Source organism: Mycolicibacterium novocastrense (assembly GCF_001499835.1).
Classification (GTDB): domain Bacteria; phylum Actinomycetota; class Actinomycetes; order Mycobacteriales; family Mycobacteriaceae; genus Mycobacterium; species Mycobacterium novocastrense.
The window spans coordinates 1-115343 of sequence record NZ_LQIH01000008.1; the positions used below are offsets into that span (position 1 = coordinate 1).

At 67.3% G+C, this 115343-nt stretch carries 112 protein-coding genes, 2 pseudogenes and 1 riboswitch (1 of these 115 running past the window's edge); of the genes and pseudogenes, 78 read left to right on the top strand and 36 right to left on the bottom strand.

Annotation, left to right across the window (positions count from 1 at the left end; genetic code table 11):
* From AU072_RS07875 to AU072_RS07905, 7 genes and pseudogenes are all read left to right on the top strand, one after another.
* Window positions 1-163: pseudogene (locus AU072_RS07875) on the top strand (ABC transporter permease); the annotation flags it as partial.
* Between the two features lie 4 nt (window positions 164-167).
* Window positions 168-1544 (top strand): MCE family protein, encoded by a 1377-nt coding sequence (locus AU072_RS07880; protein ID WP_064413271.1) that lies wholly within the window; start codon window positions 168-170, stop codon window positions 1542-1544.
* Between the two features lie 51 nt (window positions 1545-1595).
* On the top strand, window positions 1596-2621 hold the full coding sequence (locus tag AU072_RS07885) for a virulence factor Mce family protein (protein WP_201028987.1): 1026 nt from the start codon (window positions 1596-1598) through the stop codon (window positions 2619-2621).
* Window positions 2606-3970 (top strand): virulence factor Mce family protein, encoded by a 1365-nt coding sequence (locus AU072_RS07890; RefSeq protein WP_174523735.1) that lies wholly within the window; start codon window positions 2606-2608, stop codon window positions 3968-3970. Before AU072_RS07885 ends, AU072_RS07890 begins: the two co-directional genes overlap by 16 nt.
* The gene (locus AU072_RS07895) at window positions 3970-5286 is read left to right on the top strand and encodes an MCE family protein (protein ID WP_064413385.1); all 1317 of its coding nucleotides are present in this window, start codon (window positions 3970-3972) and stop codon (window positions 5284-5286) included. The genes AU072_RS07890 and AU072_RS07895 overlap by 1 nt, the downstream gene beginning before the upstream one ends.
* A complete protein-coding gene (locus tag AU072_RS07900) occupies window positions 5283-6440 on the top strand; it encodes a virulence factor Mce family protein (RefSeq protein ID WP_064413272.1) in 1158 nt (385 codons plus the stop codon). The genes AU072_RS07895 and AU072_RS07900 overlap by 4 nt, the downstream gene beginning before the upstream one ends.
* A gap of 1 nt (window position 6441) precedes the next feature.
* The gene (locus tag AU072_RS07905; RefSeq protein ID WP_064413273.1) at window positions 6442-7803 is read left to right on the top strand and encodes an MCE family protein; all 1362 of its coding nucleotides are present in this window, start codon (window positions 6442-6444) and stop codon (window positions 7801-7803) included.
* Window positions 7804-7815: 12 nt separating this feature from the next.
* Here AU072_RS07905 and AU072_RS07910 read toward each other — a convergent pair whose 3' ends face one another.
* From AU072_RS07910 to AU072_RS07930, 5 genes are read right to left on the bottom strand one after another with little or no spacing between them, the layout of a single operon-like run.
* A complete protein-coding gene (locus tag AU072_RS07910; protein WP_064413274.1) occupies window positions 7816-8658 on the bottom strand; it encodes an LLM class F420-dependent oxidoreductase in 843 nt (280 codons plus the stop codon).
* 22 nt (window positions 8659-8680) lie between these two features.
* The gene (locus AU072_RS07915) at window positions 8681-9526 is read right to left on the bottom strand and encodes an LLM class F420-dependent oxidoreductase (protein ID WP_064413275.1); all 846 of its coding nucleotides are present in this window, start codon (window positions 9524-9526) and stop codon (window positions 8681-8683) included.
* 39 nt (window positions 9527-9565) lie between these two features.
* On the bottom strand, window positions 9566-11059 hold the full coding sequence (locus tag AU072_RS07920; protein WP_064413276.1) for an ATP-binding protein: 1494 nt from the start codon (window positions 11057-11059) through the stop codon (window positions 9566-9568).
* Window positions 11059-12726 carry an NAD(P)/FAD-dependent oxidoreductase gene (locus AU072_RS07925; RefSeq protein ID WP_064413277.1) on the bottom strand — a complete coding sequence of 556 codons (1668 nt, stop codon included), beginning with the start codon at window positions 12724-12726 and terminating at the stop codon, window positions 11059-11061. Before AU072_RS07925 ends, AU072_RS07920 begins: the two co-directional genes overlap by 1 nt.
* Entirely contained in the window at window positions 12698-13414 is a 717-nt protein-coding gene (locus AU072_RS07930) for a hypothetical protein (RefSeq protein WP_234787816.1), read from the bottom strand. Before AU072_RS07930 ends, AU072_RS07925 begins: the two co-directional genes overlap by 29 nt.
* Before the next feature lie 320 nt (window positions 13415-13734).
* On the opposite strand from AU072_RS07930, the gene AU072_RS07935 reads away from it, so the two are divergent.
* From AU072_RS07935 to truA, 9 genes are all read left to right on the top strand, one after another.
* Entirely contained in the window at window positions 13735-14964 is a 1230-nt protein-coding gene (locus AU072_RS07935; RefSeq protein ID WP_407937592.1) for an alpha/beta hydrolase family protein, read from the top strand.
* 247 nt (window positions 14965-15211) lie between these two features.
* Window positions 15212-15433: a translation initiation factor IF-1 gene (gene infA, locus AU072_RS07940; RefSeq protein WP_003418601.1), complete on the top strand. Its 222-nt coding sequence runs from the start codon at window positions 15212-15214 to the stop codon at window positions 15431-15433.
* Window positions 15434-15471: 38 nt separating this feature from the next.
* The gene (rpmJ, locus tag AU072_RS27530; protein ID WP_003879483.1) at window positions 15472-15585 is read left to right on the top strand and encodes a 50S ribosomal protein L36; all 114 of its coding nucleotides are present in this window, start codon (window positions 15472-15474) and stop codon (window positions 15583-15585) included.
* Window positions 15586-15730: 145 nt separating this feature from the next.
* Window positions 15731-16105 (top strand): 30S ribosomal protein S13, encoded by a 375-nt coding sequence (gene rpsM, locus AU072_RS07945; RefSeq protein WP_064345640.1) that lies wholly within the window; start codon window positions 15731-15733, stop codon window positions 16103-16105.
* Between the two features lie 6 nt (window positions 16106-16111).
* On the top strand, window positions 16112-16528 hold the full coding sequence (gene rpsK, locus AU072_RS07950) for a 30S ribosomal protein S11 (protein ID WP_064345641.1): 417 nt from the start codon (window positions 16112-16114) through the stop codon (window positions 16526-16528).
* Window positions 16529-16549: 21 nt separating this feature from the next.
* On the top strand, window positions 16550-17155 hold the full coding sequence (gene rpsD, locus AU072_RS07955) for a 30S ribosomal protein S4 (protein WP_064413278.1): 606 nt from the start codon (window positions 16550-16552) through the stop codon (window positions 17153-17155).
* A gap of 75 nt (window positions 17156-17230) precedes the next feature.
* A complete protein-coding gene (locus tag AU072_RS07960) occupies window positions 17231-18283 on the top strand; it encodes a DNA-directed RNA polymerase subunit alpha (protein WP_064399044.1) in 1053 nt (350 codons plus the stop codon).
* Window positions 18284-18346: 63 nt separating this feature from the next.
* A complete protein-coding gene (rplQ, locus tag AU072_RS07965) occupies window positions 18347-18943 on the top strand; it encodes a 50S ribosomal protein L17 (RefSeq protein ID WP_064413279.1) in 597 nt (198 codons plus the stop codon).
* A 7-nt stretch (window positions 18944-18950) separates the two neighbouring features.
* On the top strand, window positions 18951-19820 hold the full coding sequence (gene truA / locus AU072_RS07970) for a tRNA pseudouridine(38-40) synthase TruA (RefSeq protein WP_064413280.1): 870 nt from the start codon (window positions 18951-18953) through the stop codon (window positions 19818-19820).
* Here truA and AU072_RS07975 read toward each other — a convergent pair.
* The 4 genes from AU072_RS07975 to AU072_RS07990 all read right to left on the bottom strand — a co-directional run bounded on the left by AU072_RS07975 (window position 19817) and on the right by AU072_RS07990 (window position 23070).
* Window positions 19817-20512: a cutinase family protein gene (locus AU072_RS07975; protein WP_064413281.1), complete on the bottom strand. Its 696-nt coding sequence runs from the start codon at window positions 20510-20512 to the stop codon at window positions 19817-19819. The two genes, truA and AU072_RS07975, sit on opposite strands and share 4 nt — an antisense overlap.
* A gap of 63 nt (window positions 20513-20575) precedes the next feature.
* Window positions 20576-21235: a cutinase family protein gene (locus tag AU072_RS07980; protein WP_064413282.1), complete on the bottom strand. Its 660-nt coding sequence runs from the start codon at window positions 21233-21235 to the stop codon at window positions 20576-20578.
* 26 nt (window positions 21236-21261) lie between these two features.
* Window positions 21262-22014: a cutinase family protein gene (locus AU072_RS07985; protein ID WP_067396353.1), complete on the bottom strand. Its 753-nt coding sequence runs from the start codon at window positions 22012-22014 to the stop codon at window positions 21262-21264.
* Window positions 22015-22053: 39 nt separating this feature from the next.
* On the bottom strand, window positions 22054-23070 hold the full coding sequence (locus AU072_RS07990; RefSeq protein ID WP_064413283.1) for an EamA family transporter: 1017 nt from the start codon (window positions 23068-23070) through the stop codon (window positions 22054-22056).
* 77 nt (window positions 23071-23147) lie between these two features.
* Between AU072_RS07990 and AU072_RS07995 the strand changes: the two genes are divergently transcribed.
* A complete protein-coding gene (locus AU072_RS07995; RefSeq protein WP_064413284.1) occupies window positions 23148-23705 on the top strand; it encodes a CGNR zinc finger domain-containing protein in 558 nt (185 codons plus the stop codon).
* 44 nt (window positions 23706-23749) lie between these two features.
* Window positions 23750-25141 (top strand): type VII secretion protein EccB, encoded by a 1392-nt coding sequence (gene eccB, locus AU072_RS08000; protein WP_064413285.1) that lies wholly within the window; start codon window positions 23750-23752, stop codon window positions 25139-25141.
* Here the strand turns inward: eccB and mycP are convergent.
* Together mycP and eccD are read right to left on the bottom strand one after the other, a co-directional pair.
* A complete protein-coding gene (mycP, locus tag AU072_RS08005; RefSeq protein WP_082680778.1) occupies window positions 25109-26461 on the bottom strand; it encodes a type VII secretion-associated serine protease mycosin in 1353 nt (450 codons plus the stop codon). The genes eccB and mycP overlap by 33 nt on opposite strands.
* Window positions 26458-27801 carry a type VII secretion integral membrane protein EccD gene (gene eccD / locus AU072_RS08010; protein WP_082680779.1) on the bottom strand — a complete coding sequence of 448 codons (1344 nt, stop codon included), beginning with the start codon at window positions 27799-27801 and terminating at the stop codon, window positions 26458-26460. Before eccD ends, mycP begins: the two co-directional genes overlap by 4 nt.
* Before the next feature lie 116 nt (window positions 27802-27917).
* On the opposite strand from eccD, the gene eccCa reads away from it, so the two are divergent.
* The 4 genes from eccCa to AU072_RS08030 all read left to right on the top strand — a co-directional run bounded on the left by eccCa (window position 27918) and on the right by AU072_RS08030 (window position 33450).
* Window positions 27918-31625, top strand: coding sequence for a type VII secretion protein EccCa (gene eccCa / locus AU072_RS08015; protein ID WP_064413389.1), 3708 nt, complete (start codon window positions 27918-27920; stop codon window positions 31623-31625).
* Entirely contained in the window at window positions 31622-32752 is a 1131-nt protein-coding gene (locus AU072_RS08020) for a type VII secretion-associated protein (RefSeq protein ID WP_064413287.1), read from the top strand. The genes eccCa and AU072_RS08020 overlap by 4 nt, the downstream gene beginning before the upstream one ends.
* Before the next feature lie 67 nt (window positions 32753-32819).
* Window positions 32820-33143 (top strand): WXG100 family type VII secretion target, encoded by a 324-nt coding sequence (locus AU072_RS08025; protein WP_064345654.1) that lies wholly within the window; start codon window positions 32820-32822, stop codon window positions 33141-33143.
* Window positions 33144-33153: 10 nt separating this feature from the next.
* Window positions 33154-33450, top strand: a complete 297-nt coding sequence (locus tag AU072_RS08030; protein WP_064413288.1) for a WXG100 family type VII secretion target — start codon at window positions 33154-33156, stop codon at window positions 33448-33450.
* 104 nt (window positions 33451-33554) lie between these two features.
* On the opposite strand, the gene AU072_RS08035 is transcribed toward AU072_RS08030, so the two are convergent.
* Complete coding sequence (locus tag AU072_RS08035; protein ID WP_064413289.1) at window positions 33555-33746, bottom strand: excalibur calcium-binding domain-containing protein; 192 nt, start codon at window positions 33744-33746, stop codon at window positions 33555-33557.
* Between the two features lie 308 nt (window positions 33747-34054).
* Between AU072_RS08035 and rplM the strand changes: the two genes are divergently transcribed.
* The 6 genes from rplM (at window position 34055) to AU072_RS08065 (ending at window position 38848) form a co-directional block, all read left to right on the top strand.
* Entirely contained in the window at window positions 34055-34498 is a 444-nt protein-coding gene (gene rplM, locus AU072_RS08040) for a 50S ribosomal protein L13 (RefSeq protein WP_064400572.1), read from the top strand.
* Complete coding sequence (gene rpsI, locus AU072_RS08045) at window positions 34495-34974, top strand: 30S ribosomal protein S9 (protein ID WP_082680780.1); 480 nt, start codon at window positions 34495-34497, stop codon at window positions 34972-34974. The genes rplM and rpsI overlap by 4 nt, the downstream gene beginning before the upstream one ends.
* 236 nt (window positions 34975-35210) lie before the next feature.
* Window positions 35211-35627 (top strand): hypothetical protein, encoded by a 417-nt coding sequence (locus tag AU072_RS08050; RefSeq protein WP_064413290.1) that lies wholly within the window; start codon window positions 35211-35213, stop codon window positions 35625-35627.
* A 132-nt stretch (window positions 35628-35759) separates the two neighbouring features.
* Window positions 35760-37097 (top strand): phosphoglucosamine mutase, encoded by a 1338-nt coding sequence (gene glmM, locus AU072_RS08055; protein WP_064413291.1) that lies wholly within the window; start codon window positions 35760-35762, stop codon window positions 37095-37097.
* Between the two features lie 40 nt (window positions 37098-37137).
* A complete protein-coding gene (locus AU072_RS08060) occupies window positions 37138-37434 on the top strand; it encodes a DUF7162 family protein (protein ID WP_064413292.1) in 297 nt (98 codons plus the stop codon).
* Window position 37435: 1 nt separating this feature from the next.
* Window positions 37436-38848, top strand: a complete 1413-nt coding sequence (locus tag AU072_RS08065) for a hypothetical protein (protein WP_064413293.1) — start codon at window positions 37436-37438, stop codon at window positions 38846-38848.
* 7 nt (window positions 38849-38855) lie between these two features.
* On the opposite strand, the gene AU072_RS08070 is transcribed toward AU072_RS08065, so the two are convergent.
* From AU072_RS08070 to AU072_RS08085, 4 genes are all read right to left on the bottom strand, one after another.
* The gene (locus tag AU072_RS08070; protein WP_064413294.1) at window positions 38856-39065 is read right to left on the bottom strand and encodes a hypothetical protein; all 210 of its coding nucleotides are present in this window, start codon (window positions 39063-39065) and stop codon (window positions 38856-38858) included.
* 175 nt (window positions 39066-39240) lie between these two features.
* Entirely contained in the window at window positions 39241-40527 is a 1287-nt protein-coding gene (locus AU072_RS08075) for a DEAD/DEAH box helicase (protein ID WP_064413295.1), read from the bottom strand.
* A gap of 200 nt (window positions 40528-40727) precedes the next feature.
* Window positions 40728-41780: an LLM class F420-dependent oxidoreductase gene (locus AU072_RS08080; protein WP_064413296.1), complete on the bottom strand. Its 1053-nt coding sequence runs from the start codon at window positions 41778-41780 to the stop codon at window positions 40728-40730.
* Window positions 41781-41817: 37 nt separating this feature from the next.
* Entirely contained in the window at window positions 41818-42663 is an 846-nt protein-coding gene (locus tag AU072_RS08085) for a dienelactone hydrolase family protein (RefSeq protein WP_064413297.1), read from the bottom strand.
* A 55-nt stretch (window positions 42664-42718) separates the two neighbouring features.
* Here AU072_RS08085 and glmS point away from each other — a divergent pair, with 55 nt between their 5' ends.
* From glmS to nagA, 15 genes and pseudogenes are all read left to right on the top strand, one after another.
* Window positions 42719-44587 carry a glutamine--fructose-6-phosphate transaminase (isomerizing) gene (gene glmS, locus AU072_RS08090; protein WP_064413298.1) on the top strand — a complete coding sequence of 623 codons (1869 nt, stop codon included), beginning with the start codon at window positions 42719-42721 and terminating at the stop codon, window positions 44585-44587.
* A complete protein-coding gene (locus AU072_RS08095; protein WP_064413299.1) occupies window positions 44587-45480 on the top strand; it encodes an alpha/beta fold hydrolase in 894 nt (297 codons plus the stop codon). Before glmS ends, AU072_RS08095 begins: the two co-directional genes overlap by 1 nt.
* Window positions 45481-45516: 36 nt before the next feature.
* Complete coding sequence (locus AU072_RS08100; protein WP_064413300.1) at window positions 45517-46938, top strand: NAD(P)H-hydrate dehydratase; 1422 nt, start codon at window positions 45517-45519, stop codon at window positions 46936-46938.
* Between the two features lie 27 nt (window positions 46939-46965).
* The gene (locus tag AU072_RS08105) at window positions 46966-48348 is read left to right on the top strand and encodes a glutamate decarboxylase (protein ID WP_064413301.1); all 1383 of its coding nucleotides are present in this window, start codon (window positions 46966-46968) and stop codon (window positions 48346-48348) included.
* A gap of 30 nt (window positions 48349-48378) precedes the next feature.
* Window positions 48379-49566, top strand: coding sequence for an alanine racemase (gene alr, locus AU072_RS08110; RefSeq protein WP_407937593.1), 1188 nt, complete (start codon window positions 48379-48381; stop codon window positions 49564-49566).
* Window positions 49566-50687: an alpha/beta fold hydrolase gene (locus AU072_RS08115; RefSeq protein WP_110765956.1), complete on the top strand. Its 1122-nt coding sequence runs from the start codon at window positions 49566-49568 to the stop codon at window positions 50685-50687. The genes alr and AU072_RS08115 overlap by 1 nt, the downstream gene beginning before the upstream one ends.
* Window positions 50680-51147 carry a tRNA (adenosine(37)-N6)-threonylcarbamoyltransferase complex ATPase subunit type 1 TsaE gene (tsaE, locus tag AU072_RS08120; protein WP_064413304.1) on the top strand — a complete coding sequence of 156 codons (468 nt, stop codon included), beginning with the start codon at window positions 50680-50682 and terminating at the stop codon, window positions 51145-51147. The genes AU072_RS08115 and tsaE overlap by 8 nt, the downstream gene beginning before the upstream one ends.
* The gene (gene tsaB / locus AU072_RS08125; RefSeq protein WP_064413305.1) at window positions 51144-51761 is read left to right on the top strand and encodes a tRNA (adenosine(37)-N6)-threonylcarbamoyltransferase complex dimerization subunit type 1 TsaB; all 618 of its coding nucleotides are present in this window, start codon (window positions 51144-51146) and stop codon (window positions 51759-51761) included. The genes tsaE and tsaB overlap by 4 nt, the downstream gene beginning before the upstream one ends.
* Window positions 51758-52210 carry a ribosomal protein S18-alanine N-acetyltransferase gene (gene rimI / locus AU072_RS08130; RefSeq protein ID WP_064413306.1) on the top strand — a complete coding sequence of 151 codons (453 nt, stop codon included), beginning with the start codon at window positions 51758-51760 and terminating at the stop codon, window positions 52208-52210. Before tsaB ends, rimI begins: the two co-directional genes overlap by 4 nt.
* A complete protein-coding gene (tsaD, locus tag AU072_RS08135) occupies window positions 52207-53232 on the top strand; it encodes a tRNA (adenosine(37)-N6)-threonylcarbamoyltransferase complex transferase subunit TsaD (RefSeq protein ID WP_064413307.1) in 1026 nt (341 codons plus the stop codon). The genes rimI and tsaD overlap by 4 nt, the downstream gene beginning before the upstream one ends.
* 181 nt (window positions 53233-53413) lie before the next feature.
* Window positions 53414-53716 carry a co-chaperone GroES gene (groES, locus tag AU072_RS08140; protein WP_041310041.1) on the top strand — a complete coding sequence of 101 codons (303 nt, stop codon included), beginning with the start codon at window positions 53414-53416 and terminating at the stop codon, window positions 53714-53716.
* 93 nt (window positions 53717-53809) lie between these two features.
* Window positions 53810-55438, top strand: coding sequence for a chaperonin GroEL (gene groL / locus AU072_RS08145; protein WP_064413308.1), 1629 nt, complete (start codon window positions 53810-53812; stop codon window positions 55436-55438).
* Window positions 55439-55491: 53 nt separating this feature from the next.
* Window positions 55492-57005 (top strand): annotated as a pseudogene (locus tag AU072_RS08150) (adenylate/guanylate cyclase domain-containing protein).
* Between the two features lie 100 nt (window positions 57006-57105).
* Window positions 57106-58506, top strand: coding sequence for a sugar porter family MFS transporter (locus AU072_RS08155; protein WP_064413392.1), 1401 nt, complete (start codon window positions 57106-57108; stop codon window positions 58504-58506).
* A gap of 43 nt (window positions 58507-58549) precedes the next feature.
* Window positions 58550-59692 carry an N-acetylglucosamine-6-phosphate deacetylase gene (nagA, locus tag AU072_RS08160; RefSeq protein ID WP_064413309.1) on the top strand — a complete coding sequence of 381 codons (1143 nt, stop codon included), beginning with the start codon at window positions 58550-58552 and terminating at the stop codon, window positions 59690-59692.
* Window positions 59693-59696: 4 nt separating this feature from the next.
* Here the strand turns inward: nagA and AU072_RS28920 are convergent, their stop codons facing one another.
* Entirely contained in the window at window positions 59697-59900 is a 204-nt protein-coding gene (locus AU072_RS28920; protein ID WP_064413310.1) for a hypothetical protein, read from the bottom strand.
* Between the two features lie 231 nt (window positions 59901-60131).
* On the opposite strand from AU072_RS28920, the gene AU072_RS08170 reads away from it, so the two are divergent.
* Both AU072_RS08170 and AU072_RS08175 read left to right on the top strand, forming a co-directional pair.
* The gene (locus AU072_RS08170) at window positions 60132-60455 is read left to right on the top strand and encodes an Rv1352/Rv1906c domain-containing protein (RefSeq protein ID WP_064413311.1); all 324 of its coding nucleotides are present in this window, start codon (window positions 60132-60134) and stop codon (window positions 60453-60455) included.
* Window positions 60456-60686: 231 nt separating this feature from the next.
* Window positions 60687-61742, top strand: a complete 1056-nt coding sequence (locus AU072_RS08175) for a 3-deoxy-7-phosphoheptulonate synthase (RefSeq protein WP_064413312.1) — start codon at window positions 60687-60689, stop codon at window positions 61740-61742.
* 13 nt (window positions 61743-61755) lie between these two features.
* On the opposite strand, the gene AU072_RS08180 is transcribed toward AU072_RS08175, so the two are convergent.
* Window positions 61756-62046: a WhiB family transcriptional regulator gene (locus tag AU072_RS08180; protein WP_064400598.1), complete on the bottom strand. Its 291-nt coding sequence runs from the start codon at window positions 62044-62046 to the stop codon at window positions 61756-61758.
* Between the two features lie 369 nt (window positions 62047-62415).
* On the opposite strand from AU072_RS08180, the gene AU072_RS08185 reads away from it, so the two are divergent.
* The 3 genes from AU072_RS08185 (at window position 62416) to AU072_RS08195 (ending at window position 64991) form a co-directional block, all read left to right on the top strand.
* A complete protein-coding gene (locus AU072_RS08185) occupies window positions 62416-63198 on the top strand; it encodes a hypothetical protein (RefSeq protein WP_064413313.1) in 783 nt (260 codons plus the stop codon).
* A gap of 88 nt (window positions 63199-63286) precedes the next feature.
* Window positions 63287-63865: a sigma-70 family RNA polymerase sigma factor gene (locus AU072_RS08190; protein ID WP_064413314.1), complete on the top strand. Its 579-nt coding sequence runs from the start codon at window positions 63287-63289 to the stop codon at window positions 63863-63865.
* Window positions 63858-64991 carry an anti-sigma-D factor RsdA gene (locus tag AU072_RS08195; protein ID WP_064413315.1) on the top strand — a complete coding sequence of 378 codons (1134 nt, stop codon included), beginning with the start codon at window positions 63858-63860 and terminating at the stop codon, window positions 64989-64991. The genes AU072_RS08190 and AU072_RS08195 overlap by 8 nt, the downstream gene beginning before the upstream one ends.
* On the opposite strand, the gene AU072_RS08200 is transcribed toward AU072_RS08195, so the two are convergent.
* Window positions 64992-65396 carry a DUF5319 domain-containing protein gene (locus AU072_RS08200; protein WP_064345682.1) on the bottom strand — a complete coding sequence of 135 codons (405 nt, stop codon included), beginning with the start codon at window positions 65394-65396 and terminating at the stop codon, window positions 64992-64994.
* Window positions 65397-65573: 177 nt separating this feature from the next.
* Here AU072_RS08200 and guaB point away from each other — a divergent pair, with 177 nt between their 5' ends.
* From guaB to phoU, 5 genes are read left to right on the top strand one after another with little or no spacing between them, the layout of a single operon-like run.
* Window positions 65574-67127, top strand: a complete 1554-nt coding sequence (gene guaB / locus AU072_RS08205) for an IMP dehydrogenase (protein WP_064346000.1) — start codon at window positions 65574-65576, stop codon at window positions 67125-67127.
* 56 nt (window positions 67128-67183) lie between these two features.
* A complete protein-coding gene (locus AU072_RS08210) occupies window positions 67184-68311 on the top strand; it encodes a GuaB3 family IMP dehydrogenase-related protein (protein ID WP_174523740.1) in 1128 nt (375 codons plus the stop codon).
* Window positions 68312-68335: 24 nt separating this feature from the next.
* Window positions 68336-68542 (top strand): zinc-ribbon domain-containing protein, encoded by a 207-nt coding sequence (locus AU072_RS08215; protein WP_064413317.1) that lies wholly within the window; start codon window positions 68336-68338, stop codon window positions 68540-68542.
* 41 nt (window positions 68543-68583) lie between these two features.
* Complete coding sequence (locus AU072_RS08220; protein ID WP_064413318.1) at window positions 68584-70320, top strand: GMC oxidoreductase; 1737 nt, start codon at window positions 68584-68586, stop codon at window positions 70318-70320.
* Window positions 70321-70349: 29 nt separating this feature from the next.
* Entirely contained in the window at window positions 70350-71009 is a 660-nt protein-coding gene (gene phoU / locus AU072_RS08225) for a phosphate signaling complex protein PhoU (protein ID WP_064413319.1), read from the top strand.
* 10 nt (window positions 71010-71019) lie between these two features.
* Here phoU and AU072_RS08230 read toward each other — a convergent pair whose 3' ends face one another.
* Both AU072_RS08230 and AU072_RS08235 read right to left on the bottom strand, forming a co-directional pair.
* The gene (locus tag AU072_RS08230) at window positions 71020-73377 is read right to left on the bottom strand and encodes a glycoside hydrolase family 65 protein (RefSeq protein ID WP_064413320.1); all 2358 of its coding nucleotides are present in this window, start codon (window positions 73375-73377) and stop codon (window positions 71020-71022) included.
* Complete coding sequence (locus AU072_RS08235) at window positions 73374-74141, bottom strand: beta-phosphoglucomutase family hydrolase (protein WP_064413321.1); 768 nt, start codon at window positions 74139-74141, stop codon at window positions 73374-73376. Before AU072_RS08235 ends, AU072_RS08230 begins: the two co-directional genes overlap by 4 nt.
* Before the next feature lie 149 nt (window positions 74142-74290).
* Between AU072_RS08235 and AU072_RS08240 the strand changes: the two genes are divergently transcribed.
* From AU072_RS08240 to AU072_RS08265, 6 genes are all read left to right on the top strand, one after another.
* Window positions 74291-74611: a CD225/dispanin family protein gene (locus tag AU072_RS08240; protein WP_064413322.1), complete on the top strand. Its 321-nt coding sequence runs from the start codon at window positions 74291-74293 to the stop codon at window positions 74609-74611.
* On the top strand, window positions 74611-75018 hold the full coding sequence (locus AU072_RS08245) for a DUF2752 domain-containing protein (protein WP_064413323.1): 408 nt from the start codon (window positions 74611-74613) through the stop codon (window positions 75016-75018). The genes AU072_RS08240 and AU072_RS08245 overlap by 1 nt, the downstream gene beginning before the upstream one ends.
* Window positions 75019-75046: 28 nt before the next feature.
* Window positions 75047-76606, top strand: coding sequence for a glutamine-hydrolyzing GMP synthase (guaA, locus tag AU072_RS08250; RefSeq protein WP_064413324.1), 1560 nt, complete (start codon window positions 75047-75049; stop codon window positions 76604-76606).
* Window positions 76607-76736: 130 nt separating this feature from the next.
* A complete protein-coding gene (locus tag AU072_RS08255) occupies window positions 76737-77420 on the top strand; it encodes a DnaE2-dependent mutagenesis accessory factor ImuA' (protein ID WP_064413325.1) in 684 nt (227 codons plus the stop codon).
* Between the two features lie 27 nt (window positions 77421-77447).
* Entirely contained in the window at window positions 77448-79013 is a 1566-nt protein-coding gene (locus tag AU072_RS08260; protein WP_064413393.1) for a DNA polymerase Y family protein, read from the top strand.
* Between the two features lie 29 nt (window positions 79014-79042).
* Entirely contained in the window at window positions 79043-79273 is a 231-nt protein-coding gene (locus AU072_RS08265) for a DUF6480 family protein (protein ID WP_064413326.1), read from the top strand.
* Here AU072_RS08265 and AU072_RS08270 read toward each other — a convergent pair.
* Window positions 79266-80303, bottom strand: a complete 1038-nt coding sequence (locus tag AU072_RS08270; RefSeq protein ID WP_064413327.1) for a nucleoside hydrolase — start codon at window positions 80301-80303, stop codon at window positions 79266-79268. The two genes, AU072_RS08265 and AU072_RS08270, sit on opposite strands and share 8 nt — an antisense overlap.
* A 38-nt stretch (window positions 80304-80341) precedes the next feature.
* Between AU072_RS08270 and AU072_RS08275 the strand changes: the two genes are divergently transcribed.
* From AU072_RS08275 to AU072_RS08285, 3 genes are read left to right on the top strand one after another with little or no spacing between them, the layout of a single operon-like run.
* Complete coding sequence (locus AU072_RS08275) at window positions 80342-81211, top strand: MaoC family dehydratase (protein WP_064413328.1); 870 nt, start codon at window positions 80342-80344, stop codon at window positions 81209-81211.
* A gap of 57 nt (window positions 81212-81268) precedes the next feature.
* Window positions 81269-82153: a universal stress protein gene (locus tag AU072_RS08280; RefSeq protein WP_064413329.1), complete on the top strand. Its 885-nt coding sequence runs from the start codon at window positions 81269-81271 to the stop codon at window positions 82151-82153.
* 11 nt (window positions 82154-82164) lie between these two features.
* Complete coding sequence (locus tag AU072_RS08285; protein ID WP_064413330.1) at window positions 82165-83481, top strand: adenylate/guanylate cyclase domain-containing protein; 1317 nt, start codon at window positions 82165-82167, stop codon at window positions 83479-83481.
* Here the strand turns inward: AU072_RS08285 and AU072_RS08290 are convergent.
* The 3 genes from AU072_RS08290 to AU072_RS08300 form a co-directional block, all read right to left on the bottom strand.
* Window positions 83478-83747, bottom strand: coding sequence for a hypothetical protein (locus AU072_RS08290; protein ID WP_174523736.1), 270 nt, complete (start codon window positions 83745-83747; stop codon window positions 83478-83480). The two genes, AU072_RS08285 and AU072_RS08290, sit on opposite strands and share 4 nt — an antisense overlap.
* Window positions 83748-83877: 130 nt before the next feature.
* Window positions 83878-84432 carry a hypothetical protein gene (locus AU072_RS08295; protein ID WP_133147265.1) on the bottom strand — a complete coding sequence of 185 codons (555 nt, stop codon included), beginning with the start codon at window positions 84430-84432 and terminating at the stop codon, window positions 83878-83880.
* The gene (locus tag AU072_RS08300; protein ID WP_064413333.1) at window positions 84425-84937 is read right to left on the bottom strand and encodes a DUF4747 family protein; all 513 of its coding nucleotides are present in this window, start codon (window positions 84935-84937) and stop codon (window positions 84425-84427) included. Before AU072_RS08300 ends, AU072_RS08295 begins: the two co-directional genes overlap by 8 nt.
* Window positions 84938-85630: 693 nt before the next feature.
* Here AU072_RS08300 and AU072_RS08305 point away from each other — a divergent pair.
* On the top strand, window positions 85631-86869 hold the full coding sequence (locus AU072_RS08305) for a HEPN-associated N-terminal domain-containing protein (protein WP_133147266.1): 1239 nt from the start codon (window positions 85631-85633) through the stop codon (window positions 86867-86869).
* A 66-nt stretch (window positions 86870-86935) separates the two neighbouring features.
* Here the strand turns inward: AU072_RS08305 and AU072_RS28980 are convergent, their stop codons facing one another.
* The 3 genes from AU072_RS28980 to AU072_RS08320 form a co-directional block, all read right to left on the bottom strand.
* Window positions 86936-87379, bottom strand: a complete 444-nt coding sequence (locus AU072_RS28980) for a phage terminase small subunit (protein ID WP_456237906.1) — start codon at window positions 87377-87379, stop codon at window positions 86936-86938.
* 190 nt (window positions 87380-87569) lie between these two features.
* Window positions 87570-88184 (bottom strand): hypothetical protein, encoded by a 615-nt coding sequence (locus AU072_RS08315; RefSeq protein WP_064413336.1) that lies wholly within the window; start codon window positions 88182-88184, stop codon window positions 87570-87572.
* Between the two features lie 856 nt (window positions 88185-89040).
* Complete coding sequence (locus tag AU072_RS08320) at window positions 89041-89946, bottom strand: DUF222 domain-containing protein (protein ID WP_064413337.1); 906 nt, start codon at window positions 89944-89946, stop codon at window positions 89041-89043.
* Between the two features lie 160 nt (window positions 89947-90106).
* Here AU072_RS08320 and AU072_RS08325 point away from each other — a divergent pair, with 160 nt between their 5' ends.
* Entirely contained in the window at window positions 90107-93403 is a 3297-nt protein-coding gene (locus AU072_RS08325) for an error-prone DNA polymerase (RefSeq protein WP_064413338.1), read from the top strand.
* Window positions 93404-93420: 17 nt separating this feature from the next.
* A complete protein-coding gene (locus AU072_RS08330) occupies window positions 93421-94569 on the top strand; it encodes a YbfB/YjiJ family MFS transporter (RefSeq protein ID WP_064413339.1) in 1149 nt (382 codons plus the stop codon).
* Here AU072_RS08330 and AU072_RS08335 read toward each other — a convergent pair.
* Window positions 94566-94982: a TIGR03667 family PPOX class F420-dependent oxidoreductase gene (locus tag AU072_RS08335; RefSeq protein WP_064413340.1), complete on the bottom strand. Its 417-nt coding sequence runs from the start codon at window positions 94980-94982 to the stop codon at window positions 94566-94568. The two genes, AU072_RS08330 and AU072_RS08335, sit on opposite strands and share 4 nt — an antisense overlap.
* 22 nt (window positions 94983-95004) lie before the next feature.
* On the opposite strand from AU072_RS08335, the gene AU072_RS08340 reads away from it, so the two are divergent.
* Entirely contained in the window at window positions 95005-95652 is a 648-nt protein-coding gene (locus AU072_RS08340; protein ID WP_064413341.1) for a nitroreductase family protein, read from the top strand.
* On the opposite strand, the gene AU072_RS08345 is transcribed toward AU072_RS08340, so the two are convergent.
* A complete protein-coding gene (locus AU072_RS08345; RefSeq protein WP_064413342.1) occupies window positions 95653-96117 on the bottom strand; it encodes a tRNA (cytidine(34)-2'-O)-methyltransferase in 465 nt (154 codons plus the stop codon). It lies immediately after the preceding gene.
* A gap of 51 nt (window positions 96118-96168) precedes the next feature.
* Here AU072_RS08345 and AU072_RS08350 point away from each other — a divergent pair, with 51 nt between their 5' ends.
* The 8 genes from AU072_RS08350 to AU072_RS08385 all read left to right on the top strand — a co-directional run bounded on the left by AU072_RS08350 (window position 96169) and on the right by AU072_RS08385 (window position 103252).
* On the top strand, window positions 96169-96774 hold the full coding sequence (locus tag AU072_RS08350; protein ID WP_064413343.1) for a class I SAM-dependent methyltransferase: 606 nt from the start codon (window positions 96169-96171) through the stop codon (window positions 96772-96774).
* 224 nt (window positions 96775-96998) lie between these two features.
* On the top strand, window positions 96999-99536 hold the full coding sequence (locus AU072_RS08355) for a HAMP domain-containing sensor histidine kinase (RefSeq protein WP_064413394.1): 2538 nt from the start codon (window positions 96999-97001) through the stop codon (window positions 99534-99536).
* Window positions 99533-99952: a roadblock/LC7 domain-containing protein gene (locus tag AU072_RS08360; protein ID WP_064345702.1), complete on the top strand. Its 420-nt coding sequence runs from the start codon at window positions 99533-99535 to the stop codon at window positions 99950-99952. The genes AU072_RS08355 and AU072_RS08360 overlap by 4 nt, the downstream gene beginning before the upstream one ends.
* A 7-nt stretch (window positions 99953-99959) precedes the next feature.
* Window positions 99960-100331 (top strand): DUF742 domain-containing protein, encoded by a 372-nt coding sequence (locus AU072_RS08365; RefSeq protein WP_064413344.1) that lies wholly within the window; start codon window positions 99960-99962, stop codon window positions 100329-100331.
* Window positions 100312-100878: a GTP-binding protein gene (locus AU072_RS08370; protein ID WP_064413345.1), complete on the top strand. Its 567-nt coding sequence runs from the start codon at window positions 100312-100314 to the stop codon at window positions 100876-100878. The genes AU072_RS08365 and AU072_RS08370 overlap by 20 nt, the downstream gene beginning before the upstream one ends.
* Window positions 100879-100882: 4 nt before the next feature.
* On the top strand, window positions 100883-101446 hold the full coding sequence (locus AU072_RS08375; RefSeq protein ID WP_064413346.1) for a pentapeptide repeat-containing protein: 564 nt from the start codon (window positions 100883-100885) through the stop codon (window positions 101444-101446).
* A 100-nt stretch (window positions 101447-101546) separates the two neighbouring features.
* Window positions 101547-102032: an RrF2 family transcriptional regulator gene (locus tag AU072_RS08380; protein WP_064413347.1), complete on the top strand. Its 486-nt coding sequence runs from the start codon at window positions 101547-101549 to the stop codon at window positions 102030-102032.
* The gene (locus tag AU072_RS08385) at window positions 102029-103252 is read left to right on the top strand and encodes a globin domain-containing protein (RefSeq protein WP_064413348.1); all 1224 of its coding nucleotides are present in this window, start codon (window positions 102029-102031) and stop codon (window positions 103250-103252) included. Before AU072_RS08380 ends, AU072_RS08385 begins: the two co-directional genes overlap by 4 nt.
* A 10-nt stretch (window positions 103253-103262) precedes the next feature.
* Here the strand turns inward: AU072_RS08385 and AU072_RS08390 are convergent, their stop codons facing one another.
* On the bottom strand, window positions 103263-105872 hold the full coding sequence (locus tag AU072_RS08390; protein WP_064413349.1) for an FHA domain-containing protein: 2610 nt from the start codon (window positions 105870-105872) through the stop codon (window positions 103263-103265).
* A gap of 115 nt (window positions 105873-105987) precedes the next feature.
* Between AU072_RS08390 and AU072_RS08395 the strand changes: the two genes are divergently transcribed.
* The gene (locus AU072_RS08395) at window positions 105988-106404 is read left to right on the top strand and encodes a hypothetical protein (protein WP_133147267.1); all 417 of its coding nucleotides are present in this window, start codon (window positions 105988-105990) and stop codon (window positions 106402-106404) included.
* On the opposite strand, the gene AU072_RS08400 is transcribed toward AU072_RS08395, so the two are convergent.
* Window positions 106371-107594, bottom strand: coding sequence for an NADH:flavin oxidoreductase (locus AU072_RS08400; protein WP_064413351.1), 1224 nt, complete (start codon window positions 107592-107594; stop codon window positions 106371-106373). The genes AU072_RS08395 and AU072_RS08400 overlap by 34 nt on opposite strands.
* Window positions 107595-107622: 28 nt before the next feature.
* Between AU072_RS08400 and AU072_RS08405 the strand changes: the two genes are divergently transcribed.
* Both AU072_RS08405 and AU072_RS08410 read left to right on the top strand, forming a co-directional pair.
* Window positions 107623-108507 (top strand): bifunctional methylenetetrahydrofolate dehydrogenase/methenyltetrahydrofolate cyclohydrolase, encoded by an 885-nt coding sequence (locus AU072_RS08405; protein ID WP_064345712.1) that lies wholly within the window; start codon window positions 107623-107625, stop codon window positions 108505-108507.
* On the top strand, window positions 108504-108797 hold the full coding sequence (locus tag AU072_RS08410; protein WP_064345713.1) for a DUF3017 domain-containing protein: 294 nt from the start codon (window positions 108504-108506) through the stop codon (window positions 108795-108797). Before AU072_RS08405 ends, AU072_RS08410 begins: the two co-directional genes overlap by 4 nt.
* Window positions 108798-108881: 84 nt before the next feature.
* On the opposite strand, the gene AU072_RS08415 is transcribed toward AU072_RS08410, so the two are convergent.
* From AU072_RS08415 to AU072_RS08425, 3 genes are read right to left on the bottom strand one after another with little or no spacing between them, the layout of a single operon-like run.
* Window positions 108882-109613 carry a class I SAM-dependent methyltransferase gene (locus AU072_RS08415; protein ID WP_064413352.1) on the bottom strand — a complete coding sequence of 244 codons (732 nt, stop codon included), beginning with the start codon at window positions 109611-109613 and terminating at the stop codon, window positions 108882-108884.
* A complete protein-coding gene (metX, locus tag AU072_RS08420) occupies window positions 109610-110743 on the bottom strand; it encodes a homoserine O-acetyltransferase MetX (RefSeq protein ID WP_064413353.1) in 1134 nt (377 codons plus the stop codon). Before metX ends, AU072_RS08415 begins: the two co-directional genes overlap by 4 nt.
* The gene (locus AU072_RS08425; protein ID WP_064413354.1) at window positions 110743-112092 is read right to left on the bottom strand and encodes a bifunctional o-acetylhomoserine/o-acetylserine sulfhydrylase; all 1350 of its coding nucleotides are present in this window, start codon (window positions 112090-112092) and stop codon (window positions 110743-110745) included. The genes metX and AU072_RS08425 overlap by 1 nt, the downstream gene beginning before the upstream one ends.
* A 102-nt stretch (window positions 112093-112194) precedes the next feature.
* A riboswitch (SAM riboswitch) is annotated at window positions 112195-112317 on the bottom strand.
* A 187-nt stretch (window positions 112318-112504) separates the two neighbouring features.
* Between AU072_RS08425 and AU072_RS08430 the strand changes: the two genes are divergently transcribed.
* A complete protein-coding gene (locus AU072_RS08430; RefSeq protein WP_064413355.1) occupies window positions 112505-114760 on the top strand; it encodes an NADP-dependent isocitrate dehydrogenase in 2256 nt (751 codons plus the stop codon).
* Here the strand turns inward: AU072_RS08430 and AU072_RS08435 are convergent.
* Window positions 114757-115343 carry the 3' portion of an epoxide hydrolase EphH gene (locus AU072_RS08435; RefSeq protein ID WP_064413356.1) on the bottom strand. 256 nt of this gene lie beyond the right edge of the window, so the window shows 587 of its 843 coding nt (coding positions 257-843); its start codon lies beyond the right edge, outside the window; the stop codon is at window positions 114757-114759. The two genes, AU072_RS08430 and AU072_RS08435, sit on opposite strands and share 4 nt — an antisense overlap.

Below are 115343 nucleotides of genomic sequence, written 5' to 3' on the forward strand. Positions count from 1 at the left end.
TAGCGGCATGAACCGCAGGGCAGGGACACACCGCATCTCCACCGGGTGGTGGACGGCGGTGGGCCGGGCCGTGCGGGCGTCAATGGTCGTGGCGTCGTTAGCGATCCTGGTCATGACGCTGGCGATCTACGGCCAGTCCGGCGACTTCCACCTGGCGGCTTAGCGGCATGAACCGCAGGGCAGGGACACACCGCATCTCCACCGGGTGGTGGACGCTGATCTTGCTGTCGGCGATCGCGTTGTTCTTGTTCGGGTCCGCGGCGGCGTTCTGGGGCACGTTCCGGTCGTACGTGCCCGTGACGTTGGCCTCGGAGCGGGCGGGGCTGGTGATGGAGACCGGCGCGGATGTGATGTTGCGTGGGGTGCGGGTGGGCCGGGTCGGCCAACTCGGCGGCGACGCGGACGCGACCAGGCTGCGGCTGGAGATTGATCCCGACCAGATCCGCTACATCCCCGCCAACGTGGAGGCGCAGATCAGTGCGACCACCGCGTTCGGCACGAAGTTCGTTGAGCTGACGATGCCGTCGGATCCGAGCCCAAAACGGCTCGCTGCCGGGGCGGTGTTGCATGCGGAGCGGGTCAGCACCGAGGTCAACACCGTGTTCGAGAACGTCGTCGAGCTGCTCAAGATGGTCGATCCGCTGAAGCTGAACGCGGTGCTGACCGCGGTTGCCGAGGGCGTACGCGGACAGGGCGAGCGGATGGGTCAAGGGATCACCGGTCTGAACCAGGTGTTGCTGGCACTCAACGCGCGCAGTAACACCATCGGGCAGAACTGGGTTTCGTTGAAGGACTTAACCGACACCTATGGTGCTGCCGCCGAGGACATCGTGGCGGTGCTGGACGCGGTCAGTACCACCAGCACCACGATCACCGAGCACGCCGGCGCATTGGATGCGTTGTTGTTGAACGTGATCGGCTTGTCGGACGCGGGTACCACCCTGCTCGGCTCGAGCAAGGATGATCTCGTCGAGGCCGTCGAGGTGCTGGAGCCGACGACCGGTCTGCTGCTGCACCACAACCCGGTGTACACATGCTTTCTGAAAGGCACCACGTGGTATCTGGAAAACGGCGGCTATGCCGCGTGGGGTGGTGACGGGCGCACGCTGCAACTCGACGTCGCACTGTTATTGGGTAATGACCCCTACGCGTACCCGCAGCACCTGCCCGTCGTCGCGGCCAAGGGCGGACCCGGTGGCAAGCCGAGTTGCGGGTCGCTTCCGGATGTCACCAAGAACTTCCCGGTGCGCCACCTTGTCACCAACACCGGGTGGGGCACCGGTGTGGACATTCGCCCCAATCCCGGTATCGGGCATCCGTGCTGGGCGAATTACTTGCCGGTGACCCGCGCGATGCCCGAGGCGCCGAGCATCCGCCAATGCATTCCGGGCCCGGCGATCGGGCCGGTGCCCTACCCGGGAGCCCCGCCCTACGGCGCGCCGCTGTATGGGCCGGGGGGAACGCCGTTGTGGCCGGGCCTGGCCCCGGCCGGGCCCGCGCCGGGCCCGGCACAGCCGCATGGGAATGGACAGGGTCCACCGTGATCACCACCGCGACCGTGACCGTTGATACCCGACAAGAACAGGACGAAAGTCGTGGCTGACCTCAAGGGCGTCATCTGGCGGCTGGCCATCTTTTTGACCGCGTGTGCATTCGTCGCATTCCTGCTCGTGGTGACATTCGGGCAGTTCCGCTTTGATGCGGGCAACACCTATTACGCCGAGTTCACCAATGTCTCCAACATGCGGGAAGGCACGATCGTGCGGATCGCCGGGGTGGAGGTCGGCAAGGTCGGCGACATCTCCATCAACCCGGATGCGACGGTGCGGGTGGCGTTTTCGGCGGACAAGTCGGTGGTGCTGACCGAGGGTTCTCGGGCCGTGATCCGCTATGACAATCTGGTCGGCGACCGCTACCTGGCACTGGAGGAAGGCACCGGCGGGGTCAAGACGCTGCATCCCGGACAGACGATCCCGCCGACCCGCACCGAACCCGCGCTGGATCTTGATGCGGTGATCGGCGGTTTCAAGCCGCTGTTTCGGGCGCTCGACGCTGACCAGGTCAACACACTCAGTGCGCAGTTGATCGAGGCGTTCCAGGGGCAGGGACCCGCCCTCGGCTCGTTTCTGACTCAGGCCGCGGTGGTGACCAACACGTTGGCCGACCGGGATGTGTTGATCGGGCAGGTCATCGACAACCTCAATGTCGTGCTGGGCTCGCTGGGCGGACAAAGCGAGCGGCTCGACACCGCGGTGTCATCGCTGTCGGAGCTGATCGACGGGCTGGCCCAACGCCGTACCGACGTTTCCAACGCGGTGGCCTACACCAACGCCGCGACCGGGTCACTGGCCGAGCTGTTGGCCCAGTCGCGGGCCCCGTTCCGCAAGGTGGTTCATGAGACCGACCGGGTGGCCGAGATCGCCGTGGCGGACCGCGACTATCTGGACAACTTGCTCAACACGCTGCCCGACAAGTACCAGGCACTGGTGCGCCAAGGGATGTATGGCGACTACTTCAGCTTCTATTTCTGTGATGTGGTGCTCAAGCTCAACGGCAAAGGCGGACAGCCGGTGTATGTCAAGGTGGCCGGTCAGAGCACCGGGCGGTGCGCGCCCAAGTGAAGTCCTTTGCAGAACGCAGCCCGATCCTGATCGGGACCATCGGCATGGTGACCGTCGGCGCGATGGTGCTGGCGGCGCTGCAGTACCAGAAGTTGCCCTTCCTCAATCCGGGCACTGATTACTCGGCGTATTTCGCCGACGCTGGGGGGTTGAACACCGGTGCCGCCGTTGAGGTCTCGGGCTATCCGGTGGGCAGCGTCACCGGAATCGAACTGGAGGAGGCCGGCGTGCTGGTCACCTTCAAGATCGGTGAGGATGTTCGCCTCGGCGACCGCACCGAGGCCGCGATCAAGACCAAGAGCCTGCTGGGCGCCAAGATCGTCGACGTGACTCCCCGCGGGGACGACCGGCTCCGCGGCACCATTCCGTTGACGCGTACGGTCTCGCCGTATCAATTGCCCGATGCACTGGGGGATTTGGCCACCACCATCAGCGGGCTGAACACCAACCAGCTGTCGGCCTCGCTGGCCACGTTGGCCCATACCTTCTCCGACACGCCCGCAGACCTCAAGGATGCGGTGGCGGGGGTGGCGCGGCTCGCCGAAACGCTCAACACCCGCGATGACCAACTGCGCGGTCTGCTCGACAACGCGGCCCAAGCGACCGGGGTACTGGCCAACCGCACCGACCAAATCGTTAGCTTGGTGGGTGACACCAATGCGCTGCTGGCACAACTGCGGACACAGAGCGCGGCGTTGGATCAACTCTGGGCCAACATCTCGGCGGTCTCCCAGCAGCTGGGTGGGTTCATCGCCGAGAACCGCGCACAGCTGCGGCCGGCGCTCGACAAGCTCAACGGGGTGCTGGCGATCGTCGACGACCGCAAAGAGCGGGTGGCCCAAGCCATAAAGCTGGTCAACACCTACGCGATGTCGCTGGGTGAGTCGATTTCGTCCGGCCCGTTCTTCAAGGCCTATGTCGCCAACCTGTTTCCCGGCCAGTTTGTGCAACCGTTCGTCGATGCCGCGTTCTCCGACCTCGGGCTGGACCCGGCGACCTTGCTGCCCTCGCAGCGCACCGATCCGCAAACCGGCCAGCCCGGCACCCCGGCGTTGCGGATGCCCTACCCGCGCACCGGCCAGGGCGGCGAACCGAGGTTGCAGCTGCCCGACGCGATCACCGGCAATCCCGGCGATCAAGCGTGCGGGCCGGCGGGCATCGCGTTGCCCGGCCCGGGCTGCTACCCGCACCGCCCACCGCCGCCGGCACCTGCCCCCGGTGGCCCGCCGCCGGGCCCGCCCGCGCTTGCCCCGCCCGAGTTGGCCGCCGCGCCCGAGCCGACCCCCGCGCCGGTCTACCTGCCGGCACCGGGTGAGGCACCGTCATCCCAGCAGCCCGGAGGCCAATGATGATCCGGCGACTGTCGAACACGCGCGTGGTGGTGGCCGGCGTGCTGGTCGTGCTGTTGGGTGCGGGCCTGTTCGTCGCGGTTCGCCAGCCCATCCAGACCGACCGCATGACCGTGGTGGCCTACTTCGAGAACAGCACCGGGGTGTTCGCCGGTGATCATGTGCGTATCCGGGGGGTGTCGGTGGGCAAGGTCGAAAAGATCGAACCTGAGCCGCAGCGGGCCAAGGTCACGATGTGGGTCAACGCCAAGTACCGGGTGCCCGCCGACGCCAAGGCAGTGATCCTGTCGCCGCAGCTGGTCACGGCCCGTGCCATTCAGCTGACACCGCCCTACAGCGGCGGGCCGACAATGGCCGACGGTGCGGTCATCGGTCTGGATCGCACAGCGGTCCCGGTGGAATGGGATGACCTGCGGGTCCAACTCGAGCGGGTGACCGAACTGCTCAAACCCGATCAGCCCGGCGGCGTGAGCACGCTGGGTGCGTTGATCAACACCGCCGCGGACAATGTGCGTGGGCAGGGACCGTCCATTCGTGACGCGATACTCAAACTGTCCCAGACGGTGTCGGTGCTGGCCGATCACAGCACCGACGTGTTCGCCACCGTCAAGAACCTCTCGACGCTGGTGTCGGCGCTGCGAGACAGCGCCGATCTGCTCGAAGCGCTCAACCACAACCTGGCCGCGGTCACCGCGCTGCTGGCCGACGACCCCGACAAGGTGGGCCAGGCCGCCGAGGATCTCAACGCGGTGGTCGCCGATGTCGGAGCGTTCGCCGCCGAGCACACCGAGGCGATCGGCACCGCCTCAGACCAGATGGCGTCGATCACCGGCACGCTGGTCGACAGCATCTATGACATCAAGCAGACGCTGCACATCGCCCCGACGGTGTTGCAGAACTTCGCGAACCTCTACGAGCCCGCCAACGGTTCACTCACCGGTGCGCTTGCCGTCAACAACTTCGCCGACCCGATTTCGTTTCTGTGCGGCGCGATCCAATCGGCCTCCCGGCTGGGCGGCGAGCAGTCGGCCAAACTGTGCGTGCAATATATGGCGCCCATCATCAAGAACCGCCAGTACAACTTCCCGCCGATCGGCGAGAACCTTTTCGTCGGCACCCAGGCACGGCCCAACGAGATCACCTACAGCGAGGACTGGATGCGGCCCGACTTCGTTCCGCCCGCCGCCGAGATGCCGCCTGCGGCTCCGTCGTCAGACCCGGCCCTGCCCGCCGAGATGGGGCCCGTGGCGGCGATTGCCACCGATCCGACCGACGGCCTGCCCGGCATGATGACCCCGCCCGGGGGCGGCTCATGACATCGCGGTGGCGGGGTCGCGGGCCGGCCGGCCTGCTGCTGGTGGCGATCGTGTCGATGTCGGCAAGTTGTGGTTGGCAGGGGCCCAATTCGTTGCCGCTGCCTGGTGTGCAGGGCAAGGGGCCGGACTCGTTCGTGGTCCAGGCGCAGCTGCCCGATGTCAACAACATTCAGCCGAACTCGCGGGTGCGTGTCTCCGACGTGACGGTCGGGCATGTCACCAAGATCGAACGCCAGGGCTGGCATGCGTTGCTGACCATGCGACTCAATGCCGACGTCGACCTGCCGGCCAACTCGACGGCCAAGATCGGTACCACCAGCCTGCTGGGTTCCTTGCACATCGAGCTTGCGCCTCCCGCAACCGAACCCCCCGAGGGCAAACTGCACGAGGGTTCGCTGATTCCGCTGACCCAAGCCGGCGCCTATCCGAGCACCGAGCAGACGCTGGCCGCGTTGGCGATGGTGCTCAACGGTGGCGGGGTGGGCCAGGTTCAGGACATCACCGAGGCGTTCACCACCGCGATGCGGGGTCGCGAGCACGACGTGCGCAGCTTGATCGGCCAACTCGACGAATTCAGCGCCCACCTCAACGAGCAGACCGGCGACATCGTCGCGGCCACCGACAGCCTCAACCGGCTGGTCGGCACCTTCGCTGACCAGCAGCCCGTGCTGGACCGTGCGCTGGCCACCATTCCCGACGCCCTCGAGGTGCTCAACGCCGAGCGCGACAACCTGGTGGAAGCCGCTGATCGCCTCGGCGAGTTCAGCGCCCTGACCGTGGACACCGTCAATCAGACCAGAGACAACCTGGTCAAGGAGTTGCGCGAGGTCGGACCGGTATTCGAGTCGCTGGCCAACGCCGGTACCAGCATGACGCGAGCCCTCAGCCTGCTTCTGACGTTTCCGTTTCCCAACGAAACCTTCCAGAACTTCCAACGCGGCGACTACGCGAATCTGACGGCCATCATCGATCTCACGCTCAGTCGCATCGACCAAAGCTTGTTCACCGGCACCAGGTGGGAGTGTGATCTGACCGAACTCGAGCTGCAGTGGGGGCGAACCATCGGCCAGTTCCCCAGCCCCTGCACGGCGGGCGGACCCAACAGTCTCGGGAATCCGCTGACCGTCGCGTACCGGTGGGACCAGGGGCCTTAGCATGCACCTGAACCGAAAGATCTGGATCCAGCTGACCATCTTCGCCGTGGTCGCGGTTGGCGCGGTCGCATTGCTGATGCTGCAATTCGTCAGCCTGCCCGCAACGCTGTTCGGTGTCGGGCGCTACACGGTGACGGTCGAGCTGCCCAAATCCGGCGGGCTCTACGAATCCGGCAACGTCACCTATCGCGGCACCAAGGTCGGCCGGGTGGAATCGGTGCAGCTGACCGACACCGGCGTCGAGGCGGTGCTATCGCTGAAATCGGGTATCGACATTCCCTCAGACCTGCAGGCGGAAGTGCACAGCCAGTCGGCGATCGGCGAATCCTACGTGCTGCTGCTGCCGCGTAACGCCACGTCGCGGCCGCTGCGCAACGGCGACGTGATCAAACTGGCCGACACCTGGGTTCCACCCGACATCAACGCCCTGCTGGCCACCGCCAACTCTGGTCTGGCGGCCATCCCGCGCGACAATCTCAAGACGGTGATCGACGAGTCCTACACCGCCGTGGGCGGACTGGGCCCGGAACTGTCGCGGCTGGTCAAGGGCACCTCCACGCTGGCCATCGACGCCCGCACCAACCTCGACGCGCTGACCACGCTGATCGATGATGCCCAACCTGTGCTGGATTCTCAGACCGCCACTTCCGAGGCGATCGAGGCGTGGGCAACACAGCTGGCCACGGTGACCGAAGAAGTGCGCGATCACGACCAGGCCGTCGCCGGTGTCATCGACGCCGGCGGCCCGGCGGCCGCCCAAACACGTCACCTCGTCGAGCGGCTACAACCCGCCCTGCCGATCCTGATGGCCAACCTGGTCTCCGTCGGCCAGGTCGCGCTGACCTATCAGAACGACATCGAACAACTGCTGGTCGTCTTCCCGCGGGTCATCGAGAACAACCAAGCCGGCATCCTGGCCAACCTGAACACGAAACAGGACTACAAAGGCCAATACCTGAGCTTCAACCTCAACCTCAATCTCCCACCCCCCTGCACCACCGGCTTCCTGCCTGCCCAACAACAGCGCGTCGCCACCTTCGAAGATTCTCCACCGCGACCCCCCGGTGACCTGTACTGCCGAGTGCCCCAGGACTCCCAGTTCAATGTGCGTGGGGCACGTAACATTCCGTGCGAGACCGTGCCCGGCAAGCGTGCGCCCACGGTGGCGTTGTGCGAGAGCGACGAGCAGTATGTGCCCCTCAACGACGGTTTCAACTGGAAGGGCGACCCGAATGCCACCTTGTCGGGCCAGGCGGTCCCCCACCTTCCGCCCGGATCTGCGAACCCCGCCACCGCTCGACCGGAACCCGGTGCGCCGCAGAACAAGACCTGGCAGACGATGCTGCTGCCGCCGACCGGTTGACGGTCGGCCCCGTCAGCCCTTCAACCCGAGCGGCCCAGCCAATTCGGTCAGCGTGGGGATCAAGACGTCCCATCCGCCGAGCACCTGGATCGCGACGTGATCGGCACCCGCATCCAGGTGCTCGTTGAGCCGCGCGGCGATCGCATCGGGCGTGCCGTGGGCGACGAGTGCGTCGATCAGCCGGTCGCTGCCGGGCTTGGCGACGTCGTCCTCGGTGAAGCCCAGGCGCTTCCAGTTGTTCAGGTAGTTCGACAGGTTGAGGTAGAAATCGACTGTCTGCCTGCCGATCTCGCGTGACGCCTCGGCGTCCCTGGCCAATACGACCTTGTGTTCGGGCGCGATGAACACCGTGGGCCCCAGCAGGTTTCGCGCTTCACCGGTGTGCTGCGGGGTGGTCAGGTAGGGATGGGCCCCGGCGCTGCGCTGCGCCGACAGCTTGAGCACTTTGGGCCCGAGCGCCGCGATCACCCGCCGGCTCGTCGGCACCTTCTTGGCATCCAGCGCGTCGAGGTACTCGACGAGCACGTCGTACGGTTTGCGGTACTCCTCGGTGTGTTCGGGATGACCGATACCGATGCCCAGCAGGAAGCGGCCCGGATAGGCGTCCTCCACGCGGTGATACGCGTCGGCGACCTCGTCGGCGGGCGCCGTCCACACGTTGATGATGCCGGTGGCGACCACAAGGTTCTCCGTGCGCTCGAGGATGGGCTCGACGTACTCGAGGTTGCCGGCCGGCGATCCGCCGATCCACACCGCGCCGTAGCCGAGCTTTTCGATCTCCACGGCCTGTTCGGGCTTCGGAACGCCGAACGTCCATACGCCGTAGCGGCCGAGGTCGGGCTTGAGCTCAGTCATGCGGATCCCTTCGGTGGTGACGTCACTTCAGGCCGAGCGGACCCGCCAGTTGAGCCAACGCGTCCACCAGCTTGTCCGGTTTGGTGAGCACCTGTACGGGCACGTGGTCGGCGCCCGCAGCGTGATGCTCTTCGAGGCGTGCTGCTATGGCGTCGACGGTGCCATACGCCACCACGGCATCGACAAGCCGGTCGCTGCCCGGCTTCGCGACCTCGTCGTCGGTGAAGCCGAGTCGCTTCCAGCTGTTCAGATAGTTCGTGAGGTTGAGGTAGATGTCGAGCGCCTGGCGGCCGACCGCGCGGGCCTTGTCGGCATCCGTGGTCGGCACCACCTTGTGCTCGGGAGCGAGGAACGCATCCGGCCCGATGAGCTTGCGCGCCTCGGCGGTGTGTTCGGGCGTCGTCAGGTAGGGATGCGCGCCGGCGGAGCGTTCGGCGGACAGCTTGAGCACGCGCGGACCCAGCGCGGCGACCACCCGTCGATCCTTCGGCACCCCGTACTCATCGAGCTTGTCGAGGTAGGCGACGAGCGCGTCATACGGCTTCTGGTATTCGGTGTGGGCTTCGGGGTGGCCGACGCCGATACCCAGCACAAAGCGTCCCGGATGGGCCTTTTCGATGCGGTGAAAGGACTCGCTGACCGGCTCGGCGTCCGCGGTCCAGATGTTGACGATGCCGGTCGCCAGCTTCAGTGTGTTCGTCGCCTCGAGAATCGGTTCCACCCAGTCCAATTCGGCCGCGGGAGAACCCCCCGCCCAGATCGCGCCGTAGCCGAGGTCTTCGATGGCCCGCAACTGCTCCGAACTCAGCCGCTGCCACATGGAGTAGTGGCCGAATGCGCCGTACCTACCGAGATCGGGTTTCGTCATATTCGCTCCAACTTCTCGGTGTCGACGGGATATTCCTGCTTATCCGGCCGTGACCGGAAGCTCCGTCGGCGTCGGTGCCTCGGGGGCGGGAGCGACCAGCGGCAGGTCGATGGCGAACCGGGTGTCGCCCGGTGCGGACCTGACCCGGATGTCGCCGTGGTGCTTCTCGACGATGATGCGCCGGGCGAGGTCGAGGCCCAGGCCGGTGCCCTGGCCGAACGGTTTGGTGGTGAAGAACGGGGTGAAGATGCGGTCGATGTTGTCTTCGGCGATGCCCTGGCCGTCGTCGCAGATCTCGACGCGGATCATCTCGTCGTTCACGCGCGAGGTGCGGATCGTCAGCGTGCCCTCGTAGTTCATCGCCTGGATCGCGTTGTCGATGATGTTCGTCCAGACCTCGTTGAGTTCGCCTGGGTAGCACAACAATTGAGGCAGCGTGGTGTCCTTTTCCCACACCAGTGCAACCGGCCTGTCCTTGCCCACCTTGTCGCCGAAGATGGTCTTGATCGTGCTGTGGATCAGCTCGTGGACGTTGGCGGCCTGATACTCGCTGCGGTCCATCTGGGAGTACTGCTTGGCGCCGGCCAGCAGCGCCGAGATCCGCTTGCTGGCGTCGGCGATCTCGTTCATCCGCAACTCGGCGTCGATCGTGTACTTCAACCAGCCCAGCGCGCTCTGCAGCGTGGCGGAGCAGTCGACGTCGTCGATCGAGGCCTGCACGCGTTCGAGCCAGTCCAGGTCGAGGCCCGCCTCCACGAACGTCGGTGCGTAATCCCACGCGCTGGCGATGCCGCGGCTCTCGAGCCAGTCGCCGATCTGCTCTTCGGAGTCGGACAGCTCCAGCGCAGTGAGCTCCTGCGCCTTCGACTTGGCGACCTGCTCGGCGACCTCTTCCTGGATCCGCACCAACACCCGCAGCGCTTCGGGGGTGAACTGGCCGTCGGCCAACATCGCGAGCTTGTGCCGCATCTTGCCGACGCCCTCGCGCAGGTCGGCGACAGCACGGGCCGCGGCAGCCGCGGGATTGTTGAGCTGATGGGTCAGGCCCGCGGTGATGGTGCCCAGAGCCAGCAGCTTCTCGCGCTGACCGAGGATCTGGCTCTGGCGACGGCCGCCGACGCGGTGGCCCTCGAGCAGGTGCACGGCCATCGGGAACTCCGACTGCATGAACTTCGCGAACGCGTCGGCGTCGAGCACGAAGAACCGGGACGGCCTCGTCACGCGGACCGACGCCTCGTAGAGGTGCTCCTCGCCGGGCACGTAGGCCGACCAGGCGCCGCAGTACACCCCGCGCTGCGAGGTGCGGCCCGTCTCGATGTCCACCCCGCCCGAGCGTTTGGACATCACCAGTTCACCGTCGAGCAGGACGTAGAAGCAGGTCGCCGGGTCGCCTTCGGTGCACACCGGACCGGGTTCGAACGTGGCAATATGCCCGTTGTCGCACAGAACCTGCAATTGGCGGTCAGAGAGCGCCTCGAACAGGAACAGCGTCCGCAGCTCGTCCGGTAGGCACCGGGGTTCGTTGTCGCCCATCACGCCTCCGCCAGATATCGGTGCACCAACATCACCGCCATCGACCCTTCGCCGACGGCGGCCGCCACCCTCTTGGCGGATTCGGAACGCACATCTCCTGCAACAAACACACCGGGCACGCTTGTTTCCAGGTGGTGCGGCGGACGGTCCAACGTCCAACCGGCGACGTCGCGCAGATCGGGCCCGGCCAGGATGAAACCGTGGTCATCGCGGGCGATGCCGGCCTGTTCCACCCAGTCCGTGCGTGGTTGGGCCCCGATGAAGATGAACATGCGCCCACAGGTGTGGTCCTCGCGCACCCCGGTCTGCAGATTCTCCAGGCAGATGCGTTCCAGGTGGCCGTTGCCTTCGACCTTGTGCACGGCGGTGTGCGGCAGTTCGCGGATGTTGTCGGTCGCCCTGATCTGCTGGATCAGGTAGTAGGACATCGAGTCCTCGAGCGTGCGGCGGCAGACGATGCTCACCTTCTTCGCGGTTCGCGACAGGAACATCGCGGCCTGTCCCGCGGAGTTGGCGCCGCCGATGACGAAGACCTCCTCGTCCTCGCATTCGGCGGCGACCGACGAGGTGGCTCCGTAGTAGACGCCCGCGCCGGTGAGATCCGCGCAGCCCTCGGCAGGCAACTGGCGGTACTCCACACCCATCGCCAGGATCAGGGCCCGCGTCCCGATCGATCGGCCGTCGGGCAGATGGACGGTGCGGGCGTTGCCGTCGATCTCGAGCGCGGTGACCTCGGCCGCCGTGATGAGCTCGGCCTCGAACTTCTCGGCTTGTCTGCGGGCCCGCTCGGCGAGTTGAGAGCCCGAGACGCCGTCGGGAAAGCCGAGGTAGTTCTCGATCCGCGAGCTCTGCCCGGCCTGCCCACCCGTGGCCGTGCGCTCGATGAGCACCGTCTTGAGGCCCTCGGAGGCGCCGTAGACCGCCGCGGCCAGACCCGCCGGGCCGCCGCCGATGACGACCAGATCGTAGAAGTCCTCCGAGGGTGTGATCGACAGACCGAGCGTCGCGCCGAGTTCGGCGTCGTCCGGCGCGACCAGCGTCTCGCCCTGTTCGGTGACCACCACCGGAAGCGTCAGCCCGTCGAGACCCGCGGCGTCCAGCAGCTGCCTGCCCTTGGGTTCGTCGGCGCGGAACCACGTGTAGTAGAGCCGGTTGCGCGCGAGGAACTCGCGAACCTCCGAGGATCGCGCGTTCCACGGGTGCCCGATGATCTTGGTGTGTGGGATCGCACGGTCGCCGGTCTCGCGCCAGGCCTCGATCAGCGCGTCGATCACCGGATAGAGCTTCTCCTGCGGCGGGTCCCACGGTTTGAGCAGGTAATGATCGAGGTCGACGACGTTGATCGCGTCGATCGCGGCGTGCGTGTCGGCATACGCGGTCAGCAGCACGCGGCGGGCCATCGGGAAGATGTCCATCGCCTCTTCGAGGAACTCGATCCCGCTCATCTGCGGCATCCGGTAGTCGGCGACGAACACCGCGACGGTCTCACCGCGCAGTTTCAGTTCGTTGAGCGTCTCGAGCGCATCGGGGCCGTTCTCGGCGCGCACGATGCGAAATCCTTCGCCGTAGTGGCGCCGCAGATCGCGGGCGACCGCGCGCGACACCGCCGGATCGTCATCGACGCTCAAAATGACGGGTTTACGGGGCTGGGGCGAGGGGCCGGTCATCGCGTACAAGTATGCGCCCATCGTCCCACCGATACCCGGGTGACGGCCGCGACAGCCGACGGGTCCGCTGGGTCCGCTGCGCTATGCCCCGCATCATCTTCTGCTCCATCACGAAATGCGGTATGTCGAACCAGGAATGGCCCACCGCGCCCCCGCTGCCGCGCACAATCAGGCGGGTCCGTCCCACTTCCGGGCGGAGCACGAAAGACCAGCAGCCCGAGGCTTTTTCGCCCCGCTGCAGGCGCTCGAAGTCGGCTGGCGACACCAGCACGAGATGTGATCGGGGTTTCACGTCCGCCACGATCTGCCGGGCCCCGGGACCGTACCGGCGGGCCAGCCAGATCGTGTCGCCGACCTGCAGCTCCTGCCACTCGGGATGGATGACCGCGGCGTTGTGTACATCCGCCCCGACGGCACGCTCCAGCACCGAATAGCTGTAGAAGCCTCCGCGGTCCTCGCCGATCTGAGCCAGCCAGGGCCACACGTCGTCGCGTGTGGCGGCGATGGACACCGCCCGGGTGGTCCGTGGCGTGTCGGGATCGACCAAATCGTCACCCGGCAGTGTTGCGGTGATCTCGTCTTCACGGGCGCCCCAGGTGTATATCCACGGCTGTACGTGGGCTTTGTAGAGGGCGGCGATACCGACCGCGGCCATCACATCTGCCAGGATTGGTCTTTGCTTACCCATCGTTTGCTCCTAGCGGGTGGTGTGCGCGGCGGGATTGCCACTTCTCATCGGACCACCGGCCGCCGGCGGTGACTAGGGACCGAAGTCACCTCGCAGCAGCAAAACGACGTAGGCCATGTTATCGGGGCCGCCACATTGGCCGTGCAGAGTGGTGGGCGCCACTTTGCGCCAAACAGTCGGTGCCGAAACCGGCTGAGCACCAGCACGATTACCCGCCTCAGGGGCCCTGTGTCGGCCGGATCCGTGCACGGACAGGTGACCAATGGCTCTAAAGGGACGACGGCTGCGTGGCTACTGTCGGAGGTGTGGGAACAGACGACATCGGTATCGGCGCCGACGACGGCGCACGGACTCCGCACCGCTCCACCGTGCCGCGGATACAGGCGCCGCTGCGCAACGTGGTGCAACCGCTGACGAGAACCGGCGGCTACTACGCGCGATCATGGCGTGATTACCTCCACGACGGCCGTGACCAGACGCCGACCGTGCGACCGACGGTCGCGTTGGCCGCCGAGGCGTTCCGCGACGAGGTGGTGCTGCTCGGGCTGCGAGCCCGGCGTCCGCTCAGCGATCCGCGGGCCTTCGACCGAATCCATGGGGAAGTGGTGGCGGCGCTGGACTTCTACGGACAACGTGGCAGCCTCGACGATCCGGCGGCGTTCTTCGCTGCGCCGGGGCCGCCGAGCGACCTGGACATCTCGCCGGTGCGTCGCCGCAACCGCTCCTATCACCGGTTGCGCTGGACCAGCGGGTACCGGCCGGACCCCGATGAACCCGGTGCCGACCGCTGGCTGGGCTACGACGCCGTTTCCCGCGGCTACGGTTTGCTGCTGCGCCACCCCGAGCCGCGGCCGTGGCTGGTGTGCGTCCACGGCACCGAGATGGGCCGCGCGGCAATCGACCTGGCGATCTTCCGGGCGTGGTACCTGCACGACGAGTTGGGTCTCAACGTCGTGATGCCGGTGCTGCCGATGCACGGTCCGCGGGCCAAGGGGCTGCCCAAGGGTGCGGTGTTCCCCGGTGAGGACGTCCTCGACGACATCCACGCCACCGCGCAGGCGGTGTGGGACGTTCGCAGCCTGCTGTCGTGGATCCGCCGCCAGCAGCCGGGAGCGCCGATCGGCGTGTACGGCCTGTCGCTGGGCGGCTTCATCGCGGCGTTGGTGGCCAGCCTCGACGACGCCCTGGAATGCGCGGTGCTGGGCGTGCCGGTCGCCGACCTGGTCGGCCTTTTGGCGCGCCACTCCGGCATGGGCAGCGACGATCCGCGGATGGAGACGATCAGGCTGGCCGCCCCGCTCGGCCGGATGATCTCGCCGCTCTCCTTACCGCCGCAGGTCCCGATGGCCGGCCGCTTCATCTACGCGGGCATCGCCGACCAGGTGGTCCACCCTCGCGAGCAGATTGACCGGCTGTGGGATCACTGGGGACAACCCGACATCCAGTGGTACCGCGGCGGGCACACCGGCTTCTTCCGGTCCCGGCCGGTGCACCGGTTCCTCACGGCCGCGTTGGTGCAATCAGGTCTCGTCCGCGGGATCGACGCATAAGGCGACCGGCCCGCGACGGCAACGGGGTGACGGCGGCCGTTCCGTCGCGATTTTGGGCCCGGCCCGTGGGCGAGTACCATGGATCAACGGTGCGACGATCGCGCCGACTCTTTGCGTGCCCTGTTCAGGAATTTCTGGCTACTGGCTCACGTTCTGTGGTCGGAAGCGTTTGCTGCGCCGCAGCAGTATCCGCCGCCCGCGGCGGGAAGGCGCCAACGATCAGGACACGGAGGATCTCCGAAAGACAATGGCCAAGAAAGACGGTGCCATAGAGGTCGAGGGTCGCGTGGTCGAACCCCTGCCCAATGCGATGTTCCGCATTGAGCTGGAGAACGGACACAAGGTCCTTGCCCACATCAGCGGCAAGATGCGGCAGCACTACATCCGCATCCTGCCCGAGGACCGCGTCGTGGTGGAGCTGTCTCCCTATGACTTGTCCCGGGGCCGCATCGTTTACCGGTACAAGTAAAAAAACAGACACTTCAGAAGAACAGGATCGAACGAGCCGTGAAGGTGAACCCGAGCGTCAAGCCCATTTGCGATAAGTGCAGGGTGATCCGCCGGCATGGGCGGGTCATGGTGATCTGCTCTGATCCGCGCCACAAGCAGCGCCAGGGTTAGAACCCCCGCGCAACACAACTGAATGACGAACTCCCAGTACCACTGAGCGGATGCGCCGCTCACCAACGTCCGGCACGGAGGCCGGACCCCATTTGAGGGAACGGACTGGGACAAGACCTCCGCATAGAAGAAGGAACACCGCCTGATGGCACGTCTCGTGGGCGTCGACCTCCCGCGCGATAAGCGCATGGAGATCGCCCTGACCTATATCTACGGCGTCGGCCGTACCCGCTCCCAGGAGATCCTGGACGCCACCGGCATCAGCCGGGATCTGCGCACGAAGGACCTGACCGATGATCAGGTCACCCAGCTGCGCGACTACATCGAAGCCAACCTCAAGGTGGAGGGCGATCTGCGCCGCGAGGTGCAGGCCGACATCCGCCGCAAGATCGAGATCGGCTGCTACCAGGGTCTGCGGCACCGCCGTGGGCTTCCGGTGCGCGGCCAGCGGACCAAGACCAACGCGCGCACCCGCAAGGGCCCCAAGCGCACCATCGCCGGCAAGAAGAAGGCCAGGTAATCGACGATGCCACCCGCCAAAAAGACCGCGGCCGGCCCCAAGAAGGGGCAGAAGACCCGTCGCCGGGAAAAGAAGAACGTCCCGCACGGTGCCGCGCACATCAAGAGCACGTTCAACAACACGATCGTGACGATCACCGACCCGCAGGGCAACGTCATCGCCTGGGCGTCGTCGGGGCACGTGGGCTTCAAGGGCTCGCGTAAGTCCACGCCGTTCGCCGCGCAGCTGGCCGCCGAGAACGCCGCCCGCAAGGCGCAGGAACACGGCGTGAAGAAGGTCGACGTGTTCGTCAAGGGCCCGGGCTCGGGCCGCGAGACCGCGATCCGGTCGCTGCAGGCCGCCGGCCTCGAGGTCGGCGCGATCGCCGATGTCACGCCGCAGCCGCACAACGGCTGCCGTCCGCCGAAGCGGCGCCGGGTCTAGTAGGACGAGGAGAAACAGACTATGGCTCGTTACACCGGACCCGCGACCCGCAAGTCACGCCGCCTCGGCGTGGACCTGGTCGGCGGCGATCAGTCGTTCGAGAAGCGCCCCTACCCGCCCGGCCAGCACGGTCGCGCGCGGATCAAGGAGAGCGAATACCGCCTGCAGCTGCAGGAGAAGCAGAAGGCCCGCTTCTCCTACGGCGTGATGGAAAAGCAGTTCCGTCGCTACTACGAGGAGGCCAACCGGCTGCCCGGCAAGACCGGTGACAACCTGCTGCGCATCCTGGAGAGCCGGCTGGACAACGTCATCTACCGCGCAGGCCTGGCCCGCACCCGCCGGATGGCGCGGCAGCTGGTCAGCCACGGCCACTTCCTGGTCAACGGCGTCAAGGTCGACATTCCGAGCTACCGGGTGTCGCAGTACGACATCATCGACGTGAAGGAAAAGTCGCTGAACACCGATCCGTTCGTGATCGCCCGGGAGACCGCGGGTGAGCGGCCGATCCCGTCGTGGCTTCAGGTCGTCGGTGAGCGCCAACGCATCCTGGTGCATCAGCTTCCGGAGCGTGCGCAGATCGACGTACCGCTGTCCGAGCAGCTGATCGTCGAGCTGTACTCGAAGTAAGGCTTCCCGCCGCCCGGATGGCGGCTGGAGTACGCGGCATCAAATAGCGGGTGCCGTGAAGGAGGAAAGAAACACATGCTGATTTCTCAGCGCCCTACACTGTCCGAAGACGTCAAGGCCGAGAACCGCTCCCAGTTCGTCATCGAGCCGCTGGAGCCCGGTTTCGGTTATACCCTTGGCAATTCGCTTCGGCGCACACTGCTGTCGTCCATCCCGGGCGCGGCGGTCACCAGCATCCGCATCGACGGCGTGCTGCACGAGTTCACCACGGTGCCTGGAGTCAAGGAAGACGTCACCGACATCATCCTGAACCTCAAGGGCCTGGTCGTCTCGTCGGAAGAGGACGAGCCGGTCACCATGTACCTGCGCAAGCAGGGTCCGGGTGAGGTCACCGCGGGGGACATCGTTCCGCCCGCCGGTGTGACGGTGCACAACCCCGAGATGCACATCGCCACCCTCAACGACAAGGGCAAGCTCGAGGTCGAGCTCGTCGTCGAGCGCGGCCGCGGTTACGTCCCCGCCGTTCAGAACAAGGCCTCGGGCGCCGAAATCGGCCGCATCCCGGTCGATTCGATCTACTCGCCGGTGCTCAAGGTCACCTACAAGGTGGAGGCCACCCGTGTCGAGCAGCGCACCGACTTCGACAAGCTGATTCTCGACGTGGAGACCAAGAACTCGATCACGCCGCGTGACGCGCTCGCTTCGGCGGGCAAGACGCTGGTCGAGTTGTTCGGTCTGGCACGTGAACTCAACGTCGAGGCCGAGGGCATCGAAATCGGTCCGTCGCCGGCCGAGGCCGATCACATCGCCAGCTTCGCGCTGCCGATCGACGATCTGGACCTGACGGTGCGGTCGTACAACTGCCTCAAGCGCGAGGGTGTGCACACGGTGGGCGAATTGGTCGCCCGCACGGAGTCCGACCTGCTGGACATCCGCAACTTCGGTCAGAAGTCCATCGACGAGGTGAAGATCAAGCTGCATCAGCTGGGTCTGTCGCTCAAGGACAGCCCGGCCAGCTTCGATCCGTCCGAGGTCGCCGGCTACGACGTCGCCACCGGCACCTGGAACAGCGATGCGGGCTACGACCTGGACGACAACCAGGACTACGCCGAAACCGAACAGCTCTAAAGAAGCCAGTCCGTCCCGGCCCTACCTGATACGGGGGTCGGCCCCACATAGGAGATAGTCGCAATGCCCAAGCCCACCAAGGGACCTCGTCTCGGCGGCGGGTCCGCCCACCAGAAGGCGCTGCTGGCCAACCTGGCCACGTCGCTCTTCGAGCACGGCCGGATCAAGACGACCGAGCCGAAGGCGCGGGCGTTGCGGCCCTATGCGGAAAAGCTCATCACGCACGCCAAGAAGGGCACGCTGCACAACCGGCGTGAGGTGATGAAGAAGATCCGCGACAAGGACATCGTGCACACGCTGTTCGCCGAGATCGGCCCGTTCTACGCCGACCGCGAGGGCGGCTACACCCGCATCATCAAGGTCGAGAACCGCAAGGGCGACAACGCCCCGATGGCGGTCATCGAGCTGGTGCGGGAGAAGACGGTGACCTCGGAGGCCAACCGTGCTCGCAGGGCCGCGGGCTCCAAGACCGAGCAGCCCGTCGCCGCCGCGTCCGCTCCGCAGGCCGCGGTCGAGCCGGAAGCGGCCGAAGGTCCCACCGAGGAGGAATCGGTCGAAGAGGCCAAGGCCGAGTCGAGCGAGGTCGAGGCTCCGGCTGACGAGGCCCCGGCTGACGAGGCCCCGGCTGACGAGGCCGACAAGGATGACGACAAGTCCTGAGGACGTCATGAGCGAGCCCGCCATCGAATCCGGTGGCGGGCTCGTTCGTCTCCGGCTCGACATCGCTTACGACGGAACCGAGTTCGCGGGCTGGGCGGTCCAGGCAGGACAGCGCACCGTGGCCGGTGTCCTCGAAGAGGCGCTGTCGACGGTGTTCCGCACCGCGGTGGTGGCGCGGGCGGCGGGTCGCACCGACGCCGGTGTGCACGCCACCGGTCAGGTCGCTCATGTCGACGTGCCCGAAGAGGCTCTGGCGCACGCCTATCCGCGTACGACGCGCCCCGGCGACAGCGAGTTCCTGCCGCTGGTGCGACGGCTCGGCCGGTTCCTGCCCCGAGACGTCCGCGTGCTCGACGTCGAGCGTGCCGCCCCGGGCTTCGACGCCCGATTCTCTGCGCTGCGCCGCCACTATGTCTATCGACTGTCGACGGCGCCATACGGTGTCGAACCGCACGAGGCGCGCTATGTGACCGCCTGGCCCCGCCCGCTCGACGTGGACGCGATGGCCGAGGCGTCACGAAAGCTGCTCGGACTGCACGACTTCGCGGCCTTCTGCCGGCACCGTGAGGGTGCGACCACCATCCGTGACCTTCAGCGCCTGGACTGGTCGCGTGAGGGGACGCGGGTCACCGCCCATGTCAGCGCCGACGCCTTCTGCTGGTCGATGGTCCGCTCGCTGGTCGGCGCGCTGCTGGCCGTCGGTGAACACCGTCGCGAACCCGATTGGTGCGCAAGCTTGTTGGCGGCCGATCGAAGGTCCAGCGAGTTCGCGGCCGCACCGCCGCAGGGGTTGACACTCGTGGGCGTCGACTATCCGCCCGACGATCAGCTCGAAGCACGGACCAAGGTCACCCGCGACCTGCGCGTGGTCGACTAGATCCGTGCGGCGATGAAGTCGGCCGCCTGGTTGACCATCCCCGCATTGACATACGCGCGCGCCGCATGGTCGGGCCAGTTGCCCTCCCAGGTCTTCGGCTCGGCGGGGTTGCAGATCGGGTCGGCGCCGTGGCACAGCTCGATGGTGCGCTCGCCGTACAGCGGGCTGAAGTTGGTGATCGGACCGGCCCATGCGATGCCGTTGCCGAACAGCGCGACGGCGGCGATGTGGCGATCCATCCCGGGAGGCAGCGGCTTGTCGAACCCGAATGCGGCGATGGGTGCGGCCAGCACGACGTCGGTCACCGCGGCGCCCAACGAGTATCCGCCCAGCACCAGTCGGGTGTCGGGGCACCGTGCCGCCATGTCCTGGATCCGTGAGCTCATGTCGTTGGCGCCGATGTCGATCTCGTAATCGGCCGGATAGCTCACGGAGTAGAGGTTGATGTTCTTTCCGCTCTTGCTGCGCAGCGCACTGATGAGCGCGTTGCCGATCACGCCGGCACCTGGCGACTCGGTGCGACCGCGCGCGAAGATGAGCTCCGCCTGTGGGCATGACTGCGCGGCGGCGACGGACAGAAGGCCCGGGGTGGCCTGGGTGACGGGCGCGATCAGCCCTGCTACCGCGAGTACGACCGCCCCGATGAGCAGCGTCCCCCGGCGCCCCAAGCAGCGAACAAGATCGTTTTGCACTCCGCCGATCCTATAGGAACTAATCAACGCCGACGAAGGTAATCGACAGCGGTCGCCGCGACCTCAGACCAGCCGCGCCACGAAATTCGCAGCCTGATTCGCCATTCCGCGTCCGACGTAATCGCTGTGGGCGAACGGATTGCGGCCGCGGGAACAGATCGGGTCCCCGTCGGTGCAGAGGTCGATCGCCCGCCCACCGAAGATCGGCGCCGTGGTGATCGGGTTTCCGAACTTGGTCGCCGGGTTGCCGAAGACGGCCACGGCGGCGACGTTGGGTGCGACGTTCGGAGGCAGGACCGGGCCCAGCGCGCCGATCCGGTTGCCCAGCGGCGGGATGCCGGCGAGCATGTCGACGACGGCCGCGCCCTGAGAGAACCCACCCAGCACGATGCGCGAGTTCGGACACGACTGTGCGGTGTTGGTGACGAAGGCCGCCGCGTCGGCGGCGCCGTCGGCCGCCATCATGAAGTCGTAGGTGGCCGGGTAGGCCACCCCGTAAGCCGACAGGGTGCGGTCCCCGAGTTGCGGGCGCAGGGCCTCGACGAACGCCTGGCCGACGCGGCCGATGCCCGGGGGTTCACCGGTGCCGCGGGCGAACACCACTGTCACATCCGAGCAGCCTTGTGCCGAGGCAACCGTTGGCGCCAGGAGCGAGAAGGTCAGTCCGATGGCCGCGATGACGGCGGTGCCGGCGACCCGACGACGAAGGCGAGCGAAATCCACGGGACGAGATGATATCCCGCGTGGCGTCAGACCAGGCCAGCGACGAAGTTCGCCGCCTCCTGGACCAGTCCGGCGCTCACGTAGTCGTTGTGCGCGAACGGGTTACGGCCCTTCGAGCAGATCGGGTCGCCGTCCTTGCACAGGTCGATCGCGCGGCCGGCGAACACCGATTTGGTGATCGGGTTGCTGAATTTGGTGGCCGGGTTGCCGAACACCGCCACGGCGGCGACGTTGGGTACCAGGCTGCCCGGCAGCGGGGGAGCCGAGCCGATCGATCCGATCTTGTTGCCGAGTGGCGGCACACCAGCCAGCATGTCGACGACCGCGGCTCCCTGCGAGTACCCGCCGAGCACGATGCGGGTGTTCGGGCATTGCTGCGCCAGCATCGCGATGCGGTTGGTGGCGTCGGTCGCGCCGTCGGCGGCGGCCAGGAAGTCGTACGAGGCGGGATAGTCGACGGCGTACGTGCTGATGGTGCGCCCTCCGGTGAGGCCGCGCAGCGCGTTGACGAACGCGGTGCCCGGCGTACCGAGGCCCGGGGTGTCGTCGGTGCCGCGAGCGAAGATCACCTCGATATCGCTGCACGCGGATGTCGAGGACCCGTATCCGGGGTATCCGGGGGAGGTCGCCGCCGGTCCGGGCGCGGTGCCCGAACCATATCCGGGACTGACGGGTCCGGGGGGTGGGCCGGGCTGGGCCACCGCCAGCGGGGCCACGCCGCCGACGAGTGCGGCGACTGCGGCCGTCGCGGCCGCCAGTCGGGCCGTCTCGCGCAGCAAAGTCACGCGGACATATTCACACACCGAGGGGTCTGGGGGCTAACGCTTCGCTCGCACGGACGACTCCTCGAGCGGGCCGTCCGGCCACGTCGCCTCGGCAACCGCTTCAGAACGGTCGCCTGCGCGGGCCAGCGCGAGACCGGCCAAGACGATGGCGCCGCCGACAGCCTGCGTGGGCGTGATCGCTTCACCCAGCAGAATCCAGGCCGCTAGCACCGCGAACATCACCTCGGACAGGCCGACCAGCGACGCGAAGCGTGGCCGCAGCCGGGCGATGCCCATGATGCCCAGCGTGTAGGCCACCGCGGTGGCGATGACGCCCAGAGCGATGACCGGCACGATCCACGAGGCGGTGTGACCGGCGATGACGGTGTCGGCGGTGGTGAAGGTCAGCGGCATGATTCCGGTCAGGCCCAGGAGCGTGACCGCACCCGAGCCGACGATCAGCCCCGCTGCGGCCAGCGTGACGGGACTGATCCCGTCCCCTTCGGCCGTATAGCCTGCGTGGGCCGACATCAGGAAGTACCCGGCGGCGCAGAGGGCGGCCGCCAGCCCCCAGCCCACGCCGACCAGGTTGATGTGCGCGCCCGAGAACACGTCGAGCACCAGCATGATCCCGGCGATCGCCAGCCCGACACCGGCCAGGGTCAAGGTGGTCGGGCGTCGCCGTGTGGTGGCCCAGACCCAGGCGACGACGATGATCGGTGCGGTGTACTCCAGCAGCAGCGCGACGCCGATCGACAGGTGCGCGACGGCGTTGTAGTAGAACAGCTGCGCGCCCGCGATCGGGACCACCCCGTAGGCAAGCACGGTCGTGGGGTGGCGCAGGGCCTCGCGAATCCACCCGCGCCTGACGATGGTGGCGAAGATCGCCATCACCAGCGCGCCGCCCGCCAGCCGGGCGACGACCGCGGCGGTCGGGCTCCAGCCCGCTGTCATCAGTGCCTTCGCGAACGGGCCCGAGGAGCCGAACGCGACCGCCGAACCGACCGCCAGCATCAGCCCGAGCCGGAAGTGGTCGGCGGCGGGCCGCGTGCCGGATGCCGTCACGACCATGGTCGACCTCCGAGAAAGTGTAATGAGTAAAATGAACTACGCTCCTGACAGTAGCGACGAGAGGCGTCATGGGTCAAATGCTTTTCAGTCATGACACCGAACTCACCTTGCGGGCCGCGTGTGAACTCATCAACAGCGACCGCGTCGACGGAGAGCGGCTGGGCGACATGGCGGCGTTGAACACCTACCTCGACAGCTTCGGCTGGACGGGGCGCCGTGACCGCGACGCCGAGGAACTCGCATCGGTGCACCGGCTCCGCGACCGGCTGGGCCGGATCTGGGCCGTCGCTGACGATGAGCAACGCACGGTGGATCGGGTCAACGCCTTGCTTCGCGATACCAACGCCTCGCCGTGGCTGACCCGGCATCCGGAGATGCCCGAGTGGCATCTGCACCTGGCGTCGGTGGACGACCCGCTGTGGCAGCGGATGGGCGCGGAGATGGCGATGGCGCTGGCCGACTTGATCCGCATCGGCGAGCTGCGCCGCCTCAAGACGTGCGCGGCATCGGACTGCGAGGCGGTGCTGGTCGACTTGTCGCGAAACCGGTCGGGAAAGTTCTGCGACACCGGCAACTGCGGCAACCGCCAGCACGTGGCGGCCTACCGGGAACGTCGGGCCAGGGGAAAGCGGTGACACTCGGGACTGTCCGCAGGCCTTAGGCTTTCGGCGGGGGAGTGATGACGGGGCGATCGACCACCAAACTGCAGATCAGCGGACACCGCTTCGGGTTACGGCGCATGCGGCACGCCCTCGTGCGCGGCGACGCGCAGATGCTCGACGATCCGATGCGCGCGCAGGCACTTGCGTTGTCGGTCGGCTCGGTTCTGGCGGTCATCGGACTCGGAGTGGCCGCGGTCCTGGCGTTTCTGCAGCCCCGAGGTGCGCTCGGCGACGCCCCGATCGTGATGGTGCGCGACACCGGCGCCCTCTATGTGCGGATCGACCAGAATCTGCACCCGGTGGCGAACCTCGCATCGGCCCGGCTGATCACCGCTTCGGCGGCCAAACCTCGGCTCGTCAGCTCCTCGGCCGTCGACCGGGCGCCAAGGGGCGCGATGCTCGGCATCCCCGGCGCCCCTGACATGATCGGCGCGCCGCTGACGCAAGATGAGTCGGAATGGCATGTGTGCGAAGATGATTCGTCTGTATCGACCGTCCTGGCGGGACCTGTCGGCCGGACGCACGCCGCAGCAGCCGGCATCCTGGTGAGTGCGGCGGGCGAAGGTGCGGCGACAACGTATCTGCTCTTTGACGGGCGGCGCGCGAAGGTGGATCTGCGCAATCCGGCCGTGGTGCGTGCGCTCGCGCTCGACGGCGTTGCGCCACGGCCCGTTACGCGTGCATTGCTGGACACCGTGCCCGAGGTGCCCGAGCTCGCGGCGCCCGCCATCCGCGACGCCGGGGCGCCCGCACCAGCGCCGCTGCACGGGTTGCGGGTTGGCGCCGTGATCCGCGTGCCGCAAACCGAGTCGTCGCAGCACTACGCGGTGCTGAGGACGGGAGTGCAGCGAATCGGCGTGGTGGCGGCCGATCTCATCCGGTTCACCCAGCCGCAGGACGCGCACGACATCGTCACCGTCGAGCCCGGTGCGATCGGCGCGGTCCCGGTGGTTGACGAACTCCCGGTCGGGGAGTTCCCCGAACGTGCCGGTACCGCAGTCGATCCGGTCGTCTGCGCACGGTGGCAGTGGGCGCCTGACTCGAAGTCCGTCAGCACGGGGACCGTCACCGGCGACGCCATACCCGGCAACGCCGAGTTGCGACCGGTGGGGCTGGCGCACGCCGACGCCGCAGGCGCCCGAATCGATGCCTTCGCGATGAGCGGGGGTCGCAGCGCCTACGTGCGAGCGGCGGGGGCCAGTGGTGACGGTGCACGAACCGGAACGCTGTTCCTGGTGAACGATGTCGGGGTGGCCTTCGGCATCCGGGATCGGGAAACGGCCGAGCGGCTCGGGCTGACCGGTGATCCGCTGCCCGCACCGTGGCCCCTGTTGGCGCGGCTGCCACACGGGCCGGAGCTGAGTGTCGAGGCCGCGTCAGTCGCGCACGACGGGACGGGAACGCCGTAACCGGCTGAGCGATACCGTCATTGCGACGACAACCCCGGCCACGGCCAAGCAGATAGCGGCTCCGCGGGTGGCGATACGCGCTGCGTGGCCGTCGGGTGGTTGCTGCCGCGACGGTGACACCACCGTCGGGTGGCCCGGATCCGCGGGAGCTGTCGCGCCACCGGTGACCGCGGCCAGGACGTCGACAACGCCATGACCGACACGCGGATTCCAGCCGCCCCCCGGGTGCCGCGCGGTGTCTTCGATTCGGCGCATGACCTGGCGGGCGGTCAACTGCGGCGAGCGTGACCGCAACAACGCGACGATGCCGGTGACCACGGGCGCGGCGTAACTGGTTCCCGCGAGCGGCTTCTCGCCGGTAGGGGTGGGCAGCGCGGCGACGAACCCGTCGCCGTCGCGGTCCAACGACACCACCTGCTCGCCGGGAGCGGCGACGTCGACCCAGGGCCCCGCCAACGTGAACTCCGAGGGGCCACCATCCGGGCCGATCGATCCGACCGTCAAGACATAGTCGTCGTACCAGGCCGGGCTCACCACCGCTTTGACGCCGTCCCAGTCCGGTCGCCCAGAACTTGCGGGGTTCTGATGCTCGCACTGGCCCGGTGCACCGGCATTGCCCGCGGCGGCGACCACGACGACGTTCTTCGCGTCGACCGCATACGCCAAGGCGGCGCCCAAAGGTCCGTCGTCCATCTCCGTGCCGGCGGCGACGCAGGCGACAGTGGAGATGTTGATCACGGTTGCGCCCATGTCGGCCGCGGTGCGCACCGCGCGGGCGAGAGTGTCGACATCTCCGAAACCGGATCCGCCGCGGCCATCTTCGGCGCTGAACTTCGTGCTCGACTGCCGGATGCCGATGATCGTGGCCTCGGGTGCGATACCGCTGAACGCATCGGGGGCGTCGGAATCCGCTGTGGCGGCGACGATGCCGGCGACGATCGTGCCGTGGCCGTCGCAGTCGTCGGTGCCGTCCCCGCCGGACACGTAATCGCCGCCGGGAACCAGGCGAGGCAGCAGGCGATGGCGTGACACACCGGTGTCGATCACCGCGACGGTCTGACCACCTCCGCGGGTGAGCGGCCAGACCGACCGCAGGTCCAGGTCGCGCAGTTGGCCGCCGACGTCCCCGCCCAGGGTGACCTTCTGAGCGGTCGTGCACTGCCCTGTCTGCTTTGTGGGCTGTGGCGGCGCCGGCGAGTGCGGGTGGGGGAGCAGCGAATCGTCGACACCCGGCGGCACCACCGCGGCTGCCGTAGGGATACCGGTCACCGGAGCCGATGCGAACGCGACGGCCAGTACGACGCGAAGCAGGCGCGTCACGTCAGCGCCAAGTTGCGGACGAGACCGAACAGCCCGGCGATCCAGCAGCCCAGCGGTATGACCGCGGCCAAGGCCGCGTACTCGGCCAGTTCGGCTGCGCGGCGCGCGGCCAGGCCGGGCGTGAAGCGCAGGAGCGGTATCAGGAATCCGGTCCCGGCGACAGCGGCCAGAGCTCCGAACCAGTGGGCGTGCTGACGTAATGCTGCGGCGAGGATCACGAATGCTGCTGTGAGCGCGACGAAGCCGCTCACCGCCAACGTGGTGCGACGAACAGTCCCGATATGAGTACGGATGCGCAGTAACAGCGCGGCTCCGACGGCGCCGTCGAACACCGCTGCGAGGATGGAGAACTCGCGCGCGATGGAACCATAACCGGCGGACACGGCCGCGATGGCCGCGGCGATCGACGCGCCGGCGATCATCGCTGTCAGCAGCTCGTGGGCGCGCGCCGCCTCGCTGTCCTCGATGGAGTCGGGAGGACGGTGCATGTCGTCGTCCAGCGGCCTGGGGCCGATGCGGGTGAGCGCAATGGCCAGCCGTGGAGCCGAACTCAACGTCGCCAGTGCCATCGCCGCGAGCAGTGAGCCGGCCGCCGGCCCACCGAGGTGCCATGCGACCGATGCCGCGCAGGAAGCGGTGCACAGCACCGATGTCGTGGCGATGGCGACCAGCGGCACAAGACCGCGGCCGGTGAGGCGCAGGGACACCACCGCGGTGGCCAGCCCCGCCGATGAGGCAAGCAGCAGATGCGCGGCGAGGGGACCGCCGGGTACCGCTGCGGCAGCCGTCACCGCCGCCATCATCACCGACATCACGCTGAAGGTGGTGCACAGCAACGGTTCTGAGTGCGTACGCCCGCTGACGACGGCGGCGGCCAAAGCGGCGCAGGTCAGCGCACCGCCGATGAGAACCGTGCGACCAGTCGAGCCTGTGGACCACAGCAGCGTGATACCGCCGATGGCCGCGCAGACCACGCTGGCGGCGACGCACAGCATGCGCGGAATCCCGCCGGGCGCAGGTTGCCACCTGACCACCGTGCGGGTGGCATCCCAGTCGGCGAAGACGGGTTCGCAGACGTCATCGGTGCTGAGCCACAGGACGTCGCCGTCGCGAACCTGGTTGTCCGGCAATGTGAGTGACTCGTCCAGCGACGAACCGTCGATTCGGTGAAGCCGCCACCGCGCACCGGTTACCACCTCGCGGTGGTCGGGATGAACCAGCTCGAGGATCGACGGGAGCATGTCGCCCAGGCATGCCCGGCGTGGCAACGCCAGATCCACACTCTGGGTCGCGTTCGCCCCGTCGACGTGAATGCTGACTCGGCAGCCTGAACCAGCCATCGCCTCCCCCTATGACGCCGTGGGATCACCGTAACGCCGCCGACGACGGGGAGAAGACACTTCTTTCGTCGGCTGTGGATGGAACCGAATCGGTCCCCGCCGCGTCTCATCTCTCGATGGAGTCCTCCCGGCCAGCATGCGGCGTCGTGGTGAAATCACCACCGGCGCTGCCCAAAGCGGCTTCCACCAATCCTGTCGCGCGCCTACTACCGCTGGCGGTGCTCGTCGCAGCGGTCGGCATGATGGCCGTGTACTTCACCTCCGGCGCCGGCACCAACCGCACACCGATGTTCGCATTCTTCCCGGTGATGATGGCCGTGTCGGTGCTCGGCACGATGCTGTACGGAGCGCGCGGCGGGGCGGACCGATTTGCCGAGATCGATCGCGACCGGCGCAGCTATCTGCGCTATCTCGATGAACTCGACGACGAGACCGTGGCGACGGCCGCTGAACAACGCCGCCAACAGTATTCGCGCCACCCGGCACCCGAGTCATTGTGGGCGCTCGTGGGCACCCGGCGAATCGTGCGACTCGGTCCCGACCACGACGACTTCTGCTGCGTGCGGGTGGGTGTGGGCGATCAGACGCCGTGCACACCGTTGGCGGCACCCGACCTCGGGGTTCCCGAGGACCGCGATCCGGTGACGGTGTCCGCGATGCACGCTCTGATTCGGCAGCGGTCGGTGGTGCCGCGATCACCGGTCGCGGTCTCGCTCCGGCAACCCGGCGTCATCGCGGTGTGTGGCGATGACGAGCCCGCGCGCGGATTGGTGCGTGCGATGGTGTGCCAACTGGCGGCGCATCACGAACCCCACCAGGTGGCGATCGCGGTGGTCGCCAGCCGTGAGACGTCTCACGAGTGGGAGTGGCTCAAATGGCTACCCCACTACGAACATTCAGCTCATACCCTGAGCGGCAGGCTCGGCCGGCACCTCGTGGTCGTCGCGGATGAGAGCCCGGTAGCCGGTGAGATGCTGACGGAGGCGAACGGTGCCTCGATCGTCACGATCGGAGCCGACCCGGTCGAACCGGTGTCGTGTCTGCGTGTTGACGGCGAGCGCCTGACCGTGCGCATCGGTGAGCGCCCCGAGGCGGATTGCGAGCGCGACTCGCTGACCCTGACGCAGGCCACGATGTGTGCGCGGCAGCTGGCGGGTCACAGGTTCGACGCCGCGACCGCCGGTGGCATTTCGACGGTGCGCGGCTGGCTCGACCTGATGGGCATCGACCGACCGGGTCGGCTGACGCCCGAAAAGCTGTGGACGCAAAGCAAACAGATGCGACCGGTACCCGTCGGCGTAGCGGACGACGGAACGCCGGTCTGGATCGACATCAACGAGGCTGCCCGCAACGGCATCGGCCCGCACGGGCTGTGTGTCGGCGCCACGGGATCCGGCAAGTCCGAGCTGCTGCGCACACTGGTGCTGGGCATGATCACGACCCATCCACCGGACGTCCTCAACCTCGTCCTCGTCGACTTCAAAGGCGGAGCGACATTTCACGGCTTGGAGCGGTCGCGGCACGTGGCGGCCGTGATCACCAACCTGGCGGGCGAAGCCCACCTCGTGGCCAGGATGAGCGACGCGCTGGCCGGAGAGGTCCACCGCAGGCAGGAGTTGCTGCGGGCGGCAGGCAATTTCGTCAACGCCGCGGACTACTCCAGGGCTCGGTCAGCCGGCGCTCTGCTGCCGCCGCTGCCCGCGTTGTTCATCGTCGTCGACGAGTTCTCCGAGCTGCTCGCCCAGCACCCCGACTTCGCCGAGCTGTTCGTCGCGATCGGCAGGCTGGGCCGGTCGCTGGGAATCCACCTGTTGTTGGCCAGTCAACGACTCGACGAGGGCAGGCTCCGCGGATTGGACACCCACCTGTCGTATCGGATCTGCCTCAAGACGTTCTCCGCCGGTGAATCCCGGGCCGTCCTGGGTGTGCCCGACGCGTACGCTCTGCCCGGCACCCCAGGCGCGGCCCTGCTGAAGACGGCCACCGGGGACCTGATCCGATTCCAGACCGCGTTCGTCTCCGGCCCCTGTCCTCGACCGGACCCCGAAGACAGCAGCGAAGTTCGGGCGCCGATGATCTTCACCGCCACGTCCGCGTCGGTCCAACCCGATGAGCACGAGGAAGCTGGACCGGCCGTTCTCGACGCGGTGCTGGACCGCGTCGGGGGACGAGGGACGGCCGCGCACCCCGTGTGGCTGCCGCCGCTCGGCGCACCACCGACGCTCGACTCGATCACGTCCACAGGTACCCGAGACCCGTTCAGTGCCCCGATCGGTCTGGTGGACAGTCCGTTCGAGCAACGCCGCGACCTACTCGTCGCGCAGATGGCCGCGGGGAACGCCGCCATCGTCGGCGCCCCTCAGTCGGGGAAGTCGACGGCCGTGCAAACACTGATGCTGGCCCTCGCAGAAGCGCACGGCCCCGACGAGATCTCCCTGTACGTCCTGGATTTCGGCGGTGGTGCGCTCACGCGCCTCGCGCAACTACCGCACATCGGCGCAGTATCGGGTCGAGCCGATACGGACCTGTGCCGTCGCACGGTCGCTGTCATCGAATCACTGATCCGGTCGCGGGAAAAGCTGTTCCGGACAATGGGAATCGGTTCGATGGCCGAGTATCGTGCGCGCCGCGCCGCGCAGGATCCCGCCGCGGCCGGCGACCCGCACGGCGACGTGTTCCTCGTCGTCGACGGGTGGGCTCACCTGCGTCGCGAACTCGAGCAGTTGGAAGCGCCGATCAGCGCCATCGCTGCGCAGGGTCTCGCGTTCGGCGTGCACGTGGTGATCACCGCCTCGCGGTGGCCCGAACTGCGGCCAGCGTTGAAGGACCAGATCGCGACCCGGATAGAACTGCGCCTCGGCGACCCGGCCGAGTCGGAGATGGACCGTCGCCGCGCACGCTCGCTGACCAACTGCCCACCGGGCCGGGGTATCACCGCCGAGGGGCGCGAGATGGTGATCGCGCTGCCGCGCTTTGACGGCGTGCCCAGCACCGAGGGACTCGGCGAGGCGTTGGCCGCAACCGTCGAGCGGCATCGACAGCGCTGGCGCGGGTGCTGCGCCCCGCGCATCGAACTGCTTCCGGCGCTCGTGCGGTATCCCGAGTTGGTCGGGTGCAGCCTGGGATCGGCCGGGGCGATGGTGCTCGGCCTCGAAGAGCGCGAGTTGGCGCCTGTGACCGTCGATTTCACCGAGCAGATGCACATGCTGGCCCTCGGGGAGGGCGGTTGCGGCAAGACCTCATTGCTGCGCGTGATGTGTCACGAGATCGTCCGGACTCATCGCGTCGAGCAGGCGCGTCTGGAGATCGTGGATTTCCGGCGCTCCCTGCTGGGCGTCGTGGAATCCGAACACCTCGCCGGATACGCGGCGTCACCGGTGGCCTTGGCAGCGAGACTTCCCAAACTTCTCGCGATGCTCGAGGCCCGCATGCCCGGCGAGGACGTGACACAACAGCAGTTGCGCGAGCGATCGTGGTGGTCCGGCCCCGAGATCTTCCTCGTGGTTGACGATTACGACCTGGTGACCGGATCGACGGGCAACCCGTTGGCCCCGCTTGCCGACTTCCTGCCCCACGCCGCCGACCTCGGTCTGCACGTAATCGTCGCCCGCCGATCGGGAGGCGCCGCGCGGGCGATGTTCGACCCACTTCTCGCCGGAATGCGGGAGATCGGTTGCCTCGGCGCGATGATGAGCGCAAGCGCCGACGACGGTGTCCTGATGGGCTCGGTGCGGCCTTCGTCGATGCCGCCGGGGCGCGCCACGCTGATCACCCGCGGCGAGGGCGAGCGCCTCGTCCAGGTCGGCTGGGTGGAGCCGCCGTGAGACACGCCGTCGTCGAGGTCGGGCCGGTTACGGTGCGCGGAGCCAATCCGCCTGACCCCGAACTGGTCTCGTTGGCACTGGATGCCATCGACGAGGACCTCGTACTGGTCGGCGAGGACCCCGCGCCGGTGTCCGAACTGTGGTCCCGGCTGATGGAAGTCGCGGTGGGCGGCGCCGAGGACGTCCTCCTCGTCTGCCCGACGTGGTGGCCGGGCGCACGGATCGACCGCGTCCGCGAAGCGACGACGGCGACGACCGTCGAGGTGATCGAGCGTACCGCGCTGCTCCAGCGGCAGGCGCGCGCAACCGTCGTCGAGATCGCCACGGAGCTGGTCCTTGTCACTCGTCTCGGAGCCCGCCCCGTCGTCATCGCCAACGTCGACGACGAAGTGGCGAAGAGGGTGGCCGCAGCGGTCGGGTTGGCGGGGCCGGTGTTGATCGATGCGCCAGGTGTCCTCGGGTCGCTGGGCGAGGCGATCGCTGACGGGTTGCGCGAGAGGGGCATAGGGGTGCGCTTCGCCGACGAGGGCGCCGTCCGTCGCCCAGAAGCCGAACCTCCCGTGCCCGATGGCGGTACCGCCGTGTGTGTTTCGAACCAGCCGCGACGGGCGGCGGTGCTGACGGCCGTTCTCGCGACGATGGTGGCGGTGTGCGGTGGGTTCGTCCTGCGCGGTGGTGACCGTCAACCGAAGATCGCGTCAAATCTGTTGGCGGAGGGGCGAGTTCAGGTGATGGTTCCTGCGTCGTGGCGGGTCGAGCACATCACGTCAGGGCCGGGCTCGGCCCGCGCGCAGATCACCTCGCCGTCCGACACCGACGTAGCGCTGCACCTGACCCAGTCGGTGGGCGCGCCGCGGGCGGACCTTGCCGAGACTGCGGCCGCGTTGCGAAGCGCCCTGGCCGGTGAGCCCGGTGATGTCTTTGTCGACTTCAACGCCGCCGACACCCCGGCGGGCAGGACCGGTGTCACCTACCGGGAATTGCGCCCGCACCATCACGTCGCATGGACCGTTCTCGTCGATCACGGTGTGCGCATCGCCATCGGCTGCCAGAGCGCACCGGGTCGCGAATCCACCGTCCGCGAGGTCTGCGATCAGGCGATCAGGTCCGCGCACGCGATTTCTTAGAAATCGGGTGGAACCGGACCGGCGTGTGCTGCGTCGTACCAGTCAAGACCTAGAGGAGAGGATCCCCATGACGACACCGCAAGGCGGTTCGCTCAACACCGATTTCGACCTGATGACCGCGGTCGCCGGTCAGACCGACGCGCGCAACGAGGAGATTCGCGCGATGCTGCAGTCGTTCATCGGGCGCATGACCGCCGTGCCACCGTCGGTCTGGGGCGGCGTCGCGGCGACCCGCTTCCGCGACGTCGTCGACCGATGGAACGCGGAGTCGCTGAAACTGCATGCCTCACTGCAGCGGATCGCCGAGACCATCCGGCTCAACCAGCAGACGCTTCGGGAAGCCAACGAGAGCCATTCGCACCGCATCGGTGCGGTGGCCAACAACCTGTAGAGGAGTCGTGATGGACCACGTGTTGTCGTACAACTTCGACGAGATCGAATACACCGTCAGGCAGGAGATCCACGCCACCTCGGCCCGGCTGAACGGCGCCCTCGAAGAGTTGCGTGTACAGATCGCGCCGCTCCAACAGGTGTGGACCCGCCAGGCGGCCGAGGCGTACCGGCTCGAGCAGGCGCGGTGGGAACAGGCGGCCGGCGCCCTCAACGAGATCCTGTTCAGCCTGGGCAACGCGGTTCGCGCCGGCGCCGACGACGTGGCCGCGACCGACCGCAGCGCCGCAGGCGCATGGGGTGCCTGACCGGGAAGAGGCTTGTGCGGTCCAACTGGAGGGGAGCCAAAGGGGCCGCACGGTAAGCGCCACCGTGGTCGAGGAGAGCGGCCACGGTGGCGCATCACCGTCGACTACTCGCAGGCGATGCCGTCACCGTCGCGGTCCAGGTGCGGTGCGTACCCGTCCTCGCCCTGCATGATCGGCGCCACGCCGGCCTCGCGGGCAGCGGAGCAGTTCTTGTAGTACGTGTCCGCGGACGCGGTGGCGGCCCCGGCGGCGGTTGCCGCGACGACGAATGCGGCAACGATCAAGCCACGAATCATTTTCACTCCATTGGGATCTTGAACTTTCGGATGCGAGACGGCCGGTTTGCTGCCACCCCCGCGACGACGCTAAGCGGACGGAATCGAAAATGAATCAGGGATTTCCCTATGCTTTGGTCTCACCCCTCGGGCTTCGGGCCGATGCACCGTTTTGACCTGCGGCGACGCGCCCAGGTAAGCTGCCTCGTTGGCGTGCGGTAAGCACGGGTCCTCGGGTCAACGTCGGTCGCCGAGATCACCCCACCGGATGCGCCTGACCGGCACCCGGACCACCGGGACAGGAAACCCGATAGAGGAGAGGTAGCGCTGTGCCTACGTACACGCCGAAGGCGGGTGACACCACACGTTCGTGGTACGTCATCGACGCCACCGACGTGGTGCTCGGCCGGCTCGCCGTGGCAGCAGCCAATCTGCTGCGCGGCAAGCACAAGCCGACATACACGCCGAACGTCGACGGTGGCGATTTCGTCATCATCGTCAACGCCGAGAAGATCGCGATCGCCGGTAACAAGGCGGACCGCACGTTTTTCTACCGCCACTCGGGTTACCCCGGTGGTCTGCGCAAGCGCTCCCTCGGCGAGGAGATGGAGAAGCACGCCGACCGGGTCGTCGAGAGGGCGATCCTCGGCATGATTCCCCACACCAAACTGGGCCGTCAGGTGAAGAAGAAGCTGCGCGTCTATGTCGGGCCGGATCATCCGCACACCGCCCAGCAGCCGATTCCGTACGAGATCAAGCAGGTGGCGCAATGACAGAGGCGACTGGCACCGAGACCGTTGACAACACTGATGCCGTGACCGAGGCCGCCGTCGAGGCGACGCCCCGTGAGCCGGTCTTCATCGACCGCCCCATCCAGACCGTCGGCCGGCGCAAAGAGGCCGTCGTGCGGGTTCGCCTGGTTCCTGGAACGGGCCAGTTCAACCTCGACGGCCGTAGCCTCGAGGACTACTTCCCGAACAAGGTCCACCAGCAGCTCATCAAGGCTCCGCTGGTCACCGTCGATCGGGTGGAGAGCTTCGACATCTACGCGCACCTCGACGGTGGCGGCCCGTCCGGCCAGGCGGGTGCGCTGCGTCTGGCCATCGCCAGGGCCCTGATCCTGGTGGAGCCCGAAGACCGGCCCGCACTGAAGAAGGCCGGCTTCCTGACCCGCGACCCGCGGGCCATCGAGCGCAAGAAGTACGGGCTGAAGAAGGCCCGCAAGGCGCCTCAGTACAGCAAGCGCTGATCGATCCGCGAAAACCGCCGATGTGCACCGCACACCGGCGGTTTTTGCATTCAACGTGGCGCTGCGGTCTTTCTCACAATCGCGCGTTCCCGGTTTCGTCGAGTGGCCCGCCGTGAATGCACCGGGGTTGGAGGCGGCGGCGCTGCACGCGCGGCAGACCGCAACTGCCACCGGTACGAGCCAGTCACCTCGTTGGGGGATCGGATCGTCGTCTCCTGACTGAGAAGGAGCAATTGATGAAGAACGCGAAGACACTGACCGCGGGCGCCGTGCTGGGCGGCTCGCTGCTCTTCACCGCCGGTCTGGGCATGGCCATGGCACAGCCGGACACGGCTGCGGACAACCGCGTCAACGTCTCGATCGGTAACGCCGGTGTCCTACAGGACGTCGACGTGACCGCCTCGGCGCAGATCGCCGCCGACGTGTGCCACACCGACGTGAGCTCGGTGACCGCGTTGGCGCAGGCCGCCGACACCGAGGGCACCGAGAAGACGGTCTGCACCAACAACCTCGGCACCGTCGCGATCCAGCAGAACGGCCCCGGCCACTCGGAGAACGCACCGGGCCAGGCCGAGCAGCGTGAGGCGACGCCGACGTCCGAGGCACCCACGACCTCGCCGACGGCCCCGACCGCCGAGAACGGCGCCAGCTAACAGAACAACCTCACCGCCCGCATCCGTCCGGATGCGGGCGGTGAGTCGCGTCCGGGTACCGATTCGGCGACGGCACGGCCCCCGACACACGCGGTTGGCTCTCCGGCCGCCATCTATGAGAAATTTGTCGGCATGGCTCGACTGTTCGGCACCGACGGAGTGCGCGGCGTCGCCAACCAGGATCTGACCGCCGAACTGGCTCTAGCCCTTGGGTCGGCGGCGGCGCGCCGGTTGGCCTCCGCCGGTGGCCACGCCAGGCGGGTGGCCGTCGTCGGCCGCGACCCCCGGGCCAGCGGCGAAATGCTCGAGGCAGCGGTCATCGCCGGGCTGACCAGCGAAGGCGTCGACGCGTTGCGCGTGGGGATACTGCCGACCCCGGCCGTCGCCTACTTGACCAGCGCGTATGACGCGGACTTCGGCGTCATGATCAGCGCCTCGCACAACCCGATGCCCGACAACGGCATCAAGATCTTCGGTCCCGGCGGCCACAAACTCGACGACGCCACCGAGAACCGGATCGAAGAACTCGTCCATCAGGGTCCCGGAAGCCGGCCCACCGGCGCCCGGATCGGCCGGGTGGTGGACGCCGCGGACGCCCTTGACCGGTATCTGCGACACGTCGGCAAGGCCGTCACGACCAGGCTGGACCAACTCACCGTCGTCGTCGACTGCGCCAACGGCGCGGCCTGGGCTGCCGCGCCGCAGGCCTACCGGGCCGCGGGCGCCAACGTCATCACGATCAATGCTCAGCCCGACGGGTTGAACATCAACGAGCGCTGCGGCTCGACGCACATGGAGACGCTGCGGTCCGCGGTGGTGTCGTACGGAGCCGACCTGGGCCTCGCGCACGACGGCGACGCTGACCGTTGCCTCGCTGTCGACGCCCATGGGCGCGTGATCGACGGAGACGCGATCATGGTCATTCTCGCCCTGGCGATGCAGGAGAGTGGCGAACTGGCGTCGAACACCTTGGTGACGACCGTGATGAGCAACCTCGGCCTGCACCTGGCCATGCGGGCGGCCGGGATCGACGTCTGCACGACGAGCGTGGGGGATCGTTACGTCCTCGAAGAGCTGCGCGCCGGCGGGTACTCGCTCGGTGGTGAGCAGTCAGGCCACATCGTGATGCCGACGTGGGGCACGACGGGCGACGGCATCGTCACCGGGTTGCGGTTGATGTCGCGCATGGCGCACACGCGCACCCCGCTCGCCGCGCTCGCCGCGCCGATGCAAACGCTGCCTCAGGTTCTGATCAACGTCGAGGTGGCGGACAAGGCGACCGTCGCCGACGCGCCATCGGTCCGCACCGCGGTCGCCGAGGTGGAGGCCGAACTCGGCGACACCGGTCGAATCCTGCTGCGCCCGTCGGGAACCGAACAGGTCGTGCGGGTGATGGTGGAGGCGGCCGACGAAGACACCGCGCGGCAGTTGGCCGTTCGGGTGGCCGAGCAGGTCAGCGCGCAACGCTGAGGGTGGAACCGGTCGGGGTCGCCGCGCGTCCAACTCCTATATGGACGCATCACGTGTCGATGTCGCCGCCTTGTTGAGTGTCGCGCGGCAATACCAGGGTGTGGCCGACGCCGTCGACGCCGCCGTACGAACGCATCTCAACGGTTTGGCGTTCGACGGGGCGTGCGCGGGGCGGTCCTATGCCGCAGGAGGTGACGCGGTGCGGTCGACGGTCGACGACGTGGTGAATCAATTGCGACGATGGTCACGTGCCTCGGCCGAGATCGCCGTCACGCTTCGCGCGTCCGTCGACCGGTACGCCGAGGCCGACGCGCGCGCTGCCGACCGGTTGGCTTGAGATGAGCGAAACCTTGGATGCGGCAGCGCGGTTGGCCGACGGGGTGCCCGGCGTCGGGGATGTCGCTCAGTACGTCCTGGCGTGCCAGAGCTTGGGCTACCGGCATCCGGGTCTGACTGCACACCCCGGCCAGATACACGACTGGTACGCCGCCGAGAACGGTTTGGACCTGGCCGCTCTCCAAGCCGACTGTGCTGCACTGCAAGCGGCCGCGACGGCTGCCGAGGATGCACTCGCGCGCCAGGAAGCTCAGCTGGCCGCGCTGACAGATGCGTGGCAGGGCCTGGGCGCGAACGCATCTCGTGAGTTTCTGCGCCGCCACGACGAGGCGGCGACCATCGCTGCGGGGGCGGTCCGGACGGCCGCATCCGCGCTGGCCGATCTGCGCGAGCGGCTGTGGCGGGCGGTGGACGAGAAAGTGGCGAAGGTGCTGGCCATCGGCGACGGTGTGCAGGCCAGACGCGCGGACTGGTTGGCGGCCGCCAACACCGTCACCACGGGCGCCGGCGACCGGGCGGTCGCCAGTGAGTTGGTGGACCACGAAGTGAAGCCGTTCGTGGACACGGTGATCGGCGGTGAGTGGCTTTCGGCGATGAGGGAGGCCGCCGACGCGATCAACGCGGCCTATGTGGCGGCGACAACCGAGCTCGCGTCCGAGTCCGAAGCCGCGTTCGACATTCCCGGCGAGCTGGGACCGGCATGGACGCCCACGTCGGGGGCGGGTGCCCCCGCATCTCCGGCGGCGGGTCCCCCCGTAATCCCGACCTCAGGCGTCGCGGTGAACCCGGCTGTACCGGCTTCCGTCATACCGGCCGGATGGGGCGGATCAGCGGCCCCGCCTCCGCTCGCACCGCCTGCCGTACCAGTTGCGGCGCCGCCGCCACCCGCGCCGTCGCTCCCGACCGAACCTCCGGTCCCACAGCCGGCGGCCGCTGCGTCGTTGCCTTCGCTCGGCGGAGGAATGCCCGACTTCGGAGGCGGCCTTACGAGTTTCGGTCAGCAACTGGGTGACATGCTCGGCGGATTGCTGGGCGACGGTGCGCTCGACGCCGCCATCGACGATGGTGAGTCGAATGTCCTGCCCGAGCCCGATCTCGACGAACGCGCCGACAGTGAAACGGCAGAGGCTGAGGAGGCTTCAGAGGCAACTGATGCCGGCGAGGACATCACCGATGAGGCGGCCGGGCCCGACGAGGTCACCGATCCCGCGATCGCCGAGCCGATGTGTCAACCCGAACCACAGCCGGCGGCGACGGTGCCTCCAGAACCACCGGGGGTGCCTGCTGAGCCGCTGGCGGTGTCGCCCGAGCCGCCGGCGGTGACGCCTGAGCCGCTGGCGGTGTCGCCGGAGCCGCCGGACGCCGGTACGCCGTGCGAGATCGCCGCCGATGAGCTACCGCAGGTCGGCGAATGAGCGAGGGCTACGAACCGAAGCCCGGATCGGGGCCGTTGACCAGCAGCCGGACGCACTCGGCGGCAATCAACCGGCTCCGGTGGTTGGTACCGCAGTGGTCGCACCAGAAATGGACGGCCCCGCTGTCGATCTCGTGACGCACGTCGCCCCGGGGCGACACGGAGGTTCGCACACTGCGCTCGGACGTGATGCGCGGTGGGTAGGTGATCGTTCCCATTGCCGCACCCCCTTCAGGAGTGAAACCCGGATACCCAAGGCTGCCCGATTATCACCACATCTGTGGTCACGTTTGAGTAACCAAATTGATGACAAATCGGCGTTGCCGCAATGGAAATGCGGGCCAGCTACTACTGAAAGTTTGCTGCGCCGAGCAACTTCCAGTGCGGCCCGCGCTAAGCCCTCGCCGGCCGCCGCGACCGTGTGGGGCGCCGCCGCCGTTGCTGGCGACCCCTGGCCGACGACGGCTGGTGTGGCCGCACGGGTTCGGGCCTGCTGGCGACGATCGGATCACCGAACGTTCGCTCGCCCGGGGCGATCTGCACCAGAACCGGATGCGACGGGCCGCTGAATCGGGTGATCGTCGGCTTCACGCCGGCCTTACGGGTCAGCTGTCGCACGTCGGACACCTGCTCGTCGAGCATCAGCGTCACCACCGTGCCGTCGGCCCCGGCGCGCGCCGTGCGTCCGGACCGATGCAGGTAGGCCTTGTGCTCGACGGGCGGGTCAGCATGCACGACGAGGCTCACGTCGTCGACGTGGATGCCTCGCGCGGCGATGTCGGTCGCGACCAGTACGGTCGCCGAGCCATCGGAGAACGCGGCGAGGTTGCGGGTGCGCGCGTTCTGGGACAGGTTGCCGTGCAGCTCCACTGCTGACACACCGCGCGAGTTCAGCTGTCGGGCAAGGTTCTTGGCACCGTGCTTGGTGCGCGCGAACACGATGGTCCGGCCCGGTGACGCGGCCAGGTCGGCCAGTACGCCGAGGCGGGACCCCTTGTCGACATGCAGCACGTGGTGTTCCATCGCCGTCACCGGTGACTGCTCCGAATCGACGCTGTGCACAACGGGATCGGTCAGGTATCGCTTCACGAGAACGTCGACGCCCCCGTCGAGGGTGGCCGAGAACAGCATGCGCTGCCCGTTGCGAGGGGTCTTGTCCAGCAGGCGCTTCACCGGGGGAAGGAAGCCGAGGTCGGCCATGTGGTCGGCCTCGTCCAGCACGGTGATCTCGACACCCGACAGGTCGGCATGGCGTGATTTGACGTGATCTTCGAGCCTGCCCGGGCAGGCGATGACGATGTCGACGCCTTGACGCAGCGCCTGGATCTGGGGGTTGGGTCCGACGCCGCCGATGATCGTCACCGTGCGCAGGTCGGTGGCCGCGGCCAGCGGTGCGAGCGACGCGCTGATCTGGGCGGCCAGTTCGCGCGTCGGCGCGAGGATGAGTGCGCGCGGGCGGCCGGGGACGCGTTTGGCCGGGTTCGCAGTGAGTCTCGTCACCACGGGCAGCAGGAAGGCGTATGTCTTCCCGGATCCGGTGCGACCGCGGCCGAGGACATCGCGACCGGCCAGCGAGTCGGGCAGCGTCGCCGCCTGGATCGGGAAGGGTGACTCGACGCCGTCGGCGGCAAGAGTGGCGACGACGGCCTTCGGCAGGCCGAGGTCGGCGAAAGTGGGCACGGTTGTGCCACAGGGGATTTGCACAGACAAGTAAAACTCCGAAAGTTCAGGGTGGTCGTCCTGCCCGGCGCGGATGATCCGCGGCGCTCGGTGTGACGATCGAACTGGGTCGATTATCGCCTTCGGCGATGCGGCAAAAGGCAGAACAGAAGATGCCGCTGTGCCCACTGTACAGGGGCAGCGCCGTTCGGCGTAATCGGCTAAGGCAGCAAGCCGTGCAGTTCCTCGACGAAATCGAGGATTTCACGCCGGTCGACGGAAAGTGGCTGCAGCAGAAGCGTCGTCGCACCGGCTTCGGCGAACGCGGCCAGTCGCTCCTTGACGAACCCGCGCGGCCCGACCAGCGACACGCTGCGGACCAGGTCATCCGGTACCGCCGCGATCGCCTCAGCCTTCTTGCCGGCGAGGTAGAGGTCCTGGATGGTGTCGGCGATCTCGCCGTACCCGTAGCGGGTGGCCAGGTCGTGGTAGAAGTTGCGGCCGCGCGCACCCATGCCGCCGATGTACAACGCCAATTGCGGCTTCACCCACGACAACCGGTCGTCGACGTCCTCGCCGATGGCCAGGGGAGCGCTGACCATGACATCGAGTGGCCCCAACGAGGGGTCGCGTTTGGCGAATCCGGCACGCAGCGCCTCACCCCACACGGTGTCGGCCTGCTCGGGGAGGAAGAACACCGGCTGCCAACCCTCGGCGATCTCTGCGGTGAGTTCGACGTTTTTGGGCCCCAACGCGGCGATTGTGATCGGAATACGGTCGCGCACAGGGTGATTGATCAACTGCAACGGCTTACCCAGGCCCGTGCCCCGGGCCCCGGGTCCCTCGCTGGGCAGCGGAATCTGATAGTGCTTGCCGTCGAACTGCACGCGCTCGCGGCGCCACACCTGCCTGCAGATCTCGACCACTTCCCGGGTGCGTCCCAGCGGCGCGTCGAACGGCACGCCATGAAAACCCTCCATCACCTGAGGGCCGGACGTGCCGATGCCGAGCCGGAACCGGCCGCCGGAGACGTAGTCGAGGCCCGCGGCCGTCATCCCCAACAACGTCGGCGTACGGATGTAGATCGGCACGACGCCGGTCCCGAGTTCCATGCGCGTCGTCTTGGCCGCCAGGAAACCGAGCTGGCTGATCGCGTCGTACGAGTACGCCTCGGCCACCAGGGCGAGGTCGACGCCGACCTTCTCGAGCTCGACGACCTGATCGACGGCCTGCAGAAAGCCGTCGGTGTAGTTGAGGAAGATCCCGGTGCGCATCATCGAGTTATACACCCAACCGGTTGGTTGATCACGCTCAGGGCTTCAGCAGTGCGACAACCTTGTTCTCCAGAGCCACCGGGTCTTCGGCGAACGGGTCGACGTTCGGGGCCTTGGGCAGGGCGATGTCGGGATCGGCGAAGTCGCGGTAGGTCTTGTCACCGGTCAGGGTGTGCAGCAGGTAGCCGGTGATCAGCGCCCGCACCACCTTCTGGGTGCTGCGGTCGGCTCCCGGCAGTCTGACGGCGCGGGCCAGCCGACGGCCCTCGATCAGCCCGCCCGGCTTGGCCCCGTTGACCGTGCGCAGCGTCGCTTTGTCCCACGCCCTGGCCAACTCGACCGCGTTGGACCGCAGCGTCATCGGATCGCCCGGACCGCTGAGAACCAGGCCGGGTACCTGCAGCGTTGCCGCGGGCTCCTCGGCGGGCGGCGCAGTCACTGTGGGGAAGATCGCAACGACGGATTTCGGCTTGACCGGCATTCCCGCCGCGGTGAACACCGCAGCGGACCCGCCGAACCCGTGGCCGATGACGCCGAGCTTGTTGGGATGCACGCTGATCTCTCCCGGTCCCAGCCGGACACCGGTGATGATGTCGAGCGTCGTGCCCAGGTCATAGGCGAAGTTGAGCGCCGACGGGGCCAATCCCGTCTCGGTCGCCGGCGCCGCGGCGACGATGCCCCACGACGCCAGATGCTCCAGCGTGCCGGAATAGCGGTCGGCCGCCGCAAGCCAATCGTGGCCGAACGCCACGCCGGGCAGGCTGAAGCCGGAATCAGGGGTGAACACGACACCGGGAAGCCCGGCGAAGGCCAGGTCACCTCGCAAAACGCGGTGCGGGCCGCGGCGGGTCAGGGCCTTGAAGAGCTTCTTCGTGCTGGCCACCAGACGACCGTAGCCGACGAGGTTCTGAGCCGCTCTTGCACTACCCTGAATGCCTATGTGCGGAATCGTCGGCTACGTCGGGCAGCGTCCTGCCTGCGACATTGTCGTCGACGCGCTGCGCCGGATGGAGTACCGAGGCTACGACTCGTCGGGCGTCGCTCTGCTCGACGGACACGGTGGGCTCACGGTCCGGCGTCGGGCCGGGCGGCTGGCCAACCTGGAAGCCGCGCTGGCCGACACCGAGGCGTCCAGCCTCGCGGGCAATACCGGCCTCGGCCACACCCGATGGGCCACCCACGGCAGGCCCACCGACCGCAACGCCCATCCGCACCGCGACGCCGCTGGCAAGATCGCCGTCGTCCACAACGGGATCATCGAGAACTACGCCGCGTTGCGGGCCGAACTCGAGAAGACCGGCGTGGAGTTCGCCAGCGACACCGACACCGAGGTCGCGGTGCACCTGGTCTCCTGGCAGTTCCACCACGGTCCCACCGCCGGAGATTTCCCCGCGTCCGTGCTCGCGGTGCTGCGGCGCCTCGAAGGGCACTTCACGCTGGTGTTCGCCAACGCCGACGACCCGGGCACGATCGTGGCGGCGCGCCGCTCCACGCCCCTGGTGGTCGGCGTCGGTGACGGCGAGATGTTCGTCGGCTCGGATGTGGCCGCGTTCATCGAGCACACCCGCGACGCGGTGGAGCTCGGCCAGGATCAGGCGGTGGTCGTGACCGCCGACGGATACCGGATCACCGACTTCAATGGCGTGGACGACGGCGCGAGTGCCCGGTCGTTCCATATCGACTGGGACATGTCGGCTGCCGAAAAGGGCGGCTACGAGTACTTCATGCTCAAAGAGATCGCCGAGCAGCCCGCCGCGGTTTCCGACACGCTGCTGGGCCACTTCGTCGACAACCGCATCGTGCTCGACGAACAGCGGCTGTCCGATCAGGAGCTGCGTGAGGTCGACAAGGTCTTCGTCGTGGCATGCGGCACCGCCTACCACTCCGGGTTGCTGGCCAAGTATGCGATCGAGCACTGGACGAGGCTGCCCGTCGAGGCGGAGCTGGCCAGCGAATTCCGTTACCGCGACCCGGTTCTGGACAGCCACACCCTGGTGGTGGCGATCTCGCAGTCCGGCGAGACCGCCGACACCCTCGAGGCGGTGCGCCACGCCAAGGAGCAGAAGGCCAAGGTGCTGGCGATCTGCAACACCAACGGCAGCCAGATCCCGCGCGAATGCGATGCGGTGCTCTACACCCGCGCCGGACCCGAGATCGGGGTGGCGTCGACGAAGACCTTCCTCGCCCAGATCGCGGCCAATTACCTTGTCGGCCTTGCGCTCGCGCAGGCCCGCGGCACGAAGTACCCCGACGAGGTGGAGCGCGAATACCGTGAGCTGGAGGCCATGCCCGAGCTCGTCGCCCGGGTGCTCGAAATCGTCGAACCGGTCAGGGCGCTGGCGCACCGCTTCGCCCAATCGCAGACGGTGCTCTTCCTCGGCAGGCACGTCGGCTACCCCGTCGCGCTCGAAGGAGCGCTCAAGCTCAAGGAGCTCGCGTACATGCACGCCGAGGGCTTCGCGGCGGGTGAACTCAAACACGGTCCGATCGCCCTGATCGAGGACGACCTCCCCGTCATCGTCGTGATGCCGTCACCGAAGAACGCGCCGATGCTGCACGCCAAGCTGCTCTCGAACATCCGCGAGATCCAGGCGCGCGGCGCGGTCACCATCGTGATCGCCGAGGAGGGTGACGAGACGGTCCGCCCCTACGCCGACCACCTGATCGAGATCCCGGCCGTGTCAACGCTTTTCCAGCCGCTGCTGTCGACGATCCCGCTACAGGTGTTCGCCGCGGGCGTGGCGCAGGCTCGCGGCTATGACGTCGACAAGCCCCGCAACCTGGCCAAGTCCGTCACCGTCGAGTAGTGCCGGGCCGGGTCGGGGACTTCAAGGGGGGTCGGGCTCGCAGCCACTTCCTCGAGGTCTACCGAACCGCGATGGCACAGCTCCCCGAAGTCGCCGAAACACACGATGTTGCAACATCATTCGGCTCGGTGCGCATGTACCGGTTCGCCGGGCCGCCCGATCTGACGCCCGTCGTACTGCTTCCCGGTCGCAACGCTTCGGTCCCCATGTGGCGCGGCAACATCCCGCTCCTGCAACGGCACCGAACGGTGATCGGAATCGACCTGCTCGGCGAGGCGGGGCTGTCGGTGCAGGACAAGCCGATCACCGGCCCCGACGACGAGGCGCAATGGCTCGACGAGGCCCTCGCGGGCGCCGGGCTGGACCGGGTGCATCTGATGGGGGTGTCGATCGGCGGGTGGACGGCGGTCAACTACGCCGCTCGCCGCCCTGGTCGCGCCGCCTCGCTGGTGCTGCTCGACCCGGTGTTCACCTTCGCTCCGGTCGCGCTCAAGGCGGTCCTGGCCTCGCCCGCGTTGATCGTCCCCGGCGTGCCCGAGAAACTGCGCAAGCGTGTGCTCCGCTGGATCTCCGGTGGCGCCGACATCGACCGGGCGGCAACCGAAGCGGCGCTGATCTCCTCGGGTGCAACCGATTACACCGTTCGCAAGGCGATTCCGAAGATGATCACCGACGAACAGCTGCGCTCACTGGACATACCGGTGTTGGCCCTGATCGGGGGGCGCAGCGTGATGCACGACGCCGCCACGGCGGCGGAGCGGGCGCGCCGTCTGCTTCGGCGGGGTCGGGTCGAAGTGTGGCCCGGCGCCTCGCATGCGATCAACGGTGAGTACGCAGTCGAGATAGCCGAACGGGCAGTCGATTTCTGGGCGGAGGCAGACGGTCGAAACTGAGCCTCTCGGCACCGTTTACCACTAACGTGGGCAGCGATGCGGCACTACTACACCGCGGACCAGATTCGCGAGGCTGAAGCGCCGCTATTGGCGTCCCTGCCCGACGGTGCCCTGATGCGCCGCGCCGCCAACGGTCTTGCCGTCGTGATCGCGCGGGAACTGGTGCTGCGCACCGGCGGAATCTCCGGGCGGCGCATCTGCGCCGTGGTCGGGTCCGGTGACAACGGCGGCGACGCGCTGTGGGCAGCGACGTTCCTGCGCCGGCGCGGTGCGGGGGCCGCCGCCATCCTGCTCAACCCGGAGCGCACCCACCGCAAGGCGCTCGCGGCGTTCACCGCTGCCGGTGGACGGGTCGTCGGATCGGTTCCGGCCGGCACCGATCTCGTGATCGACGGCGTGGTCGGGATCTCCGGGTCCGGGCCGCTGCGGCCGGATGCCGCCGAAGTGTTCGCCGCCGTCGATGAGGCGGGCGTTCCGGTGGTGGCCGTCGACATCCCCAGCGGCGTCGACGTGCAGACCGGGGTCACCGACGGGCCCCACGTGCGAGCGGCCTTGACCGTGACGTTCGGCGGTCTCAAACCGGTTCACGCACTGGGGGATTGCGGTCACGTCGAACTGATCGACATCGGGCTGGACCTGCCGGTGTCCGACATGGTGTCGTTCGACGCCACCGACGTGGCCGCTCGCTGGCCGGTGCCCGGACCAACCGACGACAAGTACACGCAGGGGGTGACCGGCATCCTCGCCGGCTCGGCAACCTACCCCGGTGCCGCGGTGCTGTGCACCGGTGCGGCGGTCGCGGCGACCTCGGGCATGGTCCGGTACGCCGGAACCGCCGGACAGCAGGTGCTCTCGCAGTGGCCTGAGGTGATCGCCGCGCCCAGTGCCGGCGCATCGGGACGGGTGCAGGCCTGGGCCGTGGGTCCCGGGCTGGGGACCGATGACACGGGCGCTTCGGCACTGTGGTTTGCGTTGGAAAGCGGACTGCCGGTGGTCGTCGACGCCGACGGGTTGACGATCCTGGCCGCCCACCCCGATCTGGTCGACGGCCGGAAGGCGCCGACGGTGTTGACGCCGCACGCCGGCGAGTTCGCGCGCCTGGCCGGTTCCGCGCCCGGCGACGATCGCGTCGGTGCCACCCGCAGGCTGGCCGACCGGCTGGGCGTCACCGTGCTGCTGAAGGGCAACGTGACGGTCATCGCCGAACCGGGCGGCCCGGTGTACCTCAATCCGGCAGGCCAATCCTGGGCCGCCACAGCGGGTTCCGGTGACGTGCTCACCGGCGTCATCGGCGCGTTGCTTGCCGCGGGCCTGCCCGCCGGCGAGGCCGCCGCGGCGGCGGCGTTCGTCCACGCCCGCGCCGCGAACCTGGCCGCCTCCGATCCAGGGCCGCATCCCGCCCCGACTTCGGCGTCCCGCATCCTCGCGCACGTCCGAACCGCCATAGCCAGCTTGTAAGCCAAGTCAGCAACGAGAGGAAATCTCATGTCGCCCACGCGTCCTCACGCACCCCAGGTCGCCCCCGCCTACACCGGACGACTGGCGATGGCGCCGGTGCCGTCGCTGCGGTTGCCCGACGATGCGATGGACCCCGACGCCGCGTACCGGTTCATCCACGACGAACTGATGCTCGACGGCAGTTCCCGGCTGAACCTGGCCACGTTCGTCACGACATGGATGGACCCGCAGGCCGAACGGCTGATGGCCGAGACATTCGACAAGAACATGATCGACAAGGACGAGTATCCGGCGACCGCCGCGATCGAGCAGCGCTGCGTGTGCATGGTGGCCGATCTGTTCCACGCCGAAGACCTGCGCGACGACGACCCGTCGAGCGCGATCGGTGTCTCGACGATCGGTTCCAGCGAAGCCGTGATGCTGGCCGGGCTCGCCATGAAGTGGCGGTGGCGCGAACGCGTCGGCGACAAATGGAAGGGCCGCACACCGAACCTGGTGATGGGCGCCAACGTTCAGGTGGTCTGGGAGAAGTTCTGCCGCTACTTCGACGTCGAGGCGCGGTACCTGCCGATGGCGGAGGACCGCTACGTCATCACGCCCGAACAGGTGCTCGACAACATCGACGAGGACACCATCGGAGTGGTGGCGATCCTGGGCACCACCTACACCGGGGAACTGGAACCCATCGGTGAGATCTGTGCCGCGCTCGACAAACTCGCGGACGGTGGTGGCCTCGACATCCCGGTCCACGTCGATGCGGCCAGTGGTGGCTTCGTGGTGCCGTTCCTGCATCCGGACCTGGAATGGGACTTCCGGCTCCCGCGCGTGGTGTCCATCAACGTCAGCGGGCACAAGTACGGCCTGACCTACCCCGGAATCGGCTTCGTGGTCTGGCGCAGCGCGGAGTACCTGCCCGAGGGCCTGGTCTTTCACGTCAACTATCTCGGCGGCGACATGCCGACCTTCACATTGAACTTCTCCCGACCCGGCAACCAGGTCGTCGGGCAGTACTACAACTTCCTCCGGCTCGGGCGCGGGGGCTATCTACAAGTGATGCAGTCTCTTTCGCAGACCGCGCGGTGGCTGGGTGACCAATTGCGCGAAAGCAGACACTTCGAGGTCGTCGCCGACGGATCGGCGATCCCGGTGGTGAGTTTCAAGCTCGCCGGCGATTTCGGTTATACGGAGTTCGACATCTCGCAGGCTCTGCGCGCGTTCGGCTGGCAGGTGCCCGCCTACACGATGCCGGAGGGCGCCACCGACGTCACGATGTTGCGCATCGTGGTGCGGGAGGGATTCTCCGCGGACCTGGCCCGAGCGCTGCACGACGACATGGTCACCGTGCTCTCCCACCTCGACGAGCTCAAACCCCGCGGCCACTTCAACCAGTTGCAGCCCTTCGCGCACTAGCGTCGGGCCGCTGCTCGCCCGTCTGGGACAATCGGCCGTGGTGAAACGACGATGCACACGACCGAGCTGACGACGCCGACCGCGACCGCGGCCCCCCAGGCGGTGGTCGACCTGGACGCGATCGCGCACAATGTGCGGTTGCTGCGCGACCTCGCGGGCACCGCGCAGGTGATGGCCGTCGTCAAGGCCGACGGATACGGACACGGCGCCACGCAGGTCAGCCGGGTCGCGCTCGCCGCGGGAGCGTCCGAACTCGGGGTGGCGACCATCGCCGAGGCGTTGGCGCTGCGCGGCGACGGCATCACGGCTCCGCTGCTGGCCTGGCTGCACCCGCCGGGTATCGATTTCGCGCCGGCCGTGGCCGCCGACGTCCAGATCGCGGTGTCGTCGGTGCGCCAGCTCGATGAACTGATCGACGGTGTCGCACGGGCCGGGCGCGGCGCCTTGGTGACCGTGAAGGTCGACACCGGGCTGAGCCGCAACGGCGTCGGTCGTGCCGACTACCCGGCGATGGTCGCCGCGCTCAAGCGGGCGCAGGCCGACGACGCGATCAGCGTGCGGGGGCTGATGTCGCACCTGGTGCACGGCGACCAACCCGACGATCCGCTCAACGACCTACAGGCGCAGCGACTCAGCGAGATGCGGACCTATGCGGCCGAACGGGGCGTGCAGTTCGAGATCACCCACCTGAGTAACAGCCCGGCCGCGATGACGCGGCCGGACCTGGCCTTCGACCTCGTGCGCGCCGGTATCGCGGTGTACGGTCAGACCCCGATACCCGAGCGCGGGAACATGGGCCTGCGTCCGGCGATGACTCTGAAATGCCCTGTGGCACTGGTGCGGTCGATACGGGCGGGCGACGGGGTGTCCTACGGGCACACCTGGGTCGCCGATCGCGACACCACCGTGGCGCTGTTGCCGGTCGGTTACGCCGACGGGGTGTTCCGTCCGTTGAGCAACCGCTTCGATGTGCTGATCAACGGCCGACGGTGCCGCAACGTCGGCCGGATCTGCATGGACCAGTTCGTCGTGGACCTCGGACCGGCGAGCGGAGTCACAGAGGGTGACGAGGCGATCCTGTTCGGGCCGGGCACGCACGGCGAGCCGACGACTCAGGAGTGGGCCGACCTGCTGGGCACCATCAACTACGAGATCGTGACCACTCCGCGTGGCCGCTTCGTGCGGACCTATACGGCAACGATGGACGAGACGCCTTGATGGACGACGAAATTCCGGGCCCGGGCCGCCGCCGCAACTCGAACGGGCGTTGGCTCGCGGGCGCGGCAGGCCTGACAGCGGTCGGTAGTGCAGCGGGAATGTCGGCCGCACGCTCGCTGCGGCGTCGACTCGACACCGTGGACCACTACAAGGACGAGGATTTCGAGCTACTCGACGCCGACCGCAGTTCCGTCGTCACCACGCCCGACGGCGTCTCGCTGGCGGTCCGCGAGGTGGGCCCGCAGGACGCGCCGCTGACCGTGGTGTTCGCGCACGGATTCTGTCTACGGATGGGCGCCTTCTACTTTCAGCGCGTCAGGCTGACCGAGCAGTGGGGGCCCCAGGTCCGGATGGTGTTCTACGATCAGCGCGGACACGGCCAGTCCGACGAAGCACCGCCCGAGACCTATACCGTCACCCAACTCGGACAGGATCTGGAAGCCGTGTTGACGGTGGTGGTCCCGCGCGGTCCCGTGGTGCTGGTCGGGCACTCGATGGGCGGGATGACCGTGCTGTCACACGCGCGACAGTTCCCGCAGCACTATCCGAAGCGGATCGTCGGTGCCGCGATCATCGCCTCCGCGGCCGAAGGCGTTTCGCGATCGCCGGTGGGGGAGATCTTGAAGAACCCCGCACTGGAGGCGGTGCGCTTTGCGGTGCGGTACGCACCCAAGATGGTGCACCGCACCCGCGGCGCAGCGAAGTCGGTGATCGCGCCGATCCTGCGCGCGGGCTCCTACGGCGACGAAAAGATCAGTCCGAGTGTCGTGGCGTTCTCCGAGAGGATGATGCACGGCACACCGATCGCGACGCTCGTCGAGTTCCTGCATGCGCTCGAGGTGCACAACGAGATCGACGGGCTGACCACGCTGGCCAAGGTGCCGACCCTGATCGCGTGTGGTGACCGCGACCTGCTGACCCCGATGGAGTACTCGCAAGCCATGGCCGCGGTTCTCCCGAAGGCGCAGTTGGTGATCGTCGGTGGCGCAGGACATCTCGTTCAACTCGAACAACCCGAGGCGATCAACGAGGCGCTGGTCCGACTCGTCGAACGTGCGACACCGTCCAAGCTCGTCGCGTTGACGAGGCGGGTGCGCGAGAAGGTCCGCAACAATGGGTGAACGCCGCTCGGGCACGGCCGAACTGCCGACCGCAGAGGACACCGTCGCGCTCGGCGCCGAACTCGGTGGACAACTGCACGCCGGTGACGTCGTCGTGCTGTCCGGACCGCTCGGCGCGGGAAAGACCGTGCTCGCCAAGGGTATTGCGCAAGCGATGGATGTCCAGGGGCCGGTGATCTCGCCGACCTTCGTACTGGCGCGCGTACACCGGGCCCGCCGATCGGATGCGCCGGCCATGATTCACGTCGACATGTATCGCCTCCTCGACCACCCGTCGGTCGACCTGCTCGCCGAACTCGACTCGCTGGACCTGGACACCGATCTCGACGACGCCGTCGTGGTCGTCGAATGGGGCGAGGGGCTGGCCGAACGGCTCTCCGACAGCCACCTCGACGTGCGGCTCGAGCGTGCCCGCGACACCGAGGTGCGCACCGCGGTGTGGGAGTGGAGCAAGGCGTGAACGTACTGGCCATCGACACCGCGACGCCCGCGGTGACGGCGGGCGTCGTTCGCCTCCACGGACTGCAGGTGCTCGCCGAGCGGGTGACGGTCGACGCGCGGGCGCACGCCGAGCAGCTCACCCCGAACGCGGTGCAGGCGCTGGCGGACGCGGGAATCGGCGTCGACGAGCTGGCCGCGGTCGTGGTCGGCTGTGGCCCGGGACCGTTCACCGGCCTGCGCGTCGGAATGGCCACCGCCGCGGCCTACGGGCACGCGCTGGGCATCCCGGTCCACGGCGTCTGCAGCCTCGATGCCATCGGGGTGGACACCGTCGGCGACGTGCTCGTGGTGACGGATGCGCGTCGTCGTGAGGTCTACTGGGCGCGTTACCGCGACGGGGTGCGCACCGATGGACCCGCCGTCTGCGCAGCCGCGGACGTGCCCGCAGGTGCCACTGCGGTCGCCGGCTCGCCCGAGCACGCGGCGCTGTTCGACCTGCCGCGCCAGGCTCCGGTGTATCCGACCGCTTCGGGACTGGTGCGCGCGGTGGCGGACTGGGACGCCGAGCCGGCGCCGCTCGTCCCGCTCTACCTGCGCCGGCCCGACGCCAAACCCTCGGTGGTCAGGCGATGAGCATCACCTACGGGCCGCTGAAGCCGTCCGACGCGGCCAGGTGCGCCGAGCTGGAGGCCCAGCTGTTCGACGGCGACGATCCGTGGCCCGAGCGCGCCTTCCTCGCCGAACTCGCCGCCAAGCACATCCGCTACGTCGCCGCACGCGATCACGACAAGCTCGTCGGCTACGCGGGCATCGCCCGGCTGGGCCGGAAGAAGCCCTACGAGTACGAGATCCACACCATCGGCGTCGACCCCGCCTATCAGGGCCAGGGGATCGGCAAGCGCATGCTGGCCGAGCTGCTCGACCACGCCTCGGGTGGCTGCGTGTTCCTCGAGGTTCGCACCGACAACGAAGCGGCGATCAAGATGTACGAAAGCTTCGGCTTCGCGAATGTGGGTCTGCGCAAACGGTATTACCGGGCCAGCGGCGCCGACGCCTATACGATGCGGCGAGACCCGACATGACGATCATCCTGGCCATCGAGAGCTCCTGCGACGAAACCGGCGTCGGCATCGCTGAACTGGGTGCCGGCGGATCGGTGCGGCTGCTCGCCGACGAGGTCGCGTCCAGCGTCGATGAACACGCCCGCTTCGGTGGGGTGGTTCCCGAGATCGCGTCCCGCGCGCACCTGGAGGCGTTGGGTCCGACGATGCGCCGCGCACTGCAGGCGGCCGGGATGGCCAAACCCGATGTCGTCGCCGCGACGATCGGGCCGGGCCTGGCAGGTGCGCTGCTGGTGGGAGTGGCCGCGGCCAAGGCCTATTCGGCTGCATGGCAGGTGCCGTTCTACGCCGTCAACCACTTGGGTGGGCACCTGGCCGCCGACGTCTACGACCACGGCCCGCTGCCGGAGAGCATCGGTCTGTTGGTCTCGGGCGGGCACACCAACCTGCTGCACGTGCGGTCGCTGGGCGAGCCGATCGTCGAACTCGGCAGCACCGTCGACGACGCCGCAGGAGAGGCCTACGACAAGGTGGCGCGCCTGCTGGGCCTGGGCTATCCCGGCGGCAGGGTGCTCGACGAGCTGGCCCGCGAGGGTGACAGGGACGCGATCGTGTTCCCGAGGGGTATGACCGGCCCGCGCGACGATCCGTACGCGTTCAGCTTCTCCGGGCTCAAAACGGCGGTCGCCCGGTACGTCGAAAGCCACCCGGAGGCGTCGACGGCGGATGTGGCGGCCGGATTCCAGGAGGCGGTTGCCGACGTGCTGACGCTCAAGGCGGTGCGGGCCGCCAAGGCGCTCGACGTCTCGACGCTGCTGATCGCCGGCGGCGTGGCGGCGAACTCGCGGCTGCGTGAGCTGGCCGAGGAGCGGTGCGCCGCCAACGGGCTGACGCTGCGGGTTCCGCGACCACGCCTGTGCACCGACAACGGCGCGATGATCGCCTCGTTCGCGGCGCACCTGATTGCGGCCGGGGCGCGGCCGTCCCCGCTGGATGCCGTGAGCGATCCGGGTCTGCCCGTCGTGCAGGCACAAGTGGCCTGATCTTGTCGATACCCGGCCTTGAGTGCTAGCACTCTCGTGTATAGAGTGCTAGGTGGCACGCGGCCAATCCCTGCGCCGGCACCCGCGACGACGGTGCGTGGGCACGGACGCATGCCGAACACCTGGTAACTGAGAGATCCGGGAACCCGGATCGACACCCGAACTAGTGGAGGGCTCCATCGTGGCGAGCGTGAACATCAAGCCACTCGAGGACAAGATCCTCGTTCAGGCCAACGAGGCCGAGACCACGACCGCATCCGGTCTGGTCATCCCCGACACCGCCAAGGAAAAGCCGCAGGAAGGCACCGTCGTCGCTGTCGGCCCGGGCCGCTGGGATGACGAGGGCGAAAAGCGCATCCCGCTGGACGTCTCCGAGGGCGACACCGTCATCTACAGCAAGTACGGCGGCACCGAGATCAAGTACAACGGCGAGGAGTACCTGATCCTCTCGGCACGCGACGTGCTGGCCGTCGTCAACAAGTAAGCACCCGTGTTCCGCCCCGGGAATCCCCGTCCACACGGGTGATTTCCGGGGCGGCATGCGTATATAGCGAATTGCGACTCAAGAAAGACACTTATGAGTAAGCAGATTGAGTTCAACGAAACCGCGCGCCGCGCAATGGAAGCCGGCGTGGACAAGCTGGCCGACGCGGTGCGGGTGACCCTTGGGCCGCGCGGCAAGAACGTCGTGCTGGCCAAGTCATGGGGCGGGCCGACCATCACCAACGACGGTGTGACGATCGCCCGCGAGATCGACCTGGAAGACCCGTTCGAGAACCTCGGGGCGCAGCTGCTCAAGTCGGTCGCCACCAAGACCAACGACGTCACCGGCGACGGCACCACCACCGCGACGGTGCTGGCGCAGGCATTGGTCAAGGGCGGGCTGCGCAACGTCGCGGCCGGCGCCAACCCGATCGCGCTCGGCGCGGGCATCGCCAAGGCCGCCGACGCGGTGTCGGAGGCCTTGCTGGCCGCGGCGACGCCGGTGTCGGAGAAGAGCGCCATCGCCCAGGTTGCGACGGTCTCGTCTCGCGACGAGAAGGTCGGCGAGCTGGTCGGTGAGGCGATGACCAAGGTCGGCGCCGACGGCGTCGTCTCCGTCGAGGAGTCCTCGACGCTGGAGACCTACCTGGAGATGACCGACGGCGTCGGCTTCGACAAGGGCTACCTCTCGGCGTATTTCGTCACCGACTTCGACGCCCAGGAGGCGGTGCTCGAGGACGCGCTGGTGCTGCTGCACCGGGAGAAGATCAGCTCGCTGCCCGACCTGCTTCCGCTCCTGGAGAAGGTTGCCGAGGCCGGTAAGCCGCTGCTGATCATCGCCGAAGATGTTGAGGGCGAAGCACTCTCGACGCTGGTGGTCAACGCCATCCGTAAGACGCTGAAGGCGGTGGCGGTCAAGGCTCCGTTCTTCGGCGACCGCCGCAAGGCGTTCCTCGACGACCTCGCCGTCGTCACCGGCGGCCAGGTCGTCAACCCGGATGTCGGCCTGGTGCTGCGCGAGGTGGGCCTCGAGGTGCTGGGCACCGCCCGGCGCGTCGTGGTGGACAAGGACAGCACCACCATCGTTGAAGGTGGCGGCACCAAGGAGGCCATCGAGGCGCGAAAGGCGCAGCTGCGGTCCGAGATCGAGGTCTCCGATTCCGAATGGGATCGCGAGAAGCTCGAGGAGCGGCTGGCCAAGCTGGCCGGCGGCGTTGCCGTCATCCAGGTGGGCGCCGCGACCGAGACCGATCTGAAGAAGCGCAAGGAAGCAGTCGAGGACGCCGTCGCGGCGGCCAAGGCCGCGGTCGAAGAGGGTGTCATCGCCGGTGGCGGTGCGGCTCTGCTCCAGACCCGCGGCGCGCTGGAGAAGCTGCGCGACAGCCTGTCCGGCGACGAGCGCCTCGGTGTCGAGTTGTTCACCGCCGCGGTCGGTTCCCCGCTGTATTGGATCGCCACCAACGCCGGCCTGGACGGCGCGGTCGTGGTGAACAAGGTCGCCGAGTTGCCTGCCGGACAAGGCTTCAACGCGGCGACGCTCTCCTACGGTGATCTGGCGGCCGACGGTGTCGTCGACCCGGTCAAGGTCACGCGTTTGGCGGTGCTGAATGCGGCGTCGGTGGCCCGCATGGTGCTGACGACCGAGACGGCTGTCGTGGACAAGCCCGAGGAGCCGGAGGACGACGGTCACGGCCACGGGCACGGCCATCACCACCATCACTGAGTGAATTGAACGAAGCACCCCCGGTCACATGGCCGGGGGTGTTTCGTTCTGACATGGAGCGTATCTGGCAGTGGGCGTGGAACGGGTATGGAGCGAGGTACTCGTGGATGATCTGGGGATTGACGTTCGCCGCGATGTCTACATCCTGTGGTCGCAGCTTCTCGTCGCTTTCGAGAACTCGGATCGCTACCTCGCGGCGGCGGTGGTCACAGGAATCGCCGTTCTGGTGAATGCGTCGGTGTCGATACTTCCCGCCAGCCGGATGTTTCGTCGAGCGCATCAGTGGGCGGCCGGTCGCGAGGTCGACCGGATGCAGGCGCTGACAGACACCTACGCCTGGGCCCGTGCTGCTACGGCCCGAGCGATCTGGTTCCTGCCTGTTTGGACTGCACTCTTGACGGTGTCCGTCGGCGCGATGGCGGAAGCGAGGGGGTGGCGGCTGGCCCAGTACGGAGTCTTGGGTGCCGCATTGGGCATTGCCATGGCGCTGCTCGGTATGCACACCTCTGTGCAAGGAGCTATGCGGCCGGTTCGAGCCGCACTTGCCGCCGATACCGTAGTCGGTGACGAGCTGCCCCGCTCACATCCGACCTTCGCGGCGTGGCTCAACGTCGCGATGCTGGGCTCTCTGTTCGCTTCCACAGTCATAGGCGCGATGCTGGGCATCGTGTGGGATGCTGCCGCAAGGTTCCCGGCGCTTCTCGTCTTAATCGGTTGTGTGGCAATCGGTCTCTACTGGCCGATCACCGTCAGCGGCATCGTTCTACCGTCTTTGCGACCGATTCGCGACCTCGCCAGCGGCACCGAGCGGGTCGCCGCCGGGGACTACAGTCAGCGCCTTCCCGTAGTCCAGGATGACGACTTGGGAGCGCTTGCGGCGTCGTTCAATCGCATGCAGACGGGACTGGCTGAGCGGCAACGACTCCAGGCGGCCTTCGGCACCTACGTCGACCCCGCGCTTGCCGGCCGTCTCCTCGAGCAGGGCGACGACGTGTTCACCGGTGAGCGCCGCGAGGTGACGGTGATGTTTATCGACATTCGCGACTTCACACCGTTCGCAGAAACCAACCCCGCCGAGGACGTCGTCGCGCGTCTCAATGCGTTGTTCGAGATCGTCGTGCCTGCCGTCGTGGATGCCGGTGGACACGTCAACAAGTTTCTCGGCGACGGCGCCCTGGCCGTGTTCGGCGCACCCAACGAATTGACCGGTCACGGCGACGCTGCCTTGACCGCCGCGTTGCTAATTCACCGCCTCGTCGCGGATCGGTTCGGCGGGGAGCTTCGAATCGGGATCGGGATCAACACGGGTGTGGTTATCGCCGGAACCATCGGTGGCGGAAGCAAGCTGGAGTTCACGCTCATCGGTGACACCGTCAACGTCGCTGCCCGCATCGAGCAACTCACCAAGACCACCGGTGACGCGATCCTGCTGACTCAGCAGACTGTCGAAGCGCTGGAATCTCTACCACTCGGACTGACCGACCGGGGATCGCAGGCGGTGAAGGGTAAGGCCGCCGCTGTAAAGGTGTTCGGGCTCGACCCAGCGGTGAGAGCGCCTGACGGGTGAGTTCGACCCGAGTACGGCGGCGCGTCTGTCAGTGCCGATCCGGCCATTTCCTTAAACTTTTTGTTCACCGGCGAAAGGATCAACCGTGGGCAACACCGCTATCCGGCGGTCCCCCCGCCTGGGACTGCTGGTGGCCATCGCGGCCGCCAGCGTCGGCATCATTTATGGCTACGACCTCTCCAACATCGCCGGTGCGCTTCTGTTCATCACCGACGAGTTCGGGTTGACCACCCGGCAGCAGGAATTGGTGACCACAGCGATAGTCATCGGCCAGATCGCCGGGGCGGTCGGCGGCGGGATGCTCGCCAACGCCATTGGGCGCAAGAAGTCGATGGTGCTCGTCGCCGTCGCGTACGCGGCCTTCGCGCTTCTCAGCGCGTTGTCGGTGTCGGTGCCCATGCTGCTGGTGTCGCGCTTTCTGCTGGGCCTCACCATCGGTGTGTCGGTGGTGGTCGTGCCGGTGTTCGTCGCCGAATCAGCACCGGCGAAGTCCCGCGGTTCGCTGTTGGTCGCCTATCAGGTGGCCACGGTCGTCGGCATCATCATCGGCTACCTGGCCGCTTACTTCCTGGCCGGCTCGGGCAGCTGGCGGTGGATGCTCGGCCTGGCAGCGATACCGGCGGTACTCGTCACGTTGCTGCTGGTGTGGATGCCAGACACCGCGCGGTGGTACATGCTCAAGGGTCGGGTCGACGAAGCCCGCCAAACGCTGCGCCGGGTCGAGGCGAGCGCCGACGTCGAGGCCGAACTCGCCGAAATCAGCCGCGCGCTCAAGGAGGAAACCGGGGGTGCCGTGCGCGAGATGCTCCGGCGGCCCTACCTTCGCGCCACGGTATTCGTGGTGGTGCTCGGTTTCTTCATCCAGATCACCGGCATCAACGCGATCGTCTATTACAGCCCCCGACTGTTCGAGGCCATGGGCTTCGAGGGAAACTTCGCACTGCTGATACTTCCAGCGCTAATTCAGGTAGCGGCCCTGGCAGCGGTGTTCGTTTCGCTGATGCTGGTCGACCGAGTAGGTCGCCGACCGATTCTGCTCGGCGGTATCGCGATGATGGTCGCCGCCAACGCCGTGCTGATCGGCGTCTTCGTGGCCGGAACGGAGTTCGGCGGTGCGCTCACCACGATCGGGTTTCTCGGCGTGCTGCTGTTCACCATCGGATTCACCTTCGGCTTCGGCGCATTGGTCTGGGTTTATGCCGGTGAGAGCTTTCCCACTCGGCTGCGGTCGATGGGCTCGAGTGCGATGCTCACCTCCGATCTGGTGGCCAATGCCATCATCGCTGCCTTCTTCCTGACGATGCTCAATTCGCTGGGCGGTGGCGGGACATTTGCGCTGTTTGGTGCCTTCGCGCTGGCCGCGCTTGTATTCGTCTACCGATTCGCGCCGGAAACGAAGGGCCGCCAGCTCGAGGAGATCCGCCACTTCTGGGAAAACGGCGGACGCTGGCCGGATGAAGCCGGCGGCGCGGCCGAGGATCTCAACGCGTTGAAACAATGACGGCGGACAAGCCGCGCGGGCTGCACAGGTTCGTGGAGATGCGGTGACGCTCATCGCCGCGGGAACGATCGTCCTGGAGGACCGGGTCTGCAAGCCGGGTTGGCTGGCCATCTCTGCCGGTCGAATCATCGACTGCGCGCCCGGCCCGCCACCGCGACCGCCCGACCATGACTTCGCGGATCACGTAGTGGTGCCCGGTTTCGTCGACATGCATGTGCACGGAGGCGGCGGTGCGTCCTACGCCGACGGCATCGGCTCAGAGATCGAACAGGCAGCCGAGTTCCACCTGCGCCACGGCACCACCACGACGGTGGCCAGCCTGGTCACCGCATCACCGAAAGACCTTCTGAGGCAAGTGCGCGTGCTGTCGGAGATGACTCGGCAAAAAACCGTCGCCGGAGTGCACTTGGAAGGCCCGTGGCTGAGTGCGGTCCGCTGCGGTGCACACGACGCAAGCCTGATGCGGAACCCGGACCCCGCCGAGATCGACGCTTTGCTCACTGCCGCGGACGGCACCATCCGGATGGTCACCCTGGCACCCGAACTGCCGGGCAGTCAGGACGCCATCACCCGCATCGTGGACGCAGCTGTGGTCGTCGCCATTGGCCATACCGATGCCGGCTACGACGACGCGCAGCGTGCGATCGAATCGGGCGCGACCGTCGGTACCCACGTGTTCAACGCGATGCGGCCACTACACCATCGCGAACCGGGTCCGGCGTTGGCGCTGCTGGAAGACCCGCGGATCACAGTGGAGCTCATTGCCGACGGCGTGCACCTTCATCCCGCGCTCGTGCGGCAGGTCATCGAGACGGTCGGGCCCGATCGCGTCGCGCTGGTCACCGACGCGATGGCGGCAGCCGGACTGCCGGACGGCTCATTTCGAATGGGGGCCGTCGAGGTGGAGGTCACCGAGCGCGTCGCGCGCGTGCGCGGGACGTCGACGATAGCCGGCAGCACGACGACCATGGATAAGCTTTTCCGGACAGCGGTCGGCCAACTCGGTGGCTCGGATGAGGCGCTGGTGAAGGCGGCGCGGATGACGGCGACCACCCCGGCCCACGCGTTGAAGCTCGACCGTGTCGGCAGCCTACGCGTCGGCATGGATGCCAATTGTGTTGTGCTAGAGGAGGATCTACGTGTTCAGCAGGTGATGCGTAACGGTTCGTGGCTACTTCACTGTTAGCAGTTCAGGTGCTCGCCGCGCTCGGTTCGAGCTGTAGGGGATCGCCACCAACGCCGGCCCGGATGTCGTGGTCGCGGTGAATGGGATCGCGGAACCACCTGCGGGACAACGCTTCAACGCCGCGACGCTCGTCTTCGGTGAATTGGCGACCGACGGAGTCGTCGACTCGGCCCGTGGTGCTGACCACCGAGACCGCCGTCGCCGACATGCCGGAGGACCATGGGCATGGACACGGGTGCGGGCATCACGACTATCGCTGAGTAACAAAACGAAACACCACGGGTGGGCGAACCTTCGACGACCCGACGCGAGGGCACACCCTTGTACGGTGTGAACTCGAAATTTCGTACAAGGGTGCGCGCTGGGCCGGCAGAATTCCGCGTGCATCGCGATCCTGGGGCTTACGCTCCGAGAAGCCGACACGAGGTGGTGAGGACGTATGCCACATCTGTTCCGCGCGGCGGCCGCGGTGATCGCCGGCATGACCGCGATCGCGACTGCGCCACCGGTCGCGGCCGACCCGATGAACCCAATTCCGGGCAACGGGTTCTTCCTCGTCGGACCCGACATCGCGCCCGGCGTCTACAACACGGCCGGCTCCGCGTCGACCTGGGGCGAGTGGTTCACAAACAGCACACCGGATGCCAACAAGGACAACGTCGTCGCGACGAACATGTCGATCGGCCCGATGAACGCCAACATCAACTCGTCGGTGAAGGCCTTTGAATCGAGGAACTGCCAGCCCTGGAGACGGCTGACCTGACCCGACTTTTGGCAAACCTCCGGGCCCGGTATAACCTGGTCGGCGTGAACATCGCGACGCGCGCCGGCTATTGGCGCTTTATCGAGGCTCCGGGCGGAGCCGATAAAGCGCAGCGCTAAGCGACGCATCCACCCGGAGCCCAGGCAGTGACCACCAGGTCGCTGCCTTTCGTCATTCAAGGGCCCGGGGCTTTCACCGGGCGCCGACAACATCTGAGAAAGGCACCCGAACATGAACCTGGCGCAGACCGCCACCCCGCCCGCCACCTCGGACCGGCGGGTCCGCGGTTTCAGCGAGATCCCCAGCCCGCACGAGGTGCTCACCGAGTTCCCGCTGGGCGCCCGGCGTGCAGAGCGAGTGGTGCGTGACCGGGAGGAGATCGCCGACATTCTCGCGGGCCGCGACGATCGGCTGCTGGTGGTCGTGGGACCGTGCTCGGTGCACGACCCGTCGGCGGCGCTCGACTACGCCAGCCGCCTGGCCAAGGTGGCCGACGAACTCAGCGATCGCCTCAAGATCGTGATGCGGGTCTACTTCGAGAAGCCGCGAACCACGATCGGGTGGAAGGGCCTGATCAACGATCCGGGCATGGACGGCACCTTCGACGTCGCGCGCGGGCTGCGCATCGCGCGCCACCTGCTGCTCGACATCGTCGACATCGGCTTGCCGGTCGGATGCGAGTTCCTCGAACCGACCAGCCCGCAATACATCGCCGACGCCGTCGCGTGGGGTGCGATCGGTGCCAGGACCACCGAATCCCAGGTGCACCGCCAGCTGGCATCCGGGTTGTCGATGCCCGTCGGCTTCAAGAACGGCACCGACGGCAACATCCAGGTCGCGGTCGACGGGGTCAAGGCCGCCGCCGCGCCCCACGTCTTCTTCGGCATGGACGATCTCGGCCGCGGCGCGTTGGTCAACACCGCGGGTAACGAGGACTGCCACGTCATCCTGCGTGGCGGCACCCACGGGCCGAACTGCGACGCCGAAGCCATCCAGGCGACCGCAGCCAAGCTGACCGCGGCTGGGCTGCCCGGGCGCGTCGTAATCGACTGCAGCCACGCCAATTCCGGGAAGGATCACGTCCGTCAGGCGCAGGTTGCCGCGGAGGTGGCGCAGCTGGTGCGCGACGGCTTACCGGTCAGCGGGGTGATGCTCGAGAGCTTCCTCGTCGCCGGTGCGCAGGCCCCCGAATCCCGTCCCCTGACTTACGGGCAGTCGGTGACCGACAAGTGCATGGACTGGCCGACAACCGATTCGGTGCTGCACACGCTTGCCGACCGCGGGTAGGTGCCCGCGGCCGTCAGGAGGCGCGCCGGATGCCGCGTTTGAGCAAAAGCTCGCGCTCGGACTCCGACAGCCCGCCCCAGATGCCGTAGGGCTCGCCGACGGCGAGGGCGTGTGCGCGGCACTGTGCGATCACCGGGCACTTGCGGCACATTTCCTTGGCGCGCATCTCGCGTTGCGCGCGGGCGCGGCCGCGTTCGCCGTCGGGGTGAAAGAACATGGAGGAATCGACGCCTCGACAGAGCCCGGCCATCTGCCAATCCCAAATGTCGGCGTTGGGTCCGGGCAGTTGCTGCGGTTGTGGCATTGGAAACCCCTCTCTGCACATCCATTTCGGAAACGAACGGATGAGTGAGTTCAAAACCGATTCGAGCTCAAGTCGCCGATGACCACTCGTGGAGACAAAGTATGGGCGCTCACGAAATCTCGTCAATAGCCTGCCTATGTGCTTATTGGCATAACCGCAGGCCAAGAATTTACCTCACGTTCATCATTGCGACGCACAGGCAACGAGAACGGTGCTAAACGAACCGAACGCGGTGGACCGCGGAAACCATTTTTCCAGTTCGCGTCAATTTCCCGTTCGCGGGCAAACTCGGCCCGCTTACATGCAAGTAACATTGCGACCACCAACTGTTAACCAATGCCGCGCCGCAATTGATACGGTCGCCACTCGATGTCCACAGAGACCGCTCTGGCCAGAGCCGCATTCGGTGACGATCCCGGCCGTTGGCCGTTGCCCGTCGCCGCCACCCCACACGAGTTGTGGTTGCGCGCCGTCGCCGCCGGCGGACAGGGCCGCTACGCCAGCGCTCGCGTCGACCTGGCGGCACTGGTCCGGGGCGCCGGACCCGAGCGGGCGTTGGCCCACAGCACCGAGGCGTCGTTTCTGCGTCAGCTCGGGTGGCACGCCAAGGCGCGGCGATGGGACGGTCGGGCACTGGCGCTGGCCGGATCGGACACCGAAGCGGCTGCGGACGCCTTGATCGGTCTGGCCGCCGACGCGTTGGGAGTCGGCCGGTTCGACGCGTCGACCCGCGCGCTGGGCCGTGCCGCCGAGCGGATGGCTGATACGGCGTCGCCGAGGCTGTGGGTTCGGCTGGGTTGGGTGTCGGCCGAATTGGCGATGGTCCGCGGCCGCGGCGAGGCCGCGGTCGGGCACGCGAAACGCGCCGTCGACGCCGCCGCGGACTTCGGTTCGGTCCGCCACGAGGTGAAGTCGTCGGTCGTGCTCGCCGCCGCCCTGTGCAGCGCGGGTGATCTGGCGGCCGCCCGGTCGGTGGCCGACGCGGCGCTCGACGACACACAGCGCTTCGGAATGGTTCCGCTGCAATGGGCGTTGGCCTGCTTGCTGGCCGACATCGGCAGCGCCGCGCATCCGACACTCGACATGGTGAAGATCCGCGACCATTGTGCCGATACAGTGCGTCGGCGGGGCGGCGTGTGGTCGGTGCGGTAACCGGGTCCACACGGAAGTGAAAGTTATTGTTTAGCTGACCGGCCTACCGGATCCGGTCCTGTTCGTAACGTTGGAGAGATCGCCCACGATGACATTTTCGGGAGAACGTCTCGATGCTGTCGTTGCTGAGGCCGTGGCAGGGAACCGGGACGCGCTCCGGGAGGTGCTGGAGACCATTCGTCCGATCGTTGTTCGGTACTGCCGGGCGAGGGTCGGGGCGACAGAGCGCAGTGGCCTCTCAGCCGACGACGTTGCGCAGGAGGTTTGCTTGGCCGCCATCACGGCGCTGCCGCGTTACAAGGATCAGGGACGACCGTTCCTGGCCTTCGTGTACGGCATTGCCGCCCACAAGGTTGCTGACGCGCATCGCGCAGCGGCCAGGAACCGATCCGACCCGACCGATGTCGTGCCGGAGCGGTTCTCGCTGGACGCCGGGCCCGAGCAGATGGCACTCGATGCCGAGGCGTCGGCGCGCATGAAGAAGCTTTTGGCGGTGCTCCCCGAGAAGCAGCGCGAGATCCTGATCCTGCGCATCGTCGTCGGAATGAGCGCCGAGGAGACCGCAGAGGCGGTCGGCAGCACCCCGGGCGCCGTCCGCGTCGCTCAGCACCGTGCGCTGGCTCGACTGAAGTCCGAGATCGTGGCGACGGGGCGTGACTATGCCTGACTTCGGACGCTGGACTTCCAACGGGGGAGACCCCTCGCTCAACGAGATCAACCGCACCGATCGGTTCCTCGATGCGCTGGCCACACAGCAGTCGGTGTATTCGACCGACCCCAGTGAGGCCGAACTGGCTCAGCTGCTGGCGGGCTGGCGCGACGAGGTCCGTGGTGCACCTCTGACCGCAACGGTCACACCGCGCGACGCGGTGCTCGCGCTTGACCGGGCCGCGGCATCGCGCCGCCGCACGCGCACGTCCCTGGCGGTCGTGGGGTCCGCCGCGGCCGCGGTGTTGTGCATCGGCGGGTTCGGTGCTGTGGTCGCCGGCGCCGGGCCGGGCGACTCGCTCTACGGCCTGCGCACCATGCTCTTCGGCGAGCAACAGGACACCCGCGACGACGCCGTCGTGCTGGCCGCGCAGACGCAGATGGCCGAGGTGCAGCAGCTGATCGATCAGGGTCAGTGGCAAGCCGCCCAGGACAAGCTCGAGACATTGACGACGACCGTGGCGACCGTGAACGACACTGTGCGCAAAGAAGAGTTGGTCACGCAGTGGCAGGAGCTGACGGTCAAGGTCGAGGCCCAGGACCCGGCGGCGACGCTGCCGCCGAACGCGCCGCCGCCGACCTTCCCCGAGGTCGTCGTGATTCCGAGTGACGGCGCGACCTCAACGGAGACCACTGCGCCGACGGACACCTCTGAGACGTCCGCGCCGACCACACCGTCGACGTCGGCGCCGACTACACCGTCTACACCGTCGACGTCGCCGTCCGGGACGCCCTCGCCGTCGGACTCGCCGACACCATCGACGTCGCCTACCGCTCTGCCGGGCACCCCGCCGCCCACGGTGAGCGCCACGCCGCAGCCGACGACGGTTCCGGACTCGCCGACGGCGCTGCCCACACCATCGGCCACGCAACAGCCGACCCCGTCGGCCAGCGCACCGCTACCGACTCCGAGCACGCGAGTTCAGGTTCCGACACCGACGTCTGCACCCTCGGTGGTCGAGCAGCAGGAGGTTGAGCAACCGTCGGCCGCGCCGACGACGCAGCAACCGACCGTGGAGGCACCGGCACCGAGGACGGCCGTCACGACGGTGACCGTCCCGGACGCGGTCGAGGAGCCCAGCTAGTCAGCGGTAGCCGTCGGACTCCGACGTCGCCTCGTTGAGCGAGGCATCGGCGTAGCCGCGGCAGTAATCCCACGTCACGTAGGCATCGGGTTCGGGATCATATGCGGGCTCGTGGGGGCGCACCGTGCCGTCGACCAGCAGTTGCAGCAGGTTGGCGCGCAGCATGTCCCAGTCGTGATAGTGGTCCTGCTGGCATTCGTCGCAGCACACGACCAGCCCGCGGATGCCCCTGTGCGCCAGAAGCGCCTCGTACACCGCCAGATCGGCGAGATCGGCCTCGACCGCCGTCCGCTCCTGCGGGTCCAGCGGCTGGCCGGGCTCGAGCGCGTCGAGGGCAGCCGAAGGGTCGCACGGGTCATCGGCGAACGGGTCTGGTGGCAAACCCGGGGGCAGGTGGTCACGCACGAGTCCACACTACGCAGCGGGGCGGGGATAACGCTAGCCGTCACGCCCACGTCGTCGACGTATGAATAGTTGTGTGCGTCATGGCACGTGAGACGGGGATGCGGGCCCGCAGCCGATAGGATGGTTTCTCAGCTCGACGACAGTGTTCGGCTGCGTTTGTATCTGGAGGCCCCCGCCATGTCGATCGCCGAAAGCAGCATCCCCATCGCGGTGCCGGTGCCCACCGGCGGGGATGACCCGACGAAAGTCGCCATGCTCGGCCTGACCTTCGACGACGTGCTTCTGCTGCCCGCCGCCTCCGACGTGGTGCCCGCGACCGCCGACACCTCGAGCCAGTTGACGAGGAAGATCCGCCTCAAGGTGCCGCTGGTGAGTTCCGCGATGGACACCGTCACCGAGTCGCGCATGGCGATCGCGATGGCCCGTGCCGGCGGGATGGGCGTGCTGCACCGCAACCTCCCGGTGGCCGAGCAGGCCGGCCAGGTCGAGACGGTCAAACGGTCCGAGGCGGGCATGGTCACCGACCCGGTCACCTGCTCGCCGGACAACACGCTGGCCGAGGTCGACGCGATGTGCGCGCGGTTCCGGATCTCCGGGTTGCCCGTCGTCGACGACACCGGCGAGCTGGTCGGCATCATCACCAACCGCGACATGCGCTTCGAGGTGGACCAGTCCAAGCCGGTCTCCGAGGTCATGACCAAGGCCCCGCTCATCACCGCCCGCGAGGGCGTTTCGGCGGAGGCGGCGCTAGGCCTGTTGCGCCGCAACAAGATTGAGAAGCTCCCCATCGTCGACGGACACGGCAAGCTCACCGGGTTGATCACGGTCAAAGACTTCGTCAAGACCGAACAGTTCCCGTTGTCGACCAAGGACAAGGACGGCCGGCTGCTCGTCGGGGCGGCCGTCGGTGTCGGCGACGACGCCTGGACGCGGGCGATGACGCTGGTGGACGCGGGTGTCGACGTGCTGGTCGTGGACACCGCGCACGCGCACAACCGCGGTGTGCTGGACATGGTCAGCCGGGTCAAGGCCGCCGTCGGCGACCGGGTCGAGGTGATCGGCGGCAACGTCGCCACACGTGCCGCCGCGGCCGCGCTGGTGCAGGCCGGTGCCGACGCGGTGAAGGTCGGCGTGGGGCCCGGTTCGATCTGCACCACCCGCGTGGTGGCCGGCGTCGGCGCGCCGCAGATCACCGCGATCATGGAAGCCGTCGCGGCCTGCGCACCGTCGGGTGTGCCGGTCATCGCGGACGGTGGACTGCAGTATTCCGGCGACATCGCCAAGGCCCTGGCCGCCGGCGCGTCGACGACGATGCTGGGTTCGCTGCTCGCGGGCACCGCCGAGTCGCCCGGCGAGTTGATCTTCGTCAACGGCAAGCAGTTCAAGAGCTATCGCGGTATGGGGTCGCTCGGCGCCATGCAGGGCCGCGGTGCTGCGGGGGCGTTGCGCGGGTCCTACTCCAAGGACCGCTACTTCCAGGACGACGTGCTCAGCGAGGACAAGCTCGTGCCCGAGGGGATCGAGGGCCGGGTGCCGTTCCGCGGTCCGCTCGCGACGGTGATCCACCAACTCACCGGCGGGCTGCGCGCGGCGATGGGCTACACCGGGTCGGCGACTATCGAGCAGTTGCAGCTGGCCCAGTTCGTGCAGATCACTGCGGCGGGTCTCAAGGAGAGCCACCCGCACGACATCACGATGACGGTCGAGGCGCCGAACTACTACACCCGCTGACGAGCGCTTGCGCGAAGAACAGAACGTACTGACAGGAGAAACTGGCCATGCGAGACATGGTTGAGCTCGGCATGGGCAGAACCGCCCGCCGCACCTACGAACTCGACGACGTCAACATCGTGCCGTCGCGGCGCACCCGGTCGTCGCAGGACGTTTCCACGGCCTGGCAGCTGGACGCATACCGGTTCGAGATCCCCGTGGTGGCCCACCCGACCGATGCGCTGGTGTCCCCGGACTTCGCCATCGAGATGGGTCGGCTCGGCGGGCTCGGTGTGCTCAACGGCGAGGGGCTGATCGGTCGGCACGCGGACGTCGAAGCCAAGATTGCGCAAGTCATCGAGGCGGCCGAAAAAGAGCCGGAACCCTCGGCCGCGATCCGGCTCCTGCAGCAGTTCCACGCCGCCCCGCTGGACCCGGATCTGCTGGGCGCCTCCGTGGCGCGCATCCGCGAGGCCGGTGTGACGACGGCGGTGCGGGTCAGCCCGCAGAATGCCCGCGCGTTGACGCCGACACTGCTCGCCGCGGGGATCGACCTGCTGGTCATCCAGGGCACGATCATCTCCGCCGAGCGGGTGGCCTCCAACGGGGAACCGCTGAACCTCAAGACCTTCATCTCCGAACTCGACGTGCCCGTGGTCGCGGGCGGTGTCCTCGACCATCGCACCGCGCTGCACCTGATGCGGACCGGTGCGGCCGGCGTCATCGTCGGGTACGGCTCGACCAGCGGTGTCACCACCAGCGACGAGGTGCTCGGGATCAGCGTTCCGATGGCCACCGCGATCGCCGACGCCGCCGCCGCGCGACGCGAATACCTCGACGAGACCGGCGGGCGCTACGTCCACGTCCTGGCCGACGGCGACATGCACACCTCCGGTGATCTGGCCAAAGCCATCGCCTGCGGCGCCGACGCGGTGGTGCTCGGAACGCCGCTGGCCACGTCGGCCGAAGCGCTGGGCGCGGGCTGGTACTGGCCGGCCGCCGCCGCGCATCCGTCGCTGCCCCGGGGCGCGTTCCTGCAAATCGCGATGGGCGAGCGCCCGTCGCTGGAACAGGTGCTGACCGGCCCGTCGGACGATCCGTTCGGCTCGCTGAACCTGGTCGGTGGGCTGCGACGCTCGATGGCCAAGGCCGGTTACTGCGATCTCAAGGAATTCCAGAAGGTCGGCCTGACCGTCGGGAGCTGAGTTTTTGCGCCTACGCTGGACGAGGTGTTCTTCTTCCTCTTCAGTTACGGCACCAAGCAGAAGCACCTCGGTGCGGGAGAGGTCAGGACCTGTCCGCGCTGCCACAACACCACGCAGTGGTCCCGAATCCGCGAGTTCAAGCAGTTCTCGCTGTTCTTCGTCCCGGTGGCGCGCTGGAACCGTCGCCAGTTCGAGGTCTGCGGCATCTGCGGTACGGCCGTCGCGATCTGATCGGCTAGGAAGTTACCCCTCGGTAACGCCATACTGGACGCATGAAACCTGACTACGACGTCCTGGTGATCGGTTCGGGATTCGGCGGCAGCGTCACGGCGCTGCGGCTCACCGAAAAGGGCTACCGCGTCGGGGTGCTCGAAGCCGGCAGGCGCTTTGCCGACGAGGACTTCGCCAAGACCTCGTGGAATCTGCGCAAGTTCCTGTGGGCGCCGCAACTCGGCATGTACGGCATCCAGCGAATCCACCTGCTGCGCAACGTGATGATCCTGGCCGGTGCGGGTGTCGGCGGCGGATCGCTGAATTACGCCAACACGCTCTACGTACCGCCGGACCCGTTCTTCAACGACCCGCAGTGGAAGAACATCACCGACTGGCGCGCGGAGTTGATGCCGCACTACGACCAGGCGCAGCGCATGCTCGGCGTCGTCACCAACCCGACGTTCACCGACGCCGACCGCATCGTCAAGCAGGTCGCCGAGGAGATGGGCGTCGGCGATACGTTCGTGCCGACGCCGGTGGGCGTCTTCTTCGGCCCCGACGGCACCAAGGCGCCCGGCGAAACCGTGCCCGATCCGTACTTCGGCGGTGCCGGGCCCGCGCGCAGGGGATGCATCGAGGTTGGCGAATGTATGACCGGTTGCCGGCACAACGCGAAGAACACGCTGGTCAAGAACTATCTGTACCTGGCCGAGAAGTTTGGGACAGAGATTCACCCGATGACCACGGTCACCGGTTTCGAGCAGCGCCCCGACGGGCTGTGGAACGTGCACACCGTCCGGACCGGTCGCTGGGTTCGCAAGCAGAAGCGCACGTTCACCGCGTCGCACGTCGTGCTGGCGGCCGGCACCTGGGGCACGCAGCGGCTGCTGTTCAAGATGCGTGACAAGGGCAAGCTGCCCAACCTGTCCGACAAGCTCGGTGTGCTGACCCGCACCAACTCCGAATCCATCGTCGGCGCTGGACGTTTCGAGGTGTCCGACGACCTCAACCTCACACACGGCGTGGCGATCACCTCGTCGTTCCACCCCACCTCGGACACCCACATCGAGCCCGTGCGCTACGGCAAGGGCTCCAACGCCATGGGCCTGTTGCAGACGCTGATGACCGACGGCGACGGCCCTGAAGGCTCGGACACGCCGCGGTGGAAACAGCTGTTCATCAACGCGCGCAAGGATCCCCGCGGCACGCTGCGGCTACTCAACGTCCGGCGGTGGAGCGAGCGCACGTTGATCGCTCTGGTCATGCAGCACCTCGACAATTCGATCACCACGTTCACCAAGCGGAACAAACTGGGGATCAGGCGCTATCTGAGCAAACAGGGCCACGGGGCGCCCAATCCCACGTGGATCCCGGTCGGCAATCGGGTCACCCGCCGAATCGCCGAGAAGATCGACGGCGTCGCGGGCGGCACCTGGGGCGAGTTGTTCAACATCCCCCTCACCGCGCACTTCCTCGGCGGCGCCGCCATCGGTGACGACCCACAACACGGCGTGATCGACCCGTATCACCGGGTGTACGGCTATCCGACGCTCTCGGTGCACGACGGTGCGTCGATCTCGGCGAATCTCGGTGTCAATCCGTCACTTTCGATCACCGCCCAGGCCGAACGCGCGGCGTCACTGTGGCCGAACAAGGGGGAGCAGGACCTGCGACCGGAGCAGGGGCAGCCGTACCGTCGGTTGGAACCGGTTGCGCCGCAGAACCCCGTCGTTCCCGCCCATGCGCCGGCGGCGCTGCGCTGGTTGCCGATCCAACCGGTCACCTCGGCCGGTTGAGAATCGACCGATCCGGGTAACTAAAGCCGGTGCGGACCGCCTATCAGGAGCAACTCGCCGCGCTGAGTGCCCAGCTCGGCGACATGTGCGGGCTGGCGGTCAGCGCGCTCGAACGCGCCACGCAGGCCCTGCTCGATGCCGATCTCTCGCTCGCGGAGCAGGTGATCGCCGACCATGAGCACATCATCGCGCTGAACCGGCGCGCCGAGGAGGCCGCGCTGCGGATCCTGGCGCTGCAGCAGCCCGTCGCCAGTGACCTGCGCACCGTGGTCGGCTCCATTCACATCGCCGCGGACATCGACCGGATGGGTGCGTTGGCGGCCCACGTCGCCGGCATCTCGCGGTTGCGCCACCCCGATTGCGCGCTGCCAACCGACGTGCGCGCGAGCTTCGCCGAAATGGGTGCGCGCGCGGTGCAACTGGCGAAGACGGCGCAGGAGGTGCTGCTGTCGCGGGACCCGGAGAAGGCCGCGCGGCTGCGCGACGAGGACGACGCCGTCGACGCCGAGCACCGGCACCTGTTCACGCTGCTGATCGACCACAAGTGGCAGGACGGGGTGTGTTCGGCCGTCGACGTCGCGCTGCTCGGCCGCTACTACGAACGGTTCGCCGACCACGCCGTCGAGATCGGCAAGCGCGTGGTGTTCGAGGCGACCGGCGGGCTGCCGGGTCACAAGCAGATGGCCTGACGTCACCCGGCTAAGCCGGTCGCCGGCGCAACGGCTCCCGCCCGGGCGGCTGCGCAGGCGTCGGCAGCAGCGGTCGGCAGTGGTTGACCGGAACGGTCGTGGGCTGTCGCGATTGCAGTTGCAGGTCCTCGCCGCCGTGGCGGATCAGCAGCTCGCCCCGCGGGCCGTCGCGCAGCGTATAGGTGACCTCGTCGTGATCGGCATCGACGGTGAGGCGAAAGTTCCTCCACCGCAACCGGAATCGGAGTCGAGAGATCCCGTCGGGTAGCCGCGGGTTGAGTTCGAGCACACCTTCGTCGTCACGTAGCCCGCCGAATCCCGCCACCATCGCCGCCCACGCACCGCCGAGCGATGCCATGTGCAGGCCGTCGCGGGTGTTGTGGTGGAGATCGCGAAGGTCGATCATCGCCGCCTCGTAGGCATAGTCATGGGCCAGTTCGAGATGACCGACGTCGGCACACATCACCGCCTGGGTACACGCCGACAGCGACGAATCCCGGGTGGTGCGTCGTTCGTAGTAGTCGACGTTGCGGGCCTTCTGTTCTGCGGTGAACGCGTGGCCCTGCCAGTGCATCGCCAACACCAGGTCCGCCTGTTTGATCACCTGCGCCGGATAGAGCCGAACATACGGCTCGTGCATCAGCAGCGGGTAGATCGTGTTGGCGTTGAAATCCCACTCGCGCAGCGTCGTGAAACCGTCACATTGCGGGTGCACACCCAGCTCCTCGTCGAACGGGATGTGGGCGGCGTCGGCGGCGTGACGCCATGCGGCCATCTCCTCGGTGGAGACGCCGGACGCCTGGGCGGCGTCGACGTTGCGCGCACACGCGTCGGCGGCTGCCCGAAGATTGGCCGCAGCCATCAGGTTCGTGAACACGTTGTCGCGCACAATGGCCGTGTACTCGTCCGGTCCCGTCACCCCGTCGACGTGCCACACCCCATGACGATCGTGGTGACCGAGCGATGCCCACAGCCGCGCGGTCTCGATCAGGACCTCGAGCCCGCACTCCTCTTCCAGCGAATGGTCGCCTGTGACAATGCGGTAGCGCTCGAACGCCATGGCGATGGTGGCGTTGACGTGGAAGGCCGCGGTCCCTGCCGGCCAGTAGGCCGAGCATTCCTCACCGCGGATGGTGCGCCACGGGTACGCGGCGCCATCGAGATCCAGCACCGACGCCCGCTCTTTGGCCAGCGGGAGAATGGAGGCGCGCCACCGCAACGCGTCGGCGGCCGCTGAGGGCTGGGTGTAGGTCAGCACCGGCAGGACGAAACCCTCGGTGTCCCAAAAGGCGTGGCCGTCATAGCCCGTCCCGGTCAGACCCTTACCGGGAATCGCCCGGCGCTCGGCGCGCGCGCTGGCCTGCAGGATGTGGAAGAGGGCGAACCGCACCGCCTGCTGACAGTCGGGGTCGCCCTCCACCTCGACGTCCGCACCGTCCCAGAAATCGTCGAGGTAGGCCCGTTGGGCATCCAGCAACCCCTGCCAGCCGGTGTAGCGCGCGCTGCTGAGCGCGGCCGCCGCCTGGTCGCGCAGTGCCGGTCGCGACCGCAGGCTGGACCATCCGTAGGCGAGGTACTTGACGATGCGGAGCTGCTGTCCGGGGCGAAGGCCGCAGATGACCGTCGTGTTGGCCCAGTCGTGCCCCGCGCCGGTGTCCACCTCGACACGACCGGGAACCTCGATGTCGTGGTCCATGGCCGCGGCCATCATCAGGTTGCTCCCACGGGTGCGGTGTAACAGGATCGCGCCGTGTTCGGAGTGCTCGTGCTGCACCGGCTCCAACGGCTTTTCCAGGACGGCCGATACCCGCGGGTCCTTCGTCGACGGTGGCAGCTCCTCGTTGGCCACCAGTTCCGATTGCACCGTGACACGGGCGAATTCGTCATGCGCCTCGACGATGTACTCGATGGCCGCGACACTGCGCTGCGTAAGCGAAACGATTCGCGTGGAAGCGACTTTGATCTTCTTGCCTGCCGGAGAACGCCAGCACGCGGCGCGCTTGAGCGTGCCGGTCCGAAAATCCAGAATGCGTTCGTGGTCGAGCAGCTCGCCGTAACGCACGTCGAACGGTTCGTCGTCGACCAGCAGGCGCATCAACTTGCCGTTGGTGACGTTGACGATTGTCTGCCCGTCCTCGGGCCAGCCGTATCCCGCCTCGGCGTACGGAAGGGGGCGAACCTCGTAGAACGAATTGAGGTAGGTGCCGGGGAAAGCGTGCGGTTCGCCTTCGTCGAGATTTCCACGCATGCCGATGTGGCCGTTCGACAGCGCGAACAACGACTCCGATTGTGCGAGCACGTCGAGATCGAGGGATCGCTCCCGCACCTGCCACGGTTCCACGGGGTAGATGTCGTCGTGCAGGCTCATGTGAGCATTTCCGCAAGGTCGCTAACCACGATGTCAGCCCCGTTGCGCCGCAACGCTTCTGCGTGGCCTACCCGATCGACGCCGACCACCAGGCCGAATCCTCCGGCCCGTCCTGCGGCCACCCCGGAAAGCGCGTCTTCGTACACGGCGCCCTCTTCGGGCTTCACGCCGAGGAGCTGGGCCGCGCGCAGAAACGAATCGGGTGCGGGTTTTCCCGCGATGTTCTCCTCACGCAGCACAACGCCGTCCACCCGGTGTCGGACAAACCGCGCAAGCCCAGTCATTTCGAGCACCTCGCGGGTGTTGGCGCTGGACGACACCACCGCGATGCCCAACCCCGCGTTAGCCGTCGCTTCGAGATAGCGGCGCGAACCCTCGAACACCTCGACGCCGTCGGTCCGCAGGATCTGTTGGAACACCTCGTTCTTGGCGTTGCCCAGTGCATGGACGGTTTCCAGCGGCGGCGTGTCGTCGGGAGCGCCGTCGGGAAGCTCGATGCCCCGACTCGCCAGAAACGACCGGACGCCGTCCTCGCGCTTCTTGCCGTCGACATAGGTCAGGTAGTCGCTTTGCACGTCGAACGGGGTGAACGTCTCCCCGGTCTGCTCGGCGCGTCGCCGGAGAAAGTCGTCGAACATCGCCTTCCATGCTTTCTTGTGCACGCTCGCGGTGTCTGTCAACACGCCGTCGAGGTCGAACAATGCGGCGCGGATCCCAGCGGGTAGACCCAGTCTTTCGGTTTCAGGTCTTTCGGTTTCAGGCACACATCACCCATTCCCGTTATTTCGCGCAGACATACCTGTGCATCGATGAACCTACTGCAGCGAATCGAAATTGACGCACCCAGCAAACAATTGCCTTATATTGAGCGAGCTTGTCGTTCGACAGGGTGCTACTCGAGAAAAGGGACCCCATGACCTATCCGCCTCAGCCTCCGCCGCCACCGCCGCAGGGTTATGGACCGCCTCCCGGTGGTTACCCGGCACAGCAGCCCGACACCAACCTCGTGTGGGGCATCCTCGTTACGGTGTTGTGCTGCTTACCGTTTGGCATCGTGTCGATCATCAACGCCGCCAAGGTGAACGGCCTGTGGCAGTCGGGCCAGTACGCCCAGGCCCAAAAGGCGTCCGACGACGCGAAGAAGTGGGCGATCTGGGGCGCGATCGCCGGCGCGATCGTCATCGTCATCTATCTCATCATCGGGGTCGCGGGCGGCGGACTGGCCTACATGTGATGCACGTGCGCTCGCTCGCCGCGCCGTTGGCGGTCGCCACCGCCGCGGTGGGCGGGTGCGCGGCGATCTGGTTGGCGGATCCGACCGTGCCCGGCGGGATACTGCCGGTTTGCCCGACCAAGGCGCTGCTCGGCATCGACTGCCCCGGGTGCGGGAGCCTGCGGATGATCTACTCGCTGCTGCATCTCGACGTCGCCGCGGCGGTCCGGTTCAACGCGCTCGGCGTGCTCGCGTTGGTCTTCCTGCTGTGGGCGTACGGGACCTGGCTCTACGGGTCCCTGGCGGGCAGGCGGGTGCGCAGTTGGCAGCACCTGCGGTGGTCGGCGCCGGTGGCAGTGGTGCTGACCTTGGCGTGGTTCGCTCTGCGTAACTTGCCGTTTGAGCCGTTCACCGCGCTGCACGTGTGACGTCGTCGCAGCCAACTAGACTGACCGAGTGACATCAGGATCTCCCCGGCCCGTACTGGTTGTCGATTTCGGAGCGCAGTATGCGCAGTTGATCGCCCGACGGGTCCGCGAGGCGCGGGTGTACTCGGAGGTGATCCCGCACACCGCCAGTGTCGAGGAGATCAAGGCGCGCGACCCGCAGGCCATCGTGCTCTCCGGAGGGCCGGCCAGCGTCTACGAGGACGGCGCCCCGCAACTGAACCCGCAACTGTTCGACCTCGACGTACCGGTGTTCGGAATCTGCTATGGCTTTCAGGCGATGGCGCAGGTGCTCGGCGGTACCGTCGCGCGTACCGGAACGCGGGAGTACGGTCGCACGGAGCTGAAAGTTACTGGCGGAGAGCTTCATTCGGATCTGCCGTCCACCCAGCCGGTGTGGATGAGCCACGGTGACGCGGTGACCGAGGTGCCCGACGGCTTCGAGGTGGTGGCCGCCAGCAGCGGTGCGCCGGTCGCGGCATTCGAGCATCGCGGCCGTCGGCTGGCAGGCGTGCAGTACCACCCGGAGGTGATGCACACCCCGCACGGCCAGCAGGTGCTGAGCCGTTTCCTGCACGAGTTCGCGGGGATCGACTCGACCTGGACGCCGGCCAACATCGCCGATGCGCTCGTCGAACAGGTCCGCGAGCAGATCGGCGAGGGACGGGCCATTTGCGGGCTGTCGGGCGGTGTGGACTCCGCGGTCGCCGCGGCACTGGTGCAGCGGGCCATCGGTGACCGGTTGACGTGCGTGTTCGTCGACCACGGCCTGCTGCGGGCGGGGGAGCGGGCCCAGGTGCAGCGCGACTTCGTCGCCGCCACGCACGCCAACCTGGTCACCGTCGACGTCGCCGACCGCTTCCTCGAGGCGTTGACCGGGGTGACGAACCCCGAAGGCAAGCGCAAGATCATCGGACGGGAGTTCATCCGGGCGTTCGAAGGGGCGGTGCGGGGCCTTGTCGAGGGGGGTGGGCCTGACGTCGAATTCCTGGTGCAGGGCACGCTGTATCCCGACGTCGTGGAGTCCGGCGGAGGGTCGGGCACCGCGAACATCAAGAGCCACCACAACGTCGGGGGCCTGCCCGACGACCTGAAGTTCACACTGGTCGAGCCGCTGAGGCTGTTGTTCAAGGACGAGGTCCGCGCGGTGGGTCGCGAGCTCGGTCTTCCCGAGGAAATCGTTGCGCGCCAACCTTTTCCGGGACCGGGCCTGGGTATTCGGATCGTCGGCGAGGTCACTGCCGCGCGGCTGGAGACGCTGCGTCGCGCCGATGCGATCGCTCGTGAGGAACTGACCTCCGCCGGGCTCGACAACCAGATATGGCAGTGCCCTGTCGTCCTGCTCGCCGACATCCGTTCGGTGGGGGTGCAGGGTGATGGCCGGACCTACGGACACCCGATTGTGCTGCGCCCGGTTTCCAGTGAGGACGCGATGACCGCTGACTGGACCCGCGTGCCGTACGAAGTTCTCGAACGCATCTCGACCCGCATCACCAACGAGGTGGCCGAGGTCAACCGGGTGGTGCTCGACGTGACGAGTAAGCCGCCCGGCACCATCGAGTGGGAGTAGTTCTCCCCTCAGTTTCTGCATCCTGAGATCGACTGAACCCGCTTGACGCTGTCGGTGGGTGGGTGTTTACTCGGCGTATCGAACATACATTCGAAAAACCAGTGAGTCAGACGATGCGGGAGGTGCTGTTGTGACAGCCGCCGTGAGCCTGGATCAGCGTCAGCTTACCCGCGCTGAACAGGTAGAACACCTGCGTCGCAAGATTGCGGCGGTATCCAGCAAGGTGGGCGGTAGCCGTCGTGGAACGGCGGCGACGAGTGAGCCGCTTCCGGACTCGGAAACTTTGCTGCCGATGCCCGAATCGCTGGATGGGCTGCTTCCGGCGCCGTTGCCGCGCGGGACGGTGGCGGTGGTCGCGGGTGCCCGGTCGCTGCCACTGAGCGTGGTCGCGGCGGTGACGGCGGAGGGCGGGCACGCCGCCATCGTGGGCCAACCCGACGTCGGCCTGCTGGCGGCCGTGGAGATGGGCGCCGACCTGAGCCGGATCGCGGTCATCCCCGAACCGGGCGCCGATCCGGTCGAGGTCGCCGCCGTGCTGATGGACGGTATGGATCTGGTGGTGCTCGGCCTGGGCGGGCGGGCGGTGCCGGCCACCCGCGCGCGGGCGGTGGTGGCCCGGGCCCGCCAGAAGGGCTGCACGCTGCTGGTCACCGGTGGCGACTGGCAGGGTGCGTCGGCCCGGTTGGAGGCCTCGGTGTGCGGCTATGAGATCACCGGGCGGGGCCGCCCGGGATTCGGCCGCATCAGTCGGGTGCGGCTGGCCACCCGGGCCTGGGGGCGGTCGTTCGGTTCCGTCCGCGCGGTAGGCGGATGAGTGTCGCGCGTTCTGGCCATCTGGTGCATGGACTGGCCGGCCGTCGCCGCGGCGGCCGCGGCCGACCTGCCGCCGACCGCCCCGATCGCGGTCACGCTGGCCAACCGGGTCATCGCCTGTTCGGCCTCGGCCCGATCGGCGGGAGTGCGACGCGGGTTGCGTCGCCGGGAAGCCCAGGCGCGGTGCCCGGAACTGCATGTGGCCACCGCCGATCCGGCGCGCGATGCCCGCCACTTCGAAAACGTCACGATCGCGGTGGACGACTTGGTGCCGCGTGCCGAAGTGTTGCGGCCGGGCCTGCTGGTGCTGCCGGTCCGGGGTGCGGCCCGCTACTTCGGATCCGAACAAACCGCCGCTGAGCGGTTGGTCGACGCGGTGGCCGCCGCCGGCGCCGAATGTCAGGTGGGGGTCGCCGACCAGTTGCCGACTGCGGTCTTCGCCGCGCGGGCGGGGCGGATCGTCGAGCCCGGACAGGATGCGCTGTTCCTGTCGGCGCTGTCGATCCGCCAGTTGGCCACCGAGCCCAGCCTGGCCGGCCCCGGCCGGGATGACCTGGCGGACCTGCTGTGGCGCATGGGGATTCGCAACATCGGACAGTTCGCCGCGCTGTCCCGCAGCGATGTGGCCTCGCGGTTCGGGGCCGACGCGGTGGCCGCGCACCAGTTCGCGTGCGGTGAGCCCACCCGCGGTCCGTCCGGCCGGGAACCCGAACCCGAACTCGACGCCGTCATGGACTGTGATCCGCCGATCGACCGGGTGGACGCCGCCGCTTTCGCCGGCCGGTCGCTGGCCGCCGACCTGCACCGCACCCTGGCAGCGTCCGGGGTGGGGTGCACCCGGCTGGCCATCCGCGCGCGCACCGCCAATGGTGAAGAGCTGGAACGTGTTTGGCGTTGCGCCGAACCGCTGAGCGAGGACGCCACCGCCGACCGGGTGCGTTGGCAGCTCGACGGCTGGCTGAACAGGCGCAACCCCAACGACCGGCCCACCGCGCCCATCACGGTGATCCGGTTGCGCCCGGTGGAGGTGGTCTCGGCCGAGGCGCTGCAGCTGCCGCTGTGGGGCGGGGTGGGTGAGGAGGATCGCCTGCGCGCCCGCCGCGCGCTGGTGCGCGTGCAGGGTCTGCTCGGACCGGAGGCGGTACAGGTTCCGGTGCTCAGCGGCGGTCGGGGCCCGGCCGAGCGCATCACGTTCACCCCGCTGGGGGATGAGCAGGTGCCGCGGGCCGATCCGCATCAGCCGTGGCCTGGCCAGCTACCCGAACCGTCGCCGACCGTGCTGCTCGACGATCCGGTCGAGTTGTTCGACGCCGACGGCCGTCCGGTGCGGGTGACCGCCCGGGGCCTGTTCTCCACCGACCCCGCGCGGTTGGACGCGCCGGGCAAGGCCGTCAAAGCGGGCAGATTGGCCTGGTGGGCGGGACCGTGGCCGGTCGACGAACGGTGGTGGGATCCCGAAGGCCGCAAGGCCGGCCGCACCGCCCGCGCCCAGGTGTTGCTCGACGACGGGTCCTCGCGCGATGCCCGGCCGGGGCAGGCCCTGCTGCTGTGTTACCGGCAGCGGCGGTGGTACGTCGAAGGGATTTATGAATGACGACCGCGTGAAGGGGTACCCGTCCGTCGATGACCGCCATACCGCCCGATCCAGAACCGTCCATTACGCCGGACCTCGAACCCGGTGGGGGAGTGCCGCCAGGGTCGACGCCGCCCGACTCCGACCAGATCTCCGGTGTGGGCGCCGTCGAGTCGCGGCCGCGGCACCGGTGGACGCCGACAGCCGTCGTCAGCGTCATCGCGCTCGGAATCTTCTTGCTGTTGTTCCTGGCCGTCGTGATCGGGGTGTTCGTCAGCTGAGCTTTGCGGCGAACGCGCCCACACGCGCGATGAACCGGTCGAAGAACGCTCCCGGGTCGACGTCGACACCGATGAGTGCGTTAGGTTCCCGGCCCCAGCGGTTGCTCCAGTCGGCGATGGTCATGCCGCGGGTCAATGTGCCCGTCAACTCGACGTCGACGGTGGTGGGCCGGTACGTGACGAGGTCGGGGTCCAGCGCCACGGCCGCGGCCAGCGGGTCGTGCAGGTGAGCCAGGTAGCCCTCGCCCTGGTCGAAATGAAACTCGAAGTAGAACCGCATCGCGTCCACAAGCACCGCGATCAGCGGGTTGCCCGACGCCGATCGGGTGCCGCGATCGTCGGACACGCTCATCGCCACCGATCCCGCACCGGCCTCCTCCGCGAGCCGGTTCAACAGGGCCGGCGTCATCGCGATGTGTTCGGTCAGGTTCAGGCCCAACATGATTGGAAGGTGGGTGGGTTTCTCGGCTCCCCACGCCGCCGTCCATCCGGTGAACACCTCGGCCGCGGCTTCCGGATCCACGCTGATGTTCCATTCGGCGACCGGGGTCGTGTTGCCGCGGTAGTCGAACGCGCCGCCCATGATGACCAGCCGGCGTAACAGCCTGGGAAGGGTGGGCTCGGCGCGCAGCGCAAGCGCGAGGTTGGTCAGCGGCCCGACGGCGATCGCGACCAGTTCGCCGGGATGTGCGTGAGCGGCGCGCACCCACGCCTCGGCGGCGTCGTACTCGGTGAGCCGGCGCCCGGAGGCGGGCATCTGCGCATACCCCATCCCCTCGGGCCCGTGGGTGTCCTCTGCGGTGCGCAGCGGCGAGCTGACGGGTTGCTCGGACCCTTTGGACACCGGGATGTTCGGCATCCGGCACAGGTCCAGCAGGCCGAGGTTGTTGCGGCAGACCTGTTGTACCGGAACGTTTCCCGCCGTCGACGCGATGCCGACCACCTGGGCGTCGTCGCTGGCGAACAAATACGCCAACGCCATCGCGTCGTCAACGCCGGTGTCGACGTCGACGAAGACGGGGTGCGTCACGCCGCCAACCCTATCGGGGGACAGATATCGTGCGGGGTATGCCTCTCGACCCCAACGCCATCGGCGCCAAGACCGACCCACAGCTGTTCGAATGGACCGACCGCGACACGCTGCTGTACGCGCTGGGCGTCGGCGCGGGCACCGCTGACCTGGCGTTCACCACGGAGAACAGTCACGGTATCGAGCAGCAGGTGCTGCCGACCTACGCGGTGATCGCCTGCCTGCCGTTCGCGGCGGCCGGCCTGATCGGCTCGTTCAACTTCGCGATGCTGCTGCACGGGTCGCAGGGGATCCGGCTGTATGAGCCGCTCAAACCGGCGGGCAAGCTCAGCGTCGTGGCCGAGGTCGCCGACATCCAGGACAAGGGTGAGGGCAAGAACGCGATCGTCATGCTCAAGGCGACGGGCACCGACCCCGAGACATCGAAGGTCGTCGCCGAGACCTTCACAACCGCGGTCATCCGTGGTGAGGGCGGATTCGGCGGGCAACCGGGGCAGCGCCCTGCCGCTCCGGAGATCCCCGACCGCGAGCCCGACGCGCGAATTGCCTTGCCCACGCGCGAAGATCAGGCGTTGATCTACCGGCTGTCGGGCGATCGGAACCCGCTGCACAGCGATCCGTGGTTCGCGCGGGAGCTGGCCGGGTTCCCGAAGCCGATCCTGCACGGTCTGTGCAGCTACGGCGTGGCGGGTCGCGCGCTGGTCGCCGAACTCGGTGGCGGTGACGCGACGAAGGTCAGCGCGATCGACGCCAGGTTCACCTCGCCGGTGTTCCCGGGGGAGACACTGACCACCTCGATCTGGCGGACCGAGGCGGGCCGCGCGGTGTTCCGTACGGAAGCGGCCGAACCCGACGGGTCCAACTCACGGCTCGTCCTCGAGGATGGTGCCGCCGAGTATCGCGACTGACGCGCATTTGGTCGATCCACGGGCGTTGATCGCTTCAGGTTGAAAGGATGATCGACCATGAGGCTCGTCGTTGGATATCTGGCCACTCCCGGCGGCGCAGATGCGCTGGCACTCGGTGTGCGGCTTGCGCGCACGCTGGGCGCCGAACTCGATCTGTGCATGGTGCTGCCGCCGGACCGGGTGGTGCCGTCCATCAAGCCGGTCGGGGACTTCGAGAAGCATCTCGTGGCGCAGGCCGAGCAGTGGTTGGAGGAGGCCCGCGCGTCGGTGCCGGACGAGATCGTGCTGCGCAGCCACGTCCGCATCGACGACTCGCCCGCTGACGGGCTGATCCAGGAAGCGGCGCGCGTGGAGGCCGACATGATCGTCGTCGGCGGATCCGGCGGCCTGGTCGGCAGTTACTCGCTGGGATCGACGGTCAACGGGCTGTTGCACTCGGCGCCGTTGCCGGTAGCCGTAGCGCCTCGGGGTACCAGGAATTCACCCGTCGACCGTGTGCGGGAGACGACGTGTGCGATCGGTGAGCGTGAAGGCGCAGATGTGTTGTTGGACATAGCTGTTCGCTTCAGCCGTGCAGCGGGATCGCCGCTACGGTTGGTCTCGCTGGTGGCACTGGACCCGGCCTTCGGTGCACTCCGCGGCGACGGCGATGCCGTGCGGGAGCGTGCCCTCGCCCATGCGCATCATGTACTCGAGTTGGCGAAATCAGAGCTGCCAGATGACTTTCCGGTGACGTCGATGATTGTCGAGGGTGCGACGATCGAGGAGGCGGTGGGCAAGTTGGAGTGGCGCGACGGAGACCTGATCATGGTCGGGTCGAGTCGGCTCAGCGTGCCGCGGCGATTGTTCCTCGGGTCTAAGGCCGCCAAGATGCTGCGGGTGCTCGACGTGCCGATGGTGGTGGTGCCGCGCGAACAACTCGGTCCCGACGACTTGCCCTAAATCTTCGGGCGATGTTCGCGGAGACGCGTTATGCATTGAACGGTGACTTGCGGGTCGCCTATCGCGCGTCGCCCCCTGGCGCTCGCGACATCGTTGTGGTCCCGAACTGGTTCTCAAACTGCGAACTCGCTCCAGAGCTTCCGGCCACACGCGGATGGGTGGAGGCGATGACATCGCTCGGTCGGCTGATCTTCTTTGATCAGCCAGGCATGGGGGCCTCTGATCCGGTCCCGGGAGATGCGCCGGCGACCTTGGAAACATGGGTCGACAGCATCAGCGCGGTTCTCGACGAACTGGGCAGTAGCGAAGCCGTCCTGATCGCGGGTGTCGGCGCGTTCGCGGCGGGAGCGCTTTTCGCGGCAACGCATCCTTCACGCACAATCGGGCTGGTCGTGCTGGAGGGCTATGCCGATCCGAACGCTGCGCGCGTTGGTGGACCCACTCCCGAGGAGGTCCTAGCCGCAATGGTCGGCAAGTGGGGCACCGGAGAGTCGCAGCACTTCTTGAACCCGGACATGCCGTGGAACGAAGAGGTCCGGGCAAGCTGGGCTCGCGTGGAACGCCTGTCGGCCAGCCCGAGCACCGCCGCCTCGATGATGCGGTTCATGTCCGAAATGGACGTGCGTGCACTGCTACCGGCGATCCGGGTACCCACCCTCGTCATCCAACACCTGGATGACGCTGTCGTACCGCGGGATTGGGGCAAGTACATCGCGGATTGCATTCCAGGTGCCAAGTATGCCGAGCTACCCGGACGCAATCTGCTGCACATTGTCGAACCCTGGCGAGATTCCTTCGAGGAAATAGCGCATTTCCTCACCGGACACCAGCCCGAGATGGTCGATGACCGAGTGCTGGCGACGGTGTTGTTCACCGACATCGTGGACTCGACGCGCCGCGCCTCAGAGATGGGTGATCGCGACTGGCGCGCCCTGCTTGATGCGCACGATGCCGTCATCCGTGCGCAGTTGGCGCGTTTTCGCGGTCGCGAGGTGAACACCACGGGCGATGGATTCGTGGCGATGTTCGACGGTCCTCAGCGAGCGATCCGCTGCGCCATGGCGATTCGCGATGCGGTGCAGGCGCTTGGCATCGAAGTGCGCGCGGGCTTGCACACCGGCGAGTGCGAGATGCGTGGCGCCGACATCGGTGGTATCGCCGTGCATATCGGTGCACGCGTCGCCGCCCTGGCCGGGCCCAACGACGTGCTGGTGTCAAGTACTCTGCGCGACCTGGTGATTGGCTCAGGGCTCGAGTTCGCGGATCGTGGGACACACCAATTGAAGGGTGTGCCCGGCGATTGGCGCCTGCTCGCCGTCGCCGATTAGAACGGCGGTGGCTTATTGCGTTCGTCGGCGTAGGGCTGGTTGCGCTGACGCTCGGCTTCGATGGCCGCCGCGCGGTTCTGTTCGCGGGTTCGCCTGCGCCGCGGCATCTTCAAGCATCCAACCGCGTCATCGAGAAGATCGACGCTCGGATCGATGACCGCGGGCGCTGTCGGTCGGCACAGCGACGGGAACAGCAGCCTGCTACCCGGATGGGTCGTGTACTTCTGCCCGGTCGGTGAGAGCCAATCCACTGTGCCTGCCGTCAACCTCCTGGGATACCCCTGCGCTCAGCGAGCGCTTTCGCGTGTCGACGGACGTGCCGCACCGCTCGGTGGCTGGCAGCCTATGAGTCGAGAGATGTTGGCCCGTCTGGTTCGCCCGGCGGAATAACCTGTGCTAGCGGCTACCGGAGCGTCGATCTCTTTCTTCCGACAAGTCCGTGATTTCCCGCAGCTTGGCTCGGGCGAGGCCATGCATAACTACCGACCTCGCCAAGGCCACAATTTCCAATGCCGACATCAGAAACAGCGTGACCAACACACCAAACAACCACGGCTCCAGGCCTTTTGGCAGAAAGTTGGCAAATGCACGGTACCCCACTGCGCCGACTACTGTCGTCACCTGTATTCCGATCACCAGCATGAACGGCGACAAGAATGCCAGCAGCCCCTGTTCGGCATCCTCAGCGTTAAGCAACCTCAGGTAGCTCTCGGAGAGCAGTGCGACGACCAGGGCTAACGCAGCGAAGACGACACCGACCAAGGCCGCAGTCAAGGACAGAATGTCGCCCGCGAACCCGACTCGCGCAGTGACATCGGTGTGTGTCACAAGGAAGATGGAAGCGGCGATACCGACGACCAGGGCCCCGCCCAATTCGATAGTTGCGAATTGGGATAAACGAAGACGACCGACGGCGGCCAGGAAGCCCACACGGCGGCGAAGCTCACCCACGTCCAGCCCTCCTCTCAGCACGGCGTACGGCCTCGCGGACCCCCGTCGTCGCCGACGCCCAGGTGACGCCGACGGTGTCGGTGGTCTCGCTCATGAGGTTCTGACGCTGATCGAAACGCACCTTCTTGTTTCCGCGTCTACCTCTCGCCACGATATACCCGAAGGCTGCCTTGGCGGCGGCGATGTATCTCTTGGCTGTCTCATCGTTCAGGAGCGCTTCTTTGTCCAAGCCGGCTCGGGCGTCTTGGGCTGCAATCCGTTCGGCGATCAGTTCGGCCTTCATCGTGTTCATCCGCTGAAACAGCGGTTCGAACTCCTCCTCCGCATCCGGATTAGGCCGCTCGAACACGAACTGGACGGACCTGACTGCGTCGGTGCGTTCGACCCATGATCTGAACTCTTGCTCGTCAACGACGGGGTCAATAGCCCAAATGACCGTCGGTAGAGCACCGGATTCGGATCGTGCGCGCCTACGCTCGGCTGCATTCAACAACTCGGCGAGCACGGCGCTTACAACACGCGGCTTGAAGGAAGGATGCCGCAGCACACCTAAAAATCTAGTTTCAGTTTCCAGCCAGAAGGGGGCAGCAGCAGACGCGTCGCTCGCTACGACGGTGTCAACCCATGCCCTGGAGGTTTCATCCCAAACGTTGGTGATTTGCTCGCCGTGTCGATGCCAGCCGAGTCGTCCGCTGATCGCGCCGTCGTCGGTATCTCGCAGGTTGCCTACTCTCCACGTACGTTGGTATCGACGCCCCGTGGTTACCTCCGAAGCAGATTCGAGGGTGAGGATGAAGTGTTTCCGCAAATCTGATAGGGGTTCATCGAAAAGCGTCCCGGCCGGCCGTCGATTAACTCGGTAAATCCAAACTTGGAGGTCTCTGCCTGCAAACCACGGCGCGTCGTCTGGAATGGCTTCCGGACTCAATTGGCTTTCCCCTCCGTCTGCAATCCGGATATTTCTGAGACCATATCGCCTTACGGCTGCCCCCGACCGTCAACATCTACTCCAAGCTCCTACCAACTCGGCCACCGAGGCAGGCTCGTGCGGCCTTTCGCGTGCAGGTCGAACTGGTGCCGCTGTCGGGCGAATCGAGCGAGCCAACCGATATCGTGAGGTTTAGCGGAGAACGCCATGGCCAAGTTGGGCACTTAGTAACGACGCAAGTCGCGACTAGCGGCCAGTACCGTGTCCGTCATGGGTTTGGCAAAAAACGAAGGTGAGCGCGCTGCGGCTCGTGGCTACTCATCGTTCGACGAGTTCGGTCAGGCTGTCTGCCCCCATCACGTCGATGACGCTGTGCTGAAACAGCGAATCAGCCTGTACGCCTCTGAAGCGAAGTGCAGCTATTGCGACAGACGAGGAAGCGATGAAGATCCAATCGCTGCGCCGTTCGATGACTTCATGGACTGCTTCATGGTCGGAGTTCGCCAACGCTTCGCACGCGCCGACGATGAAGCGGTCCTCTTCGAGGACGGCGACTACGTCGGCGCAACCACCTACAGCTCAGGCGAAGTCGCAGAAGAAATCTTCGATGAGGCGCTCGACGACTATCCCGACGATGTACAGATTGAACTGCTGACTCACATCCAATCGGTGATGCTCGAAGACGCATGGGTTCGCCACGACTGGCAATGGCTCTCAGAGGACAAGCGCCTTTCATACAGCTGGGACGAGTTCAAGGATCTCGTGAAGCACCACACGCGCTTTCTATTCATGGGGTGGCCGAAGAGACATGAATATGATCCCGACGAGTTGTCGCCTGTGGAGTTCTTCGAAGCGCTCGTTGCACTGATCGTGGATCTTAACTTGATCGGCACCGTCGATGGGCCACTCTTCAGAGGGCGAATGTTTACACTCGAGCCGAACGTCGCCGATCATTCGGCGTCCACCCTTGGTCCGGCTCCTGCAGATGTCGCAACGGCCAACCGGATGAGCCCCGCTGGCATCTCTATGTTCTACGGCGCGAGCGATAACGCAACCGCAGTGGCGGAAATCGGCGTTCATAGCTCCGACTCGTGGGCTGTGGTCGGCGAATTCACCGCTGCGCGTGAGCTTCGAGTAGTCGACCTTTCGACCTTGCCTGATCTTCCAAGTATTTTCGACGATGATGAGCGCGCACAAAGCACATATCACAGCATCTTGTTCCTGCGTCAGTTCGTCAGAGACCTAACATTACCTGTCGTACTCGATGGCCGCGAGCACATCGACTACGTGCCCACACAAGTGCTCACTGAGTACTTGCGCTACTCATTCCCCTTTCGCATTGATGGACTCAAATTCCCTAGCGCGCACGGGCATGGACACAACTTCGTGATCTTCTATGGGCAGGACTTCTGTTCGTCACCAGACGAGGTTGGCGAGTATACGAGACTAATATTGGACCCCGAAAAGATCCGAAAGTACCGCGTCACAACGACTATCAAGGACATCTGAGTCGACGCGGTAGCGAATCGGCGGCCTTGGCGATGTAAAGATCGTAACCATTGTCAAGGCCAAGGTTCACGATAGCTTTTCGAATCTCGTCACGGTGTCTGACATCGCAGCATCGACAGGAGTCGTGTATCGGATGCGCATATCGCGGCGGGCATTCCACGTTGTGCCCATGGTCTTTTCTCGGAAGCGCAACTCAGTCAATATGCCAACCTTCGCGTCAGACTCCATAGCGGCAGCGGCAATCTCGCAGGTATCCATCGCGTACTGCCAGTCCGATCCACTCCACCCACAGGCGAGCGTGCGCACCGTGCGCCACGCCTCCCACTTCTCACGCATCCATTCAGGCGAAGACTCTCCGTTGCGATGGCACGTTGGCAACTCCAGTCCATTATCGAATGGCGTGTTCTCCACCTCAATCCAACCGTGCATCCGCTGGCCGCGGAATCGGCTCTCACTCTGTGGTTTCGGCTTGGTGCCTCTAGGGCCATAGCAAAATTGTAAATTTTTCACTGTTGTCTGAAAGTCTCGTAATCCCTACAGGCCACCAGGCGTTATGCCAGACGGGCATTGGTTCAGATAGATCCGGAGCGGCCCCCAGGGATGGGCCGCCTAGCCGCGACGAGCAGTTGTCGCTCGTCATGGTTCACTTCGGCCCAACGTGGCGGGGCCGACCGCATAGCTTGATAGTTGCGCTTAGATATCAATAATGGGGTTGCGGCACGATCCCTGGCGGGAATGGTCCGTCGCGGTCTGGTCGTGGCACGAGGTTCCAGTTGCCGCGCGTCACCTGAATTCCGTGCTTTCGACGGCTCCGGTGAACGAATTTAGCCACTGGTCGCGCACGTGTCGAATTAGCCAACTTACCTTCGAGTGCGAAAGGGTATATCCGATACTGGTATAGCTTGACGTGGTTGCGCCCCATAACGATTGGTTCGAACTCGTTGCCTTCGTCGGGCTGGAAGGTCGTCTTCGTCACCCCAGGAGCCGTCTCCTGAACGTCGATCGTGAGTCCGTCAAGGCCGGTGTTGCCGGCAACGAAAATGCTCGGATCATCGGAGTCTGGGACGGCATCGAACTCCCACTCGAGCGCGAGGAGGGTCGTGTCGGCATCACCCGTGTTGGTGACGGTCACTTCGGCCACCCATCCGAGATGGTTTACTCGGCCTGGCCCATGCTCTTCCTGTGTCATTACTCGTTCGCCCTCGAAGGCGATGTTTGGACGGTTCCAGTAGAGAAGCTTGACCTGCCAGGCGTACAAACCAAGAGTGCCCAGAGCAGCCATGGTCGCCACCACGTCGGCGTATTCGACCCCCATGTCGGGAGCTTAAGCAAGAGGGATCTTTCCGTCTTGGATTTGCGCGTTCCAGTGCGCTCCGTTTACGAGAAGGGTCGCGCCGTTCGGCCGATACTGACCCCGAGCCAGGATCGCACTTACTACCGCGCCGCTTGGCTGGCTACTGGTGTCTCTTCGGGATCGATCGGGATGTGATAGACGATGCCATCGCCTTCCTCGGTGCGTTCCTGCATCGGCGCGGGCCTACGGTACGGGCGCAGTGCTTACGTGTCTCGGCCTGCGCGGCTTTCAGGTCATATGTAATCAGACCTGCGATGGTGGGGCGCATCAGCTCCTTGCGTACCTTGCTGCCATCCCCATTGGCGACTCCGAGATGTTCTGAGGCCTTGGATATTCCACTGTTTAGCGATACTCCACAGCTAGCTCCATTGAGGATGGTGTGGGCGGCCTTGCGGATCGCCTGCGCCTCGGCGGGCACGGTGGTGGTGCCGTCCTATCCGAATGTGCGCTGCACCCAGGGCTTTCCAGCTTCGGCGCGCTGCTGGTTGGCAACCTTCTGCGCCGACTTCCGTTGCACCTCACGTTTGGCTCGAGCCGCCTCCAGGTGGGCGGTGAGTTCGGCAGCGGCATTTGAGGTTTGACGCCTGCGTGGCGCATCGTGGATAGGGGACAGTGTGGTCGGTGTCGCACTGAGTGGCCGGCCTACCGCAATTCGGGAAGCGGCAAGTCAGATCGCGGCAGCGGACGAACCACGCCAGCGCCGCCGAGGGAGTACGCCGCTTCTCCGGAGGTGCATCCCCGGGATGCCTCACGGGTCGACGCTTGGCGACGGCGAGCTTGGCGGCCACGATCGGCGCCGGCACCACTCCGCGACCGATCACATAACCCGGCCCCGCCGCGGCCGGCCCACCGAGCGTGGGATCGTCGGCCTCGATCGGCTCAACGGGCTTGTCGCCGTCCAATTCGGCCGGGTCGCATCATTCAGCGAGTCTTCGCCGGCCACGACGTGCACCATCACATCGCCCGCGGTGACACCCGCGGACGGGCATTCGCCAGACCCGCATTCGCACGTGAGTGATTGGGTCCCGCTCATGGCCGCAGCGGCGGCGTCCGCCCGACGCTGCTCGTGGGTGCGGGGGTCGTTTTCGCACACCGTGGCGGCCAAGGCGTCAAGTCTTTGGTCGATGAACTCGCCGTGGTGGGCGAACACCGTAGCTTCGATATGGGCAACACCGGAGCCGTCTCCGCTGTCCTTGATCTCGATATAGCGGCTGCGCGAACTGTTCTCGGCGCGGCGCACAGCAGCGGGGTCGAAGCGGTCGACCCAATAGTCGGCGCTGTGCAACTTGTTTAATGACAGCGCGGTCCATCCCTGGACATGCGCGGCGATAGCGGAATCGACGCCGGCCAGCGCGTCGCCATCCTGGATCAGGTAGGTGCGGAACACGATGGCAGCGACAGTGCGGTAGGTGATTGCACCGGTCAGGAACACCGCGTTCGTTCGAGGTAACCGGTCGCGCAGGGCGATCGCGATCTCCAACTGGGACGCCGCGATTCCCAGCGACACCTGCTGGGCGGGGGCGATCTCGGCGGCGACCGCGGCGTAGTTGTCGAGGATCCATTGGTCGCGCTCGGCCGAACCGTCGGCGGCGTACATCCGATCCAAGACATCGGCCGCTGCCGAGAGCCGGCGCGCGCAGGCGGCGTTCTCGATGCGCGCCCACGCCCCGGCCGCGCCGGCACCGCCAGTGCCTTGGGCTGTCTCGAGCAGCGGTTCGAACATACGAGCGAATGTAGCCGCGGGAGCAGACGCGGAGCGGCCGACCGGCGCACTCCGGCGTCCGCCCTGTGGATGAACCTGGCCTTGGGGATAACGGGGGCATTGAGGCCGGATTAGAACGAGTGCCCGGATTATTCGAACACAAGTTCGATACACTGTCCCCATGGGCTGGCATACCGGGCCGCCGAGCTGGGTGGAAATGGAGCGCGTGCTCAACGGCAAACCGCGGCGCGCCGGCGCTTGGCCCATCGACGAGCAGATCGGCGACGGCGGCGACAGCCCCGCCTGGTCGAGCAAGCGCGGCGAGTACCAACCGCTCGACCTCCAGCGGCCCAGGTCCTCGATCCCCTACGCCGAACTGCACGCGCATTCCGCGTACAGCTTCCTCGACGGCGCCAGCACACCGGAGGAACTGGTCGAGGAGGCGGCCCGCCTCGATCTGCGGGCGATCGCGCTGACCGACCACGACGGCCTCTACGGGGTGGTGCGCTTCGCCGAGGCCGCCAAGGAACTGGACATGTCGACGGTGTTCGGCGCCGAACTGTCGCTGGGCGGGGGCAACCGGACCGAAGACCCCGACCCGCCCGGCCCGCACCTACTGGTGCTTGCGCGCGGCCCCGAGGGCTACCGGCGGCTGTCGCGCGAACTCGCCAAGGCGCACCTCGCCGGCGGCGAGAAGGGCAAGCTGCACTACGACTACGACGCGTTGACCGAGGCCGCGGGCGGACACTGGCACATCCTCACCGGTTGCCGCAAAGGCCATGTCCGGCAGGCGCTTTCCAAAGGCGGTCCCGAGGCGGCGAGCCGTGCGCTCGCCGACCTTGTCGACCGCTTCGGCCGCGACCGGGTCAGCGTCGAACTCACCCACCACGGGCACCCCTGCGACGACGAACGCAACGCCATTCTTGCCGAGCTGGCGCCCCGGTTCGGTCTGAGCGTGGTCGCGACCACCGCCGCCCATTTCGCCGAACCGTCACGCGGTCGGCTGGCCATGGCGATGGGGGCGATCCGCGCCCGCCACTCGATGGACGAGGCCGCCGGTTACCTTGCGCCGCTGGGTGGATCACATCTGCGATCGGGTGCGGAGATGGCGCGACTGTTCGCCGACCGACCCGAGGTCGTGACCGCCGCGGCAGAACTCGGTGAGCAATGCGCGTTCGGGCTCGCCCTGATCGCACCGCAGTTGCCGCCGTTCGACGTCCCCGAGGGCCACACCGAGGACAGTTGGCTGCGCCACCTGGTCATGACGGGGGCCCGTAACAGGTACGGCCCGCCGCAGCGGGCGCCGCGCGCGTACGCGCAGATCGAACATGAGCTGAAAGTCATTGAACAGCTGACCTTCCCCGGGTACTTCCTGGTGGTCCACGACATCACCCGCTTCTGTAAGGAGAACGGCATCCTGGCCCAGGGCAGGGGATCGGCGGCCAATTCCGCGGTCTGCTACGCGCTCGGTGTCACCAACGTCGACCCGGTCGCCAACGAGTTGCTGTTCGAACGGTTTCTGTCCCCGGCGCGCGACGGCCCACCCGACATCGACATCGACATCGAATCGGACCTGCGGGAGAAGGCCATTCAGTACGTCTACGACCGCTACGGCCGCGACTACGCCGCGCAGGTCGCCAACGTCATCACCTACCGCGGCCGCAGCGCGGTGCGCGATATGGCCCGCGCGCTCGGCTTCTCACAAGGCCAGCAAGACGCCTGGAGCAAACAACTCGGTCAGTGGGGCAACCTCGCCGACGCACCCCACACCGAGGACATTCCCGAGCAGGTTGTCGACCTGGCCAAGCAGATCTCCAATCTGCCCCGGCACATGGGCATCCACTCCGGTGGCATGGTCATCTGCGATCGGCCCATCGCCGACGTGTGCCCGGTCGAATGGGCCCGGATGGAGAACCGCAGCGTATTGCAGTGGGACAAAGACGATTGCGCGGCAATCGGTTTGGTGAAGTTCGACATGCTCGGCCTCGGCATGCTCTCGGCGCTGCACTACTGCATCGACCTGGTGCGCGAGCACAAGGGCATCGACGTCGACCTGGCGAAACTGGACCTGTCCGAGCCCGCCGTGTACGAGATGCTGCAGAAAGCGGACTCCATCGGGGTGTTCCAGGTGGAGTCGCGCGCCCAGATGGCGACCCTGCCACGGCTCAAACCCCGCGTGTTCTACGACCTGGTCGTCGAGGTGGCGCTGATCCGGCCCGGCCCCATCCAGGGCGGGTCGGTACATCCCTACATCAAGCGACGCAACGGGGAAGAACCCGTCACCTACGACCACCCGTCGATGGAGCCCGCGTTGCACAAGACGCTGGGGGTGCCGCTGTTCCAGGAACAACTCATGCAGCTCGCGGTGGACTGTGCGGGTTTCTCCGCCGCCGAAGCCGACCAGCTGCGCCGCGCGATGGGATCCAAACGGTCGACCGAACGGATGCGCCGGCTGCGGAGCAGGTTCTACGACGGTATGCGCCAGCGTCACGGCATCACCGGCGAAGTCGCCGACCGCATCTACGAGAAGCTCGAAGCTTTCGCGAATTTCGGTTTCCCCGAGAGTCATTCGTTGAGCTTCGCGTCGCTGGTGTTCTACTCCTCGTGGTTCAAATTGCACCACCCCGCCGCGTTCTGCGCCGCGCTGCTGCGCGCGCAGCCGATGGGCTTCTACTCCCCGCAAACCCTGGTGGCCGATGCCCGCCGGCACGGTGTCACCGTACACGGGCCGGACGTCAACGCCAGCCTGGCGCACGCGACCCTGGAGAACGCGGGCACCGAAGTGCGGTTGGGACTGGGGGCGGTCCGGCACATCGGCGACGAACTGGCCGAGCAGCTCGTCGAAGAGCGAAAGACCAACGGCGCGTTCGATTCCCTGTTGGATCTGACGCAGCGGGTGCAGCTGTCGGTGCCGCAGACCGAGGCGCTGGCCACCGCGGGAGCGCTGGGCTGCTTCGGCATCGCCCGGCGCGAAGGGCTGTGGGCGGCCGGTGCGGCCGCCAGCCAACGGCCCGACCGACTGCCGGGTGTGGGCGCCTCGTCGCACGTCCCCTCACTGCCGGGGATGACCGAACTCGAGCTGGCCGCCGCCGACGTGTGGGCGACCGGTGTGTCTCCCGACAGCTATCCGACGCAGTTCCTCCGTGGAGATCTCGACGACCTCGGTGTCATCCCGGCCGACAAGCTACTGGACGTGCCCGACGGCTCGAGGGTGTTGGTGGCCGGGGCGGTGACGCACCGGCAGCGGCCGGCGACCGCGCAGGGGGCGACCTTCCTCAACCTCGAGGACGAGACCGGAATGGTCAACGTCATCTGTTCGCGCGGGGTGTGGGCGCGGTACCGCAAGCTGGCGCAGACGGCTCCGGCACTGCTGATCCGCGGTCAGGTGCAGAACGCCACCGGCGCCGTCACCGTCGTCGCCGAGCGGATGGGCAAGCTCACCTTGGCGATCGGCTCCAAATCTCGCGACTTCCGCTAGCCCGCTACGGTTGAGCAGTGCGGCGACCCGTCTATTTTCTCGTCGGTGCGGGTACCGCACTCATCGCCTGCTGCTACGGCTTCGGGCGGTTCTCCTACGGCCTGTTCGGCCCGGTGTTCGGCGAAACCTTTCGTCTGAGCCCCACCATCACCGGCGTGATCGGCGCCGGCAGCTACATCGGTTACTGCGCGGCGATCACCGCCAGCCTGTTGCTGACCGACCGCATCGGCCCGCGACGAGTCGCGGTTACCGCCGGAGTCGTTGCCACACTGGGGATCTCCCTCATCGCGCTGGCGCCCTCGGCGTGGGTGCTCGCGGTCGGTGTGCTGGTCGCTGGCTGTAGCACCGGCATCGTCTCACCTCCACTGGCCGCCGCCGTCGCCCAGCACGTGCCACCGAAGGGGGCCGACCGCGCCCAAACCGTGGTCAACGGCGGCACGGGAATCGGTGTGCTGCTGTCGGCGCCGATCGCGCTGCTGTTGTTGAGCCACTGGCGCGCCGCGTGGGTGGTGTACGCGCTGGTGTCGGCGGCGGTGACGCTCTGGGTGTTCCATGCCGTCCCCGCCTCAACGCGGCGCGCCGCGAAACGGGTTGATCGCCTATGGCGCCCAGGCACTTTCGGCTTGCTGCTGGCATCCTTGCTGACGGGCGTCGGCAGCGTCGCGGTGTGGACGTTCGGCCGCGACCTGATCACCACGGTCGGCGGGGCCGGCGCCACCCGCTCGTTGTCGCTGTGGCTTGTCATCGGCGCAGCGGGTATCGCCGGGGCGCTCGCAGGTGATGCGGTGCAGCGGATCGGATTGCAGTGGGCCTGGGTGGCCGCGACCGTTACGATGGCCTCCGCGACGGCGCTGCTGGCGGTCGCCCCGTCCAGCCTCGTCGTCATGATCGTGGCCGCCACGCTGTTCGGCGGGTCCTACATCGCGTTGACGGGACTGGCGTTGCTGTGGGGCGCACGGCTGTACCCCGACAGCACCTCCACGGGTGTCGGGCTGTCGTTCTTCACGCTCGCGGCCGGTCAAGCCCTGGGCGCGCCGGCGGCCGGTGCGCTCATCGACCTGGCCGGTGGACGGACCGCGTTCGGTGCGATCGCCGCGGTCGGCCTGTGTGCGCTTGCGGTGCGGCCGATTCGGACCGCGACGGTGCCGGCGGCGACCCGGCCCTAACCCTCGGTCGGCGTGGTCCAGACCTTGTCGACGCTGATCTTCAGCCGCATGTTGTAGGCGGCGAGAAACTCGTCGCAGAAACCGAGGCCGGCCGCGAACTCGCCGTACTTGGCGCGATACCGCTCGTCCTCCAGCGGATTCGCGTCCTCGGCGTCGACGCTTGCGGTTCCGCCGACGGCGATGATCCCGCTGCCGTTTCCATCGGAGTCCAGATTGAGGCTGACCCGCGGATGCGCTCTGATATGCCTGACTTTGGCGGCGTTCGGTGCGGTATAGACGAGCACGTCGGTGCCGTCGAAGTAGAACCACACCAAGCGCGGCACGGGCTGTCCCGACTTGGCCACGGTGGTCAACCAGCCGTGCTTGTCCGACGAAAGCCTGTCGGCTACCTCCTGGGTGAAATTGACTGCCATGGTGCGAATGTAGTCTCGAAAAATGACTTTGAACCTGTCCGTCGACGAAGTCCTGACCACCACCCGTTCGGTGCGCAAGCGGCTCGATTTCGACAAGCCGGTGCCCCGCGAGGTGCTGCTGGAGTGTCTGGAGATCGCGATACAGGCACCGACGGGATCGAACGCGCAGGCCTGGCAGTGGATGTTCGTCGACGACGCCGAGAAGAAGAAGGCGCTCGCCGACATCTATCGCACCAGCTGGAAGCTGTACCGCACCATGCCCGAACCCGAGTACGCCGAGGGGGACAGCCGAGGCGAGCGGCGCCAGGCCGTGGTGTCGTCGGCCGAGTATCTCGCCGAGAACATGGAAAAGGCGCCCTGGCTGTTGATTCCGTGCCTCGAGGGGCGGGTCGACGGCGTGCCCGGCGCCGTCAGCGCCAGCTTCTGGGGGTCGTTGCTGCCCGCGGCGTGGAGCTACATGCTGGCGTTGCGCTCGCGCGGTCTCGGTTCGGCGTGGACCACGCTGCACCTGCTGGGGGAGGGCGAGAAGCAGGCCGCCGACATCCTCGGCATTCCGCACGACCAGTACAGCCAGGGCGGGTTGTTCCCGATCGCCTACACCAAGGGCACCGACTTCCGCCCGGCCAAGCGACTACCCGTCGAGCAGGTCGCCCACTTCAACTCCTGGTGATCAGGTCGCGCCGCTGAACCCGTGCTGCCGCCACGCCTCGTACACCGCGACCGCGGCCGCGTTCGACAGGTTCAGTGAGCGCCTTCCGGCCAGCATCGGGATCCGCACCTGCGCGGTGATGTGCGGGTCGGCCAGCGTCGCCTCGTCGAGGCCGGTCGGTTCTGGACCGAACATCAGCACGTCACCCGGCCGGTACTCGATGTCGGTGAACGACGTCGACGCGTGCGCGGTGAACGCGTAGACCCGGCCCGGCGCCATCGCGGCCCACGCCGTGGGCAGATCTTGGTGGACGGTCACCGACGCCAGGTCGTGGTAGTCCAGGCCGGCCCGCCGCAACTTCGGCTCGGACAGGTCGAAGCCCATCGGTTCCACCAGGTGCAGTTCGCAGCCGGTGGCCGCCACCATCCGGATCGCGTTGCCCGTATTGGGCGCGATCCGCGGCGAGAAAAACAAGAGATTGAACAACGACGACCTCTCGGTGGCAGCGCGCTTCGGGGCGTTTGGGATAATGCTCGCATGGTCGCGGAAAGCCTCTGGATGCAGAAGGTGGCGGCCGACCCCGGCCATTCCCACTGGTATATCGAACGATTCCGCGCGATGGCGCGAGCCGGTGACGATCTGGTGGGCGAGGCGCGCCTGGTCGACGCGATGGTTCCCCGCGGCGCCCACATCCTCGATGCGGGCTGCGGACCCGGTCGACTGGGTGGCTACCTGGCGGCCGCCGGTCACCGCGTCGTCGGCGTCGACGTCGACCCCGCGTTGATCGGGGCGGCCGAACAGGACCATCCCGGCCCCCAGTGGCTCGTCGGCGACCTCGCCGAACTCGACCTGCCCGCGCGGGGCATCACCGAGAAGTTCGACGTCATCGTGTCGGCGGGCAATGTCATGACCTTCCTGGCGCCGAGCACCAGGGGCGAGGTGCTCACCCGGCTGCGCGCTCATCTGAAGGACGACGGGCGGGCGGTGATCGGCTTCGGCGCCGGCCGCGACTACGCGTTCGCCGACTTTTTCGACGACGCCTCGAACGCTGGTCTCGCGCCCGATCTGCTGTTGTCCACGTGGGACCTGCGGCCGTTCACCGACGACTCCGACTTCCTCGTCGCGATCCTGCGCCCGGCGTAGGCGGCTGCCGCAGCCGGGGCCGTATCACGATCGGGTCCCGGTATTTGCTCGGTATCCTCACACCGCCTTTCACCTGCGGTTATGAACTCTGTCTGTTCAGTAAGAATGGTGGATTCGGCCGCATATCGCTGGCATACTCGTCCAATTGCCAGGGCCGGAACGCGCCCGCCGGGTGGGCATATCAGTAGAAGATCAGTGGGAAGTATCCGAACGGACGTATGCCGATGAGCGTGTTCTCCCAACTCAAGCAGTCCGACGGCACGCTGATCGACTTCGAACGCGAACCGCAGCCACCGGTCAAACGGCCGTCGCGGTGGGCCCTGTCCAACTGGCCGGTCCGCTGGAAAGTGCTCGCGATCGTCGTGGTGCCGTTGATCGTGGCCGCGACGTTCGGCGGCTTACGCATCTACGGCGACGTGACCGCCGAAGCCGATCTGCGCCGCGCCGCCGATCGCGCGGAAATGGTGCCGGCGATCGAGGGCTACATGGAGTCGTTGGAAGCGGCGATGCTGGCCACCTCGACCGAGGGTGACATGCAGACTGCGCTGAGCCGCTTCGACACCAGCCGTCGTGAGCTCGAGCTGCGGATGGAGGCCACCGACGTGGCCCCGGACGTCCGCCAGGGCATCACCACGATGATCAACGACGGTCAGGCCTTGATGGACAGGGTCACCTCGAACAGCATCGGGTTACGCGAGGGCATCCAGGCGTACGCGCTGCTGCTGTTGCCCGCCGAGGATGCGGTGACCGGATCGGTCCGCGTCGACGACGAACGCATCCGCGCGCAGACGGTTGGTCTGGCCCGGGCGATCGGGGCGCGCGGACAGATGACGATGCAGACGCTCGCCCTGACCCGCGGCGCGGAACTACCCGAGCCCGAGTTGCGGACAGCGGTCATCGCACTTGCCGGCACCGAGCCGTCGACGCTGTTCGGCATGAACCAGGTGCTCGGTGTCGGATCGCCCGACGCCAAGAAGCTGCAGGCCGAGTTCGTCAAGCGGATGGCGCTGATGACCGACCCGGCGGTGCCGCTGGTCAACAACCCCGAACTGCTGGGGTCGGTGGCCGTGACCGACCAGATCGCCCGCCAGATCATCGACCGGACCAGCGAGGCCGTCACATCGGCGGTGCGGGATCGAGCCGATGCCCAGCGCGCCACCCTGATCCGCGATGCGGTCATCGTCGGCGTGTCGATGCTGCTCGCGCTGATCATCGTGATCCTGGTGGCGCGCACGCTGGTGCGACCGCTGCGGCGGCTGCGTGACGGTGCACTCAAGGTCGCCCACGAAGACCTCGGCGCGGAGATCGAGCGGGTGCGTGCCGGCGGTGACGCCCCGCAGATCACGCCGATCCCGGTGCACACGACCGAGGAGGTCGGCCAGGTCGCGCATGCCGTCGACGAGCTGCACGAGCAGGCGGTGTTCCTCGCCGCCGAACAGTCCCGGTTGCAGTTGCAGATCTCCGACATGTTCGAAACGCTCTCGCGGCGCAGCCGCTCGCTGGTCGACCAGCAGCTGGCATTGATCGACCGGCTGGAGCGCAACGAAGAGGACCCCGAACGGCTGGAAAGCTTGTTCCGGCTGGACCACCTGGCCGCCCGGATGCGACGTAACGGTGCCAACCTGCTGGTGCTGTCCGGCGCGAGAGTGCCTCGCGAGCAGGCCGAGCCGGTCCCGGTCGCCGCGGTGATCAACGCCGCGGCCTCCGAGGTCGAGGACTACACCCGGGTCGTCACCGCGACCGTGCCCGACAGTGAGGTCGTCGGCGCGGTCGCCGGCGATCTGGTGCATCTATTGGCCGAACTGCTCGACAACGCGCTGCGCTACTCGCCGCCGATCTCGCAGGTTCGGGTGTCGGCCGTACACACCGCCAACGGCGGACTGGTCATCGAGGTGAGCGACATCGGGCTCGGGATGACCGAGTCGGATCTGCGGGTGGCGAACACCCGCTTGCAATCGGGCGGACAGGTCGACCCGTACACCGCGCGGCACATGGGGTTGTTCGTGGTCGGTCGCCTGGCCACGCAACACGGGCTGGTGGTCCGGCTGCGGTCCACCATCGGCGGCGAACCCGATTCGGGCACCACAGCGGGCGTGTACGTGCCTGCGGAGTTGTTGAGGCGACCGGGCGAGCCGCACCAGTTCAGCGCGCCCGAGTACGCCACACCCGCCGACGCCCATGCGGGGATCGCGACGGCGCTGGCGCTCGACGAGGATCACGCCGAGCCCGAGTACCGCGACACGTCGGTGCTGCCGCAGCGCGATCCCGGCGCCAGCGGAATCTCGGCCGTGCCGACCCCGCCGGCGGGGGAGGACGAAGAGCCGGAACCGGCCGGCCGGCCGACGGACACGTCGAGTTTCTTTGCGGCGCGGACGCAGACGGTGCAGACGGCCGATGCCGATGACTCGATTTACCAGAGCATGCTGTCGGAGTGGCTGGTCGACCCGACCGAACTCGCCAACAGCGAGGACCTGAACTGGGAGTCGGTGTGGGACCACGGGTGGTCGGTCGCGGCCGCCGCCGACGAGGCCCCCGTCACCGAAGTCACCGACGAAGGTCTTCCGGTGCGCACGCCGGGTGCCCGCCTCGTGCCGGGTGCCGCCCAAACCGGCGAGGTAGCATCGGCGGCTGAGTTCGACGCGCCACCGGGAGCCTCGCAACGCGATCCGGAAGCCGTTCGCGCCAGCATCAGCAGCCACTTCGGCGGGGTGCACGCCGGGCGCTCGCACGCACGAGAGACCAGAGGGACCGATACCGAATGACTTATCCGGCTCGTTCGACGCAGCGCGACTCGCTGGACTGGCTGGTCTCCAAATTCGCGCGCGAAGTGTCGGGGGTGACCCACGCGGTGCTGGTCTCGGCCGACGGGCTGTTGATGGCGGCCAGCGAGCACATCCCGACCGAGCGGGCCGACCAACTCGCGGCGGTGGCCTCCGGACTGGCGAGCCTGTCCACGGGTGCGGCCCAACTCTTCGACGGGGGCCACGTGCTGCAGTCGGTCGTCGAGATGGAGAACGGCTACCTGCTCCTGATGCGGGTCGGCGACGGCTCGAATCTGGCCACCCTGGCCGCGCGCAATTGCGACATCGGCCAGATCGGTTACGAGATGGCGGTATTGGTCGAGCGGGTGGGCACCGTCGTGCAGTCCGCGCGACGACGCGCACCCCAGCATTCGTGAGCCGCCGATGGACCAGTGGGAGGGCGACGTTACGGCCGAGCCGAGCCTGGTCCGGCCCTACATCCTGACCGCGGGACGCACCGACTCCCGCGTCTCGTTACCGCTGGAAGCACCGATCGAGACGGTCGACTCGGCCAAGCCGCCGCGCTGGCCGGGTAACGACGTGCGCGGGCAGATCGTGGCGATGTGCGTCGACCACCCGTCGGTTGCCGAGATCGCGGTGAAGTTATCGTTGCCGCTCGGCGTGGCGCGGGTGCTCATCGGGGATCTCGTGACGCAGGGTTATGTGGCGGTCGGCAGCACCCTGGGCGAGTCGGCCGACGTCGACGAAAGACGTGAGCTGATAGGAAGGACACTGCGTGGCCTCAAGGCACTTTGAGGAGACCGCCTCCACGAAGATCGTCATCTCCGGTGGCTTCGGCGCCGGGAAGACGACGTTCGTCGGCGCGGTCTCCGAGATCATGCCGCTGCGGACGGAGGCTCTGGTGACCACCGCATCGGCGGGTGTCGACGGTCTGGAAGCCACACCGCAGAAGAACACCACGACAGTAGCCATGGACTTCGGTCGCATCACCCTGGCCGACGACCTGGTGTTGTACCTGTTCGGCACCCCCGGGCAGCGGCGGTTCTGGTTCATGTGGGACGACCTCGTCCGCGGCGCGATCGGCGCCATCATCCTCGTCGATGTGCGGCGTCTGCAGGACAGCTTCGCCGCGGTCGACTTCTTCGAGGCGCGCAAGCTGCCCTTCCTCGTCGCGATCAATCAATTCGACGGCGCGCCAAGTCATCCCGTCGCCGCGGTGCGCACGGCGTTGGCGCTGGGCGAGCACGTTCCGGTGATCACCGTCGACGCGCGTGACCGGCAGTCGGCCAAGGCGGCGTTGATCGCGATCACCGAGTACGCCCTGGCGAGCCTGCCTGGTTGACCGAGTGCGTCCCGACGAAAGACTGTGGTGCGAGCAGCAATACAGTGGTCGCGACTTTCGCGATGACGACCTCAGCAGGCTGCGCACCGAACGCGTCGTGTTCGACGAGTGTGATTTCCGCGGCGTCGACCTCACCGAATCCGAGCATGCCGGTTCGGCGTTCCGGAACTGCAGGTTCGAGCGGGCGACCCTGCACCACAGCATATTCCGGCAGTGCAGCATGCTCGGATCGGTATTCACCGGGAGCCGCCTGCGGCCGATCACACTGGTGGACGTCGACCTGACGCTGGCCGTCCTCGGCGGATGCGATCTTCGGGGTGTGGATCTGACCGGGTGCCGGTTGCGCGAAGCAGGCCTGGTCGACGCCGATCTACGGAAGGCGGTGTTGCGCAGCGCGGATCTGAGCGGGGCGCGGGTGCAGAATCTGCGACTGGACGGGGCCGACCTCCGCGGCGCCCGGACCGACGCGTCACTGTGGACCACCGCCAGCCTCACCGGCGTGAGGATCGACGTCGAGCAGGCTCTGGCCTTCGCCGCCGCGCACGGACTGAACATCCACGGGGAATGAACTCAGGAATCGCCTGATCAAAAAACCGCAGCGTATGTGGTGTTTAAGCCCACATCGGGAAAACTCGCATCTGCGATACCGAATTACTACGTTCTGTCGTATGCAGCTCACCCGGTTCACCGACCTCGGTCTTCGGACGATGATGCTGCTCGCCGCCGGCGAAGCAGAGGAGCGACGGGTCACCACACGCTCCATCGCAGTCGGTGCGCACGCCTCGGAGAACCACGTCGCCAAGGCGGTCGCCCGGTTGGCCGAACTCGGTGTGGTGAGCACTCAGCGCGGCAGGGTCGGCGGACTGACCCTGACCGCGGCCGGGCGAGAGGCGTCACTGGGCTGGCTGATCCGTCGCCTCGAGGGTGACCGGGAGGTCATCGATTGCGACGGCACCCATCCGTGTCCGCTGGTGTCGGCATGCCGGTTGCGCCGCGCGCTCGCCGACGCCAAGGAAGCGTTCTACCGCGAGCTCGACCGCCACACCATCGCCGACTTGACAAGGGACGCAGGGCTTCTCCTGATTCACGGGCCGCCGCTCAGAGGCGTCGACTCGCAACCTCCAACCCAACCCGCCGAAAGGGCCCCCCGATGACCGCCTTTGCCCCCGCAGCCGCCGACCTCGATCCGCAGCACGCCGAGATCGTGTCGGCCACGCTCCCTCTGATCGGTGCGCACATCGACGAGATCACCACCGAGTTCTACCGCAGTCTGTTCGCCAATCACCCCGAACTGCTGCGCAATTTGTTCAACCGCGGCAATCAGGCCCAGGGTGCCCAGCAGCGGGCGCTGGCGGCGTCCATCGCGACCTTCGCCGCCCACCTCGTCGACCCGGAGCTTCCGCACCCGGGCGAACTGCTGTCCCGCATCGGGCACAAGCACGCATCACTGGGCATCACCGCAGAGCAGTACCCGATCGTGCACGAGCACCTCTTCGCCGCGATCGTCGCGGTCCTGGGCGCCGACACGGTGACCGAGGAGGTGGCCGCCGCCTGGGATCGGGTCTACTGGATCATGGCGCAGACCTTGATCGAGATCGAGCACGAGCTCTACTCGGAGGTGGAAGTCGCCGACGGTGACGTCTACCGACGCGCCCGTGTCGTCTCCCGGGTCGACGACCCGTCGGGCGCGGTGCTGCTGACAATCCGCCCGGACGGCGCAAAGTTCCCGGAATTCCGTCCCGGACAGTACGTTTCGGTCGGTGTCACGCTGCCAGACGGTGCGCGTCAATTGCGCCAGTACAGCCTCGTCAATGCGCCGGGAGAGGAGCTGACGTTCGCGGTCAGGCCGGTCGGCGCGAACGGCGATCAGCCCGCCGGTGAGGTCTCCACCTGGATCGCGGCGAACGTCTGCGTCGGCGACATCCTCGACGTCACCGTGCCGTTCGGTGATCTGCCCGCCCCCACCGGCGACCAACCACTGGTGCTCATCTCGGCCGGAATCGGCATCACTCCGATGGTCGGCATCCTCGAGTACCTCGCGGCCGAGGCGCCCAACGCTCCGGTGCAGGTGTTGCACGCCGACCGCAGCGACGGCAGCCACCCGCTGCGGGAGCGACAGCACGAACTGATGGCCCAGCTGATGAACGGCTCGCTGGACGTCTGGTACGAGGACGGCCTGACCGGTGGGCAGACCGGCGTGCATCCGGGGCTGCTCACGCTCGACGGCATCGAGTTGCCCCCGACCGCGGAGGTCTATCTGTGCGGCAACAACGGATTCGTGCAGGCGGTGCGCACCCAATTGTTGGCGCGGGGCGTGACCGCGGCGCGAGTGCACAGCGAGCTGTTCTCGCCCAACGACTGGCTGCTGTCGTGAGCGGCTTGCGCTAGCTGCTGCTCAGCCGGATCCGCCAGCGCACGAACGCCGTGTAGCCGATGCAGATCAGTGCCAGCATGGCCATGTCGAACAGCCATGTGCCAGCGCTGTGTTCCCAGTGGCGGTCGTTGGGCGTCAACGGGCCGGGCACCAGCCGGATCAGGTCGATCGTCGAGGCCGAAGCCGCGAAACCCCAACGGGCAGGCGTGAACCACGACATCTGATCGAGCACGATGCGGTCCGTCACCGGGATCATGCCGCCCGAGAACACCAGCTGCGACATGATCGCCACCACCAGCAGCGGCATGATCTGCTCGTTGGACCTGGCCAACGCCGACAGCGCCAGGCCCACCATCGCCGCGGCCACCGTCGTCACCGCGATGTCGACGAACAATTCGATACTGCGGTTACCGATCAGCGCACCGCTGTCCACGGCGCCCGGACCCCAGCCCTTGCCGATGATCGCGATCGCCGTCACGATCGCCGACTGCACGATCGCGAACAGCGTGAACACGAACACCTTCGCCAAAAGGTATGCGGTCGTGGACAATCCGACGGCCTGCTCGCGGCGGAAGATCGCCCGCTCACCGATCAGCGCCCGGATGGTCAGCGCGGTGCCCATGAAGATGGCGCCGACGTTGAGCATGACCAGGATCTGGCCCGGCTCGTTGGGTGCCGGGCCGCCCTGCATAGCGGGCACCGGCACCCCGAACCCGACGTCGCCGGGAACCGACAGCGACAGCACGCCCATGATGAACGGCAGCAGCATCAGGAACGCGAAGTAACCGCGGTCGGAGATCACCAACCGCACCTGACGGCGCGCGATCGTCGAGAACTGCCGCCGCACGCTCGTACTCGTGGGGCTGCCCAGATCGGACGGCTGTTCGGTCGGCGGTGGCGGTGGCGGCGGCCCGTGCTGGGAACGGAACCGCTCGTTGGCCGCTTCGGGGTCGCTGGCCACCGAGCTGAAGATGTCGGCCCAGTTGGTCGTGCCCATCGACGGACCGATCTGGCTGGGCGGGCCGTAGAACGCGGTCTTTCCGCCCGGCGCCAGCAGCAGCACCTGATCGCAGACGTCGAGATAGGTCAGCGAGTGCGTGACCACCAGCACGACACGCCCGGCGTCGGCCAGTTGCCGCAGCATCGTCATGACCTGGCGGTCCAGTGCGGGATCCAGGCCCGAGGTCGGCTCGTCGAGGATCAGCAGCGACGGGCCGGTCAACAGTTCCAGTGCCACCGAGGCGCGTTTGCGCTGGCCGCCGGAGAGCTTGTCGACGCGGGTCTCCAGATGCTTGGTCATCTCGAGTTCCTCGAGCACCTGCATGACGACCTGTTCCCGGTCGGCCTTCGTGGTGTCGGGCGGCAGACGCAGTTCCGCGGCGTACATCAGCGCCTGACGCACGGTCAACTGACCATGGACGACGTCGTCCTGCGGAACCATCCCGATCCGGGAGCGCAGCGACGCGTATTCGGCGTGCACGTTGTGTCCCTCGAAGGTCACCGTGCCCGTCGTCGGATGGGTGTAGCCGGCGACCAACCGCGCGAACGTCGACTTACCGGCGCCCGACGGGCCGATGACGGCGGTCAGTGTCCCCGGCCGCGCGGCGATCGAGATGTTGTCCAGCAGGGTCTTGTTGTTCTCGATGGTCCACGTGACGCCGTGCACCTCCAGCCCGCCGGTGCGGGTCGCGGCCTCGGTCTCGGTGCCGCGGACCAGCGTCCCGCCGGAGAAGACGAGGTCGATGTTGCCGATCGTGACCCTGTCGCCGTCGCGAAGCAGCGCCGAGTCCACCCGCGCACCGTTGACGAACGTGCCGTTGATGCTGCGGTTGTCGACGATCTCGGTACCGGCAGGTGTCGGCACCAGCGTGGCGTGGTGGCGCGACGCCAGCACGTCGGGTACGACGATGTCGTTGTCGGTGGCTCGACCGATCTTGACCGCGCCGGGAGCGTTGTCGGCGGGTCTGCTCCCCGGTCGCAGGATCTTGAGCATGCTCGTGGCGAGGTTGCCCTCGCTGGAGCGCGGAGCCGCCGTCGGCCCCATCATCGTCGCCGACTCGAGCGCCGGTGACGATATCGGCTGGCGCACCGGCTGCTGCGGGGTCGTATAGGCCGCGGGCTGCGGCGTGCTGGGATACCGGGGTGGCGCAGGCGCGCTCGGGTAGGTCGGTTGTGGACGCGATTGCCCCGGCGGCGGCCCGTACGGCCGCGCGGTGTGCGGACCCGAGGGCGGACCCGACGGGTAGTTGCCCGTCGGCCGCTGGTTGGCGATCGGTACCGCCACGGTCGGTGTGCGGCCCACCGCGCCCTGGTGGCGCCCGATCTCGAAAGTCAGGCGTGGACCGTCCGGATTGCCGATGTTGACGGTCTGCCCGTCGTGGATGTCGACCGCGGGAACCCTGCGGTTGTTGACGAACATCCCGTTGAGGCTGCCGTTGTCGATCGCGACCCAGCGGCCCTGATCGAAGCGCACCACCAGATGCGCACGGGAGATCAGGGGGTGGGCAATGCGAACGTCGGCGCGGAGATCGCGGCCGATGACGACGTCGTTCCCCGCCGCGAAGGTTCGGGTCGATCCGTCGTACCGAACGGTCAGCGCGGGCGGGGCGGGTCGGCTCATCGACGCCAACTCTAACGGTAGGCACCGCGGGCACGGTGGTCCGACCGTGAAAGTTTGCCGGTCGTCCGGCGAGTCGCGCGCAGATGGCGACGAAACGTGGTCACCATAGGTCATGGTGTCTCGGGCGCCGTTCCTGGTCGTCGGCATTGGCGGGCTTTGTGTCGTTGCGGCGTTCCTGGCGCCGACGGTCGATGCGCAGAGCGCCATCGCGATCGACGCCCGCGGGTTCGTCGACTCCAAGGCCCGGTGCGAGGCGCCATGGCAGCCAGCGGCTTTGGGCCGCACTCAGTTCGCGCTCGTCGCGATCTGCGAACGGGGCGGCAACTACGAGTACCGCGGGGTGCGGATGAGCGACGGTCTGGTGCTGACCGCGCCCGCGGTCGCAAACAGTGACGGCGTCTTCACCGTCGAGAACGAGGGCGCCACGTACACGTTCTCGGCCAAGGAACTCGTCGTGACCGCCGAAGACCGCGTGTTGGTGACCGAACCGATGGTGGCCTACGTCGAACCGCGGCCCGCCGTCGACGGCTGATAGTTGTCGGGCGCCCCGGTCAGCACGCAGTGGGTGTGGCTGTAGATCGTCGGCATGCACTTGTTGCAGTGATCGCAGATCGAGCGCACCGAACTGTCGGCCTGGATGCGGTTGATCAGGTCCGGTTCGGCCAGCAGCGCACGCCCCATCGCGACGAACTCGAAGCCTTCGGCCATCGCGAGGTCCATCGACTCGCGGTTGGTGATGCCGCCCAACAGGATCAGCGGCATCTTGAGCTCGGCGCGGAACTTCTGGGCGTGGCGTAGCAGGAACGCCTCGCGGTAGGGGTACTCGCGTAGGAATTTCTTGCCGGTCATCCGGATACCCCACCGGATCGGCGGCTTGAACGCGCCGGCGAACTCCTTGATCGGAGCGTCGCCGTGGAACAGGTACATCGGGTTGACCAGCGAACTGCCCGCGGTGAGTTCGATGGCGTCCAGGCCGCCGTCCTCTTCGAGCCATTTCGCGGTCTGCAGCGACTCCTCGATCGGAATGCCGCCGCGCACACCGTCGGTCATGGTCAGCTTCGCGGTGACCGCGATCGGGGTGCCTTCCTTTTCCACCGCGCGCCGCACCGCCATGACGACGCCGCGGGCCACCTTCGCGCGGTTCTCCAGCGAGCCGCCGAACTCGTCGGTGCGGCGGTTGAGCAGCGGGGACAGGAACGAGCTGGCGAGATAGTTGTGGCCGAGGTGGATCTCGACGGCGTCGAAACCGGATTCGATGGCCAGGCGCGCGGCGTTGGCGTGCGCCTCGGTGACCTCGCGGATGTCCTCACGGGTGGCCTTCTTGGCGAACCGCATCGACAGCGGGTTGAAGAACCGGATCGGCGCCAGCGCCTTGGCCTTGTTGGTCCGCGCGTTCGCCACCGGTCCGGCGTGGCCGATCTGCGCGCTGATCGCGGCGCCCTCGGCGTGAATCGCATCCGTCAGCCGCTTGAGTCCCGGCACCGCCTCCGGGCGCATCCAGATCTGCCAGCCGTCGGTGCGCCCACCGGGGGCCACCGCGCAGTAGGCGACCGTCGTCATCCCGACACCGCCGGCGGCGGGCAGCCGGTGGTAGTTGATCAGATCGTCGGTGACGAGCGCGTTCGGCGTCGACGCCTCGAACGTCGCCGCCTTGATGATCCGGTTGCGCAGCGTCACCGGGCCGAGCTTGGCCGGGGTGAACACATTGGGCGCAGTGTTCATAGACAAGGAGCATGCCAGACTGTGACCCGTGGGTGCGATCACACTGGACGGCAAGGCCACGCGCGACGAGATCTTCGTCGACCTCACCGAACGCGTCGCGGCGCTGACACAGGGCCGTCTTCGCGGCTCGGCCGCGGTGGCGGGGCGCACGCCGGGGCTGGGGACCGTGCTCGTCGGCGACGACCCCGGCTCTCATGCCTACGTGCGCGGCAAGCACTCCGACTGCGCGAAGGTCGGCATCAACTCGATCCGCCGCGACCTGCCCGCCGACATCGACCAGGCCACGCTCGACGAGACGATCGACGAGCTCAACGCCAACCCCGAGTGCACCGGTTACATCGTGCAGTTGCCGCTGCCCAAGCACCTCAACGAGAATGCCGCGCTGGAGCGCGTCGATCCGGGTAAGGACGCCGACGGTCTGCATCCGACCAACCTCGGGCGGCTGGTTCTCAACGAACCCGCCCCGCTGCCGTGCACCCCGCGCGGGATCGTGCACCTGCTGCGGCGCTACGAGGTGGAGATCGCCGGCGCGCATGTCGTCGTCATCGGCCGCGGTGTGACGGTCGGGCGCCCGCTGGGGCTGCTGCTGACCCGTCGTTCGGAGAACGCGACGGTGACGTTGTGCCACACCGCGACTCGTCATCTGCCGGAGTTGGCGCGAGAGGCCGACATCATCATCGCCGCGGCGGGGATGCCGCACATGGTGACCGCCGAGATGGTGCGGCCCGGCGCGGCGGTCGTCGACGTCGGGGTCAGCCGCGACGAGAACGGCAAGCTCGTCGGTGACGTCCACCCCGACGTCTGGGACGTCGCCGGGCACGTCTCGCCCAATCCGGGTGGCGTGGGCCCGCTGACGCGGGCGTTCCTGCTGACGAACGTGGTCGAGCGCGCGGAGGTACTGGCCGCGACGTGACGCCAAAGGAGTTCGCGCGCAAGGTCTTCACCGGTCAATGGCCGTTCTGGTCGGTCGGGCTGATCTTCGCCGCCGCGTTCGTCCTGGTGGTCGCGGGCTATTGGCGACGCGGCGCGCTGGTGATGGCGATCGGGGTCGGGGTGGCGGCCGCGCTGCGGCTGCTGTTGAGCGACGACCGCGCGGGGCTGCTGGCGGTGCGCAGCCGGGGCGTCGATTTCGTCACCACCGCGACCGTCAGCGCGACGATGCTCTACATCGCGTGGACCATCGACCCGCTGGGCACCAGCTAGGTTTCAGTCTTCAGTCGCCGAGTGTGGGCTTGATGCACGTATTTTCGAACAGGGCGTGCGGGTAACCCACGTTCGGCGCGGCGGTCAGGCCAGCGTGGCCCGGATGCACACCGTGACGTACGGCAGCGCCAGCCCGGTGGCGTTGGCCAGCGCCGGATGGGTCGCCAGCAGCTCGCGCACGCGGTCCAGCGTCCTGGTGCGCACCTGCTCCGGTGAGGTGATGCAGTAGCTGCGCGACGCGACGAGGTCGATGAGCGCTTGGGGCGTCAGGTAACTGGTCCACTCCACCTGATGACGTTCGACGCCGGTGAACGGCTCGGGCAGCGACACGGTGTTGCTGAACGGATCGTGCTCGTGGCCGATGATGCGGCCGAGGTCTTTGACCCAGCCGAGCCGCTCGTCGCGGGTGTTCCACACCAGGCCCAGCCGGCCGCCGGGGCGCAGCACGCGGGCCACCTCCTTGACCGCGATGTCGGGATCGAACCAGTGCCAGGCCTGGGCCACCAGCACGGCGTCCACGCTGTCGTCGGGCAGCGGAATCTCCTCGGCGGTGCCGAGCAGAGCGGGCGTCTCGGGAAGCGAACGGCTCAGCAGCTCAAGCATTTCGGGAATCGGATCGACGGCGACGACGTCGAGGCCGCGCTCCACCAGGCGCGTGGTCAGTTTGCCCGTGCCCGCCCCGAGGTCGAGCACCTTGGCGGCGGCCGACGGCAGCAGCCAGTCGATCGCCTCGGGCGGATACGACGGCCGACCGCGTTCGTAGGCCGCGGCTTCGGCGCCGAAGGACAGCGAGCGGTCCTGTTCCGGTCGGCTCACCGCGCTGCCAGCTCCAACGCCCGCCGGATCAGCTTGTAGACCGCGTCGCTCTCCACCAGGAAGCCGTCATGCCCGTAGATCGACTCCACGACATCGAGACCGGCGCAGCCCGGCAGCAATTCGGCCAGCTCCTCCTGCAGCCGAAGCGGGTAGAGCCGGTCGGAGGTGATGCCGCCGACCACCGCGGGCACCGGACAGCTGCGCAGCGCGGCCTCGACACCCCCGCGGCCGCGTCCGACGTCGTGGCCGGACAGCGCCTCGGTCAGGGCCACATACGTGCCGGCGTCGAACCGCGACACCAGCTTTCGGCCCTGATGCTCCAGATAGCTCTGCACGGCGTAGCGGCCGCCGACGCCGGGATCCTCGTCGTCCTGCGGATCGTTGGCGAACCGCGTGTCGAGCTCTAGTTCCCCGCGGTAGGTCAGATGGGCGAACCGCCGGGCGATCTCCATGCCGAGATCGGGGGACAGGCCCGTGCCGTAGTAGTCGCCGTTCTGCCAGTTCGGGTCGGCCTTGATCGCGGCGACCTGAGAACTCTGGGTGCCGATCTGGTCCGCGGTGGCACGCGCGCCGACGGCCAGCACCAGCCCCGCGCGCACCCGGTCCGGATGGCCGACCATCCACTCCAGCGCGCGGGCGCCACCCAGCGAGCCGCCCATGACCGCGGCGACCTCGGTGATGCCGAACGCCTCCAGCGCGGCGATGTCGGCGCGCACCTGATCGCGCACGGAGACGACCGGGAAGCGCGAGCCCCACGCCTTGCCGTCGGGGTGTGGTGAGCTCGGGCCGGTCGAGCCGCGGCACCCGCCGAGCACGTTGGTCGCCACCGCGCACCAACGGTCGGTGTCGATGGGTCCGCCGGGACCGGCCACGCCGTCCCACCAACCGGGGGTCGGATGGTCGGGTCCCGCGGGACCGGTGATGTGGGAGTCGCCGGTCAGCGCGTGCAGCACCACGACGACGTTGTCGCGCTCGGGCGACAGCTCACCCCAGCGCTGCACGGCGATCGACACGTCGTCGATGACCGCGCCGTTCTCCAGCGTCAGCGGGCCGATGTCGACCACGCCGATCTCGCCTTCCGCGGGCAGATTCAGGAGTGGCACCTCGACTTCCAGGTCGGAGAGGGTCATCAGAACGCCGCCGTGGTGTTCGGATCGGACTTGCCTGCGGAGCGCAGCGGCTTGGCGGCCGCGAAGCCCTGCTCCAGATCGGCCAGGATGTCGTCGATGCCCTCGATGCCGACGGCAAGGCGCACCAGCCCGGGTGTGACGCCGGTGGCCAACTGCTCCTCCGGCGCCAGCTGCGCATGTGTGGTGGACGCCGGATGGATCACCAGCGACCGCACGTCGCCGATGTTGGCGACATGGCTGTGCAGGGTCAGCGCGTTGACGAACGCCTTTCCGGCGTCGACCCCACCGGCCAGCTCGAACGCGAGCACGGCACCGGTCCCCTTGGGCGCCAGCTTCTTTCCGAGCTCGTGCCACGGAGACGACGGCAACCCGGCGTAGTTGACCGAGATGACGTCCTGGTGTCCCGCCAGATACTCGGCGACCTTCTGTGCGTTCTCGACGTGCCGCTCGACGCGCAGGCTCAACGTCTCCAGTCCCTGGGCCACCAGGAACGCGTTGAACGGCGACGCCGCCGAACCGAGGTCGCGCAGCAGCTGCACGCGCGCCTTGAGGGCATAGGCCGGCGGGCCCAGCTCCGCGAACACCACGCCGTGGTAGCTGGGGTCGGGTTCGGTGAAGCCGGGGAACTTCCCGTTGGTCCAGTCGAACGCGCCGCCGTCGACGATCACGCCCGCGATCGCGTTGCCGTGGCCGCCGAGGTACTTGGTGGCCGAGTGCACGACGATGTCGGCGCCGTGGCTCAACGGTTGGATCAGATACGGCGTGGCGATCGTGTTGTCGACGATCAGCGGAACTCCGGCGTCGTGGGCGGCCGCGGCGACGTTGGGGATGTCGAGCACATCGATCTTCGGGTTGGAGATCGTCTCGGCGAAGAAGGCCTTGGTGTTCGGGCGCACCGCGGACCGCCAGGAGTCGAGGTCGTCGGGATCGTCGACGAAGCTGACCTCGATACCGAGCTTCGGAAGCGAGTAGTGGAACAGGTTGTAGGTGCCGCCATAGAGCCGGGGGCTGGACACGATGTGGTCGCCGGTGTCGGCCAGGTTCAGGATCGCGAACGTCGATGCGGCCTGTCCAGACGCCAGGAACAGCGCGGCGACGCCGCCTTCGAGCGCGGCGATGCGCTGTTCGACGACGTCGGTCGTCGGGTTCATGATCCGCGTGTAGATGTTGCCTGGCTCGGCGAGGCCGAACAGCGCGGCGGCGTGATCGGTGCTGTCGAACGTGTACGACGTGGTCTGGTAGATGGGCAGGGCCCGGGCGTTGGTCGCGCTGTCGGGGCTCTGTCCGGCGTGGACCTGTTTGGTTTCGAAGGCCCAGCGAGCGCTCGGGTCGTCGTGTTCGGTGCTCATAGCTTCTCCTGTTGTGAGGGGCCGTAAAGGGGCATTTCACGCACTCAGCGGTAACTGCGCACGCCGGACCTCCGCTGTCTTCTCTGGGGGCCCGTCACAACGGACCCGCGCTTGCCGGTAACCGCTTGTCAGCGGGTACTCAACCTGGTCATCACCCGGGGCACCCCACCGCGGTTGGAGGGTTGCCGACCAGCAAGCCGGGGCTTGTCGCTGGCACTCATGACCGCTGAGAAGCTTATCGCACGTCAGCCGCGTCGTGCCAGCGAGGGATGCCGTCGGCCGGCTACCCGTCAGTAGCCGATCACAGTCCTCCCGCCGGACCCCCTGGCTCACACAGAGGGTCGGGTACGGCGCAATACTGGTAGTCGACTGACCGAGGCCTGACCGATTAGCGAGCCGGGAGAACCCCACCATGACTGCCGAGCAGCCGACCATCATCTACACGCTGACCGACGAGGCGCCGCTGCTGGCGACCTACGCGTTCCTGCCGATCATTCGGACCTTCACCGAACCGGCGGGCATCAACGTCGAGACCAGTGACATCTCGGTGGCCGCACGCATTCTCGCGGAGTTCTCCGACCGCCTCACCGATGAGCAGCGTGTCCCCGACAACCTGGCGCGGCTGGGTGAGCTCACCGAGAAACCGGACACCAACATCATCAAGCTGCCCAATATCAGCGCCTCGGTGCCGCAGCTGCTGGCCGCGATCAAGGAGCTCAAGGCCAAGGGTTACGACCTGCCCGACTACCCGGGTGAACCGAAGAACGACGAAGAAAAAGCGATCAAGGATCGCTACGCCAAGATTCTCGGCAGCGCGGTCAATCCCGTTCTGCGCCAGGGTAACTCGGACCGGCGCGCCCCCAAGGCGGTCAAGGAGTACGCGCGCAAGCATCCGCACAGCATGGGTGAGTGGTCGATGGCGTCGCGCACACATGTGGCGACCATGAAGACGGGCGACTTCTACCACGGCGAGAAGTCGATGACGCTCGACAAGGACCGCAAGGTCAAGATGGTGCTCACCACCAAGAGCGGTAAAACCCTGGTGCTCAAGCCGGAGGTGGCCCTCGACGAGGGCGACATCATCGACAGCATGTTCATGAGCCGCAAGGCGCTCTGCGAGTTCTTCGAAGAACAGATCGAGGACGCCTACAAGACCGGCGTGATGTTCTCGCTGCACGTCAAGGCCACGATGATGAAGGTGTCGCACCCGATCGTGTTCGGGCACGCGGTGAAGGTGTTCTACAAGGATGCGTTCGCCAAGCATCAGAAGGTGCTCGATGAGCTCGGCGTGAACGTCAACAACGGCATGTCCGACCTGTACGACAAGATCCAGGCGCTGCCGGCTTCCCAGCGCGAGGAGATCGTCCAGGACATCCACGCCGTGCACGAGCACCGGCCGGAACTGGCGATGGTGGATTCGGCCCGCGGCATCACGAACTTCCACTCGCCCAGCGACGTGATCGTCGACGCGTCGATGCCGGCCATGATCCGGCTCGGCGGCAAGATGTACGGCGCTGACGGGCGCACCAAGGACACCAAGGCGGTGAACCCCGAGTCCACGTTCAGCCGGATCTATCAGGAGATGGTCAACTTCTGTAAGACCCACGGCCAGTTCGATCCGACCACCATCGGCACCGTGCCCAACGTCGGGCTGATGGCGCAGAAGGCCGAGGAGTACGGCAGCCACGACAAGACGTTCGAGATCCCCGAGGACGGCGTCGCCGACATCGTCGACGTCGACACCGGTGAGGTGCTGATGACCCAGAACGTCGAGACCGGCGACATCTGGCGTATGCCGGTGGTCAAGGACGCCGCGATCCGCGACTGGGTGAAGCTGGCCGTGACGCGGGCGCGGGCCTCGGACATGACCGCGCTGTTCTGGCTCGACACCGAGCGTCCGCACGAGGTGGAGCTGCGCAAGAAGGTCAAGGAGTACCTCAAGGAGCACGACACCGAGGGCCTACACATCCAGATCATGCCGCAGGTGTGGGCCATGCGGTACACGCTGGAACGGTTGATCCGCGGCCAGGACACCATCGCCGTGACCGGGAACATCCTGCGCGACTACCTGACTGACCTCTTCCCGATCCTGGAACTGGGCACCAGCGCGAAGATGCTGTCGATCGTGCCGCTGATGGCCGGAGGCGGCATGTACGAGACCGGTGCGGGTGGTTCGGCGCCCAAGCACGTCCACCAGCTGGTCGAGGAGAACCACCTGCGCTGGGATTCGCTCGGCGAGTTCCTTGCTCTGGGAGCGTGTTTCGAGGACATCGGGCGCAAGACCGACAACAAGCGGGCCGTTCTGCTGGGCAAGACGCTGGACTCGGCCATCGGAAAGCTGTTGGACAACAACAAGAGCCCGTCACGCAAGACCGGTGAGCTCGACAACCGGGGCAGCCAGTTCTATCTCGCGATGTACTGGGCGCAGGAGCTCGCCGAGCAGACCGACGACAAGGAGCTCGCCGACCACTTCGCCGACCTCGCGAAGTCGTTGGCCCACAACGAAGATGCGATCGTCAACGAACTCATCGAGGTGCAGGGCGACTCGGTCGACATCGGCGGGTACTACTACCCGGACCCGGAGAAGACCACCGCGGTGATGCGACCCAGTAAGACGTTGAACTCGGTGCTGGAGGGCGCGACGAGCGAGCCGGTGACCCAGCTCTAACCGCCGAGCGCCTCCCGCGGCGGGGCGGCGTGGCGGTCGACGAACTCGACGATCAGATCGGCCACGCGCTGCGGCGCCTCGTACATCGGGATGTGGCCGACGTCGTCGAGGTGCGTGACCTGCGTACTCGACGGCAGCTGCGCGGTGAAGTGCCGGGTGAACCGCGGATGCGGCAGCACCCGGTCCTTCTCGCAGATCACCAGGTGGGTGGGGCACGCGCTCTCGGCCAGTTCCATCAGCCCCGGGGTCAGCAGCGACTTCACCAGCAGCTGGTAGTAGGCCGGGCAGTGGGTGACGTCGTCGATGATGTCGAGCAGGTCGTCGTCGGACAATCGGTCCGGCGTGGCGCTGATCGGGAAGTGCGCCAGCCAGCGCGTAAAGGGAAGCTTCAGGACACGTTGCCGGAACACCAGCGTGAACACCCACACCGGGAAGCCGGCCAGGAACTTGCCGACGATCTCGAACTTGGCGGGGGTGAACTTGCGCCATCCGCCCGCCGGTGCGATCCCGGTCAGCGTGCGGGCCCGGCCGCGGCGCTCCAACTCGAAGGCCACCCAGCCGCCGAGCGAGTTGCCGACGATGT

Coding starts and splice junctions, on each gene's coding strand:
- AU072_RS07910 (WP_064413274.1), bottom strand. CDS start 8,658: ATGACTGAGCTCAAGCCCGACCTCGGCCGCTACGGCGTATGGACGTTC.
- groL (WP_064413308.1), top strand. CDS start 53,810: ATGAGTAAGCAGATTGAGTTCAACGAAACCGCGCGCCGCGCAATGGAA.
- AU072_RS08240 (WP_064413322.1), top strand. CDS start 74,291: ATGACCTATCCGCCTCAGCCTCCGCCGCCACCGCCGCAGGGTTATGGA.
- glmS (WP_064413298.1), top strand. CDS start 42,719: ATGTGCGGAATCGTCGGCTACGTCGGGCAGCGTCCTGCCTGCGACATT.
- AU072_RS08340 (WP_064413341.1), top strand. CDS start 95,005: ATGACTTTGAACCTGTCCGTCGACGAAGTCCTGACCACCACCCGTTCG.
- AU072_RS08100 (WP_064413300.1), top strand. CDS start 45,517: ATGCGGCACTACTACACCGCGGACCAGATTCGCGAGGCTGAAGCGCCG.
- AU072_RS08025 (WP_064345654.1), top strand. CDS start 32,820: ATGACGACACCGCAAGGCGGTTCGCTCAACACCGATTTCGACCTGATG.
- AU072_RS08385 (WP_064413348.1), top strand. CDS start 102,029: ATGACCGCCTTTGCCCCCGCAGCCGCCGACCTCGATCCGCAGCACGCC.
- AU072_RS08320 (WP_064413337.1), bottom strand. CDS start 89,946: ATGTTCGAACCGCTGCTCGAGACAGCCCAAGGCACTGGCGGTGCCGGC.
- AU072_RS08360 (WP_064345702.1), top strand. CDS start 99,533: ATGACTTATCCGGCTCGTTCGACGCAGCGCGACTCGCTGGACTGGCTG.
- AU072_RS07905 (WP_064413273.1), top strand. CDS start 6,442: ATGCACCTGAACCGAAAGATCTGGATCCAGCTGACCATCTTCGCCGTG.
- AU072_RS07930 (WP_234787816.1), bottom strand. CDS start 13,414: ATGGGTAAGCAAAGACCAATCCTGGCAGATGTGATGGCCGCGGTCGGT.
- AU072_RS08220 (WP_064413318.1), top strand. CDS start 68,584: ATGAAACCTGACTACGACGTCCTGGTGATCGGTTCGGGATTCGGCGGC.
- AU072_RS07915 (WP_064413275.1), bottom strand. CDS start 9,526: ATGACGAAACCCGATCTCGGTAGGTACGGCGCATTCGGCCACTACTCC.
- AU072_RS08190 (WP_064413314.1), top strand. CDS start 63,287: ATGACATTTTCGGGAGAACGTCTCGATGCTGTCGTTGCTGAGGCCGTG.
- AU072_RS08245 (WP_064413323.1), top strand. CDS start 74,611: ATGCACGTGCGCTCGCTCGCCGCGCCGTTGGCGGTCGCCACCGCCGCG.
- AU072_RS07920 (WP_064413276.1), bottom strand. CDS start 11,059: ATGGGCGACAACGAACCCCGGTGCCTACCGGACGAGCTGCGGACGCTG.
- rpsK (WP_064345641.1), top strand. CDS start 16,112: ATGCCACCCGCCAAAAAGACCGCGGCCGGCCCCAAGAAGGGGCAGAAG.
- AU072_RS08070 (WP_064413294.1), bottom strand. CDS start 39,065: ATGGGAACGATCACCTACCCACCGCGCATCACGTCCGAGCGCAGTGTG.
- AU072_RS08280 (WP_064413329.1), top strand. CDS start 81,269: ATGAGGCTCGTCGTTGGATATCTGGCCACTCCCGGCGGCGCAGATGCG.
- AU072_RS08275 (WP_064413328.1), top strand. CDS start 80,342: ATGCCTCTCGACCCCAACGCCATCGGCGCCAAGACCGACCCACAGCTG.
- AU072_RS08315 (WP_064413336.1), bottom strand. CDS start 88,184: ATGGGGGTCGAATACGCCGACGTGGTGGCGACCATGGCTGCTCTGGGC.
- AU072_RS08115 (WP_110765956.1), top strand. CDS start 49,566: ATGGACGACGAAATTCCGGGCCCGGGCCGCCGCCGCAACTCGAACGGG.
- AU072_RS07900 (WP_064413272.1), top strand. CDS start 5,283: ATGACATCGCGGTGGCGGGGTCGCGGGCCGGCCGGCCTGCTGCTGGTG.
- tsaE (WP_064413304.1), top strand. CDS start 50,680: ATGGGTGAACGCCGCTCGGGCACGGCCGAACTGCCGACCGCAGAGGAC.
- AU072_RS07880 (WP_064413271.1), top strand. CDS start 168: ATGAACCGCAGGGCAGGGACACACCGCATCTCCACCGGGTGGTGGACG.
- AU072_RS08065 (WP_064413293.1), top strand. CDS start 37,436: ATGAGCGAAACCTTGGATGCGGCAGCGCGGTTGGCCGACGGGGTGCCC.
- AU072_RS08265 (WP_064413326.1), top strand. CDS start 79,043: ATGACCGCCATACCGCCCGATCCAGAACCGTCCATTACGCCGGACCTC.
- AU072_RS08390 (WP_064413349.1), bottom strand. CDS start 105,872: ATGAGCCGACCCGCCCCGCCCGCGCTGACCGTTCGGTACGACGGATCG.
- eccB (WP_064413285.1), top strand. CDS start 23,750: ATGACGGGGCGATCGACCACCAAACTGCAGATCAGCGGACACCGCTTC.
- metX (WP_064413353.1), bottom strand. CDS start 110,743: ATGACCCTCTCCGACCTGGAAGTCGAGGTGCCACTCCTGAATCTGCCC.
- guaB (WP_064346000.1), top strand. CDS start 65,574: ATGTCGATCGCCGAAAGCAGCATCCCCATCGCGGTGCCGGTGCCCACC.
- AU072_RS08325 (WP_064413338.1), top strand. CDS start 90,107: ATGGGCTGGCATACCGGGCCGCCGAGCTGGGTGGAAATGGAGCGCGTG.
- AU072_RS07995 (WP_064413284.1), top strand. CDS start 23,148: ATGCTTTTCAGTCATGACACCGAACTCACCTTGCGGGCCGCGTGTGAA.
- AU072_RS08030 (WP_064413288.1), top strand. CDS start 33,154: ATGGACCACGTGTTGTCGTACAACTTCGACGAGATCGAATACACCGTC.
- glmM (WP_064413291.1), top strand. CDS start 35,760: ATGGCTCGACTGTTCGGCACCGACGGAGTGCGCGGCGTCGCCAACCAG.
- AU072_RS08035 (WP_064413289.1), bottom strand. CDS start 33,746: ATGATTCGTGGCTTGATCGTTGCCGCATTCGTCGTCGCGGCAACCGCC.
- rpsD (WP_064413278.1), top strand. CDS start 16,550: ATGGCTCGTTACACCGGACCCGCGACCCGCAAGTCACGCCGCCTCGGC.
- infA (WP_003418601.1), top strand. CDS start 15,212: ATGGCCAAGAAAGACGGTGCCATAGAGGTCGAGGGTCGCGTGGTCGAA.
- AU072_RS08180 (WP_064400598.1), bottom strand. CDS start 62,046: ATGCCACAACCGCAGCAACTGCCCGGACCCAACGCCGACATTTGGGAT.
- AU072_RS07925 (WP_064413277.1), bottom strand. CDS start 12,726: ATGACCGGCCCCTCGCCCCAGCCCCGTAAACCCGTCATTTTGAGCGTC.
- AU072_RS08305 (WP_133147266.1), top strand. CDS start 85,631: ATGGGTTTGGCAAAAAACGAAGGTGAGCGCGCTGCGGCTCGTGGCTAC.
- rpsI (WP_082680780.1), top strand. CDS start 34,495: ATGACAGAGGCGACTGGCACCGAGACCGTTGACAACACTGATGCCGTG.
- AU072_RS08355 (WP_064413394.1), top strand. CDS start 96,999: ATGAGCGTGTTCTCCCAACTCAAGCAGTCCGACGGCACGCTGATCGAC.
- AU072_RS08050 (WP_064413290.1), top strand. CDS start 35,211: ATGAAGAACGCGAAGACACTGACCGCGGGCGCCGTGCTGGGCGGCTCG.
- eccCa (WP_064413389.1), top strand. CDS start 27,918: ATGGAGTCCTCCCGGCCAGCATGCGGCGTCGTGGTGAAATCACCACCG.
- AU072_RS07990 (WP_064413283.1), bottom strand. CDS start 23,070: ATGGTCGTGACGGCATCCGGCACGCGGCCCGCCGCCGACCACTTCCGG.
- AU072_RS08185 (WP_064413313.1), top strand. CDS start 62,416: ATGTCCACAGAGACCGCTCTGGCCAGAGCCGCATTCGGTGACGATCCC.
- AU072_RS08170 (WP_064413311.1), top strand. CDS start 60,132: ATGCCACATCTGTTCCGCGCGGCGGCCGCGGTGATCGCCGGCATGACC.
- AU072_RS08365 (WP_064413344.1), top strand. CDS start 99,960: ATGGACCAGTGGGAGGGCGACGTTACGGCCGAGCCGAGCCTGGTCCGG.
- AU072_RS08350 (WP_064413343.1), top strand. CDS start 96,169: ATGGTCGCGGAAAGCCTCTGGATGCAGAAGGTGGCGGCCGACCCCGGC.
- AU072_RS08400 (WP_064413351.1), bottom strand. CDS start 107,594: ATGAACACTGCGCCCAATGTGTTCACCCCGGCCAAGCTCGGCCCGGTG.
- AU072_RS08195 (WP_064413315.1), top strand. CDS start 63,858: ATGCCTGACTTCGGACGCTGGACTTCCAACGGGGGAGACCCCTCGCTC.
- AU072_RS28920 (WP_064413310.1), bottom strand. CDS start 59,900: ATGTCGGCGACGGCGGTCTCGGTGGTCAGCACCACGGGCCGAGTCGAC.
- AU072_RS08210 (WP_174523740.1), top strand. CDS start 67,184: ATGGTTGAGCTCGGCATGGGCAGAACCGCCCGCCGCACCTACGAACTC.
- tsaD (WP_064413307.1), top strand. CDS start 52,207: ATGACGATCATCCTGGCCATCGAGAGCTCCTGCGACGAAACCGGCGTC.
- AU072_RS08060 (WP_064413292.1), top strand. CDS start 37,138: ATGGACGCATCACGTGTCGATGTCGCCGCCTTGTTGAGTGTCGCGCGG.
- AU072_RS08105 (WP_064413301.1), top strand. CDS start 46,966: ATGTCGCCCACGCGTCCTCACGCACCCCAGGTCGCCCCCGCCTACACC.
- AU072_RS07895 (WP_064413385.1), top strand. CDS start 3,970: ATGATCCGGCGACTGTCGAACACGCGCGTGGTGGTGGCCGGCGTGCTG.
- eccD (WP_082680779.1), bottom strand. CDS start 27,801: ATGGCTGGTTCAGGCTGCCGAGTCAGCATTCACGTCGACGGGGCGAAC.
- AU072_RS08380 (WP_064413347.1), top strand. CDS start 101,547: ATGCAGCTCACCCGGTTCACCGACCTCGGTCTTCGGACGATGATGCTG.
- AU072_RS08175 (WP_064413312.1), top strand. CDS start 60,687: ATGAACCTGGCGCAGACCGCCACCCCGCCCGCCACCTCGGACCGGCGG.
- AU072_RS08230 (WP_064413320.1), bottom strand. CDS start 73,377: ATGAGCCTGCACGACGACATCTACCCCGTGGAACCGTGGCAGGTGCGG.
- AU072_RS08425 (WP_064413354.1), bottom strand. CDS start 112,092: ATGAGCACCGAACACGACGACCCGAGCGCTCGCTGGGCCTTCGAAACC.
- AU072_RS08285 (WP_064413330.1), top strand. CDS start 82,165: ATGTTCGCGGAGACGCGTTATGCATTGAACGGTGACTTGCGGGTCGCC.
- rpsM (WP_064345640.1), top strand. CDS start 15,731: ATGGCACGTCTCGTGGGCGTCGACCTCCCGCGCGATAAGCGCATGGAG.
- AU072_RS08080 (WP_064413296.1), bottom strand. CDS start 41,780: ATGCGCACCGGGATCTTCCTCAACTACACCGACGGCTTTCTGCAGGCC.
- rplQ (WP_064413279.1), top strand. CDS start 18,347: ATGCCCAAGCCCACCAAGGGACCTCGTCTCGGCGGCGGGTCCGCCCAC.
- truA (WP_064413280.1), top strand. CDS start 18,951: ATGAGCGAGCCCGCCATCGAATCCGGTGGCGGGCTCGTTCGTCTCCGG.
- AU072_RS08260 (WP_064413393.1), top strand. CDS start 77,448: ATGGACTGGCCGGCCGTCGCCGCGGCGGCCGCGGCCGACCTGCCGCCG.
- rimI (WP_064413306.1), top strand. CDS start 51,758: ATGAGCATCACCTACGGGCCGCTGAAGCCGTCCGACGCGGCCAGGTGC.
- AU072_RS08335 (WP_064413340.1), bottom strand. CDS start 94,982: ATGGCAGTCAATTTCACCCAGGAGGTAGCCGACAGGCTTTCGTCGGAC.
- AU072_RS07960 (WP_064399044.1), top strand. CDS start 17,231: ATGCTGATTTCTCAGCGCCCTACACTGTCCGAAGACGTCAAGGCCGAG.
- AU072_RS08430 (WP_064413355.1), top strand. CDS start 112,505: ATGACTGCCGAGCAGCCGACCATCATCTACACGCTGACCGACGAGGCG.